This is a genomic window from Methylobacterium sp. J-088, from assembly GCF_022829295.1.
Lineage (GTDB): Bacteria > Pseudomonadota > Alphaproteobacteria > Rhizobiales > Beijerinckiaceae > Methylobacterium.
This window is the reverse complement of record NZ_JAKSYH010000278.1, coordinates 1-114143: the sequence shown is the minus strand read 5'-3', so window position 1 is coordinate 114143 and position 114143 is coordinate 1. Positions and strand designations below refer to the sequence as shown.

Annotated in this window: 103 protein-coding genes and 3 tRNA genes (1 of these 106 running past the window's edge); 51 read left to right on the top strand and 55 right to left on the bottom strand. The window is 67.8% G+C overall.

Features of this window, described 5'->3' with window-relative positions; genetic code table 11:
- Together MKK63_RS30510 and MKK63_RS30505 are read left to right on the top strand one after the other, a co-directional pair.
- Positions 1 to 112: the end of a hypothetical protein gene (locus MKK63_RS30510; RefSeq protein WP_244008198.1), read on the top strand. It extends 149 nt beyond the left edge of the window; the window shows 112 of its 261 coding nt (coding positions 150–261); the start codon falls outside the window, past its left edge; its stop codon occupies positions 110 to 112.
- A gap of 1 nt (position 113) precedes the next feature.
- The gene (locus MKK63_RS30505; RefSeq protein ID WP_244008197.1) at positions 114 to 434 is read left to right on the top strand and encodes a porin; all 321 of its coding nucleotides are present in this window, start codon (positions 114 to 116) and stop codon (positions 432 to 434) included.
- A 20-nt stretch (positions 435 to 454) separates the two neighbouring features.
- On the opposite strand, the gene MKK63_RS30500 is transcribed toward MKK63_RS30505, so the two are convergent.
- From MKK63_RS30500 to MKK63_RS30490, 3 genes are read right to left on the bottom strand one after another with little or no spacing between them, the layout of a single operon-like run.
- Positions 455 to 928 carry a hypothetical protein gene (locus MKK63_RS30500; protein WP_244008196.1) on the bottom strand — a complete coding sequence of 158 codons (474 nt, stop codon included), beginning with the start codon at positions 926 to 928 and terminating at the stop codon, positions 455 to 457.
- Positions 915 to 1259 (bottom strand): rod-binding protein, encoded by a 345-nt coding sequence (locus tag MKK63_RS30495; protein WP_244008195.1) that lies wholly within the window; start codon positions 1257 to 1259, stop codon positions 915 to 917. Before MKK63_RS30495 ends, MKK63_RS30500 begins: the two co-directional genes overlap by 14 nt.
- Before the next feature lie 26 nt (positions 1260 to 1285).
- The gene (locus tag MKK63_RS30490) at positions 1286 to 2422 is read right to left on the bottom strand and encodes a flagellar basal body P-ring protein FlgI (RefSeq protein WP_244008194.1); all 1137 of its coding nucleotides are present in this window, start codon (positions 2420 to 2422) and stop codon (positions 1286 to 1288) included.
- Positions 2423 to 2665: 243 nt separating this feature from the next.
- On the opposite strand from MKK63_RS30490, the gene MKK63_RS30485 reads away from it, so the two are divergent.
- Positions 2666 to 3094 (top strand): flagellar assembly protein FliX, encoded by a 429-nt coding sequence (locus tag MKK63_RS30485; RefSeq protein ID WP_244008193.1) that lies wholly within the window; start codon positions 2666 to 2668, stop codon positions 3092 to 3094.
- Between the two features lie 102 nt (positions 3095 to 3196).
- Here MKK63_RS30485 and MKK63_RS30480 read toward each other — a convergent pair whose 3' ends face one another.
- Complete coding sequence (locus MKK63_RS30480; protein WP_244008192.1) at positions 3197 to 4693, bottom strand: ATP-binding protein; 1497 nt, start codon at positions 4691 to 4693, stop codon at positions 3197 to 3199.
- 156 nt (positions 4694 to 4849) lie between these two features.
- Between MKK63_RS30480 and MKK63_RS30475 the strand changes: the two genes are divergently transcribed.
- The 5 genes from MKK63_RS30475 to dksA all read left to right on the top strand — a co-directional run bounded on the left by MKK63_RS30475 (position 4850) and on the right by dksA (position 10605).
- On the top strand, positions 4850 to 6097 hold the full coding sequence (locus MKK63_RS30475) for an Hsp70 family protein (protein WP_244008191.1): 1248 nt from the start codon (positions 4850 to 4852) through the stop codon (positions 6095 to 6097).
- Positions 6098 to 6733: 636 nt separating this feature from the next.
- Complete coding sequence (locus MKK63_RS30470; protein ID WP_244008190.1) at positions 6734 to 7432, top strand: haloacid dehalogenase type II; 699 nt, start codon at positions 6734 to 6736, stop codon at positions 7430 to 7432.
- 187 nt (positions 7433 to 7619) lie between these two features.
- Positions 7620 to 8993 carry an MBOAT family O-acyltransferase gene (locus tag MKK63_RS30465; RefSeq protein ID WP_244008189.1) on the top strand — a complete coding sequence of 458 codons (1374 nt, stop codon included), beginning with the start codon at positions 7620 to 7622 and terminating at the stop codon, positions 8991 to 8993.
- A 2-nt stretch (positions 8994 to 8995) separates the two neighbouring features.
- Entirely contained in the window at positions 8996 to 10012 is a 1017-nt protein-coding gene (locus MKK63_RS30460) for a hypothetical protein (RefSeq protein WP_244008188.1), read from the top strand.
- Positions 10013 to 10185: 173 nt separating this feature from the next.
- Positions 10186 to 10605 (top strand): RNA polymerase-binding protein DksA, encoded by a 420-nt coding sequence (gene dksA / locus MKK63_RS30455; RefSeq protein WP_244008187.1) that lies wholly within the window; start codon positions 10186 to 10188, stop codon positions 10603 to 10605.
- 318 nt (positions 10606 to 10923) lie between these two features.
- Here the strand turns inward: dksA and MKK63_RS30450 are convergent, their stop codons facing one another.
- Genes MKK63_RS30450 through MKK63_RS30440 form a run of 3 tightly spaced genes read right to left on the bottom strand, consistent with a single transcriptional unit; the run spans position 10924 to position 13926 of the window.
- Complete coding sequence (locus tag MKK63_RS30450; protein WP_244008186.1) at positions 10924 to 12615, bottom strand: pilus assembly protein TadG-related protein; 1692 nt, start codon at positions 12613 to 12615, stop codon at positions 10924 to 10926.
- A 37-nt stretch (positions 12616 to 12652) separates the two neighbouring features.
- Entirely contained in the window at positions 12653 to 13300 is a 648-nt protein-coding gene (locus MKK63_RS30445; protein ID WP_244008185.1) for a TadE/TadG family type IV pilus assembly protein, read from the bottom strand.
- The gene (locus tag MKK63_RS30440; RefSeq protein WP_409564578.1) at positions 13294 to 13926 is read right to left on the bottom strand and encodes a TadE/TadG family type IV pilus assembly protein; all 633 of its coding nucleotides are present in this window, start codon (positions 13924 to 13926) and stop codon (positions 13294 to 13296) included. The genes MKK63_RS30445 and MKK63_RS30440 overlap by 7 nt, the downstream gene beginning before the upstream one ends.
- Positions 13927 to 14133: 207 nt before the next feature.
- Between MKK63_RS30440 and MKK63_RS30435 the strand changes: the two genes are divergently transcribed.
- A complete protein-coding gene (locus tag MKK63_RS30435) occupies positions 14134 to 14547 on the top strand; it encodes a hypothetical protein (protein ID WP_244008257.1) in 414 nt (137 codons plus the stop codon).
- Complete coding sequence (locus MKK63_RS30430; RefSeq protein WP_244008254.1) at positions 14547 to 15017, top strand: hypothetical protein; 471 nt, start codon at positions 14547 to 14549, stop codon at positions 15015 to 15017. The genes MKK63_RS30435 and MKK63_RS30430 overlap by 1 nt, the downstream gene beginning before the upstream one ends.
- A 364-nt stretch (positions 15018 to 15381) precedes the next feature.
- Here MKK63_RS30430 and MKK63_RS30425 read toward each other — a convergent pair whose 3' ends face one another.
- Positions 15382 to 16659 (bottom strand): NAD(P)/FAD-dependent oxidoreductase, encoded by a 1278-nt coding sequence (locus MKK63_RS30425; RefSeq protein WP_244008183.1) that lies wholly within the window; start codon positions 16657 to 16659, stop codon positions 15382 to 15384.
- Positions 16660 to 16812: 153 nt separating this feature from the next.
- On the opposite strand from MKK63_RS30425, the gene gltX reads away from it, so the two are divergent.
- Positions 16813 to 18153 carry a glutamate--tRNA ligase gene (gene gltX / locus MKK63_RS30420; RefSeq protein WP_244008182.1) on the top strand — a complete coding sequence of 447 codons (1341 nt, stop codon included), beginning with the start codon at positions 16813 to 16815 and terminating at the stop codon, positions 18151 to 18153.
- Here the strand turns inward: gltX and MKK63_RS30415 are convergent.
- The 4 genes from MKK63_RS30415 to MKK63_RS32105 form a co-directional block, all read right to left on the bottom strand.
- Positions 18059 to 18445, bottom strand: a complete 387-nt coding sequence (locus MKK63_RS30415; protein ID WP_409564577.1) for a transporter associated domain-containing protein — start codon at positions 18443 to 18445, stop codon at positions 18059 to 18061. The genes gltX and MKK63_RS30415 overlap by 95 nt on opposite strands.
- A 25-nt stretch (positions 18446 to 18470) precedes the next feature.
- Complete coding sequence (locus MKK63_RS30410) at positions 18471 to 19250, bottom strand: class I SAM-dependent methyltransferase (protein ID WP_244008181.1); 780 nt, start codon at positions 19248 to 19250, stop codon at positions 18471 to 18473.
- A gap of 15 nt (positions 19251 to 19265) precedes the next feature.
- Complete coding sequence (locus MKK63_RS30405; RefSeq protein WP_244008179.1) at positions 19266 to 20474, bottom strand: MFS transporter; 1209 nt, start codon at positions 20472 to 20474, stop codon at positions 19266 to 19268.
- A 491-nt stretch (positions 20475 to 20965) separates the two neighbouring features.
- The gene (locus tag MKK63_RS32105) at positions 20966 to 21949 is read right to left on the bottom strand and encodes an OmpA family protein (RefSeq protein WP_313901811.1); all 984 of its coding nucleotides are present in this window, start codon (positions 21947 to 21949) and stop codon (positions 20966 to 20968) included.
- Between the two features lie 51 nt (positions 21950 to 22000).
- On the opposite strand from MKK63_RS32105, the gene MKK63_RS32100 reads away from it, so the two are divergent.
- On the top strand, positions 22001 to 23107 hold the full coding sequence (locus tag MKK63_RS32100) for a hypothetical protein (RefSeq protein WP_313901810.1): 1107 nt from the start codon (positions 22001 to 22003) through the stop codon (positions 23105 to 23107).
- Here the strand turns inward: MKK63_RS32100 and MKK63_RS30395 are convergent.
- Complete coding sequence (locus MKK63_RS30395; RefSeq protein WP_244008174.1) at positions 23104 to 24168, bottom strand: DUF2865 domain-containing protein; 1065 nt, start codon at positions 24166 to 24168, stop codon at positions 23104 to 23106. The genes MKK63_RS32100 and MKK63_RS30395 overlap by 4 nt on opposite strands.
- 158 nt (positions 24169 to 24326) lie before the next feature.
- On the opposite strand from MKK63_RS30395, the gene MKK63_RS30390 reads away from it, so the two are divergent.
- Positions 24327 to 24839 (top strand): CreA family protein, encoded by a 513-nt coding sequence (locus MKK63_RS30390; RefSeq protein ID WP_244008172.1) that lies wholly within the window; start codon positions 24327 to 24329, stop codon positions 24837 to 24839.
- A gap of 29 nt (positions 24840 to 24868) precedes the next feature.
- Here MKK63_RS30390 and MKK63_RS30385 read toward each other — a convergent pair whose 3' ends face one another.
- On the bottom strand, positions 24869 to 25216 hold the full coding sequence (locus MKK63_RS30385; protein ID WP_244008170.1) for a hypothetical protein: 348 nt from the start codon (positions 25214 to 25216) through the stop codon (positions 24869 to 24871).
- 287 nt (positions 25217 to 25503) lie between these two features.
- On the opposite strand from MKK63_RS30385, the gene cysS reads away from it, so the two are divergent.
- Positions 25504 to 26895 carry a cysteine--tRNA ligase gene (gene cysS, locus MKK63_RS30380; RefSeq protein ID WP_244008168.1) on the top strand — a complete coding sequence of 464 codons (1392 nt, stop codon included), beginning with the start codon at positions 25504 to 25506 and terminating at the stop codon, positions 26893 to 26895.
- A gap of 90 nt (positions 26896 to 26985) precedes the next feature.
- Entirely contained in the window at positions 26986 to 27747 is a 762-nt protein-coding gene (locus MKK63_RS30375) for a trypsin-like serine protease (protein WP_244008166.1), read from the top strand.
- Positions 27748 to 27835: 88 nt separating this feature from the next.
- On the opposite strand, the gene ctrA is transcribed toward MKK63_RS30375, so the two are convergent.
- Positions 27836 to 28537, bottom strand: a complete 702-nt coding sequence (gene ctrA, locus MKK63_RS30370; RefSeq protein ID WP_244008164.1) for a response regulator transcription factor CtrA — start codon at positions 28535 to 28537, stop codon at positions 27836 to 27838.
- Between the two features lie 417 nt (positions 28538 to 28954).
- On the opposite strand from ctrA, the gene fliI reads away from it, so the two are divergent.
- From fliI to MKK63_RS30355, 3 genes are all read left to right on the top strand, one after another.
- Positions 28955 to 30307: a flagellar protein export ATPase FliI gene (gene fliI, locus MKK63_RS30365; RefSeq protein WP_244008162.1), complete on the top strand. Its 1353-nt coding sequence runs from the start codon at positions 28955 to 28957 to the stop codon at positions 30305 to 30307.
- Between the two features lie 61 nt (positions 30308 to 30368).
- Entirely contained in the window at positions 30369 to 30776 is a 408-nt protein-coding gene (gene fliJ / locus MKK63_RS30360) for a flagellar export protein FliJ (protein WP_244008160.1), read from the top strand.
- 137 nt (positions 30777 to 30913) lie between these two features.
- Complete coding sequence (locus MKK63_RS30355; protein WP_244008157.1) at positions 30914 to 31981, top strand: lysylphosphatidylglycerol synthase domain-containing protein; 1068 nt, start codon at positions 30914 to 30916, stop codon at positions 31979 to 31981.
- A 119-nt stretch (positions 31982 to 32100) separates the two neighbouring features.
- On the opposite strand, the gene flhA is transcribed toward MKK63_RS30355, so the two are convergent.
- Positions 32101 to 34239: a flagellar biosynthesis protein FlhA gene (flhA, locus tag MKK63_RS30350; RefSeq protein WP_409564576.1), complete on the bottom strand. Its 2139-nt coding sequence runs from the start codon at positions 34237 to 34239 to the stop codon at positions 32101 to 32103.
- A 213-nt stretch (positions 34240 to 34452) separates the two neighbouring features.
- Between flhA and MKK63_RS30345 the strand changes: the two genes are divergently transcribed.
- Complete coding sequence (locus MKK63_RS30345) at positions 34453 to 35031, top strand: hypothetical protein (protein ID WP_244008155.1); 579 nt, start codon at positions 34453 to 34455, stop codon at positions 35029 to 35031.
- Between the two features lie 22 nt (positions 35032 to 35053).
- Here the strand turns inward: MKK63_RS30345 and MKK63_RS30340 are convergent, their stop codons facing one another.
- Both MKK63_RS30340 and MKK63_RS30335 read right to left on the bottom strand, forming a co-directional pair.
- Positions 35054 to 36295: a capsule biosynthesis protein gene (locus MKK63_RS30340; RefSeq protein WP_244008153.1), complete on the bottom strand. Its 1242-nt coding sequence runs from the start codon at positions 36293 to 36295 to the stop codon at positions 35054 to 35056.
- A 136-nt stretch (positions 36296 to 36431) separates the two neighbouring features.
- A complete protein-coding gene (locus MKK63_RS30335; protein ID WP_243925617.1) occupies positions 36432 to 37085 on the bottom strand; it encodes an ABC transporter ATP-binding protein in 654 nt (217 codons plus the stop codon).
- Between the two features lie 298 nt (positions 37086 to 37383).
- Between MKK63_RS30335 and MKK63_RS30330 the strand changes: the two genes are divergently transcribed.
- The 3 genes from MKK63_RS30330 (at position 37384) to MKK63_RS30320 (ending at position 40432) form a co-directional block, all read left to right on the top strand.
- The gene (locus tag MKK63_RS30330) at positions 37384 to 37866 is read left to right on the top strand and encodes a PAS domain-containing protein (RefSeq protein WP_244008151.1); all 483 of its coding nucleotides are present in this window, start codon (positions 37384 to 37386) and stop codon (positions 37864 to 37866) included.
- Positions 37867 to 37925: 59 nt separating this feature from the next.
- Positions 37926 to 39176, top strand: coding sequence for a formyl-CoA transferase (gene frc, locus MKK63_RS30325; RefSeq protein WP_244008149.1), 1251 nt, complete (start codon positions 37926 to 37928; stop codon positions 39174 to 39176).
- Between the two features lie 83 nt (positions 39177 to 39259).
- Positions 39260 to 40432: an HPP family protein gene (locus MKK63_RS30320; protein ID WP_244008146.1), complete on the top strand. Its 1173-nt coding sequence runs from the start codon at positions 39260 to 39262 to the stop codon at positions 40430 to 40432.
- A 3-nt stretch (positions 40433 to 40435) separates the two neighbouring features.
- On the opposite strand, the gene MKK63_RS30315 is transcribed toward MKK63_RS30320, so the two are convergent.
- The 7 genes from MKK63_RS30315 to MKK63_RS30285 form a co-directional block, all read right to left on the bottom strand.
- Positions 40436 to 41131, bottom strand: a complete 696-nt coding sequence (locus MKK63_RS30315) for an alpha/beta hydrolase (RefSeq protein WP_244008144.1) — start codon at positions 41129 to 41131, stop codon at positions 40436 to 40438.
- Between the two features lie 440 nt (positions 41132 to 41571).
- Entirely contained in the window at positions 41572 to 43317 is a 1746-nt protein-coding gene (gene oxc, locus MKK63_RS30310; RefSeq protein WP_244008142.1) for an oxalyl-CoA decarboxylase, read from the bottom strand.
- A gap of 49 nt (positions 43318 to 43366) precedes the next feature.
- Positions 43367 to 44653 (bottom strand): oxalate/formate MFS antiporter, encoded by a 1287-nt coding sequence (gene oxlT, locus MKK63_RS30305; RefSeq protein WP_244008140.1) that lies wholly within the window; start codon positions 44651 to 44653, stop codon positions 43367 to 43369.
- Between the two features lie 139 nt (positions 44654 to 44792).
- Positions 44793 to 46589 (bottom strand): zeta toxin family protein, encoded by a 1797-nt coding sequence (locus MKK63_RS30300; RefSeq protein ID WP_244008138.1) that lies wholly within the window; start codon positions 46587 to 46589, stop codon positions 44793 to 44795.
- A gap of 294 nt (positions 46590 to 46883) precedes the next feature.
- The gene (locus MKK63_RS30295) at positions 46884 to 47903 is read right to left on the bottom strand and encodes a branched-chain amino acid aminotransferase (protein ID WP_409564580.1); all 1020 of its coding nucleotides are present in this window, start codon (positions 47901 to 47903) and stop codon (positions 46884 to 46886) included.
- Positions 47904 to 48063: 160 nt separating this feature from the next.
- On the bottom strand, positions 48064 to 49824 hold the full coding sequence (locus MKK63_RS30290) for an ABC transporter ATP-binding protein (protein ID WP_244008134.1): 1761 nt from the start codon (positions 49822 to 49824) through the stop codon (positions 48064 to 48066).
- 94 nt (positions 49825 to 49918) lie between these two features.
- On the bottom strand, positions 49919 to 50443 hold the full coding sequence (locus MKK63_RS30285) for a Spy/CpxP family protein refolding chaperone (RefSeq protein ID WP_244008131.1): 525 nt from the start codon (positions 50441 to 50443) through the stop codon (positions 49919 to 49921).
- A gap of 168 nt (positions 50444 to 50611) precedes the next feature.
- On the opposite strand from MKK63_RS30285, the gene MKK63_RS30280 reads away from it, so the two are divergent.
- The 4 genes from MKK63_RS30280 to MKK63_RS30265 all read left to right on the top strand — a co-directional run bounded on the left by MKK63_RS30280 (position 50612) and on the right by MKK63_RS30265 (position 55689).
- Positions 50612 to 51541: a metal ABC transporter substrate-binding protein gene (locus tag MKK63_RS30280; protein WP_244008129.1), complete on the top strand. Its 930-nt coding sequence runs from the start codon at positions 50612 to 50614 to the stop codon at positions 51539 to 51541.
- Between the two features lie 149 nt (positions 51542 to 51690).
- On the top strand, positions 51691 to 53439 hold the full coding sequence (locus tag MKK63_RS30275) for a heparinase II/III family protein (RefSeq protein WP_244008127.1): 1749 nt from the start codon (positions 51691 to 51693) through the stop codon (positions 53437 to 53439).
- 108 nt (positions 53440 to 53547) lie between these two features.
- Complete coding sequence (gene purH, locus MKK63_RS30270; RefSeq protein WP_244008125.1) at positions 53548 to 55146, top strand: bifunctional phosphoribosylaminoimidazolecarboxamide formyltransferase/IMP cyclohydrolase; 1599 nt, start codon at positions 53548 to 53550, stop codon at positions 55144 to 55146.
- A 312-nt stretch (positions 55147 to 55458) separates the two neighbouring features.
- Positions 55459 to 55689: a hypothetical protein gene (locus MKK63_RS30265; protein ID WP_244008123.1), complete on the top strand. Its 231-nt coding sequence runs from the start codon at positions 55459 to 55461 to the stop codon at positions 55687 to 55689.
- Positions 55690 to 56281: 592 nt separating this feature from the next.
- Here the strand turns inward: MKK63_RS30265 and MKK63_RS30260 are convergent.
- The 5 genes from MKK63_RS30260 to MKK63_RS30240 form a co-directional block, all read right to left on the bottom strand.
- Entirely contained in the window at positions 56282 to 57964 is a 1683-nt protein-coding gene (locus MKK63_RS30260; protein ID WP_409564575.1) for an MFS transporter, read from the bottom strand.
- Between the two features lie 250 nt (positions 57965 to 58214).
- Entirely contained in the window at positions 58215 to 59897 is a 1683-nt protein-coding gene (locus MKK63_RS30255; protein WP_244008121.1) for a cation acetate symporter, read from the bottom strand.
- Positions 59894 to 60268, bottom strand: a complete 375-nt coding sequence (locus MKK63_RS30250) for a DUF485 domain-containing protein (RefSeq protein ID WP_244008119.1) — start codon at positions 60266 to 60268, stop codon at positions 59894 to 59896. Before MKK63_RS30250 ends, MKK63_RS30255 begins: the two co-directional genes overlap by 4 nt.
- A gap of 123 nt (positions 60269 to 60391) precedes the next feature.
- The gene (acs, locus tag MKK63_RS30245) at positions 60392 to 62338 is read right to left on the bottom strand and encodes an acetate--CoA ligase (protein ID WP_244008117.1); all 1947 of its coding nucleotides are present in this window, start codon (positions 62336 to 62338) and stop codon (positions 60392 to 60394) included.
- Positions 62339 to 62613: 275 nt separating this feature from the next.
- The gene (locus tag MKK63_RS30240) at positions 62614 to 65085 is read right to left on the bottom strand and encodes a PAS domain-containing protein (RefSeq protein ID WP_244008115.1); all 2472 of its coding nucleotides are present in this window, start codon (positions 65083 to 65085) and stop codon (positions 62614 to 62616) included.
- Between the two features lie 235 nt (positions 65086 to 65320).
- Between MKK63_RS30240 and MKK63_RS30235 the strand changes: the two genes are divergently transcribed.
- Together MKK63_RS30235 and MKK63_RS30230 are read left to right on the top strand one after the other, a co-directional pair.
- Positions 65321 to 65809, top strand: a complete 489-nt coding sequence (locus MKK63_RS30235; protein WP_244008113.1) for a phasin — start codon at positions 65321 to 65323, stop codon at positions 65807 to 65809.
- 130 nt (positions 65810 to 65939) lie between these two features.
- Positions 65940 to 66296, top strand: coding sequence for a hypothetical protein (locus MKK63_RS30230; protein ID WP_244008111.1), 357 nt, complete (start codon positions 65940 to 65942; stop codon positions 66294 to 66296).
- A gap of 82 nt (positions 66297 to 66378) precedes the next feature.
- Here MKK63_RS30230 and MKK63_RS30225 read toward each other — a convergent pair whose 3' ends face one another.
- The 5 genes from MKK63_RS30225 to MKK63_RS30205 form a co-directional block, all read right to left on the bottom strand.
- Positions 66379 to 67026, bottom strand: coding sequence for a L,D-transpeptidase (locus MKK63_RS30225; RefSeq protein WP_244008110.1), 648 nt, complete (start codon positions 67024 to 67026; stop codon positions 66379 to 66381).
- A gap of 125 nt (positions 67027 to 67151) precedes the next feature.
- Positions 67152 to 67970, bottom strand: coding sequence for a transglutaminase-like domain-containing protein (locus tag MKK63_RS30220; RefSeq protein WP_244008108.1), 819 nt, complete (start codon positions 67968 to 67970; stop codon positions 67152 to 67154).
- A 65-nt stretch (positions 67971 to 68035) separates the two neighbouring features.
- A complete protein-coding gene (locus tag MKK63_RS30215; RefSeq protein ID WP_244008106.1) occupies positions 68036 to 68980 on the bottom strand; it encodes a transglutaminase family protein in 945 nt (314 codons plus the stop codon).
- 144 nt (positions 68981 to 69124) lie between these two features.
- Complete coding sequence (locus MKK63_RS30210; protein ID WP_244008104.1) at positions 69125 to 69721, bottom strand: NepR family anti-sigma factor; 597 nt, start codon at positions 69719 to 69721, stop codon at positions 69125 to 69127.
- A 118-nt stretch (positions 69722 to 69839) separates the two neighbouring features.
- Positions 69840 to 71006 carry a transglycosylase SLT domain-containing protein gene (locus tag MKK63_RS30205; protein WP_244008103.1) on the bottom strand — a complete coding sequence of 389 codons (1167 nt, stop codon included), beginning with the start codon at positions 71004 to 71006 and terminating at the stop codon, positions 69840 to 69842.
- Positions 71007 to 71363: 357 nt separating this feature from the next.
- On the opposite strand from MKK63_RS30205, the gene alaS reads away from it, so the two are divergent.
- The gene (gene alaS, locus MKK63_RS30200) at positions 71364 to 74042 is read left to right on the top strand and encodes an alanine--tRNA ligase (RefSeq protein WP_244008102.1); all 2679 of its coding nucleotides are present in this window, start codon (positions 71364 to 71366) and stop codon (positions 74040 to 74042) included.
- 67 nt (positions 74043 to 74109) lie between these two features.
- Here the strand turns inward: alaS and MKK63_RS30195 are convergent, their stop codons facing one another.
- The 6 genes from MKK63_RS30195 to mdeB all read right to left on the bottom strand — a co-directional run bounded on the left by MKK63_RS30195 (position 74110) and on the right by mdeB (position 81712).
- Positions 74110 to 74391, bottom strand: coding sequence for a hypothetical protein (locus MKK63_RS30195; RefSeq protein WP_244008101.1), 282 nt, complete (start codon positions 74389 to 74391; stop codon positions 74110 to 74112).
- Between the two features lie 90 nt (positions 74392 to 74481).
- Entirely contained in the window at positions 74482 to 74892 is a 411-nt protein-coding gene (locus tag MKK63_RS30190; RefSeq protein WP_244008099.1) for a DUF2147 domain-containing protein, read from the bottom strand.
- A gap of 220 nt (positions 74893 to 75112) precedes the next feature.
- Positions 75113 to 75769 (bottom strand): hypothetical protein, encoded by a 657-nt coding sequence (locus tag MKK63_RS30185; RefSeq protein WP_244008097.1) that lies wholly within the window; start codon positions 75767 to 75769, stop codon positions 75113 to 75115.
- A 94-nt stretch (positions 75770 to 75863) separates the two neighbouring features.
- Positions 75864 to 77555, bottom strand: coding sequence for a dihydrolipoyl dehydrogenase (gene lpdA, locus MKK63_RS30180; protein ID WP_244008095.1), 1692 nt, complete (start codon positions 77553 to 77555; stop codon positions 75864 to 75866).
- An 11-nt stretch (positions 77556 to 77566) separates the two neighbouring features.
- Complete coding sequence (locus tag MKK63_RS30175; protein ID WP_244008093.1) at positions 77567 to 78961, bottom strand: 2-oxo acid dehydrogenase subunit E2; 1395 nt, start codon at positions 78959 to 78961, stop codon at positions 77567 to 77569.
- 75 nt (positions 78962 to 79036) lie between these two features.
- Entirely contained in the window at positions 79037 to 81712 is a 2676-nt protein-coding gene (gene mdeB, locus MKK63_RS30170; RefSeq protein ID WP_244008091.1) for an alpha-ketoglutarate dehydrogenase, read from the bottom strand.
- Between the two features lie 220 nt (positions 81713 to 81932).
- Here mdeB and MKK63_RS30165 point away from each other — a divergent pair, with 220 nt between their 5' ends.
- Positions 81933 to 82421: an Lrp/AsnC family transcriptional regulator gene (locus MKK63_RS30165; protein WP_244008089.1), complete on the top strand. Its 489-nt coding sequence runs from the start codon at positions 81933 to 81935 to the stop codon at positions 82419 to 82421.
- A 95-nt stretch (positions 82422 to 82516) separates the two neighbouring features.
- Here the strand turns inward: MKK63_RS30165 and MKK63_RS30160 are convergent.
- Together MKK63_RS30160 and MKK63_RS30155 are read right to left on the bottom strand one after the other, a co-directional pair.
- Positions 82517 to 82592: transfer RNA gene (locus MKK63_RS30160), tRNA-Ala, on the bottom strand.
- Between the two features lie 151 nt (positions 82593 to 82743).
- Positions 82744 to 83130 carry a TIGR02300 family protein gene (locus MKK63_RS30155; protein ID WP_244008087.1) on the bottom strand — a complete coding sequence of 129 codons (387 nt, stop codon included), beginning with the start codon at positions 83128 to 83130 and terminating at the stop codon, positions 82744 to 82746.
- A gap of 280 nt (positions 83131 to 83410) precedes the next feature.
- Here MKK63_RS30155 and aroA point away from each other — a divergent pair, with 280 nt between their 5' ends.
- From aroA to MKK63_RS30140, 3 genes are all read left to right on the top strand, one after another.
- Positions 83411 to 84760 carry a 3-phosphoshikimate 1-carboxyvinyltransferase gene (aroA, locus tag MKK63_RS30150; RefSeq protein WP_244008085.1) on the top strand — a complete coding sequence of 450 codons (1350 nt, stop codon included), beginning with the start codon at positions 83411 to 83413 and terminating at the stop codon, positions 84758 to 84760.
- 5 nt (positions 84761 to 84765) lie between these two features.
- Complete coding sequence (gene cmk, locus MKK63_RS30145; protein WP_244008251.1) at positions 84766 to 85404, top strand: (d)CMP kinase; 639 nt, start codon at positions 84766 to 84768, stop codon at positions 85402 to 85404.
- A gap of 96 nt (positions 85405 to 85500) precedes the next feature.
- A tRNA-Lys gene (locus tag MKK63_RS30140) sits at positions 85501 to 85576 on the top strand.
- Between the two features lie 463 nt (positions 85577 to 86039).
- Here the strand turns inward: MKK63_RS30140 and MKK63_RS30135 are convergent.
- Positions 86040 to 86267, bottom strand: a complete 228-nt coding sequence (locus MKK63_RS30135; protein WP_244008083.1) for a hypothetical protein — start codon at positions 86265 to 86267, stop codon at positions 86040 to 86042.
- A gap of 101 nt (positions 86268 to 86368) precedes the next feature.
- Here MKK63_RS30135 and MKK63_RS30130 point away from each other — a divergent pair, with 101 nt between their 5' ends.
- A complete protein-coding gene (locus MKK63_RS30130; protein WP_244008081.1) occupies positions 86369 to 86656 on the top strand; it encodes a hypothetical protein in 288 nt (95 codons plus the stop codon).
- 347 nt (positions 86657 to 87003) lie between these two features.
- Here MKK63_RS30130 and MKK63_RS30125 read toward each other — a convergent pair whose 3' ends face one another.
- The gene (locus MKK63_RS30125; protein WP_244008079.1) at positions 87004 to 87420 is read right to left on the bottom strand and encodes a helix-turn-helix domain-containing protein; all 417 of its coding nucleotides are present in this window, start codon (positions 87418 to 87420) and stop codon (positions 87004 to 87006) included.
- Positions 87421 to 87798: 378 nt separating this feature from the next.
- On the opposite strand from MKK63_RS30125, the gene MKK63_RS30120 reads away from it, so the two are divergent.
- Positions 87799 to 87996: a hypothetical protein gene (locus MKK63_RS30120; RefSeq protein ID WP_244008077.1), complete on the top strand. Its 198-nt coding sequence runs from the start codon at positions 87799 to 87801 to the stop codon at positions 87994 to 87996.
- Between the two features lie 838 nt (positions 87997 to 88834).
- A complete protein-coding gene (locus tag MKK63_RS30115) occupies positions 88835 to 89107 on the top strand; it encodes a hypothetical protein (protein ID WP_244008075.1) in 273 nt (90 codons plus the stop codon).
- Between the two features lie 55 nt (positions 89108 to 89162).
- Here MKK63_RS30115 and MKK63_RS30110 read toward each other — a convergent pair whose 3' ends face one another.
- Both MKK63_RS30110 and MKK63_RS30105 read right to left on the bottom strand, forming a co-directional pair.
- Entirely contained in the window at positions 89163 to 90143 is a 981-nt protein-coding gene (locus tag MKK63_RS30110; RefSeq protein WP_244008073.1) for an alginate O-acetyltransferase AlgX-related protein, read from the bottom strand.
- 148 nt (positions 90144 to 90291) lie between these two features.
- Positions 90292 to 90582: a PilZ domain-containing protein gene (locus MKK63_RS30105; protein WP_244008071.1), complete on the bottom strand. Its 291-nt coding sequence runs from the start codon at positions 90580 to 90582 to the stop codon at positions 90292 to 90294.
- 526 nt (positions 90583 to 91108) lie between these two features.
- Between MKK63_RS30105 and MKK63_RS30100 the strand changes: the two genes are divergently transcribed.
- Positions 91109 to 92146 (top strand): hypothetical protein, encoded by a 1038-nt coding sequence (locus MKK63_RS30100; RefSeq protein ID WP_244008069.1) that lies wholly within the window; start codon positions 91109 to 91111, stop codon positions 92144 to 92146.
- Between the two features lie 16 nt (positions 92147 to 92162).
- Here the strand turns inward: MKK63_RS30100 and MKK63_RS30095 are convergent, their stop codons facing one another.
- Both MKK63_RS30095 and MKK63_RS30090 read right to left on the bottom strand, forming a co-directional pair.
- Positions 92163 to 92504, bottom strand: a complete 342-nt coding sequence (locus MKK63_RS30095) for a hypothetical protein (protein WP_243925663.1) — start codon at positions 92502 to 92504, stop codon at positions 92163 to 92165.
- A gap of 68 nt (positions 92505 to 92572) precedes the next feature.
- Complete coding sequence (locus MKK63_RS30090; protein WP_244008067.1) at positions 92573 to 93436, bottom strand: formyltransferase family protein; 864 nt, start codon at positions 93434 to 93436, stop codon at positions 92573 to 92575.
- 213 nt (positions 93437 to 93649) lie between these two features.
- Between MKK63_RS30090 and MKK63_RS30085 the strand changes: the two genes are divergently transcribed.
- Positions 93650 to 95248 (top strand): cryptochrome/photolyase family protein, encoded by a 1599-nt coding sequence (locus tag MKK63_RS30085; RefSeq protein ID WP_244008065.1) that lies wholly within the window; start codon positions 93650 to 93652, stop codon positions 95246 to 95248.
- Here MKK63_RS30085 and bcsS read toward each other — a convergent pair.
- Positions 95215 to 96069 (bottom strand): cellulose biosynthesis protein BcsS, encoded by an 855-nt coding sequence (gene bcsS, locus MKK63_RS30080; RefSeq protein WP_244008063.1) that lies wholly within the window; start codon positions 96067 to 96069, stop codon positions 95215 to 95217. The genes MKK63_RS30085 and bcsS overlap by 34 nt on opposite strands.
- Positions 96070 to 96230: 161 nt before the next feature.
- Between bcsS and MKK63_RS30075 the strand changes: the two genes are divergently transcribed.
- A complete protein-coding gene (locus MKK63_RS30075; protein ID WP_267422786.1) occupies positions 96231 to 96836 on the top strand; it encodes an exopolysaccharide biosynthesis protein in 606 nt (201 codons plus the stop codon).
- A gap of 100 nt (positions 96837 to 96936) precedes the next feature.
- Here MKK63_RS30075 and ldtR read toward each other — a convergent pair whose 3' ends face one another.
- A complete protein-coding gene (ldtR, locus tag MKK63_RS30070) occupies positions 96937 to 97449 on the bottom strand; it encodes a transcriptional regulator LdtR (protein WP_244008059.1) in 513 nt (170 codons plus the stop codon).
- 161 nt (positions 97450 to 97610) lie between these two features.
- Positions 97611 to 98069: a DUF6163 family protein gene (locus MKK63_RS30065; protein WP_244008057.1), complete on the bottom strand. Its 459-nt coding sequence runs from the start codon at positions 98067 to 98069 to the stop codon at positions 97611 to 97613.
- A 205-nt stretch (positions 98070 to 98274) separates the two neighbouring features.
- Between MKK63_RS30065 and hemB the strand changes: the two genes are divergently transcribed.
- The 9 genes from hemB to MKK63_RS30020 all read left to right on the top strand — a co-directional run bounded on the left by hemB (position 98275) and on the right by MKK63_RS30020 (position 107016).
- Complete coding sequence (gene hemB, locus MKK63_RS30060; RefSeq protein ID WP_244008055.1) at positions 98275 to 99333, top strand: porphobilinogen synthase; 1059 nt, start codon at positions 98275 to 98277, stop codon at positions 99331 to 99333.
- Positions 99330 to 99698: a hypothetical protein gene (locus MKK63_RS30055; protein WP_244008053.1), complete on the top strand. Its 369-nt coding sequence runs from the start codon at positions 99330 to 99332 to the stop codon at positions 99696 to 99698. Before hemB ends, MKK63_RS30055 begins: the two co-directional genes overlap by 4 nt.
- Positions 99699 to 99783: 85 nt before the next feature.
- Positions 99784 to 100272: an RDD family protein gene (locus MKK63_RS30050; RefSeq protein ID WP_244008250.1), complete on the top strand. Its 489-nt coding sequence runs from the start codon at positions 99784 to 99786 to the stop codon at positions 100270 to 100272.
- 124 nt (positions 100273 to 100396) lie between these two features.
- Entirely contained in the window at positions 100397 to 101143 is a 747-nt protein-coding gene (locus MKK63_RS30045) for an arginyltransferase (protein WP_244008051.1), read from the top strand.
- 103 nt (positions 101144 to 101246) lie between these two features.
- Positions 101247 to 102554 carry an adenylosuccinate lyase gene (purB, locus tag MKK63_RS30040; RefSeq protein ID WP_244008049.1) on the top strand — a complete coding sequence of 436 codons (1308 nt, stop codon included), beginning with the start codon at positions 101247 to 101249 and terminating at the stop codon, positions 102552 to 102554.
- Positions 102555 to 102607: 53 nt separating this feature from the next.
- Entirely contained in the window at positions 102608 to 103465 is an 858-nt protein-coding gene (locus tag MKK63_RS30035) for a D-amino-acid transaminase (protein WP_244008047.1), read from the top strand.
- A 98-nt stretch (positions 103466 to 103563) separates the two neighbouring features.
- Positions 103564 to 103896 (top strand): hypothetical protein, encoded by a 333-nt coding sequence (locus MKK63_RS30030; RefSeq protein ID WP_244008045.1) that lies wholly within the window; start codon positions 103564 to 103566, stop codon positions 103894 to 103896.
- 143 nt (positions 103897 to 104039) lie between these two features.
- Positions 104040 to 105332 carry an adenylosuccinate synthase gene (locus MKK63_RS30025; RefSeq protein WP_244008043.1) on the top strand — a complete coding sequence of 431 codons (1293 nt, stop codon included), beginning with the start codon at positions 104040 to 104042 and terminating at the stop codon, positions 105330 to 105332.
- Between the two features lie 280 nt (positions 105333 to 105612).
- Positions 105613 to 107016 (top strand): histidine kinase, encoded by a 1404-nt coding sequence (locus MKK63_RS30020; RefSeq protein WP_244008041.1) that lies wholly within the window; start codon positions 105613 to 105615, stop codon positions 107014 to 107016.
- 389 nt (positions 107017 to 107405) lie between these two features.
- On the opposite strand, the gene rpoH is transcribed toward MKK63_RS30020, so the two are convergent.
- Positions 107406 to 108299 (bottom strand): RNA polymerase sigma factor RpoH, encoded by an 894-nt coding sequence (rpoH, locus tag MKK63_RS30015; RefSeq protein WP_244008039.1) that lies wholly within the window; start codon positions 108297 to 108299, stop codon positions 107406 to 107408.
- Between the two features lie 235 nt (positions 108300 to 108534).
- Positions 108535 to 109539 (bottom strand): RluA family pseudouridine synthase, encoded by a 1005-nt coding sequence (locus tag MKK63_RS30010; protein ID WP_244008037.1) that lies wholly within the window; start codon positions 109537 to 109539, stop codon positions 108535 to 108537.
- A 102-nt stretch (positions 109540 to 109641) separates the two neighbouring features.
- Here MKK63_RS30010 and MKK63_RS30005 point away from each other — a divergent pair.
- Positions 109642 to 109717 (top strand) — tRNA-Glu (locus tag MKK63_RS30005).
- Between the two features lie 1494 nt (positions 109718 to 111211).
- Here MKK63_RS30005 and MKK63_RS30000 read toward each other — a convergent pair.
- On the bottom strand, positions 111212 to 111724 hold the full coding sequence (locus tag MKK63_RS30000; RefSeq protein WP_244008035.1) for a sigma-70 family RNA polymerase sigma factor: 513 nt from the start codon (positions 111722 to 111724) through the stop codon (positions 111212 to 111214).
- A gap of 372 nt (positions 111725 to 112096) precedes the next feature.
- On the opposite strand from MKK63_RS30000, the gene MKK63_RS29995 reads away from it, so the two are divergent.
- The gene (locus MKK63_RS29995; RefSeq protein ID WP_244008033.1) at positions 112097 to 113560 is read left to right on the top strand and encodes a helix-turn-helix transcriptional regulator; all 1464 of its coding nucleotides are present in this window, start codon (positions 112097 to 112099) and stop codon (positions 113558 to 113560) included.
- A 295-nt stretch (positions 113561 to 113855) separates the two neighbouring features.
- Positions 113856 to 114143: CsbD family protein (locus MKK63_RS29990; RefSeq protein WP_244008031.1), on the top strand; the 288-nt coding region annotated here is incomplete at its 3' end.

Here is a 114143-nt window from a genome sequence, read left to right as displayed (position 1 = left end):
GCGTGATCTCGCACGGCTGCGCACCATCGAGCCGGATCTCGATGTCTTCATCGCTCAGGTTGAAAGCTATATCGATTCCCTACACTGCCAGTTGACGCGACAGGCCGCCTGAGATGCCGGAAAAGCTTCTGCCGCCCTCTCTCCTGGCAGCCCTCCTCCTGAGCTTCCCCGCCTTCGCCGCCGAGCTGCAGAAGGCGCCCGTGGCGCCTGGGCCGGTGCCATGCCCGTCGAAGGGGCAAGGTTTCGTGCGTTTGCCGGGCAGCGACAGCTGCGTGCGCATCTCCGGCCGGGTGACCGCCGGGACGGATTTACGCGTCGGGCACGCTCCGGCGATGGCGCCGCTCGTCGCGGGTCGCCTCGCGATCGACAATCGCGCCGACACGGATCTGGGCGAGGTTCGGACCTACGTGCGGATCGGCAACGGCCGCCGCTGACCGCCCCGTTCGCGGGTGTCCTACAGGTTCCGGGACAGGACCAGGGGCCCGCTGCGCACGCCGCGTCCATAAGGGGAGGGCGCCTGAGCCTGGCGGCCGTAGGTCGCGGGCAGCTGCGCGCGGCCGATCTCCTCGGCCAGGGATTTGATCAGACTCTCCGACACCGTCCGGGCGCTGTCGAGCACGGTCTGGTTCGCTTCCACGGCGGCGGTGAACTGCCGGTGCGCTACGCGCAGACGCTCGACGCCCTCGGGATGGAAGCGCTTCAGCGCCACGGCGTTCGCCTTGGCGACTTCGAGCCCCTGCATGTAGGCAGCGGCCAGCGCCGCTTTCGGCTCGGACGCCGCGATCCCCTCCCGCAGCCGCCCGGCGCGGACGTGGTCCGCTTCCTCGGCCAGCACAGCCTCGAGCGACGCCATGATGCCGAGCACGCCTGCGACCAGCGCCTCCGCGGTCACGCGATCTGCGACGCGCAATGGCTCAGCCTTGTGCATGGGTCGCTCCATCGCTCGCTGCTCCCTGCATCTTCATGATCTCACGGAAGATCGAATCGGCAATGCCGACGCCGCCGCTCTTCACGATCTGTCCCGCGTATTCCTTGGTCAGCATCGAACGGTAGACGCCGCCGCCCGTGCCGTTCTCGCCGAGCGGGCCGTCGGTCCCCTGGGACTGGGTCAACCGGTCGAGGCTCGATTCGAGGAACATCGACTCGAACTCGGTCGCGGTCTTCCAGGCCTTGGCCTTGCTGGCGGGGCCGATGCGGCCATCCGCTGCGGTGCCGAGGCTCGCGGCTGCGTTGGCCGTGATGGTGGTGTCTTGCAGCATGATCGTACCCTCCACTGACGATATCGTCACATCAGCTCGATCTCGGCCTGCAGGGCGCCGGCCGCCTTGATGGCCTGCAGGATCGAGATCAGGTCGCGGGGGCCGACGCCCAGTGCGTTCAGCCCATCGACCAGTTCGCGCAGGCTCACGCCTTCCTTGACCAGGGCCAGCTTGTTGCCCTCGCCGGTATCGACCTTCACGCCGGTCCGCGGCACCACGGTGGTGCGGCCGTTGGAGAGTGGGGCCGGCTGGCTCACCTGCGGCTGCTCGGTGATGGTGATGGTCAGGTTGCCCTGCGCGATCGCCACCGTGGAGACGTGGACGTCGCGGCCCATCACGATGATGCCGGAGCGCTCGTCGACGATCACCCGCGCCGTTTGATCGGGCTCGACCTTCAACTGCTCCACCTCGGTGATCAGGCGGATCATGTTGCCGTTGTACCGGGCCGGGATCTGGATCGTCACGGTGGCCGGGTCGGTGGGCTCGGCGGTGTCGGCGCCCATGAAATCGTTGATCGCCGCCGCGATCCGCTTCGAGGTCGTGAAATCGGGATTGCGCAGCGACAGGCGCAGGGCTTTTGCGTCGTTCAGCTTGAAGGCGATCTCGCGCTCGATATTGGCGCCGTTGGAGATGCGTCCGTTGGTCGGCACGCCCCGGGTGATCTTGGCGGCGGCGCCCTCCGCGGCGAAACCCGCGATCGCCACCGAGCCCTGAGCCAGGGCGTAGACCTCGCCGTCGGCGCCGAGCAGCGGCGTCACCAGCAGCGTACCGCCCTGGAGCGACTTGGCATCGCCGAGCGAGGAGACGGTCACGTCGATCCGGGTGCCCTGCGCGGAGAAGGGCGGCAGGCTCGCCGTCACCATGACGGCGGCGAGGTTCTGGGTCCGCATCGTGGCGCCGCGGGTGTTGACGCCGAGCCGCTCCAGCATCGCCTGGAGGGATTGCTTGGTGAACGGAATGTTGTTGAGCGTATCGCCGGTGCCGTTGAGGCCGACCACGATGCCGTAGCCGACGAGCTGATTCTGGCGCACGCCCTCGATGGAGGCGAGGTCCTTCACCCGCGACAGGGCAAGCGCCGGGCCCGACAGGGCGCCGAGCAGAAGCGCACCGGCGACGAGGCCGAGCAGGACTTGCAGGAGACTGATCGCGGGGCGCGGGCGCATGCCGAGGGTTTCACGGGTGAACGGACCTGCCGTCCTCCTGCCAGCGCCGTGCCACGAACGGCCAGCCGCCAAGCGTCTCGGAACGTTGTGTTTTCGCAGCCAGCCGCGATAGCGGTGGGTGCCCGGAGCAGGCACCGGACCTGCCTACCCGGCAGCTTCTGCCGGCTCGTTTACCGGCGCTTAACCCCGTGGGCCGAGTTTCCGGTGTGGCGCAGGGGCGCCGGGAGCACCGCGAACCGGATCATGCGCGTCGAGACTCGCCAGCCGATCCAGAGCGCAGGCGGCGTCGCAGCCCCCCGGCGGCCCGAAGGCAGCACCGGCTTCAGCCTCGACGCGGCTTCGACCCCGACCTCGGGCGCTAACGCTCCGGCAGCCACAATGTCGCTGGCCGGGCTCGACGCGGTCCTGCTGCTTCAAACCGAGAGCGAAACCCCGCAGGAGCGGCGCCGCCGCTCGGCCAAGCGCGGCCAGGATCTGCTCGACGGCCTCGACCGGTTGAAGGCGGCGCTGCTCGGTGGCCGGGTCGCGCCGCAGGACCTGCGCGCGATCGCGGGCCGGCTGGCCGAGCGGTCGGGTCCCTCGGGCGATCCGCGGCTCGATGGCCTCATGGCCGAGATCGAGTTGCGGGCGGCGGTGGAACTCGCCAAACTTGAAACGCGCCGGAGCGTCTGACTAGAGCCGTGCCCGATCGCGTTGCAATCGAGCACGGCTCGAAGCCCTTGTTCTGGCGCGCTCTCTTACGCCGAACCGGAATCCACTACGGCGGAGAGCGCTCTAACCCGCCCGCCGCTTCGGCCCGGTCGGCAGCAATTGCGGTTCGCCCGGCCCGGTCTCCACGCCGAGATCCGGCACCGCGATGATCGGCGCACCACGCAGGTCCTTGCGGGTGACGATCGCGCCGCGTTCCTCTAGATAGGCCAGCATCCGCCGGGCCCGGCCGCCCGAGCTGGTACCGTAGGCTTCCGCCAGCATCGTGTCGGTGGGGCAGGGCGCGCCCTCGATCGCCGCCCGGGCCACCACCAGGAACAGCCCGGCCAAATCGTCCGGCAGGCCGGCCGCGATCTCCTGCGCCCGCGCCCAGCCGGAATCGTCGGCGACCGCGCCCCCGGCCTCGGCCCGGGCCACCGCGAGACGCCGCTTGAACTCGGGCAGGCCCATCGTTTCGCCGCGCAGGCGCCGGATCCGGCAGCGGACCGTGAAGTCCTGATAGAGCGTCGCGGGCGTGCAGGCGGCGGCGTCCGCATCGGCCAGGACCGAGCCCAGCACCTCGGCGAGCGCGGCCTCCCGCGCCTCCGGGTCCATCGGTTCCTCGTCGGGCTCCTCGGCGGGCGCCGGCGGCCGATAGTTCGCCAGCTGGACGAGCACGTCCGGCGTTGGCGCGGGACGCGGCTTCGGGCGCGGCGCGAGCGGCACCATGCTGTCCTGAGGGCTCGCCGTCAGGATGAGCGCACGGGCATCCTCCGTCGCCTCCGGCAGCGGCACGAGGACCGGCGAGGAACTCCGGCTTATTGTGACGGTCGGCCCGACCGCGATCGTGAGCGGGCGGCGCGACAGCGCTGGCCCTAAAGCCACGAAATGCCCCCGCGGCAGATCGCGGAACGTCTCGGCCTGGCGGCGTTCGAGGCCGAGGAGGTCGGCGGCGCGGGCCATGTCGATGTCGAGGAAGGTCCGGCCCATCAGGAAGTTCGAGGCCTCGGCCGCGACGTTCTTGGCAAGCTTGGCCAGCCGCTGCGTGGCGATGATCCCGGCCAGACCGCGCTTGCGCCCACGGCACATCAGGTTGGTCATCGCTCCGAGCGACAGACGCCGTGCCTCGTCCGAGACCTCACCGGCCGCCGCGGGTGCGAAGAGCTGCGCTTCATCCACCGCCACCAGCATCGGGTACCAATGGTCGCGGTCCGCGTCGAACAGGCCGCCGAGGAACGCGGCTGCGGCGCGCATCTGCCCGTCGGCGTCGAGATTCTCCAGCGACAGAACCACCGAGACCCGGTGGGTGCGCACCCGGGCGGCGATCCGCTGCAGCGCGACATCGTCGCCGTCGGCCTCCACCACGACGTGGCCGTAGCTGTCGGCGAGGCTCGCGAAATCGCCCTCGGGATCGATGATCGCCTGCTGCACGAGGCCTGCGCTCTGTTCCAGCAGGCGCCGCAGCAGGTGCGACTTGCCGGAGCCCGAATTGCCCTGGACCAGGAGCCGCGTGGCGAGCAGTTCGGTGAGGTCGAGGAGCGCGCGGCGCTCGCCGGTCAGGCCGAGATCGATGTCGGAACGCATGGCGCCTCATAGCATGCCGGCGGCGGCTGCGGGCGGTCTGCTGGCATCTGTCCACTCTTCCCGCGATACCAGCCCCGCCGTTTCGGGCCTGGACCGCAACGCTCCGGCCCTGTTACGGCGACGCCCCTCCCAGACAGAACCCGGATCCAGGACACGATGGCGGCCTGCGGCCTCGATTTCGGCACGTCGAACACCACCCTCGGGCATGTCGGCCCGGGAGGACCCATCCTGCTACCGCTGGAGGGCGCGCACCGGACGATCCCGAGCGCGATCTTCTTCGAACTCGGCGCGGAGCCGGTGATCGGCAGGGCCGCTACGGCAGCCTACGTGGAGGGCCTGTCCGGGCGGCTGATGCGGGGTCTCAAATCCGTGCTCGGCACGCCGCTGATGGATGAGGCCACCCCGGTCGGCCGCCAGCGCCTGCGCCTGCGCGACATCATCGCGCGCTATCTCACGGAGGTGAAGGCGCGGGCCGAGGCGGCCTGTGGCGCGACCCTCGACAGCGTGGTCCACGGCCGCCCGGTTCATTTCGTGGACGGAGACGCGGAGGCCGACCGCCGCGCCGAGGACACGCTTCGTGAGATCGCCCGCGAGGTTGGGTTCCGAGAAGTGTCGTTCCAGTACGAGCCGATCGCGGCCGCCCTCGACTACGAGCGGCAGGTCGAGGCGGAGGAAATCGCCCTAGTGGCCGATATCGGCGGCGGCACCTCGGATTTCTCCATCGTGCGCCTGTCGCCGGAGCGCAGGGGCCGGGTGGACCGGGCCGGCGATATCCTGGCCAATGACGGTGTGCGGATCGGCGGTACCGATTTCGACCGGCAGCTCAGCCTCGCCACCGTGATGCCGCTGCTCGGCCTCGGCAGCCCGATGCGCCGCGCCGACCTCGCCGTGCCGAACGCCTATTATCACGACCTCGCCACGTGGTCGGCGATCAACCGGCTCTACAACGCGAAGACCCTGCGCGAGATCGACGAGGTGATCCGCGACTGCGCACGGCCCGACCTCGTGACGCGGCTGCATGCGGCGGTGGAGGGCGAGCGCGGTCATGCCCTGGCGGGGGCGGTGGAAGGCGCCAAGATCGCGGCCTCCGAACAGGGCGCCGCGGAACTCGACCTCGGTCTCGTGGAGCGCGGGCTCGCGGCCCGGGTCGATCGCGGGACGCTCGCTGTCCAGACGGGCGACCTCGCCCGTTCGGTCGCCGCACGCATCGGCCGCTGCCTCGCCCAGGCCGAGCTGGCGCCGGAGCGGATTGATGCCCTGTTTCTCACCGGAGGCTCCACGGGCCTGCCGCATCTGCGCGCCGCGCTGACAACTGCGCTGCCGGCGGCCCGGGTGGTGGAGGGTGACATCTTCGGTTCGGTTGGGCTGGGGCTGACCATCGAGGCCGCGCGCCGCGGAGGGTGACTCGCGGGGGCTCGATGGCGCTGCCGGCCTTGCGATCGGGGCGAAGCAACCCGGGGTGAGCGCGTGGCGTGTGTTTGGTGGGTTGCGCTGAGGCCAGGATCGATTCGGCAGGACCATGCGAGGGGCTGCTTCCGACCCAACTTGGAGCGAAGCCCGATCGCGTTGCACACGGTACACGACAGTGACGCCACCGTCGCCGAACAGGGCGCGGGTCCCCTCTCCCGTGCGGGAGAGGTCTGCTTTCGCAGAAAGCCGGGTGAGGGATGAGACCTGTCCGGACGAGGCGCACCCTGTCAGCGCCTTGACGGTGCGCGCGATCCTGAACCGTCTCGACCCTCACCCCAACCCTCTCCCGCACGGGAGAGGGGGCATGTCGCGCTTGCCACCCGTGTTGGCAGACGCGTGTCGGGTACCGTGCGCGCGGCAATCGAGTCCCACGCGAAGCCTTTGTTTGTGCGCGCTCTCTTGCGCCGAACCAGTGTCCACTTCGGCGGAGAGCGCTCCAGTCCCCCGAACTACCGTCCGTGCTTCCCTCAAGCGGTCGCCTGTGAGCACTGGAGCAACTTTGGCTCGGGGTTTGGAACCGGACTTTGCGGACAGGGATAGTTCGCTGAGGGCCGCCCGGTGAGACCGATCATGCTGCAACTGCAACCCGTGCCGACCATCATCACGTTCGACTGCTACGGCACCCTCGTTCAGTGGCATGCCGCCGTCCGGTCCGCCGCCCGCGCGATCCTCGCCGGCCGCGTAACGCAGGCCGAAGCGGAAGACCGATCACCCACGCTGGCTGACCGGCTGCGCAGCGCAGCAGTCGAGCGCCAGCAGCACCCGCCCTACTGCGACTACAAGTCTGTTCTGCGGTCCGCCCTCGCGGTCGCGCTCGCCGAGGCCGGTCATACAGCGACGCCCGAGGATGAGGGAACGCTGCTCTCGACCCTCGGTCGGATCGAGCCGCATCCCGACGTCCCGGCTGCGCTCACGCGCTTGCGCGCGCGCTACCGGCTCGCGATCATCAGCAACACCGACGACGACCTGATCGCCGGCTCCATCGCGGCAATCGGGGTGCCGATCGATTTCGTCATCACGGCCCAGCAGGCCCGCGCCTACAAGCCCGACCACCGGCTTTTTCTTCACGCCTACGAGATCATGGGCGTGACGAAGCAGGAAACCGTGCACGTCGGCATGGGACAGTTCACCGACCTCAAGGTCTGTCACGAACTCGGCATCCGCTCCGTATGGATCGACCGTGCAGGCGAGCCGCCGAACCCGAACTGGCCGCCGGACGCCGCGTTGAACGACCTTGCGGGTTTGCCCGACCTACTGTCGGTCGCCTAGACGGTTTCCAAAGCGCTCTCTGCCGAAGCAGCTACCGGTTCGGCGCAAGAGCCCGCTTGTAGGCCCGCACGCGGTCACGAGCGGATGACACTCGCGATTGACGGGCCGCCCACGATCCCCGACAAGGCGGGCCCTTCCGCTCAGGACAACGGCGGCCCATTCGGGCTCCTCCGCGCCGCCTCGCCCGATGCTGTTCAACTCCTTCGTCTTCCTCCTCGCCTTCCTGCCGGCCGCCCTGATCCTGCACGCGCTGGTAGCGCGGGTCGCGCCGGCGTGGCGGCTGCCGCTCCTCGTCGGCCTGTCCTTCGTGTTCTACGGCTGGTGGGACATCCGCTTCGTTCCGCTGCTCGCCGGCTCGATCCTCGCGAACTGGTGCGTCGCCCGCACCTATCGCCGCTGGCCCGGGCGCTGGCTGATCCCGGCGGCCATCGCGGCCAATCTCGCGCTGCTCGGCGTGTTCAAGTATTTCGATTTCGCGGCCGATCTCGCCAACCTGATCCCGGGCCTGGAGGCGCCGCGGCTCGGGCTCGCCCTACCGCTCGGCATCTCGTTCTTCACCTTCCACCACATCATGTACCTCGCCGACCTGCGGGCCGGCCGCGCCCCATCCTTCGGGCTGGTGAAATACGCCCTCTACATCGCCTTCTTCCCGCAGGTTCTCGCCGGCCCGCTCGTGCGCTGGAGCGAGATCATGCACCAGTTCGACGCCGCGCCCGACGCGCGGCCGGATGCCGCCGAACGCTTCAGCCGGGGCCTGATGCTGCTCACGGTGGGGTTGGCCAAGAAGGTGTTTCTGGGCGATCCGCTCGCGGCCTACGTGAATCCCGTGTTTCAGGCGGCGGCGGCCGGGAAGGTCGTCACGGTCGCGGAGGCGTGGCAGGCGACGCTCGGCTTCACCTTCCAGATCTATTTCGACTTCTCCGGCTACACCGACATGGCGCTCGGCATCGCCCTGCTGTTCGGGCTGGTCTTGCCGCAGAATTTCGACACGCCCTACCGCGCCACCTCGCTGCGCGACTTCTGGCGGCGCTGGCACATGACCCTGTCGCGGTTCCTACGCGACTACCTCTACGTCCCCCTGGGCGGGAACCGGCACGGGCTGCTTCGGCAGGTCGGGGCGCTCGCCGCCACCATGACGCTGGGCGGCCTCTGGCACGGGGCGGGCCTAACCTTCCTGGCCTGGGGCGCCCTGCACGGGGTCGGACTCGGCACCGGCGTGCTGGCGCGCCGCGCCCGGATCACGATCCCGGCCCCAGTCGGCTGGCTTTTGACCAGCCTGTTCGTGATGCTGACCTGGGTGCTGTTCCGCGCGACGAGTTTCGACGCCGCGCTGATCGTGTTCAAGGGCCTGTTCGGGCTGGCGCCCAAGGGTTCCGGCTTCAAGTGGCGCACCATCGCGGTCGCCGCCCTGGTGGCCACGGTCGGGCCGACCGCCTGGGCTGCCGTCCACCCGCTGCCGCCGCGGCGCCTCCTCGCTTTCGGCTTCGCGCTCCTGTTCGTCCTCGTCCTGCTGAAGATCGGCGACGATGCGAACTACGAGTTCATCTACTTCCAGTTCTGAGCATGGCGGCGACCCCACCCAGCGCGGACCGGGACTGGCAGGGCTTCGCCCGGTTCCTGCTGCTGTCGGTGGCCGGCGTGTTCGTGGCCTATCTGGCGCTGGCGGTGCTGGTCGATCCCTACGATACCGGCCGTTCGACCCTGCTGTCCCGCGGCGCCGTCCGGCCGCAGGGCCCGCGCACCGCCTCGGCCGTCCGCGGGCGCGATCCGGCCTATACCGGTGCGGTGATCGGCAATTCGCACATCCAACTGATCGAGCCGGCGACGCTGACCCGGCTCACCGGCATCCCGTTCGTCCAGCTTTCGGTACCGGCCACCGGTCCCATGGAGCAATTCGCGGTGCTCGATTGGTATCTTCAGCACCACGCCCGGCCCACCGCCCTCGTCCTCTCGGCCGATGCCTTCTGGTGTGCCGACGATCCAGCCTTCCCGAGTGAGCACGGGTTTCCCTACTGGCTGCTCGGTGGCTGGCCTGACTACCTGAACGGCCTTATCCGCTTCCCGGCCGCTCAAGAGACGATCAACCGGCTCGGCTGGCTGTTGAATCCGCGGCATAAGACGGCCGCGGCCGATGGCTGGTGGGACTACGAGCGCAACTACCTCAGCCAGGGCTTCGGCATCGACCCAGCCAAGAAGGCAGCCCTCGAAAAGCCCGCCGGCCCCACGCCGGAGCCGCATCACGGGGGGCCGTTCCCGATCGCCGCCCGGCTGCGGGCCGAACTCGCGCGGATCCCCGCGCGGACGCCGGTGGTGATCGTCTTCCCCCCGGTCTACGCACGCTCGGAACCGCCGGCCGGCAGCCCCCGGGCGGCGGCCGAGGCGGCCTGCCGCGCGGAAGTCCGGGCCGCGCTGTCGGAGCATCCGTCGAGCACGGTGGTAGATTGGCGCGATGGGCGCCCCGAGGCCGGCGATCCCGACCTGTTTTTCGACCAGACGCATTACAGGCTGCCGCTCGCCCGTATCCTCACGACGGACATCGCCGACGCGATTGTTCGCTTGCGGACACGGATGACAGAGTAAAAGGTCTGTACCGTGACCGGATTGCCGCACGCGGCGGTACAGTGGCCGCGCCTTCAAATGCCGAGTCCCGGGCGCGTTGTCGCGATAGACCGCCTCGACTATACGGCACCTCACGTTATCGCCGCGCACCGGCCATCCCCTGGTGGGCGGCTCGATTCCAGCGAGGGTGACGCATGGCGAAGGTGACGCTGGAGGACGGCTACGTCCCGTCCGACGACGAGCCCTTCATGAACGACCGGCAGCGCGAATACTTCCGGCGCAAGCTGCTGAGCTGGAAGACCGATATCCTGCGCGAAGCGCAGGACACCCTGGTCGCACTTCAGAGCGAGAACGAGAATCATCCGGATCTCGCCGACCGCGCCTCGTCGGAGACCGACCGGTCGATTGAGCTGCGGGCGCGGGACCGCCAGCGCAAGCTCACCGGCAAGATCGACGCTGCGCTCGCTCGGCTGGAGGATGGCTCCTACGGCTACTGCGAGGAGACCGGCGAGCCGATCTCCCTGCGCCGCCTCGACGCCAGACCGATCGCCACCCTGTCGCTGGAAGCCCAGGAGCGCCACGAACGGCGCGAGCGGGTCTACCGGGACGATTGAGACTTCGTCCGTCCGTACCGCGGGCCGTCGCCGTTCCTTCGGAGGCGCCCGCTTTTTCCGTTTTGAGCGCTCTCCGACGAAGTGGGCACCGGTTCGGCGCAAGAGAGCGCGTCGCGACGAGAGCTCAGCGCCGCGCACGATTGCAACGCGCACAGGCACGACAGGAACGCCAACTTCGCCGAGTGAGGCGCGAGTCCCCTCTCCCGCATGGGAGAGGGGGCAGGTCGCGCTTGCCGACCCAGGCGGCAGACAAGTGGCGTGTACCGATTGCAACGCGATCGCGCACGGTCTCAAGGCTCGATCAGGAGCCGTCTCGGCTCACTGCGTCAGACGCAGCGCGCCGATGCTCGACTGGATTTTCTGGAAGGCCGCGATCAGGTCGTCTGAGGTGTTGGCGATGAAGAACTGGCTTGCCGAGGAGGCGCAGTTCTTCAGGAGCGTCTGGCCCGCCGCATCGATCGGGTCGGTCGAGACGCTGAATCCGATCGTGTAGATCGAGATGTTGACGGCCTTCGCATTCGTACACGCTGTTGCGGTGAGGGCGTCCAGCGCGCTTCGGGCACTGTTGGTATCCGAGATATTCTGATTTGTGGAAGGTAACCGAGAGTTTGGGGTCTGAGTTTTGGTGTTTTGTGTGTTCGCGTTCTGGAAGTAGCCGGCGGCGAAGTACAGAGATCCGGTCGGCGCATTGGGGTTGACCGTCCAGCTATTCGTACCATCGGTCATCAGGATCATGATCTTGTTAATCGCGCTGGCGTTCGACGAACTCGAAGTTGTCGTGTAGGCCGCGGGCGCGCTCGCGGTCGGGTTTGAGGATGCGTAGCTGGTCGAGAAGACACTGACCGGCGAGAGCGTCCGCCAGCCCCACATGAGGCCCTCGAAGATGTTGGTCGAGCCGAGCGGCGCCATGTTGCCGATAAGCGTCTTCAAGGCGGTCTGATCGCTCGTGAGCGGCAGGAGCGGCTGGGTCGTGCAGCCGAAATTCGGGCCGTTGGGAATGCCGACATAGCTGCTGGACGTCGCGTTGCGCGGACTCGCGTATTTGCACGCCCGGCCTAGGGAGGAATCGTAATCCAGATTCTTATTGATCGGACAATTGCCGATGTTGGAGCTGGTGTCGTCGTCAATGTAGCTGTTGTACGAGTAATACGTGCCAGTGGTGTCGCTGTAGTAACGCCCTGTGCTGCTGGCGTCGCCTGGTTCATCGGGTGCAAAGAGCGGGACGAAATAGGAGTCCTTGTTCCCTGAGGACGGTGCGACGTCCTGAGTATTGAGCGGATAGGACAACATCTCCAGGCACCCGCCCCAGCCCCAGCTGCTCATGCTGCTCGCGCTTTGAAGCTTCGTGAAAATGTCGAACCGGCTCGTGAAGTTGGATCCGCTGGGCTGGAGCACGTTGGTCCAGTGATAGCTCGACTGCCCATTCTGGTCGATCCAGCTGGCGTAGCGGTAGAGGGTCGGGTTGACCGCAACCGCTCCGGCGAACGGCACGATCGAGATCCGGGTTGCGCTGCTGAAGGACGAGTTGGTGTAGACGTAATTGACGAAGTTCGTAGCGGCCTGCTGCACCGCCTGCAGCTTCGACTGGCCGCCGCTCGACTCGGCCATCGACCCCGTATTGTCGAGCACCAGCGCGATCTCGAAGGTCTTGGGGATCGGCGTGGCGCATTGCGACGTGGCGCCCGGGTTGATGCGCGTGGTGCCGGTCAGCTTGCCGAAGAAGGTCGTCGACAGCTTGTGCGCCGACAACGTGATCTGACGCGGGTTGCTGGTGATCGCCAGCGGATCGACGACGAGGTTGGTCGCCCCCATGGCACCGATCATCGTCGTCTGGGCCATGGTGTTCAGGTCGGCCGAGGTCGCGGTCGACGGCGTCTGGCAGAGGAGCAGCGCGGTGGCGTCCGTCGCGGCCTGGAGCTTCGTTTCCAGACGCGTCGCGAAACCGTAATCGATCGCCGCGCCACCGAGCATGAGCATCGGCACGCTCATAAAGGCGAACAGGAGCGCCACGTTGCCGCGACGGTCCCGCACGAGGCGGTGGGGGGCGTTACGGAGTCGAGCCATCGCACGCCGCTGCGTTCGTGCCGGGCAACACCACCTCGGTGTAGATGTTGTTCCCATAGGTCTTGCCGCCCCGCGTTGGCCACGGAACGACGCTGGAGAAGGTGATGGTGCCGTTCACGCCTTTGGCGAGCTTCACCAAGGCGCCTCCGATCATCGGTGCATACGGGATGCTGACCTCGGCGAGGACGTAGCGCATGCCAAGGATCTGATAGCCCGGCGGTACGGTGAGGCCGGTCGCCAGACCGGTGCTGCGCGGCGTGGCGTTGCCGCTGGCATAGCTGGAGCAGACGGTCGGGATCTGGGTCGCGCCCGACAGTCCGACGCCCATCGCGCTGACCACGATCCGCGCATTCGCGGTGTTGAACGGGCGCATCACCGTCGTCGCCGAGGCTAAGATGTCGGTCATCAGGGGCGTGCTGATCGGATTCTTCGTATCGCCCTGCGCGGTCAGATCGGCGACCGTGCGCGCGAGCAGGGTCAGCTTGCGCCACTCGTCCATGGCGTGGGCCAATTCCGTCATGCCGGCCCAGATTGCCAGCAGGAGCGGCAGGATGACGGCGAACTCGACGGCGGCCGTGCCGCGGCGATCGTGCAGCAGATGCTTGGTTCTGCGCGGCCGGCGGCTCAGCATGGGCTCGAACCGTTCGTCTGGTACGGCTCGGTGCGGAACACCGCGGTCGAGATCAGCAGGCTCGATCCGGCGCCGCTGCCTGTCGTGAACTGGCGGGTGTTGAGCCCCATCAGATTGAAGAACGTCGGAAACTGTACGGCCGCCGTGACGATCACGATCGACCCCGGCGCGGCGCAGGCGTAGTTCGTGCCGAATTTCGTGTTCCAGGTGCCGGTCGCGCTGTTGACCGGGATCGACGGGCTCGCGCTTGAGAACGTGCTCGAGGTCGTCACGTCGAGCTTGACGCTCTGGCAATTGAAGATGTTGACGATGGTGGCGTTGGCCGGACCGCACATCGTGGTTTTCAGGGCCGCCAGAAGCTTGGTTGCGTCGGTCTGCCCGGCATTCGCCTGCTGGAACTGACCGGTGAAGATCGTGCGGACGGCGTTCTGCAAGGACCGATCGAAGTTCTGCGTGGCCCAGATCTGGAAGGCAACCTGGAAGATTGCGCCGCACAGGGCAAGGAAGGGTAGGCTCACCAGGGCGAACTCCACCGCGGCGGCACCATCGGCCTCGCCACGGAGGCGTGCCAGATGCCAACCTAACGTTCTGCCTCGATTGAGAAACCTTGTTCTTATGTCCGTCATGCGTCATAAATTACGCAGCAATAGTCTCGTGTATCTTCGTAAGATCGAGCTTTTACCAAAGACTTAATACAATTTCTGGAGTCGGCCCGAATCGAAGCTTATCCCACCGGTTACGGCCCGGTCGCGCCGGCTTGGAGCGTCCCCAGGCACGATTGACGCTCCGGGAAGCTGCACCACTTCCGGGTGAAGGCTTGGCCGGAGATCTCCATGAAACGCCCCCTGACCGTGATCGTGGCCGCCACGATCGCGGCCCTTACGCTCGCGGGTTGCGAAGGGCCGAAGCCGGGACCGGCCGGCCCGCCCGGGCCGAAGGGCGATCAGGGGCCGCAGGGGCCGCAGGGCCCTGCCGGCCTGAATGGGGCGACGGGCGAACGTGGACCTACAGGCGAACGGGGCCCGGCCGGGCCCGCGGGGCCGGCAGGTCCGGCCGTAAACAGCCAGATCCGACTGGATGTCGCCTGCCAACGCGACGAGGCGTTGATCGGCGCCTATTGCCGGGGCATGGCGGTGCTGCCGTCCGTGACCGTTACGGACGGCGTCGCCACGGTCGGCTGCCTCGACATGACCGCGAAGGCCGCCAAGGATGCACAGCCTGTCGCGGTCTGCATGAAGACGCCGTGATGAAAGCCCTGGTCTCCGCCTTACTTGCCGCGCTGGTCTCCACTGCCGCCAGCGCCCAATCGGTCGTGCCCAGCGAGCGCGCGGCCATCGACCTCGTGCGCGACCGCCGCACCGCCGGGTTCGCCACCGTCGCTCAGACCCTGGCCTATGCCGAGCGCGTGACCGGCGGGGCCTTCAGCTTCGGCGGATATCGCGTCGATTATCGTCCGGAGGCGCCTTTCGCCCGGGTGCGGATCTGCTACCGGCTGGGGATCGATCCGCCGACCTGCGGCCTCGACTACCGGGTTGCCGTGAATCCCGCACATGTCGAACCGTCCGACCGCTACGACGGCCTCACCCGCGATCTCGAACACGGGCCCCGCGCCTTCCTGCGGGCGTTGGCCCGCGACGTCGACCTCCAGCGCCAGCCCGCGATCCTGCGGAAGATCCAGGCGGCGCTCGACCCCTACAACCCCTACGACTGGCGCTGATTTTTAGAGCCGAGCTCGATCGCGTTGCCCACGATACACGGCATTTGTCCGCCTCCTGGGTCGGCAAGCGCGACCTGCCCCCTCTCCCGTGCGGGAGAGGGTTGGGGTGAGGGTCGAGACGGTTCAGGATCGCGCGCACCGTCAAGGCGCAGACAGGGTGCGCCTTGTCCGGACAGGTCTCATCCCTCACCCGGCTTTCTGCGAAAGCAGACCTCTCCCGCACGGGAGAGGGGACCCGCGCCCTGTTCGGCGACGGTGGCGTCACTGTCGTGTACCGTGCGCGTTGCAATCGCGCACGGCTCTAAGTCTTTGCAGTGACGCGCTCTCTTGCACCGAACCGGTATCCGCTTCGGCGAAGAGCGCTTTAGAACACGCTCGGCCAGCGCAGCAGCCGCTCCGGCGCGAAGGCCGCCACCGGCACCGCCGGACTCCGGCCGGTGGCGAGATCGGCAACGATCTCCCCGGTGATCGGGCCGGTGGACAGGCCGATATGGCCGTGGCCGAAAGCGAAGAACAATCCGTCGTGTCGGGGCGCCCGGCCGATTACCGGCATTCCATCCGGCGTCGAGGGGCGGGAGCCGAGCCACGGCGCGTTGTCGAGGGGCCCGCCCAGCCGCAGGGTCCCGGCGGCTTCCTCGGAGGCCGCGTCGATCTGGGTATGATCCGGTGCGGCGTGGCGCGCATTGAGTTCCACGCCCGACAGCACGCGCACCCGGTGATCGCCCATCGGCGAGAGGATCGAGCCGGCGCCCGTATCGAGCACCGGCCGGGTCAGCGGCGGGCTCTCCGGATGCAGGGCGTAGTGGCGATGGTAGCCGCGCTCGGCCGCGACCGCGAAGCGGTAGCCCAGCGGCCGCGCGATCGCCCCCGAGGCGGCGCCGGCCGCGAGCACCACCTGGTGAGCCCGGACCGCGCCGGCCTCCAGATCGATCCGCCATCCGCCCGAAACGGGCGCCAGCCGCGCGACGCTGCCGCGGAGGCGCCGCCCGCCGAGGCGGGAAAACAGCGCCTCGCAGGCCTCGATCAGGCGGCCGGGCTCGCGCACCGAGCCGGTCTCGGTCAGCAGCATCGCCTTGGCGTAGGGTCGGACCACGGCCGGCTCCAGATCGCGCAGGGCCGCCGTATCGAGGATGTCGAAGGCCACGCCGTGCCCCGCCAGAATCTCGCGCTCCAGGGCGGCCGCCGCGAAAGCGGCTTCCGTTCGGTAAGCCTTCAGCCATCCGGTCCGCTGCAGCCGGTCGCTCGTCCCGGCCCGGGCCGCGAGGCGTTCATGGGCCGGGTAGGCGGCGCTCGTCAGCGGCAGCAGCGCCTCGGCGGCCCGGCGCCAGCGGGCGGCGCGGGCGCTCGCCAGGAAATGCGCCGTGTAGGGGAGGATCCGCGGCAGGTGCGCGTAGTTCAGGCGCAAGCCACGGTCGGCGTTGCGCAGATAGGCCGGGAGCTTGCCCCACAGGGCCGGGCTCGACATCGGGAGGATCGACCCACGGCTGACCACGCCGGCATTGCCGTAGGAGGTCCGGGCGCGGGCCTCGCCGGGATCGCACAGGACCACGTCGAGGCCCCGATCCTTCAGCGCGATGGCGCTGGCAAGACCGACCATCCCGCCGCCGATCACCACGATGTCGGCCGTCTCGTCCGTCGCCATCGAGCCTTGTCCTGCGCAGCGCCAAGCGGAGCCTTCTGACCGGTTTCCACGAGCCTGGGTAGCGTCTTCCCGGTGGGCCGCCATGAGCCGGGCGAGGGGCAGAGGCCATGAAGTCCTGCGCCATCGGCGCCAAGATCGGCTATGGAGCGGACCATGACTCTCGTTCGCTTCGCCCCGTCGCCGACCGGCTACCTCCATATCGGCAATGCCCGGCCGGCCCTGCTGAACGCGCTGTTCGCCCGCCGGACCGGCGGACGCTTCCTGCTGCGCCTCGACGACACCGATGCGGAGCGCTCGACCGAGGCGTTCGCCCAGGCGATTCAGGAAGATCTCGCGTGGCTCGGCATCGAGCCCGACCTGTTCGCCCGGCAGAGCGAACGGAAGGCGCAGCACGACAAAGCCGCCGATCGCCTGCGCGCTGCCGGCCGGCTCTACCCGTGCTACGAGACCCAGGAGGAACTGGAGCGCCGCCGCAAGCGCCAGCTCGGCCGTAACCAGCCGCCGATCTACGACCGGGCGGCGCTCAAGCTCACCGCCGAAGAGCGCGCCTCCCTGGAAGCCGAGGGGCGGCGGCCGCACTGGCGCTTCCTGCTGGAGGCCCGGACCGTGACCTGGGACGACCTTGTCCGCGGTCCGGCCCATGTCGATTGCGCGTCGCTGTCCGATCCGGTGCTGATCCGCGGCGACGGCAGCTACCTCTACACGCTGCCCTCGGTCGTGGACGACGCCGATCTGGGAATCACCCACGTGATCCGCGGCGAGGACCACGTCACCAACACTGGCGTGCAGGTGCAGATCTTCGAGGCACTGGGCGCCGCCGTTCCGATCTTCGGCCACCACAACCTGCTCACGACCGCGGACGGGGAGGGGTTGTCGAAGCGGCTCGGCCACCTGTCGCTGCGCGGCCTGCGCGAGGCCGGCTACGAGCCCGCTGCGGTGCGCTCCCTCGCCGTCCTGACCGGCTCCGCCGAATCCGTCCGGGCGGTTCCCGACCTGGACACCCTGGCCGGCCTGATCGACCTCGCGGAAATCTCTCGGGCGCCGGCGCGGTTCGACACGGCGGAGCTTGACGGTCTCAACGCGCGCCTCGTCCACGTCATGCCGTACGCGGATGTGGCTGATCGGCTGGCGGACCTCGGGGTTAAGGCGGATCGCGCAGAGGCGTTCTGGCTGGCGGTGCGGGCCAATCTCAACCTGGTCGCCGAGGCGGCCGAGTGGTGGAGGGTCGTTGCCGGTCCGGTCGAGCCGGTGCTGATCGAGCCAACCGTGATCGCGGCGGCGCAGGACAGCCTGCCGCCCGAGCCGTTCGGGCCCGAGACCTGGAAAGCTTGGACGACCGAGATCCGCACCCGAACCGGAGCGAAGGGCAAGGGCTTGTTCATGCCGCTGCGGCTTGCGCTCACCGGGCTGGAGCACGGGCCTGATCTCTCGGGTTTGCTGCCGCTGATCGGTCGCGAGCGCGCAATGCGGCGGCTGGCGGGTGAGGCGGCCTGAGCTCCTCCGCCTCGGACTCTACCAGCTTGGTCGCCTGCAGCTTGTCGACGCGCCGTCCGTCGAGATCCACCACCTCGAACCGCCAGCCGGCGATGTCGCAGGTCTCCGGCAGGCGCTGAAGCGTGGCGATGACGAGGCCGGCAGCCGTGGCGTCGTTGCGCGACGGCGGGAGCCGTAAGACGAACTGGTCGGCTAGTTCGTCGGTCGGCATCGCGCCCGCGACGGCGTCGAGGATGTTGGCCGGCGTCACGAGCCCGTCGAAATGGCCGTACTCGTCGTGGACCAGCGCCATCGGCACGGACGCGCTGCGCAGGGCATCAAGCCGCGGTCCGGTGCGGTCGTGCTTCGATCAGCACCGAGTCGAGCAGAAAGCTGCCATCCGGCTCGATCTGGAAATGCGCCGTGACCTCGGCGGCGGCCGAAGCCTGGAGGGCCCGGATCGCCGCGACATGGGTCGGCGGCGTGCGCATGCGGGCGATCCAGCTCGCGAAATCCATGCGCGGACGGCTTGCCATGACGGCACCAGGCGCGAAGCCCGCCGCCTCCAGCATGGTGCGCCATTCCGAGACCCGGTAGTCGCGCACGTGGGACGGATCGCGCAGCAGTTCGACCGCCTGGAGATGCGTGTCGAGCAGCGGATCTTCCGGGGCCACCGCGTCGCAGGCGACGAGCAGGCCATCGGGTTTCACCACCCGCCTCGCCTCCGCAAGGGCGGCCGGAACGTCTCGCCAATGATGGGCGCTGAACCGGGTGAGCACCGCGTCGAAGCTCGCGTCCGCGAAGGGCAGCGTCTCGGCCGCCCCTTGGTGGGTATCGATCCGGTCGAGCCCCCGCCGGGCCGCCTCGGCGGAGACGGCCGCCAGCATCTCGGCCGAGAGATCGTAGGCGGTGACCACGGCCCCGGCCGCCGCCGCCGCGAAGGCGACATGGCCGCCGCCACAGCCGAGATCGAGCGCCCGCGCCCCCGGCAGCGCGCGGATCAGGGCGCCGATGCGATCGAGATCGGCACCGCCCGCATGGACTGCGCTCGTCACGTAGGCTGTGGCTTGCGCGCCGAACTGATCGACGACGTGGCTGGTGTGGCTGCGGGCGCTCATGGTTCGGTCCTCGAATCAAGCTCCCAGGGGTTCGAGGCGGGATAGCCGCAGTGCCACAGCCAGCGCCAGCCCGTAGAGCCCGCCCACGAAGAGCACCACGCCGGTCCAGCCGGAATGGGCGAAGAACCAGCCGCCCGCCGTTCCGAGCACAGACGAGCCGAGATAGTACATGCACAGGTAGACCGAGGAGGCTTGCGCCCGGTCGCGCCGCGCCCGCCGGCCGACCCAGCTGCTCGCGACCGAGTGTGCCGCGAAGAAGCCCACCGTCGTGACCACGACGCCGAAGACGATCAGCACGATGTTGTCGAAGAGGGTCATCAGGATCCCGGCGAGCCCGAGGCTGGTCGCGAGCCACAGCACCCGCCGCCGGCCCAAACGGCTGGCGAGCTCCCCGGCGACCGGGCTGCTTACCATGCCGGCGAGGTAGACCGAGAAGATCAGCCCGATCACCGTCTGGCTCAACGAGAAGGGCGGATTGAGCAGGCGGAACCCGATGTAGTTGTAGATGCAGACGAAGCCGCCCATCAGCAGGAACGCCTCGACGAACAGCCACGGCAGGCCGGCATCGCGGAAATGGTGGCCGAAACTCCCCGGCACCTCGCGCCACGCCATCCGGCGCGCCACGAAGCTGCGGGAGGGGGGCAGCCAGCGCCAGAAGGCGAGGGCCGCAGCCAGCGCCAGCACGCCGATCGTGGCCAGCCCGATCCGCCAACCGACATGATCGGCCATGACGCCGCTGATGAGCCGACCCGCCATGCCGCCCAGTGCGTTGCCGCCGACCAGCAGGCCCATCGACAGGCCGATCGCCTGCGCGTCCATCTCCTCCGCCAGATAGGCCATGGCGACCGCCGGAAGTCCGCTCGCCGTGAGGCCGGTGAGCGCGCGCAGCACCAGGAACCCGTGCCAGCCGGGGATTAGGGCGGCCACGATGGTGAGCAGCGCGGAGGCCAGGAGCGAGGCCAGCATCACGGGCTTGCGGCCCCACATCTCGGACAGCGGGCTCACCACCAAGAGCGCTACGGCCAGCAGGCCGCAGGGCAGCGACAGGGCGAGACTGCTCTCGGCCGGGGACACGCCGAAATCCTCGGCATAGATCGGCAGCAGGGGCTGCACCGCGTAGAGCACCGCGAAGGTCGAGAACCCCGCGGCCGCCAATGCCAGCGCCGTCCGGCGGAAGACCGGCGTGCCCGCCCGGATCAGCCGCCCGTCCGCTTCGCTGTCCATGCCCGTCCCGCGTTGCCGATCTTCGCGTGTTGGTGATGTCCGCTGGTGCTGTCGTCAACTCCCGCGCATCCGGCTGTCGCGGCGATCAGCGCTCGCAACGCCTCGCGCGTGGCGCCGTCGCGCACTTGGAACGAGATCGCCTGCCTGATGATCCCGTGGACGAACGCTCCCAACCGCGCCGCATCCGCTTAGGCGGCAGGTCGTCGGACTCTCTGGCGCGCTCCAGGCGATTGCGGATCAGCGCCAGCGTTGTGCGGCGTTCGCAGATAGGGCTAACGCGGGCTGTCTCTGGCGGGTGGACTGCTGGCCACGTCGCGGATCAAGAGGTTGCCGCCCGACTGGTTCGAAGGTGCGACCTCGATGCTGCCGTTCGGCAACGCGTGCAGGCCCTCGCACGCCGGTGGCTTCTCAGCCTCGCGCCGCCCGGCTGAGGTTGAAGGCGAAGGACCGGGCGGCCGATGGCGGCCGCCCGATCGAGACGTCTTTCCGGCTCAGCGTGGCGGGGGCGGCGCTGCCTGTCCCTGCCCCTCGCCCTGCTGCAGCAGCGGCGTGATCCGCTGGACGACGACGCGGCGGTTTTCCCGCGACGGGCCCTGTGTGTTCACCTTGAGGTACTGCTCGCCGTAGCCCTGCGTGGTCAGGTTCTCGGGTGGCACGCGGAACTGCTCGGTGAGCACGGTCGCCACCGACTGGGCACGCCGGTCCGACAGGGAGAGGTTGTCGATCGCGGAGCCGACCGCGTCGGTGAAGCCTTCGATCAAGAAGACCTCACGCGGGTTCGCCTGGATGGCGCGGTTCATCGCGGCCGCGATCACCGAGAGCTTCGCCGCCTGCTCTGGCGTGACCGTGAACGAGCCGGTGTCGAAGGTGATCGCGTTGATATCGACCGCGCGCATACGGGCCCGGAGGTCCGGGCTGTTGCGGATCTGGTCAAGGGTGTAGCGGCGCTCGACGGGAACAACCGGCGGTGCCGTCAACGCCTCGTAGACCTCGCCCGCGTCGGCCTGCGCGTAATCCACGATGTAGCGGTCCCGCGGGATCCGGATATCCGGGGGCGGCAGCACCACGACGTCCTCGTAGATCGGGCGGATCGGACCCGCATAGCTGTTGTCGATCAGCATGACTTCGCGGCCGTCGCGATAACGTAGGTAGCGGCGCAGCATCCGCCCGTCATCGGCGGTCACGGTCACGACCTGCTGGCCGCCCGGCCGGTCGAGATAGCTGTAGAAATCGGCGCCCTGCTGCACGAAGCGGTAGCCGCGCGGGTCGAGGGCGCGGAAGCGCTCGTTCTCGTCGTGCCGGATCAGGTACGAGTCGCGGTCGCGCACGATGATGCGCCCGGGCTCGCGGTAGTAGGTCCGCCCGTCCTCGTTGTACTCGCGCCGTTCACGCACCACCTGGTCGAAGCTGCGGACGTTGTCGTCTTGGCGGAAGCCGCCCGGCACGTAGCCCGGCTGACCCGGCGCGCTGATCACACCGTTGCCGGCTCGACCACCGGGGCTACCAACCTGGCCGGGGCCGCCGGCTTGACCCGGCTGGAATGGACGCCCGGGGATGCCTGGGGCCAGATTGGGGGGAATGGGGCGGCCCGGTTCCGCGCCGGGGCCGGCATTCGGCTGTGGGCGACCATCGGGCTGAACGTCCTGGCGCTGGAACGGCCGCCCGGGCACGCCCGGGGCCATGTTGGGCGGAGCCGGACGGTTCGGCTCGGCACCGGGACCGGCATTCGGTTGAGGCCGGTCACCGGGCTGCACATCCTGGCGCTGAGGATTCTGACGCTGGAGATCCTGACGCTGAAGATCTTGGCGCTGATCCGGCCGTCCGGGGGCTCCGGGAGCCGGGTTGGGCGGCGCGGGACGGCCCGGCTCGGCGCCCGGTCCTGCACCTGGCTCCGGGCGCTTGTCGCGCTGGTTATCGGGCCGACCCGGAGCACCCGGCGGCGGGTTCGGGCGATCGGCATCGGGCGCACGGCGGTCAAGAGCTGGGCCTTGTTGCCGCGGCGGCGTCCCTGGCCGGTCGTTGTCCGGCCGGGGCTGGCGGCCGGGACCTACATTGCGGTCCGGTGCGGGCCGATCCGGCTGACCGTCCTCACGGTCGGGCTGGCGCTCCTGACGATTCGGCCGAGCGTCCGGCGAACGCTGCTCCTGACGGTCTGGTCGCTGCTCCTGCCGCTGCTCCTGGCGATCCGGGCGCGCATCCGGCCGCTCCTGGGCCGGCGGACGCGGGGCCGGCGGTTCCGGTCGGCGCTCAGGCGGCCGCTCCCGTTGCGGAGGTTCTGCCTGACGCGGGGCTTGGGGCTCGGGACGCTCCCGCGGCGGCGGGGTCGCCCGATCCGGACGCGATTCCGGCCGCTCGCGTCCCGCCGGCGGGCCGGGACGTTCCTGCGGCGGGCGCTCCGGACCTGGGCCACCGCGCGGGGTCTCACCGCCGCCGCGAGGGCCACGCTCCTCCGGACCGCCCTGCGCCAGGATGATCCGGCCCGGCGCCGCGTCGGCCGGCTGGATGGTGGTCAGAGCCGGCAGCACGGTGCCGGTCAGAAGGAGCAGTCGCAGGAGCCGCATCGAGGCCTCGTATCGGATCAGGCCGAGCCGAACACGGAACGCTGCGATTGGTTCCCCGCGGATACGCGCTAAGGTGTGAGACGCTGTGGAACAGCGATCACATTCGGCGCGATGAGGCGCACGGCGACGTGATCCGGCTTCGCGCGATTGGACGGCTGTGCTTCAGGGTCGACCCAGCCTTTGCCGGCGTCGGGCCCTGTGGCAGAGGCTTCCGTGTTGCCCTTTACGGCCCGTCCGGCGGCGTCGGCAGCCAGTTCCGCTGCGGTCCGATCGGCGCGGCCGACCAGCGTCAGCCTGACCTTCGGGCGGGACAGCGCCTCGGCCTGCATGGGCGTCACGAAGATATCGCCCTTGTGCCGGACCAGCATGCTCTCGGCCTTGACCAGCGACTGCGCCCAGGTCTTGCCCTCGGGCTTGCAGGAGCAATTCGGCACGAATTCTTTGCGGAACTTGAAGGCGTTGGCGAGGCTCGTATAGGCGCGGCTGCCCTTTACCGTGGCAGCATGCTTCAGCGCATCGTCGCCGTAGGGCATGGAATAGGCCTGCGCCTCGGCGCCGGGGCAGAGCGCTTGGCACATCTCATCCGCACCGCCGCGCCCTTCGGGCAGGTTGCGCAGCGGGAAGAACCCGCCGTCGCAGCTCCGGACGCAGACCATCTGCGGGCCGCCCCGGGCGTAGGATTCTCCGCTTGCCGCGTAGGTCTCCCGCGTGGGGCAGGTCGACGCCACGAGGCTCTGGAGTTCGCGCCGGCGCGCACCATCGTCGTCGAGCACCGCGCCGCCGTAGGTGGCCTTGAGGGCGCGGATCCGCTGCTCCACGGCCCCGCATTGCGGTGGCCGCGTATCGAAGAACAGGAATTTTTCCGAACAGTTGAGGCCGCGGTAATAGGCCTCGAGCCGCCCGATCTCGTCGTTGAGTGCCCGCGTCGTGCTGCCGCCGTTCTGGATCGACGCCAGTTCGGCTCGATAGCGCCGGCACTGGGGCGAGGGCATCTGCGGCACCGGCCGCGTCTCGGCGGCCGACGGCGTCTCCTGCGCGGCAGCCGGCACGAGGAGGGGGCAGGACAGTCCGAGGGTCAGGGCCGCAATCGAAAGGATGCGGCCGAGCGAACGGACGATCGGACGGTGAGGCATAGGCTGCATCGCGTTGGCCAGGTACGCTGCGCTCCGAAGAGGCCGAGCGGCGCGCATCCGCGCTTCGGGGCCGAAGCACCGCGATCCTACGCCCCCTCGCAGGACGGCAACACCCCCCCTACATCCCATTGGCAAGCTTGAGGGGGAATTGGCCGGTGATGTTGTTTCGGAGTCTCACCTATGTTGGCGTTCTGGCGCTCGGGATGGCGGCAGCGGGCCCCGCGGCATCCCAGGAGCCGGACCGGATTTTCGACAAATCGACGGTCTGGCGCCCGCTGACGCCGAACGACAAATTGGTCGTCTACGGCATCGATGATCCGGTGGTGGCGGGTGTCGCCTGCTGGTACACGCAGCCCGAGAAGGGCGGGATCAAGGGCACGCTGGGTCTGGCCGAGGATGTCTCGGATATCTCGCTGGCCTGCCGCCAGACCGGCCCGGTCACCTTCAAGGGCAAGCTGAGCCAGGGCGAGGTGGTGTTCAGCGAGCGCCGTTCGCTGATCTTCAAATCGATGCAGATTGTGCGCGGCTGCGACGCGCGGCGCAACACGCTGATTTATATGGTCTATTCCGACAAGGTGATCCAGGGCTCGCCGAAGAACTCGAGCTCGGCGGTGCCGCTCGCCCCCTGGGGCACGGAGCCGGCACCGAAATGCGCGGACGCCATGAAGTAGGGTGGGCTCCCGCGGTCGGTCTGTGACTGTCAGTCCTGGCAGGTTATCCGGATCGGCCGCTCCAGCGGAGTCGAGACCGGCTGGCTGATCGCGCCGGTATACTCGTCGGCGGCGGCGATGCCGTAGGAGTTGGCCGCGGCGTAGCCCTGCGCCTCGCACCACGCATTGGCGACGACTTGGCCGCAACTGCTTCCTGGCGTCGTCAGGCAGTCGCCGACGCCGTAGCCGTCGCTCGAGGGGATGAGGAAGGTCTTCTCGACGTGGCTCGGCGCCTTCACGGGCGTCTCGCCGTCGCTGCCGGCCAGCGCGGCATGCGCAAGACCTGCGGTGGCGAAAGCCGTGACGAGGGCGAGAATACCGATTGCCGAGCGACGCATCGAGGGTCCTTGAGCACAGGAACTGCGGCGTGAGGTTTGTGGCCCGGACGGTCCGACGCCGCGGTTAAGGAAGCCTTACCCGCAGGATGCGAGTGCCTTCTCGAATTCCTCACGCTTTTGCGTTAGCCCCATCGCGCGGGCCGCGCAGTCGCGGCGATGCAACAGGATGCCGTGGCGGCACCGTCCGCAGCGCCACGTTTCGGCCGTTCTTGGCCGCGTGGGCCCCGTAGGCCTCTGAAGGCAGGCTCGTTTTCGTCGGCGGTCGCGCCGGAAGGAGAGTTGGATTCATGGCGCCGATGTTGCGGCTCTACAACACGCTGACCGGCGCCAAGGAGAGCTTCGCGCCGATCGATCCGGAGCATGTCCGCATCTACGCGTGCGGCCCGACGGTCTACGATGCCGCCCATATCGGTAACGCCCGGCCGATCATCGTCTTCGACCTGCTGTTCCGGATGCTACGTCACCTCTACGGGACCGCGCACGTGACCTACGCCCGCAATGTCACGGACGTGGACGACAAGATCAACGCCCGAGCGGCCGAACGCGGCATCACCATACGCGAACTCACCGACGGGACGCTGGCACAGTTCCACCGCGACGTGCGCGACCTCGGCGTGCTGATGCCGGGTGACGTGAACGTGGGCGGCGAGCGCCCCCGCTTCATCGAGCCCCGCGCCACCGATCACATTGCCGAGATGGTTGCGATGATCGAGGCGCTGGTCCGCTCCGGCCACGCCTACGTGGCGGCGGGCCATGTCCTGTTCGATGTGCCGTCGATGCCGGAGTACGGCGGGCTTTCGAAGCGCCCCCTCGACGAGATGGAGGCCGGTGCCCGGGTCGAGGTCGCGCCTTACAAGCGCTCGCCCCTGGACTTCGTGTTGTGGAAGCCCTCGAAGCCCGGTGAGCCGTCCTGGCCGTCGCCGGCCGGGATCGCCGAGCCGGGGCGTCCGGGCTGGCACATCGAGTGCTCCGCCATGTCGGCCAAGCACCTGGGGCAGACTTTCGACATCCACGCGGGCGGGATCGACCTGATCTTCCCGCATCACGAGAACGAGGTGGCGCAATCGCGCTGCTGCTTCGATACGCCCGTTATGGCCAATGTCTGGCTGCACAACGGCTTCCTCCAGGTTGAGGGGGAGAAGATGTCGAAGTCGCTCGGCAATTTCGTCACCATCCGCGACGTGCTAAAGGACTGGCCCGGCGAGGTGGTGCGGCTCACGATGCTGAAGACGCACTATCGTCAGCCGATCGACTGGACGTTGCGCGGGCTGGAGGAATCGAGCCGGGTGCTCGGCCGCTGGTACAACGCCGCCGGGGATGCGCCGGTGGCGCGCGACATCCCCGACACGGTCGTCGACGCCCTGTGTGACGACCTCAACACGCCGGCAGCGATCAACGAACTGCATCGGCTCGGTTCGGAGGGGCAGTCCGCTGCGCTGCGCGCTGGCGCGAACCTGTTCGGCCTCCTTGCGCGCACCCGCAGCGACCGGGAGCAGGACGCGGTCGCCGCCTCCGGCGTCGATGTCGCGGCGGTCGACGCATTGATCGCCGAACGACGCGCGGCCCGAGCTGCCAAGGATTGGGCGGCCTCCGACCGGGCGCGCGACGCCCTGGCCGCGATGGGCGTGGCCGTCAAGGACAACAAGGACGGCACGACCACGTGGACGGTGGCGCGCTGACGTTTCGGCCGCGTCCTCGCGCCTGCTTGCCGGGGCGCTTGCGGGCAGCATCTGTCAGGCAGGACAGTAAGCCGGAAAAGGGATCCGCACGTGACCATCATCGGAACCCTTGGGTGGCGCCTCACCCGCGCCGGATCGGTGTTTGCGCTCGGGCTTGGCTTGGCCGGGCCGGCCGCAGCGATCCAAGGCGGCGCGCCGGCCGGGCGGGACGCCCTGGCGCAGGCCACCGTCGCCATCGGCACGATCACCCAGCCCGAGGAGGCGCTAAAACTCACCCGCTGCACCGGCATCCTCATCGCGCCGGACCTCGTTCTCACGGCGGCGCATTGCGTGAACGGTGATCCCCTCGGCGCGCTGGTCGTCTTCTTCCGCGGCACCGAACCGGCGCAGCCGGTCTATGGCGCGCGGGTCGCGGCCCGCTACAGCCCCGATCCGGGGGAGATGCTGCCGAACGCCGCCCCCGACGTGAGCCTCGCCGACCTCTCCCTCGACCTCGCGGTGCTGCGCCTCACCGAGCCGGCGCGCGGCCGTCGGCCCATCGCGCTGGCGGCCGATGCGGGGCGCGTTCCGAAGACCCTGCGGATCGCCGGGGCTGGCCTGTCGGGGAACGGCGTCGGGCGCCTGCGCACGGCGACGCTGACGCCGCTGGCCGCCAGCAGCACCGGGCTGACTATCGCGCAGGCCCAGGGCGCCCGGGTCTGCTTCGGAGATTCCGGTGGGCCGGTCGTGGCGCAGGACCGGCGTGGCCTCTACGTCTGGGGCGTCGCCAGCGCGGTGATCAGCCGGGCCGCGCCGTGCGGCAGCTACGTGGTGATCGCGCCGGCCGCGCAGGTTTTTTCAAAAGGGCGCTGAAGTTTCGGAGTCGCGCACCCGTCAAAAACGCGAAAACCCCGCGCGGCCGGACCGCACGGGGTTTTTCCGGATCGGATTGCCTTGCGGATCAGACCGCCATGCGCTCTTCGCTGTCCATCGGCTCGCGCAGCACGTAACCGCGGCCCCAGACGGTCTCGATGTAGTTCTTGCCCGAGCTGGCGTTGGCGAGCTTCTTGCGCAGCTTGCAGATGAAGACGTCGATGATCTTCAGCTCCGGCTCGTCCATGCCGCCGTAGAGATGGTTGAGGAACATCTCCTTGGTGAGCGTCGTGCCCTTCCGCAGCGAGAGGAGCTCCAGCATCTGGTACTCCTTGCCGGTCAGGTGAACCCGGGCGCCGCCGACCTCGACGGTCTTCTGATCGAGATTCACGATCAGGTCGCCGGTGGTGATGACCGATTGGGCATGGCCCTTCGAGCGGCGCACGATGGCGTGGATCCGCGCCACCAGCTCGTCCTTGTGGAACGGCTTGGTGAGGTAATCGTCCGCCCCGAAGCCGAGACCCTTCACCTTATCCTCGATGCCGGCCATGCCGGAGAGGATCAGGATTGGCGTCTTCACCTTCGCGACCCGAAGGTTGCGTAGCACCTCGTAGCCCGACATGTCGGGCAGGTTCAGATCGAGGAGGATGATATCGTAGTCGTACAGCTTGCCGAGATCGATACCTTCCTCACCGAGATCGGTGGTGTAGGTGTTGAAGTTCTCGGACTTGAGCATCAACTCGATGCTCTGCGCAGTCGCGCTGTCGTCCTCGATCAGAAGTACCCGCATCGTCGGTCCCCAGCCCCGCCGGCCGCATCAGCGCGCAGACACGTCCCGTCGTTCGCCCGCCACCGGCCTGTGGACGGACGCCTCGTCGCTCTTGACGTGGGACGCTATGGATTAATCGTTAACAAAACCTGATTCCCGACCGCAAGCGCTTCGTTCGCCAATCTGCGAGCTTGACCGGAGAAAGAAGGCTCCTCCGGGCCCGTCCGGGACCGTGATTCTGCTTCGCTTGCGACCGGGGCGTCCGCCCCGGCGGTCTAAGTACTTCTCACGAAACGCCATGGTCCGAGCTGTGGTTCACCGGACACAGCGCCCGGATTCGTGGAGCTTGACCGTGAACCTCTGCTGGACCGAGCCGCTGCGTGCTCGTGGGTCGCAGTGTTAAGGAGGCCGGTAAACGAAGCGTTGAGAGCGCGGCTCATGACACAGGATTCGGCAAGATCCGTTTCCTCCCTCGCGGCGGCGCAGGCCGCGCTGGAGCGCGTGGAGGTGCTGGAGACCTTCGGCCGGGTCGTGGCGATCCGCGGCCTGCTGGTGGAGGTCGCCGGCCCCGTGGCGGCGATGCGGCTCGGCGGGCGGATCGACGTCGAAGGCGCGAACGGCCACGGGTTGGTCCCCTGCGAGATCATCGGCTTCCAAGGCGACCGGGCGCTGGCCATGCCGTTCGGGTCCCTGGAGGGTGTCCGCCGCGGCTGCCCGGCCTTCGTGCGCGACGAGGCTGCGGGGGCGATCCGCCCCTCGGGCGCCTGGCTCGGGCGCGTGATCGACGCCCTGGGGCGACCGGTCGACGGGCTCGGGCCCCTGCCGCAGGGACCGGACATCTATAGTCTGCGGGCCGACCCGCCGCCCGCCCATGCCCGGACCCGGGTCGGCGGCCCGCTGGATCTCGGGGTCCGCTGCATCAACACTTTCCTGACCATGTGCGCTGGCCAGCGGATGGGCATCTTCGCAGGGTCCGGCGTCGGCAAGTCGGTGCTGCTCTCGATGCTCGCCCGCTACACGGCGGCCGACGTGGCGGTGATCGGGCTCGTGGGCGAGCGCGGGCGGGAGGTCCAAGAGTTCCTGCAGGACGATCTGGGTGCCGCCGGCCTCGCGCGCTCGGTCGTGGTGGTGGCCACCTCCGACGAGCCGGCCCTCATGCGCCGCAACGCGGCCTACGTGACGCTCTCGGTGGCGGAGCATTTTCGCGATCAGGGTGCCAAGGTGCTGTGCATGATCGATTCGATCACGCGCTTCGCCATGGCCCAGCGGGACATCGGCCTCGCGGCCGGCGAGCCGCCCACCGCCAAGGGCTACACGCCGACGGTCTTTTCCGAACTGCCACGCCTGCTGGAACGCGCTGGCCCGGGCGTCGGGCAGGGCACGATCTCGGCGCTTTTCACGGTGCTGGTCGAGGGCGACGACCACAACGAGCCGGTGGCCGATGCGGTGCGCGGCATCCTCGATGGGCACATCGTAATGGAGCGGGCCATCGCCGAGCGGGGACGCTACCCGGCGATCAATGTGTTGCGCTCGGTCTCGCGGACCATGCCGCGATCCTGCGATCCGGCCTACCTGCCGGTGGTGCGGCGGGCGCGCCGAGTGCTCTCGACCTATGCCGATATGGAGGAGCTGATCCGGCTCGGCGCCTACCGCGCCGGCTCATCCCAGGAGGTCGACGAGGCCGTGGCGCTCATGCCTCATCTTGAGGCTTTTCTTGGGCAGGGTAAGGAAGAAGCAACGTCCATCAGCGATGGTTACGCACGGCTCGGTCAGATCGTCGGCGGGGCCTAGGGGCACGGGCCAGGCGCGATCCTCGGCACGGCCTTGAGCGTTGCGTGGAGTGAGCGTCCTGATGAAATCGCGTGACACGCTGATCCGCCTGCGCCGCTTCCAGGTCGATGAGAAGCGCCGGCGTGTGACCCAGATCGAGATGATGATGGCCGACTTCCAGCGCATGGCGGTGGAACTCGACCGCGAGGTCTCCGTCGAGGAGACCCGCGCCGGCATCACCGATGTGGGCCACTTCGCCTACCCGACCTACGCTCGCGCGGCGGCCACCCGCCGGGACAACATGCGCCAGTCCGCCCAGGCCCTGGAGGGCCAGCTTGCGGAGGCCAAGGCCGAACTCGGGGAGGCCTTCGAGGAGTTGAAGAAGGTCGAGATCCTCAACGATCGCGAGCGTACCGCCGAGCGGGCCGCGGAATTGGTTCGCGATCAGGCCGCGATGGACGGGATCGGCCTGAACCGCGCCCGCGGCTGATGCGATCGGCCCCCGAGCCGGTGCGTGGCACGAAACCGTCATGATCAGCTGACAAGGGGGCCCCTTGGTGGCGTCACGCCGCTTGCAGGGCGCCGCGTGACGGCGCATCAGGGGCTATCCCCGGGGCGTCGGTGTTCATGAAGAAGATTAGCGAGTTCATCTGGCCACTGATCGGCCTCGCCGCCGTCGTCATATCGGGTTATTTTCTCTACCAGGAATTGAAGTCGACCTCGCTGTCGGCGATCTGGGCCGCAATCCTGGCGATCCCGCCGCATCGGATCATGCTCGCGGCGCTCTCGACGCTGGTCGCCTACGCGGCACTCGCTTGGTACGACCGGATCGCACTGCTGCATTTGGGCGTCCGCCACATCTCGCTGTTGTTCGTCTCGCTGTGCTCGTTCACGACCTACGCGCTCTCGCACAATATTGGCGCTTCGGTCTTCTCGGGCGCCCTGGTGCGCTACCGGGCCTACACTGCCAAGGGCCTCACCGCCGCTCAGGTCGCCGTGCTGGTGGCGCTCTGCTCCTTCACCTTCTTCCTGGGCACGATCCTGCTCGGCGGCTTCACGCTCGTCGTCGATCCGCACCTGCTGTCGCGGCTCGACGGCAAGCTGCCGGGCTTCCTCACCGATCCGAAGGCCGCACTGAGCGTCGGCATTGGCATGCTGGCCTTCGTCGGCCTGTACGTGATCGGATCGATCCGGCGGCTGCGCCCGCTGCACATCCGCTCGTTCAAGCTGGAATACCCGCGGCCCGGCATCATGGCCCGCCAGCTGCTCGCGGCGCCGCTGGAGCTGCTGGGTGCGGCAGGCATCATCTACTTCGCGCTTCCCGACGCGATGAATCCGGGCTTCATCCCGGTGCTGGCGATCTTCCTGGCGTCGTTCTCGGTCGCGCTCGCCTCACACGCCCCGGGCGGTCTCGGTGTGTTCGAGATCGTGTTCATCACAGCGATGCACATCACCGACGAGGCGCAGAAGGACGCGATCATCGCGGCGGTGATCATCTTCCGGATCTTCTACTTCTGGATCCCCGCGCTGATCTCAGTGGTCGTGGTAATCGCGTTCGAGCGGTCCAGGCTGGCGGCGGCGATCGGCTCCGCGGCGCACGGACCGAAGGCGACCGTGGTGCCGGATCCGCCGGTCGTGGCCCCGGGGCTCAATCCCCATGAGCTGGAGCGGGAACTGAAGCAGAAGGCGATCTGAGGCGGGTCAGCGGGGAGGGCACGTCGAGCGCCGCCTCTCCCTCCGCCTCTGCGGGGGAGGGTCCCCCCGAAGGGGAAGGGGAAGCGCGTCGGACCGGCAGCGCCTCTATTTCCTCTCGCTCAGATCGAACTCACCGTACGCAGCCGTGCGCGCGGGTGGATCTCGGCTTGGCTCATCACCGGGGTCTCCCGGCGGAACCGCTCGATGATCGAACGCACGAAGGGTCGCGTCTGCGCCGAGGTCACCAGCACGGGCATCTCGCCCTGCCGCGCCGCCGCCTCGAAGCGGTCGCGCACCGCCGTGACGAATTCGCTGAGCTTCGAGGGCTGCATCGCAAGGTAGCGCTCCTCCCGCTCGCCGACGATCGATTCCAGGAAGGCCTGCTCCCAGGCCGGCGACAGGGTGATGATCGGCAACGCGCCGTTCTGATCCTGGTACTGGGCGCAGATCTGGCGCCCGAGCCGGGCACGGACATGCTCGACCACGTCGCGGGGGTTCTTCACGCCGCCCGCAACCTCGGCGACCGCTTCGACGATCGCCCCGAGATCGCGGATCGAGACGCGCTCGGCCAGGAGGAACTGCAGCACCCGCTGAATGCCGGTTGTGGAGATCTGCGACGGCACGATCTCCTTGAGCAGGTCGGTGTGATCCTTCGACAGCTCGCGCAGCAGCTTCGAGACCTCGACATGGTTCAGGAGCTCGGAGACGTGGGCCTTGATCAACTCGGTGAGGTGCGTCGAGACCACGGTGGCGGCGTCCACCACCGTGTAGCCCTTGAGCTGCGCCTGATCCCGCAGCGCTGCGTCGATCCAGGTCGCCGGGAGGCCGAAGGTCGGCTCCAGCATGTGCTGGCCCGGTAGCTGGACCTGCCCGCCCATCGGATCCATCGCCATGAACTGGCCGGGGAAGATCCGGCCGGTGCCGGCCTCGATCTCCTTCACCCGCACCACGTAGGTGTTGGCGTCGAGCTGGACGTTGTCGAGGATGCGCACCGAGGGCATCACGAAGCCCAGTTCGGCGGCGAGCTGGCGACGCAGGGCCTTGATCTGGTCGGTGAGCCGGTCCTGGCCCTCGCCGTTGACGAGGGCGAGCAGCGCGTAACCCATCTCGAGCTTCAGGTCGTCGAGCTTGAGCAGATCGGTGACGGTCTCCTCCTTCGCGGCCGCGACGGCCTTCGCGTCGATCGGCGCGCCCTCCGCATCCAGCGGTGGTGCCTCCTTGGCGGTCTTGTTGATCCGCCACGCCGCGTAGCCGGCGCCCCCGCCCAGCAGCAGGAACGGCAGCATCGGCATGCCGGGCAGGAGCGCAATCAGCAGCATCACCGCCGCCGACATGCCGAGCGCCTTCGGATAATGGGCGAGCTGCTTGCCCAAAGCCTTGTCGGCTGCGCCCTTCACGCCCGCCTTGGAGACCAGCAGGCCGGCGGCCGTGGAAACGATCAGGGCCGGCACTTGGCTCGCGAGGCCGTCGCCGATGGTGAGCAGCGTGTAGCTCTTGGCGGCGTCGCCGAAGCTCAGGCCCTGCTGCGCCACGCCGATGATGATGCCGCCAACCACGTTGATGAAGGTGATCAGCAGCGCCGCCACGGCGTCGCCGCGCACGAATTTCGAGGCGCCGTCCATCGCGCCGAAGAAGGAGGATTCCTCTTCGAGCGCCGAGCGGCGGGCCTTGGCGGCCTTCTCGTCGATCAGCCCGGCCGAGAGGTCGGCGTCGATCGCCATCTGCTTGCCGGGCATCGCGTCGAGGGTGAAGCGCGCCGCGACTTCGGCGATGCGGCCCGAACCCTTCGTGATCACCACGAAGTTCACGATGATCAGGATCGCGAACACGATGATCCCGATCACGAAATTGCCGCCCATGACGAAGTGCCCGAAGGCCTCGATCACGTGGCCGGCCGCCGCCGTGCCCTCGTGGCCGTGGCCGAGGATCAGGCGGGTCGAGGCCAGGTTCAGGGCCAGCCGCAGCATCGTGGCGATGAGCAGCAGCGTCGGGAAGACGGTGAATTCCAGCGGGTTGTCGATCGACAGCCCGGTCATCATGATCAGCACCGAAATGATGATCGAGACCGCCAGCAGCAGGTCGAGCAGCATCGCGGGCAGTGGGAAGATCAGGACCGCGAGGATCCCCAGCACGCCGGTGGCGAACAGGAGGTCCGAGCGCTTCGACAGGGCCTGCATGTCGCCGCGGGTCGGCAGCGCGAACTGTCCCAGGATCGCCGCCGGGCCCATCCGTCTCGGCGCGCTCGCCGTGTCCGCCATCGATCCCACCCGTCGCTGCCTGTCCGGACGCGTTCCCCGCAGCGAACCCGGCAAGATCTGCCGGGTGGATGGTTAGCGGCCCGTTAAGACGAGAGCGGCCGGAGTCGGGAACCGGGCGCGCCTCTGCCGCTTGACCGGTCGGTGAACGCAACCGCCCGGCACCGGCCCCGCCGTATCCCGCCCGCGGCGTCGCCACCGAACCGGGAGATACCGATGGCTGCACGCGCGCTGACCGCCCTGTTCGACGAGTACGAGGCTGCCGCCCGAGCGGTGGATCAACTTGAGGCCGCCGGCTTCGCCCATGGCGACATCAGCATCATCTCGAACCGAACCGACCCCGAGGGCGCCGCGCTGCCGCCGATCGACCAGGCGCACGAACCGGACGAGGCGGTCGATTCGGCCGGCACTGGCGCGACGGTCGGAACGGTGCTGGGTGGCGGTGCAGGCCTGCTCGCCGGCCTCGGGCTCCTCGCCATTCCCGGCCTTGGGCCGGTGGTGGCGGCGGGCTGGCTCGTGGCAACCGTGACGGCCGCGGGCGTCGGTGCCGCCGCCGGCGGGCTGATCGGGGGGCTGACCGGAGCCGGGTTGAGCGAAGGCGAGGCCGAGACCTACGCCGAGGGCGTGCGACGCGGCGGTACGCTGGTGACGGTCCGGGCCGACGAGACACGGGCCGACCGCGCGTTGAGCATTCTCGCCCAGGCGGGCTCGATCGATCTCGACGAGCGCGCCGAGGGCTGGCGCGCGCAGGGCTGGACCGGCGGCACGGTCGGTACGACCAGCGCAGATCGTTGAATCGAGCCGACGCGGCGCAGCTTCAGGCCATCATCTTCCGCGCGAACATGGCGGCGGCGAACAGCACCGCCGCGCCTGCCGTGACGAGGCTGATCATCAGGAGACGCCGCGGCTCGGTCGAGGATTCGGCCCGCACCGGCTCCACGATCGGGCTGAAGAACTCGATCTGGCGGGCCGCGATCATCCGGGAACGCTCGTAGGCCGTCAGCACCTGCTGATAGTACTTCTCGGCGTTCTTGCGATCGTTCTCCAGGGCCTCGAATCGCGTCAGCGCATCCGAAAGAAGGCGCTTCTGCTCCGGATCCTGGCTGGCGGATTGCCGCTCGATCCGCGCGATGTTCTCGTCGAGATCCTTGATCTGCTGCTTGATGTCGATGATGCGGCGGGATTCGGGGCCGAGATCCCGCTGGCCGATGGCGAGCTGGACCGCAAGGTTGATCCGCGCAGAGCGCAACTCAGCGATCATCTTCAAATTGATTTCGTTCGACTTCTGGGCGTCAAGCACGCCTTCGCGGTTGCGCAGGTCGCGCATCGCGAGGCGGATCTTGGTCATCCGCTCCTCGGCGAGCTTCAACTCCCGGGTGCTCTCGGCCACCGCATCCTCGCGCGCCTTCACGCTGAGGTCGTTCACCATCCGCTCGGCCTCCTTCATCACGGCCTTGGCGATGGCGAGGGAATGATCCGGGTCGAACGCTTCGACGGTGACCGCCATGATCCCGGAATTGGGCTCGATGTCGATGTCGACGCGCCGCTTCCAGTAGCGGAGGAATTTCTCGATCGGCTTGCTCGGGTCGAAACGCGAGACGTAATCGATGCTGTCGCTGCCGAACCATTCGCGCAGTGGCAACTGTGTCTCGAGCGATTCCAGCATCGGCCGGCTGACGATGTATTCCTTGGTGATCAGCGTATCCTGAGCGACCATCTGGCTCGGAACGCCGGCGCTGGTTCCCACCGAATCCGGTGCCGCCTTGTCGGCCGTCCCGATGGCCGGCCGGATCGCGAATCGTGCCTCGGTGACGTACCGGTCTGAGGCGATCAACCCGTAGTAGATGGCTCCGGCCAGCGTCGGCAGCACGAAGCAGACCACGAAAAGGATCGGGATCCAGGGGTCGTTCTTGACGTGGCTTTGATAGGAGCGGATGCCCTTCTTGCGATCGGCGAAGCGCGACATCCGCGCGATCTGCCGCAGCGACTCGGTGATCGCCTGCTGGCGTTCCGCGGTCGTGACCGGCTGCCCCTCGGCTTTCCGGATCTCCATATTCATGGCTTGATTCCTGGCCTCCTCGGCCCTGACGGTCGATCCGTCCGGAAGCACCCGGCCGCACAGCGGCGCACGCGTCCGGATCGTCTCTCACGCAGTCACGGCAAAAGCATGTCCGCCACCGGTGGACGGCGTCGCGTCACGCGTTGAGGCGCCGGTAGACCTCGATGGCGTCGTTCACGTCCTCGTAGATGATCGCCCGGCCGTTAAGCAGCACGAGGCCCTGCGAGCACCATTGCCGGATCGTCTCCATGGAGTGCGAGACCATGATGATGTCGGCGTTCTTGCGGCGCTGGGAGAAGACCTCGTCGCAGCGCTTCGAGAAGCGCGCGTCGCCCACGGAGGTGATCTCGTCGATCAGGTAGCAGTCGAACGGGATCGCCATGCTCATGCCGAAGGCGAGGCGCGCGCCCATGCCGGACGAGTAGGTGTAGATCGGTACGTCGAGGTAGCTGCCAAGCTCCGAGAAGTCCTCGACGAAATCCAGCACCTTTCGCGGGTCCTCGCCGTAGATTCGGGCCACGAAAATCACGTTGTCACGGCCGGTCATCTTTGGGTGGAAGCCGCCCGCGAAACCCAGCGGCCAGGAAACCCGCAGCCCGCGATAGATCTTGCCCCGGGTGGCATCTTCCGTTCCGGCGATCAGCCGCATCGTGGTCGATTTTCCGGCACCGTTGATGCCGAGGATCCCGTAAGAAATGCCTGGCTTCAGGGTGAACGAGGCCTGTTCGAGGATGGTCCGCTTGTGACCGTCCGTGCGGTAGACCTTGCTGACTTTCTCGAAGCGGATCACCGGATGAACTCCAGGGCGGGGTGCCGAACCGCCGGTCCGAGCTGTCGGCTGCGGCGCTCCTGCGCGTCGAAAGCGGCAAATCTGAGAACACGATAGGCCGGACCGGCCCCGCATCCGGCCTCGACGAGCGCATGCGCCGGAATACAGAACGGGTTGGAATGAAAGTGCAGCTCTCCGCGTGCCGTTGACGCCATTCCACATATGGTATACCAAATACCAACGGTGCGGGGCGGTAAATTGCCGTCGCCACACCGGTAAGCCGGAACTTTAGCTCCAAGTCCGGAGAGAAAGGCCGCCCATGACGCATCCCCCGCTGCCACCGATCCCGCACGGGGCGGCCAGCACGACGACAGGGTCAGGATCCGCGCTTGCGAGTCTCGTTGCGGCCATCGGCGACGCGGTCGTCGTCGCCGATCCGGAGGGTCTGATCACCGTCTGGAACCCGGCCGCCGAGCGGATCTTCGGCTACTCCGCCACGGAGGCGCTCGGCCAGACGCTCGACCTGATCACGCCCGAACGGCACCGCCGTCGCCACTGGGACGGCTACGCCAAGACGATGCGGACCGGGACCACACGCTACGGCGCAGAGACCCTGAGGGTGCCGGCCATCCGCAAGGACGGAAGCCAGCTCTCCATCGCCTTCACGGTGGGAATGGTGCGGGACGCAGCCGACCGGGTGACCGGGATCGTGGCGGTGATCCGCGACGAGACCGAGCGCTGGTCGGAAGAAAAGCGGCTGCGCCAGCGCGTGGCCGAGCTCGAAGCCACCGTGCCGGCCTGACCGGGCCCGCCGCGCATCGCCTTCACCGAAACGCCCAACATTCCAAGGGAGGACGCCCCATGAGCAAGCCGCTGGAAGGCATCAAGATCATCGATTTCACGCACGTTCAGGCCGGACCGGCTTGCACGCAGCTCCTCGCCTGGTTCGGCGCCGACGTGATCAAGGTCGAGCGCCCCGGGTCCGGCGACGTGACCCGCACGCAGCTGCGCCACGTCGAGGATGCCGACGCGCTCTACTTCACGATGCTGAACTCCAACAAGCGCTCGCTCACCCTCGACACCAAGACCCAGGCCGGCAAGGAAGTCCTCGAGAAGCTGATCCAGGATTCCGACGTCATGGTCGAGAATTTCGGCCCTGGCGCGCTCGACCGGATGGGCTTCTCCTGGGCGCGCATCCAGGCGCTGAACCCGGGCATGATCCTCGCCTCGGTGAAGGGATTTTCCGACGGCCACCATTACGAGGACCTGAAGGTCTACGAGAACGTGGCCCAGTGCGCGGGCGGTGCCGCCTCGACCACGGGCTTCTGGGACGGGCCGCCCACCGTCAGCGCCGCCGCGCTCGGTGACTCGAACACCGGTATGCATCTGGCCATCGGCATCCTCACGGCCCTCCATCAGAAGAACAAGACCGGCACCGGCCAGAAGGTCGCCGTGTCGATGCAGGACTCGGTGATCAACCTCTGCCGGGTGAAGCTGCGCGACCAGCAGCGCCTCGACGCGCTGGGCTACCTCGAAGAGTACCCCCAATACCCCCACGGCGAGTTCTCCGACGTGGTGCCGCGTGGCGGCAACGCGGGCGGCGGCGGTCAGCCGGGTTGGGTTCTGAAGTGCAAGGGCTGGGAGACCGACCCGAACGCCTACATCTACTTCACGATCCAGGGCCACGCCTGGGCGCCGATCTGCAAGGTGCTCGGCAAGGAGGAGTGGATCTCCGATCCCGCCTACAACACCCCGCGGGCCCGCCAGGACAAGATCTTCGACATCTTCAAGACGATCGAGGACTGGCTCGCCGACAAGACCAAGTTCGAGGCGGTGGACATCCTGCGCACCTACGACATTCCCTGCGCGCCGGTGCTCTCGATGAAGGAGATCGCCGAGGACAAGTCCCTGCGCGAGAGCGGCACCGTGGTCGAGGTGGCGCATCCGAAGCTCGGCACGTACCTGACGGTCGGAAGCCCGATCAAGTTCTCCGACATGACGGTCGAGGTGAAGGCTTCGCCCCTGCTCGGCGAGCACACCGACGAGGTGCTGGCAGACCTGGGCTACACGCAGGAGCAGATCCGGGCCATGCACGAGGCCCGCGCAGTCTGATAGGGACCGGCCGCCCTCTGCGATCCTGAGACAGGACGGCGTCGCCGCGGCGCCGTCCTATCCATGTGTGAGCCTCCGACCCGATGCGTGCGTTCCTCAGTCGTTTCCTGCCGGAGCTGACCCCGGTCAGCACGCGCGAGCGCCTGCGCTCCGCCGCGGGCGCCCTGGTGGGCATCCTGGCGACCGGCCTCGTCTGCCGGGCATCCGCCCCGGCCGAGGCGCTGCCGATCCTGATTGCCCCGATGGGCGCCTCGGCGGTGCTCCTCTTCGCCGTGCCGGCGAGTCCCCTGGCGCAGCCCTGGTCGATCCTCGGCGGCAATCTGGTCGCCGCTCTGGTTGGCGTCACGGCGGCGGCCTGGATCGCCGATCCGTTCGTGGCTGCGGCCTGCGCCATCGGGGTGGCGATCGCCCTGATGATGCTTCTGCGCTGCCTGCATCCGCCCAGCGGCGCCGTGGCACTGACGGCGGTGCTGGGCGGCCCGGCGATCCGGGCACTGGGCTACGGCTTCGTGCTCTGGCCGGTGGCGGTCAATTCGCTGATCCTGCTCGCCGCCGCCCTGCTGTTCAACAACCTGACCGGACGGACCTATCCGCACCTGCGCCCGGCCGGACCGCGGACGGCCGATCCGCCGTCCGAAGCCCGGGTCGGGTTCCGCGCCTCGGACCTCGACGCTGCGCTGGAGGATTTCGACCAGCTGCTCGATGTCGATCGCGGCGACCTGGAGCAGATCCTGCGGCGGGTGCAGATGCGGGTCTATGGCCGCCGCTCGGGACCGATCGCCTGCGCGGCGATCATGTCGCGCGACGTGATCGCGGTGGCGCCGGATGCGTCGCTGGACGAAGCCATGCGGCTGTTGCGTCGCCACCGGATCAAGGCGCTGCCGGTCACCGACGAAGGTGCGCGCGTCCTCGGCATCGTCACGCAGACCGATCTCCTCGACAAGGCCGCCTGGGACCGGGCCGGGCCGCGGCTCGGCCTCGGCCGCCGCCTGCGCCTGACCGCCGAGCGGGGCAGGGCGCCCCATGGCTGCGCCGCCGACATCATGAGTGCCGTCGAGCCGGTCGCTCCCGATACACCCATCGCCGCTCTGGTGCCGCGGATGTCGGAGGCGGGGCTCCATCACCTGCCGGTGATCGACGCAGACGGCCGCCTCGTCGGGATCGTCTCCCAGACGGACCTGATCCCGGCGCTCCTGTCCCAGGCCGATGCGCCCGAGGAACCGATCCGCACGCCGGCCCAGGCTGCCCTGGCCTGAGCCTCAACGGGCGTCGGACGTATCTGCCAGGAAGAACGCGACGGCCTGCGCCACCACGGCCGGCTGATGTGCGTGCGGCCCGTCATACTCGACAGATGTGACTGGGTAGCCGGCCTCGCGCAGCGCCGGGACGTGGACCCGGGCGCTGCGGTCGATGGGGATCTGCGCGTCCTGCGTGCCGTGCGACAGGAAAATTCGTGGCGCGCCGACTTGCAGGTGCGCCGACAGGAAGCCCGCCGACGACACGATCAGGTGGCTCGCCACGTCGCCGTTCGCGAGCCCCAGGGAGAGGGTGTAACTGCCGCCGTCGGAATGGCCAGCGAAGCAAAGGTGCTGGGGGTCGAGGAGGAATCGGTCCGCCACGAAGCCGAGCGCCGCCGCGACCCGCTCGCGGTCCGGCCCGTGACCGGCGATGACGATGTCCCAGGTCGGGAACAGCGATTGCGGGGCGAGGAGCAGGAATCTTTCGGCGTGGGCGTGCCGCTCCAGCATCGGCAGGATGCGCTCGGCGCTGCCGCCGCCGCCGTGAAACAGCACCACCAGAGGGCAGGGCCGGCGCGGATCGAGACCCTCGGGGACCACCAGCACCGCGTCGCGCTCGGAGAACAGGCCGAGGTCATGCCGGCCCGGGGGGAGGGGCTGCTGGGTGGGCAGGCGGTGGCGGAAGTCCAGGCGGCCGGCGAGGTCGGGATCGATCATGGCGGGATGTCGCTGGGTTAGGGCCGAGGTCGCTCGAAGCTGTCAGGCCAGGAGCGACGGCATCCGCCTTTCTCCCTCCCCCGCAGGGGCTACCGGATTCACACTTTTCTGCCGGACGCCGAGAGCTTGAGAAACAAGCGCGTTTCCCCTCCCCCTTGCGGGGAGGGGGCAGGAGTGGGGGTGGTTCAGAAGGAACCGCGGCGTTCAATCCTGCACCACCCCCGCCTCCAACTCTTCCTCGCAAGCTCGAGCGATCCTGGGCAAGCCCAGGGTCGCCAGGGGAGGAGAGCGCGTCTCGGCCAGCGATGTGTGGATATCGTAGCCCACAGAGGGGGAGGGAAGGCGGGGATCCGGCGGCCCGCATTAAAAACGGCCGGATTGCTGAGCGATCCGGCCGGCGAGCTGACGTGAGAAGCGCGGGCTGAGGGCGCTCGCTGCCCTTACTTCTTCTTCTTGATGCCGCTCTGCGGGTTGAGGCTGCCGATATTGCCGCTCTCGCTCCCGGCGGCCGGGTCGATCACGGCGTTGACCAGGGCCGGCCGGCCCGAATTCATCGCCTCGTTGACTGCTCGGGTCAGCTCGTCCGGCGTGGTGACGTGGTAGCCGACGCCGCCAAAAGCCTCCATCATCCGGTCGTAGCGGGAATCCGGCACGAACACCGTCGTGGCCGGATCGCGGCCGGTCGGATCCGTGTCGGTGCCGCGATAGATGCCGTTGTTGTTGAACACCACGATGCAGATCGGCAGGCCGTACCGGCAGATCGTCTCCACCTCCATGCCGGAGAAGCCGAAGGCGCTGTCGCCCTCCACGCAGAGGACCGGCTTGCCGGTCTCAACGGCGGCCGCGACGGCGAAGCCCATGCCGATGCCCATGATGCCCCAGGTGCCGACATCCAGGCGCTTGCGCGGCTGGTACATGTCGATGATGCCCCGGGCGAGGTCGAGGGTGTTGGCGCCCTCGTTGACCAGGATCGCGTCCGGCCGCTCCTTCACGATGGTGCGCAGGGCGCCGAGGGCAGCGTGGAAGGTCATGGGCGAGGCGTTGCTCATGAGCTTGGGCGCCATCTTGGCGATGTTGGCCTCGCGCTTGGCCTTGAGCGTCTCGGTCCAATCTGACGGGGGCTGCTGCCAGCCCTTGCCCATGCCGTCCAGAAGCGCCTGAACGCAGGAGGCGATATCGCCGACCACCGGAGCGACGATCTCGACGTTCGAATCCATCTCGCGGGGCTCGATGTCGATCTGGATGAACTTGGTCGAGCCGGGCTCACCCCAGCTCTTGCCCTTGCCGTGCGAGAGCAGCCAGTTCAGCCGGGCGCCGATCAGCAGCACCACGTCCGAGTCCTTCAGCGCCGTGGAGCGCGCCGCGCCGGCCGAGAGTGGGTGGGTATCGGGCAGGAGGCCCTTGGCCATGCTCATCGGCACGTACGGGATGCCGCTGGTCTCCACGAGGGCGCGGATCGCCTCGTCGGCCTGGGCATAGGCGGCGCCCTTGCCGAGCACGATCAGCGGTCGCTTGGCGGATTTCAGGACGTCCAGCGCCCGGGCGATCGCCTCGGGGGCCGGGCGCTGGGCGGGCGCCGGGTCGATCACCTTGACCAGCGACTTCTGGCCAGCCTCGGCGTCCATCACCTGGGCGAACAGCTTGGCGGGCAGGTCGAGGTAGACGCCGCCCGGCCGGCCCGAGCAGGCGGCACGGATGGCGCGGGCGACGCCGATGCCGATATCGGCCGCGTGCAGCACCCGGAACGCCGCCTTGCACAGGGGCTTGGCGATGGCGAGCTGGTCCATCTCCTCGTAGTCGCCCTGCTGCAGGTCGACGATCTCGCGCTCGGAGGAGCCAGAGATCAGGATCATCGGGAAGCAGTTGGTGGTGGCGTTGGCCAGCGCCGTCAGGCCGTTCAGGAAGCCCGGGGCCGAGACGGTGAGGCAGATGCCGGGCTTCTGGGTGAGGAAGCCCGCGATCGCCGCGGCGTTGCCGGCATGCTGCTCGTGGCGGAACGAGATCACCCGCATCCCCTCGGCCTGCGCCATGCGGCCGAGATCGGTGATCGGGATGCCCGGCACGCCGTAGATCGTCTCGATGCCGTTGAGCTTGAGCGCGTCGATGACGAGGTGGAAGCCATCGGTCAGATCGGGCTCCGCCTCGATCTCGGGGGTGGTGTGGACGATCTTGGCCAGTGCGGTCATCGCAGGGTCTCCGGAAGGTCGATGTCGAGGGTGGCGGGGCGGACGGCCTTCAGGCCGCCCGGATCGGTCGGGCGGCGAGCGCCGCGGCGGGCTCGGGCTCGGCGAGGTAGCGGGCCCGCATCGGGCGGAGCAGGAACATGGCCAAGGCTGCCGCCGTGACGTTCAGGACGATGATCAACGTGAACACCGCGGACCAGCCGTAGGCCGTCGAGAGCAGGCTCGCGAAGGGCACGAGGAAGGCTGCGGTCCCCTTGGCGGTGTAGAGCAGGCCGGCGTTGCTGGCGGCATACTTGGACCCGAACGTGTCGCCACACGTCGCCGGGAACAGCGAGTAGATCTCGCCGAACACCCCGAAATACACCGCGGTCGCGAATACGAAGACCATCGGGTTGTGGCCGTAGGTCAGGAGCACGATCACCGCTGCCGCTGCGGTCGAGAAGGCGATAAACATCGTGTTTTCGCGGCCGATATGGTCGGAGACGTAGCCGAAGAACGGCCGCCCGAACCCGTCGAAGATCCGGTCGAGGGAGATCGCGAGCGTCAGCGCCGCCATTTGCAGGCCGAACAGGCTCACCGGGACGCCGGCGACCTGGAAGTCGTGGGCGATCGGGGCGATCTGCGCCGCCGCCATCAGGCCGCCGGAGGCGACCATCACGAACATCGCGTACATGACCCAGAAGACCGGAGTGCGGACGGCCTCGCGGGGGCTGCGATCGATCTTGGTCTGGGGCAGGCGCGTGCTCTTGCGCTGGACCTGCGCGATCGTCGACGGCTTGCGCAGCAGGAAGGCGAGCACGAAGACCACGGCGCCCTGACCGATCCCGAAATACAGGAACGCGTCCTGATAACCGCTGGTGGCGATCATCCGGGCGATCGGCACCACCGTGATGGCCGCGCCGGCGCCGAATCCGGCTGCCGTGGCACCAGCCGCGAGGCCGCGCCGATGCGGGAACCACTTCAGTGCGTTGCCCACGCAGGTACCATAGACCGAGCCCGCGCCGATGCCGGCAATGACGGCCCCGAGATAGAGAAGGAACAGGCTGTCGGCGTAGGCGTCGATGGTCCAGGCCAGGGCGATCATCACGCCGCCGAACGCCACGACGATCTTCGGGCCGTAGCGGTCCACGAACCACGCCTCGACCGGCACCAGCCAGGTCTCGGTGGCGACGAACAAGGTGAAGGCGAGCTGGATCGCCGCCCGGCCCCAATGATAACGTTGGTCGATCGGATCGACGAACAACGTCCAGCCGTATTGGAGGTTGGCGATCATGGCCATGCAGATCACGCCGAAAGCGAGCTGCCACCATTTCGCCGACGGCGAATCCTGGTGTTCCATCCCTAAGCCTCTCTTGGGCGGCGCGGCCTCTCGCGGCAGCGTCTCGTGCACCACGGATCATGCACATCCGTTCCAGGTATGCAATATACCAGGGTGAGACGTACGGAATGAACTGTCAGGCCGGCGATATTGTGCCGGTTTATTGGCATGGGGAATCGCTCCCCCACGCACCGAGGGTCGGCTGATCCGCCGGCCGCAAAGTCTGTTCGAGGATCGGGATCTCTGCGAGGTCGTCCGGCAGGCCGATCAGCGCGCGGGTGGCCACCCAGTCCGGCTCGTCGGCGAGAGCCGCGAACGCGGTGGGGTCGAGCCCGGTGATCCGTCCGCGATCGAGCCGCAGGATCGCCCGTCCGGTCTCGGGTTGAACGAAGCGGATCGCCGTCATCCGGCGCAGGCATTCCCGCAGGAAGGCGGTGTTGGCGGATGCCGAAAGGTCCGCGCCCTTGAAGACCGCGTCGGGCCCACGTGCGAAAATGTCGACCTTGCGGAAGCGGTCGATGTCGATCAGCCCCTTCACGTCGAGGATGTTGAGGATCCCGTCGGCCCAGAACGCGATGGTCCGCGGGCGATCGCCGAGCGGCACGCTGTTGTCGAGGAACTCGCAGACCACCTGCTTGTCGCGCGACAGCGCCCAGTTGAAGAACAGGCGCGGCATGCCCGTATAGGCCTCGACATTGTGGGCCAGGAGATCCTCCACGGCCTTGTAGCGGCCGAACATCTCGCCGCGCTGCCAAGCCCGCTCCACGGTGTCGGCCGGCGGCGTGACCATGAATTGCATGTAGACCCGGTCACCGAATCGGGTGAGCAGTTGGCCGCCGCCATCGGAGCCGGCCTCGGCCTGAAAGCTGTCGAATCGGAACCGGTCGATCAGCAGGTTCGAGATCCGCCGCTCCGCCGCCTTGCGGGTGACGTAGCGGTCGAGCTTCATGTCGATGATCTCGACCTCGTAGCCCGTCAGGGTTCCGGCGTAGCGGGCGGCGGGCCCGAGGCTGTCGTAGTCGAGCAGATACTTGCGCCAGACATCGGGCGTGATCACCGCGAAGTCCGACCACGCCATGCCGAGGCGTCTGGCAAGACCGAGCTGATAGGGGCGGATCGTACTCTTGCCGGAGGCCGAGGCGCCCTTGACGTTCATCACCACCGGATGGTCCTGGGCGGCGAGCCGGCGGTAGCCGCGGGCCTCCACCACGGCGGCGATCCAGGGCTCGATCCGCTCGCCGATCCGGCGGCTGCCGTAGCCGTTGGAGACCAGCGTCCCGGCGAGGCTGCGCAGCAGCGCCGCGTCGCGGATCAGGGTGTTCTGTCGGGCGATGAGGCCGGACACGACCGTGCGGAGCGCCTCGCAGGCCGCGATCTCGAGGCCGTCGCCGGATTCCGACGCCCGCCGCTGCCAGGATTCGATGTGGAGCAGCGCCCGGGTCGCGCGGTCCACGCGCGGCGCCTCGACCGCGGGTGGGCGCCGGCCGAGGAGCCGGTCGAGCCAGCGCGGCTCCGGCGGGGGCGGGGCCGGCGGGTCGTCCAAAATCGCGGCGATCTCGCGGGCCAGGACCGCATCGGCCTCGGCGCGGATCCGCGTCAGGGCGTCCTCGACCTCTCCGAGGCGGGGCTCGACGCCCTCACGCAGGATCGTGGCGACGATCGCCCGGAAATTCACGCCGAGATCGGCGTAAACCGCGCCCACCGGCACGGACAGGTCCGACATGACCCGAATCAGGACCTCGTGGACGACGAGGCGGCTGGCCCGGAATCGCGTGAGTTGCCGGGCCGGCAGGCCGCACAGGTCGCTGAGATCGAGGGCGTGGCGCAGCGGCGTCTCGACGTGCTCCGGGCGGTAGACGGTGACCAGGGGCAGGAAGGCGGACGGCAGGTCTGAGCGGACACCGGGGTTCCATGGTCCGATGGGAGGCTCTGTGTGCTGGGCGACCCCGTCTGTCATGTGCGCGCCTTCCTCCCCCCTCTGCAGGGGAGGGTGGGCCGGCCGTGAGGCCGGGTCGGGCCGGGACGAAGTCCCGCAAGAGGGGAACCCGGGTTTGAGACAGGGCGCGGCCAGCCTGATGGGCGGAGCCGGGTTCTGCACCGACGCTCCCCTCTCGCGGGACGTCGTCCCGGCCCGACCCCCTTCGGGGGCCTCCCTCCCCCGCAGTGGGGCGAGGGAGGGCGCGTGGCAGGTCCGGTGAGCAGGCTGGGCAAGCTCGATCCACGCTCTGCCAATGCAAGCGGCTGAGAAGTCTCAAAAAACCTTCTGGAACCAGCCATGGGCATCATTCGTGTTGCCCCGCTGGATATCGACGAGCAGGTTCCGCAGCCGTTGGGCCACCGGCCCGGCCTTGCCGTTCCCGATGGTGAAGCTCTCCTCGCGGCCCTTCACGGTGCCGATCGGCGTGATCACCGCGGCGGTGCCGCAGGCGAAGGCCTCGGTCAGGCGACCCTCCCGGACGTCGGCGCGCCACGCGTCGATCGCGTAGGGCTCCTCCTTCACGGTCAGGCCGGCCTCCTGCGCGAGGGCGAGCACCGAATCGCGCGTGATGCCGTGCAGGATGCTGTCCGAAAGCGGGGGCGTGACGAGCGTCCCGTCGCCGAACACGAAGAACACGTTCATGCCGCCCAGTTCCTCGATGTAGCGGCGCTCCACCGCGTCGAGGAACACCACCTGCTCGCAGCCCTGCGCGGTGGCCTCCGACTGCGCCGCGAGGCTCGCCGCGTAATTGCCGCCGCACTTGGCCGCGCCAGTGCCGCCGGGGGCAGCGCGCGTATAGTGCTCCGACACCCAGACCGTGACGGTGCTGTTCGGGTCCTTGAAGTACGAGCCCACCGCCGACGCGATGGTGATGAACAGGTACTCGGAGGCCGGCTTGACCCCCAGGAACGCCTCGGTGGCGATCATGAAGGGGCGGAGATAGAGGCTGCCATCCGCCGTGTCGGGGATCCAGGCGCGATCGATCTCGACGAGCTTGTGCATCGCCTCGACGAAGGTATCCTCCGGAAAGGGCGGAATCGCCAGGCGCTCGGCCGAGTGGCGGAAGCGGCGCGCATTGGCGTCCGGCCGGAACAGGGCGGCGCCGCCATCGGCGGTCCGATAGGCCTTCAGCCCCTCGAAGATCTCCTGGGCGTAGTGCAGCACGGCGGCGGCCGGATCGAGCGGGATCGGCTCACGGGCCTTGATCGTTGCGTCGTGCCAGCCGCGACCGGCCGAATAGCGCGCCACCACCATGTGGTCGGTGAACACCTTGCCGAAGCCGGGATTCGCCATCAGCGCGGCCCGCTCCTCGGCGGTCCGGCGGGCGGGGTGGCTCTGGATCTCGAACGTCAGGTCGCTCACGGTGGGGTCCTCATCGGCTGAGGCTCTTATGGCGTGCTCTCGCGCGCGAATCTACGGAGCCGGCGCATGACGGTGTCGCCGTTCATGCGGATCACTCCGCTGCCGCGGGCTCGGAGAGTTGCAGCCGGTGCAGGCGTGCGTAGGCGCCGCCAGACGCGAGGAGCGTGTCGTGCCGCCCGGCCTCGATAACGCGGCCGGCTTCCATCACGACGATCTGATCGGCCTCGCGCACGGTCGAGAGGCGATGGGCGATCACCAGGGTGGTGCGGCCGTGCATCAACCGGGTCAAAGCCTCCTGGACTAGGCGCTCCGATTCGGAATCGAGGGCCGAGGTCGCCTCGTCGAGGAGCAGGATCGGCGCGTCCTTCAGGAAGGCGCGCGCCAGGGCCACCCGCTGCCGTTCGCCGCCCGAGAGCCGGCCGCCGCCCGGCCCGACGCGGAACGCGTAGCCCTCCGGCAGGGCGGTGACGAAGCCGTGGGCCGCGGCGGCGCGCGCTGCCGCCTCGATCTCGCCCCGGGAGGCACCGGGCCGGCCGAAGCCAATGTTGGCGGCAATCGTGTCATCGAACAGCACGACCTCCTGCGAGACCACCGCCACCGCCGCGCGCAGCGAAGCCAGCGTCACGGCGCGGACGTCTTGTCCGTCGACGGTCACTCGTCCGGCGGTAACGTCGTAGAGACGCGGGACGAGATTGAGCAGCGAGGACTTTCCGGAGCCGGAGCGCCCGACCAGGGCCGTAACCGAGCCCGCAGGCACCGCAAGGTCGATTCCCTCCAGCGCCGGCGCATCCGGGCGATATCGGAAATGGACGCCTTCGAAGCGGATCGCACCGGCCGTAACGATCAGTGGCCGGGCCTCGGGCGCCTCGCGGATCGTGGGCGCCTCATCCATCACATCGAAGTAGCGCCGCAGCGCGGCGGCCGCCTCCTGAAGGATGGCGTTGAGGTTTCCCAGCGCCCGGGCGGGCTGCGCCGCGAGCAGCAGGGCCGCCACGTAGCCGGTGAAGTCGCCGACCGTCTTCTCCCCCGCGAGCACGCGCTGCCCCACCAGCACCAGCACGCCCGCCACCGCGATGCCGCCGCCGATTTCGAGCAGCGGATCGAGCCGCCCGCGGGCGTTGGCGGCCTTCATCTTGAGGCGGCGCACCTCGTCGAGGGCCTCGGCGGCGCGGCCCTTCAGGTAGGGCTCCATCGCGTAGGTCTTGGCTACGCGGGCGCCCTGCAGGCTCTCGGAGATCAGGCTGGCGGTGGCGCCCATCTGCTCCTGCGTCGAGGTCGAGACCCGCCGGAGCTTCCTGCCGATCCGTCCGATCGGTCCAGCCACGAACGGCACCGTGAGGCCGGCTACGAGCGTCAGCACCGGATCCATCCAGAGCAACGCCGCCACGAGGCCAATCAGCATGGCGATGTCGCGCAGCAGCACCGTCGAAATGCGGGTCAGCGCCTCCTTGATGAAGGCGAAATCGGTGGTGAAGCGCTGGGTCAGCGCCGCCGGGCTCTCGCGGCCGAGCTGGGCGAGATCGGACTCGATCAGGTGCCCATACAAAGCCGCCTGCATGTCGGCCTCGACCCGGGTGACGACCCGGTTGGTCAGCACCGTCTGTCCGTAGAGCGCAAAACCACGCGTGGCCGTGACAACGATCACAACCAGCGGTCCGTAGGTGACCGCCACGGAATCCTTGCGGTCGAAAGCGTCGAAGGCCGCCTTGATCAGCGCCGGGTAGAGTCCGGTCGACGCGCCGACCAGCGCGATCAGTACGAGCACCACCGCGAGGGTGGCCCGGTGCGGGTACAGCCACGTGCGCCAGAGTCGGGCGAGGAGGGGTGCCGTGTCGCCGGGAAGGCGCGCCATGAAACCTACCGGGTCGGATCAGCGCCGCCCTCCGGCAGGAGGTGCGGCAGAGGCGGGTTTGCCGCCGCCGCCGCCGCGGATCAAGGTTTATGGCTCAGCGGTCGCCGCCGCGCGGCCCGTGTTCGTCGTCGGGGCCGTGATGCCGGCCGCCCCGCATCCCATGGCCGCCCATCGGCCGGGCGAGGATCATCGCGCGCCGCTTCTGGTCCTGGTCCAGGCTGGCGTAGAGCGGCTGCGAAGCGTCGGCGAGCTTGCGCAGGGCTTCGCCACGGGCGGTTGCGGTGTCCGCCATGGCCCGCAAGGCTGCGGGGGCATCGTCGGCGAATTTCGGCCGGTCGCGCATCGCCTCGCGGCGCTGCTGGCGCAGCTTGGCCATATCACGGATCGCGGATTCCACCGGTGGCCACAGCTTCTCCTGATCGGCGTTGAGCTTCAGGCCGGCATGGAGCGCGGCGATCCGGGCATCCGTGAACGCCGCCCGGTCCTCGGGACTCAGCGCGCTCCACCGGCCATGCCCGCGGAACCCGTCGGGCCCATGATCGCGAGCCACTGCCGCGCCGGCCAGCCCAAGGCCGAGGGCACCGGTGACGAGGAGTGTGGCTCTCAAACGTCGGAACATGGAAACCTCCGTCTCACGCTCGGGGCACCGGCGGGTCCGCCACCAGGGTGCCCGATGATGCCTATCGAACGCAGGACGTGTATCCCGCTTGTGTATGTAACATTGTTACACTACTGGCCTGCGCGGACGTGAGTGGGAGCTGTGACCGTGTGCGGGATGGCGGAAACGATGCGGATTGCGATCCGCGCATGGACCGGCTTTGCGATCCTGGCCCTCGGCCTGGCGTTGCCAGCCCGGGCGGAGACGAGCCCGATCCGGGCGGTGGCGAGCTTCTCGATCCTGGGCGATCTGGTCCGGGCCGTCGGCGGCACGCGTGTGGTCGTCGCGACGCTGGTCGGGCCCAACTCCGATGCCCACGGCTTCAGCCCGACTCCGGCCGATGCGCGCAAGCTCGCCGAGGCCGACATCGTGTTCGTCAACGGCCTCGGCTTGGAGGGCTGGTTCGACCGGCTGATCCGGGCCTCCGGCACCCGCGCGCCGGTGGTGGTCGCCTCCGCGGGGGTGAAGCCGATCTCCGCCCAGGACGAGCATGCCCATGGAGCGGGCGGGCACGATCACGGCGACCATGCGGTCGATCCGCATGCGTGGCAGAGCATCGCGAACGTGCGGATCTACGTCGCCAACATCCGGGACGGCCTCGCCAAGGTCGATCCGGCCCATGCCGACGCCTACCGGGACGCGGCCGCGGCCTACATCGCCAAGCTCGACACCCTGGAGCGGGCCGTGCGCGCCACGATCGACGGCATCCCGCCGGAGCGGCGCCGGATCATCACGACTCACGACGCCTTCGGGTACTTCGCGGCGGCTTACGGTCTGCGGTTCGTGGCGCCCCAGGGCGTCTCGACCGACAGTGAGGCCAGCCCGCGCGACGTGGCGGCGATCATCCGGCAGATCCGCCAGGATCGAATCCCCGCCGTGTTCCTAGAGAACATCAGCGATCCCCGCCAGATGGAACAGATCGCCCGGGAGAGCGGCGCCCGGATCGGCGGCCAGGTCTATTCCGATGCGCTCTCTGGACCCGATGGCCCGGCAGCGACCTACCTGGACATGATGCGCGCGAACCTACGCGCCTTCGCGGCGGCGCTGGGGCCGGGCTGAGATCTCGCCCGCGGGGCGACGGGCATGACATAGCGTAAACCGGCGGTTAAGAGGCCCCCTCTAGCCTTACGTAACGGGTGCCAGCCGATCCTCGTCCGCGAGGGCTCAGGGCCGTGGGGCCTTGTCGGATCGCGCAGCTCGGAGATCGCGTGGCTTGGGGGCCTGACCGCTGGCGCTTCTATCGGCTCGTCGCGCGCGAGGCCGCGCGCGCGATCCGTGCGGCCGCCGCCAGCCTGACGGCATCCCCCGACATCCTCGCCCGGATGCGGGTGACCGGGCTCGTGATCGCCCCCCAGGATCTGCGCACCTCCGACGCGACCTTCGCGGACGACATCTACGCGGGGCTGTTCGTCTTCGCCGGGCGGTCGCTCGCGGCGAGCGGCGGCTCGCCGTTCGACTACGCGCCGCCTTCGCCGGAATGGGCCGACGAGCTCTACGGCTTCGGCTGGCTGCGCCACCTGCGCGCTGCCGACACGGCGCTGGCCCGGGCGAATGCCCGCGCCTTCGTGGCCGACTTCATCGCCGGGCGGGGCGATCCGGCACTCGCCCGCCAGACCCCGGTGGCGGCGCGGCGGCTGATCTCGTTCCTGTGCCAGTCGCCCCTCGTGCTGGAGGGCGCAGACCACGCGTTCTACCAGAGCTTCCTCAAGGCGATCGCCCGCAACGCGCAGCAGCTGGAGCGCGATCTGCGGCGGGGCGTGCCGCCGCAATGGCGCCTGAACGCCGCCGTCGCGCTCTGCTACGCGGGCCTTTGCTGCGACGGCATCCAGCCGATCCTCCGGCGGGCGACCCGGGTCCTCTCGCGCGAGCTCGACCGCCAGATCCTCACCGACGGCGGCCATCGCTCGCGCGATCCGCGCTTCGCCATGGAGCTGCTCCTCGACCTGTTGCCGCTGCGCCAGAGCTATCTCAGCCGGAGCGTCGAGCCGCCGGTGGCGCTCCTGGGCGCGATCGACCGGATGCTGCCGCTCCTGCGGCTCCTGCGCCACCCGGACGCCTCGCTCAGCCATTTCAATGGCATGGGCGCCACCGACGCGGACCACCTCGCCACCCTGCTGATCTATGACGGCGCCCTCGCCCAGCCGCTGATGCATGCCCCGAATTCCGGCTACGAGCGGCTGGAGGGCGCCCGGATCGTGATCGTCGCCGATGTCGGCGCAAGCCCGCCGCTGCCGTACTCGGTCAATGCCGGGGCGGGCTGCCTCGCCTTCGAGATGTCGAGCGGGCCGCAGCGGATCGTGGTCAATTGCGGCCTGCCGGCGAGCGGGCCGGATCTGCGCCTCCTTGCCCGGTCGACGCCCGCACATTCCACGGCCTCCGTGGCCCAGGCCTCCTCGTGCCGGTTCCTGACGCGCAGCGGCTGGTGGGGCGAGCGCCAAGTTGCCGATTGGCTGATCCGGAGGCGCGGGGCCGTGGTCCTGAGCGGCCCGACCGCCGTCGCTGCGGAGCGGGCGGAGGATGCCGAGCGCGTCGTGCTGGCGGCCCGGCACGACGGCTTCGCCCCGGATTTCGGGATTGTCCACGAACGGCGCTGGGAGCTTGTCGCCACCGCGGCGCGCGTCGAGGGTCGGGACGCCTTCCTGCGCCAGGGCAAGGCCGGGAGCCGCGCGCGCCGCCGCGCCCAGGATGTGGCGATCCGCTTCCACCTGCATCCCGGCATCGCCGTGCGCGGGGTGCCGGAGGGGCTCGAACTCACCTCGGCGCTCGGCGAGATCTGGCAGTTCCGTGCGGACAATGCCGAGATCGCCCTGGAGGAGAGCGTGTACTTCTCCGGCCTGACCGGCCCGCGCCGGACCGACCAGATCGCGCTCCACCTGACCGTGTCGGAGGATGTCGAGGTGCGCTGGAGTTTCACGCGCCTCGCCTCGGCGCCGCTGCGGGGCGTCTCGCCGGCCTGACGAGCGCGCGCTCCGCCGCAGTGGACGCCGGTTCGGCGCGAGCGGCTGGCCCGGATCGCCGTTTCCGTGCTACCGCCCGAAAAAGTCTCACGCTTTCGGCACGAAACCATGGCGCACGATCAGGTGCGGGTCTCCCGCGCGCTCCTCTCGGTCTCCGACAAGACCGGACTCGTCGACTTTGCCCGGGCGCTCCAGGCGCGCGGCATCGCCCTGGTGTCGACCGGGGGGACCCATCGGGCGTTGCAGGAGGCCGGCCTCGCGGTGACCGAGGTCGCCGACCTGACCGGCTTCCCCGAGATGATGGATGGGCGGGTCAAGACGCTGCATCCGGCGGTGCATGGTGGTCTGCTGGCGATTCGCGACAACCCGGAGCATCAGGCGGCGCTGGCCGCCCACGGGATCGGGGCGATCGACCTGCTCGTCGTGAATCTCTATCCGTTCGAGGCGACGATCGCGGCCGACAAGCCGGATGCCGACTGCATCGAGAACATCGATGTCGGCGGCCCCGCGATGATCCGCGCGGCGGCCAAGAACCACGCCGACGTGGCGGTCGTCACCGACGTGGCCGACTACGCGGCCGTACTCGCCGCGTTGGAGGCCCATGACGGCGCGCTGGACGCGGCGCTGCGCCGGCGGCTGGCGCAGAAGGCCTTCGCCCGCACGGCGGCCTACGACGCGTCCATTGCCAACTGGATGGCCGGCCGCTTCGGTGCCGATGCGGCGGCGCCGTTCCGCGCCTTCGGGGGCAGCCTCGGGCAGAGCCTGCGCTACGGCGAGAACCCGCACCAGATTGCGGCCTTCTATCGGGCCCCGGGCAAGCCCCGCTCGGGCGTCGCGACCGCGCGCCAGCTCCAGGGCAAGGAGCTGTCCTACAACAACTTCAACGACACGGACGCCGCCTACGAGTGCGTCGCGGAGTTCGATCCCGCCCGCGCCGCCGCAGTGGCGATCATCAAGCACGCCAACCCTTGCGGCGTCGCCGAGGGGGCGAGCCTGCTCGAGGCCTACGAGCGCGCCCTGAGCTGTGATCCGACCTCGGCCTTCGGCGGCATCGTGGCCCTCAACCGGACGCTCGACGCGGAGGCGGCGGCGAAGATCGTGGAGATCTTCACCGAGGTGATCATCGCGCCGGACGCGACGCCCGAGGCCGCCGCGATCGTGGCCGGCAAGAAGAACCTCCGGCTCCTCCTGGCCGGCGGCTTGCCCGATCCGACGGCTTCCGGCGAGGTCGTGCGGTCGCTGGCCGGCGGGCTGCTGGTCCAGGGCCGTGACGCGGCCGTGGTCGACGACATGCCGCTCCAGGTCGTCACCAGGCGCGCGCCGAGCGAGGCGGAACGCGCCGATCTCCGCTTCGCCTACCGGGTCGCCAAGCACGTGAAGTCCAACGCCATCGTGTACGTGAAGGGCGGTGCGACGGTCGGGATCGGAGCCGGGCAGATGTCGCGGGTCGATTCCTCGCGGATCGCCGCCTGGAAGGCTGCGGAGGGCGCCAAGCGCCTCGGCCTGTCCGAGAGCCTTGCCGTGGGCTCCGTGGTGGCGTCGGACGCGTTCTTCCCGTTCGCGGATGGACTGATGGCTGCGGCGGAGGCCGGGGCTACGGCGGTGATCCAGCCCGGCGGCTCCATGCGCGATTCGGACGTGATCGCCGCGGCCGATGCGGCCGGCCTCGCCATGGTGTTCACCGGGCACCGCCACTTCCGGCACTGACAGGCTGCACCGCCGCATTAACGATGGCGCGAGATTGGTTGGCCCGAATCGATTGTCGTGCAGCCGCGCGACGATCGCATGTCATCTGGTTTCGAGCATTGGTCTGTTGCCAGAAGTATAAAATTTGAAAAATTCGCTTACCCAATAAAGGTTTCCGAGTATAATCGGACATCGTCGTACGGTTGAATGCAGATAAGTCGTTGGATCAACCACGGGGTTGATGTCGGAACTTCAGCACGTCATCATCGATCGAACTGATGCAGGAGGATTGCGCACAGCATCTCCTCGAACGGATCCGGTCTGGGTGGCGCGATGCTGGTTGCTGTGATGTTGTTCGGAGTGGGTTGGCTGGTCGGCCGAACCTATACGGTGGTCGTCCTCGCCATGACGTCGACCGTCATCATGATCACGGCATCGGCCATCTTCATCACGACCTACGGTCTTGATGTGCTCCATACGCTGATCACACTCGGTTACCTCGGCGCGCATCAATCCGGCTACCTGCTTGGCGCGTTCATGAACGGCTACCAGCACGACAGCTGACCGCGTATCCGCCGGTCACCACCACCAGACCGGATGCCCAGCATAGATGTTGATCAGCAACCATAGGGCGATTGTTGCAGAGGGCCACAAAAGCACCAGTAGAACAGGAGGTTTGCTGCCGGGTTTGCGGCGGAGCGGTGTCGAGGCAAGGTTCACCATCTGAACTCTGAAGACGTTTCGATCGGGCGTGCCATTACGGTCGGAGACCATACATGGTTCCCCGAAATTGCGGATTAAAATTCCGAGACGTAGTCAACGGGACGCAATACCGTGAGAGGTGCTCTGGTCCATACGCAAGATTTTTAAATGATTCTGCCAAATTCACGGCCGGAGCTAAGCATTTTGCCGGAATGTATGCTTTATCTAGAGCATATTGAAGTTCGAAAATTGGATCAATTCAATCGATGCCGGTAAATTAGTCGGTCTTCGAGGCGCGCCACGCAGGCCCGGCGGTTTTCGCGAGGCCGCTCGACATCAGGAGCGATAATCCGATTTGGCCGGGCACCGATTCGAAACAGAAGCGCCCGGGCGGCGTGTGCGGCCCGGGCGTCGCTGGCGAAGGTGGTGTCCGGGCGAGGCCCGATACGGGTAATCAGTCGTCCGCGAAGATGTCGCGATCCTTGGTCTCCGGTACGAACAGGACCCCGATGATCACCGTCGCGACGGCAATGACGATCGGGTACCAGAGGCCGAAGTAGATATCGCCGGTCTGGGCCACCATCGCGAAGGCGGTGGCCGGCAGCAGGCCCCCGAACCAGCCGTTGCCGATATGGTAGGGCAGCGACATCGAGGTGTAGCGGATCCGGGTCGGGAACAGCTCCACCAGCATGGCGGCGATCGGGCCGTAGACCATCGTGACGAACAGCACGAGGATGAACAGCAGGCCGATCACCTGCGCGACCTGCGGACGGAAGATGTCGAACGGGCTCGCCATCTTCACGATCTCCGGGTCGCCGGCCTTCGGGTAGCCAGCCGCCTGGAGCGCGACAATCGTGGCCTTGTTGGCCTCGACGTTGCCGCCCTGCGGGTAGGGGATCTCGGTGTCGTTGACCCGGATCGTGGCGGGTTGGCCGGCCGCACCGGCGGCGGTCGTGTAGCGCACCGAGGATTTCGACAGGAAGTCGCGGGCGAGGTCGCAGGGCGCGCTGAACACCCGGGTTCCGACCGGATTGAACAACGTCCCGCAGGCGGCCGGATCGGACGTCACCGTGACCTTCACCGATTCGATGGCGGCTTCGAGCTTCGGATTGGCCGCGGAGGTGATGCCCTTGAAGACCGGAAAGAAGCTCGCCGCCGCGATGGCACAGCCCGCCAGGATGATGACCTTGCGGCCGATCTTGTCGGACAACCAGCCGAACACCACGAAGAAGCCGGTGCCGAGCAGCAGCGACCACGCGATCAGGAGGTTCGCCGTATAGCCATCGACCTTAAGGATCGATTGCAGGAAGAACAGGGCGTAGAACTGGCCCGTGTACCAGACCACGCCCTGGCCGGCGACGAGCCCGAACAGGGCGATGACGGCGAACTTCGCGTTCCGCCACTGGCCGAAGGCCTCCGTCAGCGGCGCCTTCGAGGTCTTGCCCTCGTCCTTCATCTTCTTGAAGGCCGGGGATTCCGAGAGCTGGAGCCGGATCCACACGGAGATGCCGAGCAGCAGCACCGAGACCAGGAACGGGATGCGCCAGCCCCACTCGGCGAAGGCGGCCTCGCCCGTGAAGCTGCGGGTCGCCAGGATCACCAGAAGCGACAGGAACAGGCCGAGCGTCGCGGTGGTCTGGATCCAGCTCGTGTAGAAGCCGCGCCTGCCGTTCGGCGCATGCTCGGCCACGTAGGTCGCCGCGCCGCCATACTCGCCGCCGAGCGCCAGTCCCTGCGCGAGCCGAAGCACGATCAGGATGATCGGCGCCGCGATGCCGATCGTGGCGGCGTTGGGCAGCACGCCGACGATGAAGGTCGACAGGCCCATGATCAGGATCATGATCAGGAAGGTGTACTTGCGCCCGACCAAGTCGCCGATGCGGCCGAACACCAGCGCGCCGAACGGACGGACGATGAAGCCCGCCGCGAAGGCCAGCAGGGCGAAGATGTCCCGGGTCGCCGGCGGATAGGCCGAGAAGAACTGGGCGCCGATGATCGCGGCGAGCGAGCCGTACAGGTAGAAATCGTACCACTCGAACACGGTGCCGAGCGAAGACGCGAAGATCACGCGCTTCTCGGCCGAACTCATCGGTCGTGCCACCTCACCAGCCCGCGGGACCGCGGTTGCTACAGCCATGGCCTAACCTCCCCAACACCATCGGCCCGCCGGCGTTTCACCGGGGGCACGGGATGCGCTGCCCGGCCTCGCCTTGCGCGGGCTGCAGATCACCTATGCGTTATAGGAAGTGGGGCTGCGGTCAATTGGTAAAGCGATCGTGATCGCCGCCATCAACACGCCCCTGCCGATCGCCGCGCTGCGGCTTCAGAAACGGGGAAGGGCGCGGCCATGGCCGCGCCCTCCGATACTCGTCTCTGGCGGCGTCGAGTCAGTGTGCGTGCGCGCCGGATGCCCCGATGCCCGTCTCGGAGCGCACGTACTGCGCCTCGAACGCTGCCCGCTCGCGCTGGGCCCGGCGGGACCTATCCATGAGGGACACGACCCAGATCGTTGCGAAGGCCAACGGCATCGAGAACAAAGCCGGGTTGTCGTAGGGGAAGATCGGCGCCGGGTTGCCCAGCGTCGTCACCCACACGGCCTTCGACAGCACCACCATGATCACGGCAGCGAGCAGCCCGACCAGGCCGCCAGTCAGCGCGCCCCAGGTGGTCGTGCCCCGCCACAGGATCGACATGGACAGCACCGGGAAGTTGCAGCTCGCCGCCACCGCGAAGGCGAGCCCGACCATGAAGGCGACGTTCTGGTTCTCGAACACGTAGCCGAGGAAGATCGCCACGACGCCGATCACCACCGCCGAGATCTTCGACAGGTTGACCTCGCGCTTGTCGGTGGTGCGCCCGCGGGCGATCACCTGGGCGTAGAGATCGTGGCTGATCGCCGAGGCGCCGGCCAGCGTCAGGCCGGCGACGACCGCGAGGATCGTCGCGAAGGCCACCGCCGAGATGAAGCCCAGGAAGTACGGGCCGCCGATCGCGTTGGCGAGGTTGACGGCGACCATGTTGGTCCCGCCGATCATGTCCTTCAGCTTGTCGAAGGTGCCGGCCGCGCCGAGCTTGTAGTAGCTCGGATCCGACATCAGCAGGGCGATGCCGCCGAAGCCGATGATGAAGGTCAGGATGTAGAAGTAGCCGATCAGGCCGGTGGCGTAGAACACCGACTTGCGAGCGGCCTGCGCGTCCGAGACCGTGAAGAACCGCATCAGGATATGCGGCAGGCCGGCGGTGCCGAACATCAGGCCGACGCCGAGCGAGATCGCCTCGATCGGGTTCGACACCAGACCGCCCGGCGCCATGATGGCGTCGCCCTTCGGATGGACCTGCACGGAGGCGGCGAACAGCGTCTCCGGGTTGAAGCCGTACCGGTACAGCACCGCGCCGGCCATGAAGGTCGCGCCGCCGAGCAGCAGGCAGGCCTTGATCACCTGCACCCAGGTGGTCGCCTTCATGCCGCCGAACGCGACGTAGACGATCATCAGCACGCCGACGATGATCACCGCGTAGAGGTAGGGCAGGCCGAACAGGAGCTGGATCAGCTTGCCCGCGCCGACCATCTGGGCGATCAGGTAAAAGGCCACCACCACGAGGGTGCCCACCGCCGAGATGATGCGGATCGAGGTCTGGTCGAGCCGGAAGCTCGCTACATCGGCGAAGGTGAACTTGCCGAGGTTGCGCAGGCGCTCCGCGATCAGGAACAGCACGATCGGCCAGCCGACCAGGAAGCCCGTCGAGTAGATCAGCCCGTCGAAGCCCGAGGTGTAGACCAGGCCCGAGATGCCGAGGAACGAGGCCGCCGACATGTAGTCGCCCGCGATCGCGAGCGCGTTCGTGCCGGCCGAGATGCCGCCGCCCGCCGCGTAGAAGTCGGCGGCCGACTTGGTGCCTTTGGCGGCCTTGTAGGTGATGCCCAGCGTCAGCAGTACGAAGAACAGGAACATGCCGATGGCCGGCCAGTTCGTGGCCGATTGCTGCACGGCGCCGAGATCGGGGCCGGCGGCGTAAGCTGCGGTCGCCGCGATGGTGGCGAGCGTCAGGCCGAGGAGGATGCGGTTCATCGGCCAACGCTCCGCTTGAGGGCGTCGCTCAGCGCGTCGAACCGGGTGTTGGCCCGGGCCACGTACACGCCGGTGAGCGCGAAGGCGAACAGGATCACGAACACGCCCATGAACAGGCCGAGCGAGGCCGTGCCGCCGACCTTCACGGCGAGCAGCGCCTTGTCGAAGGCGATCAGGCCGATGAAGCCGAAATACACCACCAGCATCAGGATGGTGAGAATCCAGCCGAACCGGGTGCGCTCATGGACGAGCTGCTGGAATTCCGGGGTGCGGGCGATCCGCGCGACCTGCGGATCGGTCTCTGCCGCAAGGGTGCCGGATCCCGGGGGCGCTGCGCGTCCCCGAGCGCCGAGTGTCGTTCCGCTGCTCATACTGTTTCCTCCCGCGAGGGCTCTCCGGCCCTCGGGTTCATCGCGTTGCTTCGTGGTTCTTGTTGGGGGCGGGCGCCGGACCGGCATCCGCCTCATCGTGTGCTCAGCGAAGGGCTGACCCGATCAGGGGCGGTTCTGCCGGTTCTCGATCAGGTCTTCGACGACGGCCGGCTCGGCGAGCGTCGAGGTGTCGCCCAGCGAGCCGAAATCGTCCTCGGCGATCTTGCGCAGGATCCGGCGCATGATCTTGCCCGAGCGGGTCTTCGGCAGGCCCGGCGCGAACTGGATGAGATCCGGCGAGGCGATCGGCCCGATATCCTTGCGGACCCAGGTCACGAGTTCCTTGCGCAACGTATCGTCACCCTCCTCGCCGTCGTTGAGGGTCACGTAGGCGTAGATGCCCTGGCCCTTGACGTTGTGCGGGTAACCGACGACCGCCGCCTCGGCGACTTTCGGATGGGCAACCAAAGACGATTCGACTTCGGCCGTGCCCATCCGGTGACCCGAGACGTTGATGACGTCATCGACCCGGCCGGTGATCCAGTAATAGCCGTCGGTATCACGCCGCGCGCCGTCGCCGGTGAAGTACTTGCCGGTATAGGTCGAGAAGTAGGTCTGCTCGAACCGCTCGTGGTCGCCGTAGACGGTGCGCATCTGGCCCGGCCAGGAATCCGCGATGCAGAGATTCCCCTCGCAGGGGCCGTCCAGGACCTTGCCCTCGGCATCGACCATTTCGGGCTTCACGCCGAAGAACGGCCGTGTCGCCGAGCCGGGCTTGAGGGCCGTGGCGCCGGGGAGCGGGGTGATCAGGATGCCGCCGGTCTCGGTCTGCCACCACGTGTCGACGATCGAGCAGCGCTTGTCGCCGACCACGTTGTAGTACCACTCCCACGCTTCCGGGTTGATCGGCTCGCCGACCGAGCCCAGCACCCGCAGCGAGGCCCGGGAGGTCTTCTTCACCGGACCTTCGCCGCCGCCCATCAGCGAGCGGATCGCGGTCGGTGCGGTATAGAAGATGTTGACCTTGTGCTTGTCGATCACTTCCCAGAAGCGGGAATTCGACGGGTAGGTCGGGATGCCCTCGAACATCAGCGTCGTCGCGCCGTTCGCGAGCGGGCCGTATACGATGTAGCTGTGGCCGGTGACCCAGCCGACATCGGCCGTGCACCAGTACACGTCGCCCTGGCGGTAATCGAAGACGTATTCGTGCGTCATCGACGCGTAGACGAGATAGCCGCCTGTCGTGTGAACCACACCCTTCGGCTGGCCGGTCGAGCCCGAGGTGTAGAGAATGAATAGCGGATGCTCGGCCTCGACCGGCTCGGCGGGGCATGCGTCGGTCACCTGCTCGGCCGCCTCGTCGTAATAGACATCGCGGCCGGCCTCCATGGCGATGGGGCTGCCGGTGCGGCGCACGACGATGACGTGGTCGACCAGATCGGTGCCGATGCGCTTGATCGCCTCATCGACATTGGCCTTCAGCGGCACCTTGCGGCCGCCGCGCAGGCCCTCGTCGGCTGTGATCACAACCTTCGAGGCGCAGCCCTGAATGCGCGAGGCCAGCGAGTCCGGCGAGAAGCCGCCGAACACGATGGCATGGATCGCGCCGAGCCGTGCGCAGGCAAGCATCGCGTAGGCGGCTTCCGGGATCATCGGCATGTAGAGCGTGACGCGATCACCCTTGCCGACGCCGCGGTTGCGCAGCACGTTGGCCATCCGGCAGACCTGCGCGTGTAGTTCGCGGTAGGTGATATGCTTGGACTCGTCCGGGTTGTCGCCCTCCCAGATGATCGCCGTCTGGTCGCCGCGGGACTCGAGGTGACGGTCGATGCAATTGTAGGCGACGTTGGTGGTGCCATCCTCGAACCACTTGATCGAGACCTTGCCCGGCTCGAAACTGGTGTTCTTGACCTTCGAGAACGGCGTCATCCAGTCGATGCGCTTGCCGTGCTCCGCCCAGAAGGCGTCCGGATCGGAAATCGACGCCTTGTACATGTCTTGATACTTTGCATCGTCGACGTGAGCACCCTCTCGCCACGCTGCCTGTACCTCGATGACCTTGCCGTCCATGGCTTTCCATCCCTGCTTGGCGCCCGATCGTATCGCGGTCTATGCCGCGCAGCCAGGACTTCCAAAGTAACGTACCGTATACTCTACGCTGGCGATATCATCGTCGATCCACGCGGCAAAGCCTCGAATCCACTAAATAAGTTGGGCGCAATGTAACGTGGTGCGTGGAAGGCCGCCGTCGGGCTGTCAGGCCGCGCGCGCGAAGTGGTTCGAAATCGCGGATCGGCCCACGCCAAGGCCGCGAGGCCTCGCGCGGTCGCGTCTGGGACGCGCTCTCAGCCCGCCGCCGCCCGACGCGCCGGCATGATGATTTCCACCAGCGTGCCGTCCTCCGCCGGCGTCGACAGCTGCAGGCGGCCGCCATTCGCTTCCACCAGGGCGCGGGGCAGGGCCAGACCCTCCTCGACATCCCGGCCCCGGTCGGCAGCGGACCGCGCGACCGCCCCCGTATCGCGAACCCGGAGCGCGACGCCCGCCCGCTCGGCCGCACCTGTCGACACGATGATCTGGCCGCCGACTGCCGACCGCCGGATCGCATTCTCGATGACAAGGGCAGCGGCGCGACTCACGGACGGCTCATCGGCCTCCAGCTCCGCCAGATCCAACGAAAAGCTCGTACGTACGACGATGCGGCCGCGGGCCGCCTCGGCCTGGAGCTGCGCCACGCACCCCGCCACGACATCGTTGAGATCGAGGGTGCGCGGCTCGAGGTGCAGGGCGCCGGCCTCCACGGCCGCGAGGTCGAGCAGCTTGCCGACGCGTTCGAGCATCGCGTCGCCGGATGCCTTGATCTCGGCGAGGCAGGCCCGGTAGCGCGCGTCGCCCAGGGCGCCGAAGGGCTCCTTCAGCATCGCGTCGGCGAGCGCGATCATACCGGTCAGCGGTTCGCGGAACGCGCGATCCGCGCGCATCAGCGCGGGTCCGGTGCCGTTCGAGGGGTCCCGATCCGAGGCGCCCGTCGGCGTCTGGGCGCGGAGACGGTTCGCCCGCTCGACGATGGCGAACCGGTGGCTGTTTCCCTCGGCAGCCTTGACGTCGAGGCTCACGGGTGTGCCCGCGAGGGTCACAAGGCGGGGGCCCCGGACAACGCCACGCAGGACATCGGCGACGGTCAGCACGCAGTCCCGATCGAACTGAGCGACGAAGCTGCCACCCACGATCTCCCGTGGCGCGCAATCGAACAGGCGGGCGGCGGCGCGGTTCACCGACATGATTCGCCCTGCCTGATCGAGGGTCACCACGCCGGTATCGAGCGCGTCCAGCGCGGACTCAGCGGCGGTCGCCCGCTCGGCTTGAGCGGTGCGGTCGAGGCGCTCGGCGGCCAGGGCCGTGGCGGCATCGGACTCGTCGACCGGACGCAGGATCAGGCATGCGGCAGTCGCCCCCGCCCAGGTGCAGGAGCCGCTCAACATCTCGACCGGCCGGACGTGCCCGTCGGCGCCTGTGACGGTGGTCCGTCGCGCCGCCGGATCCGCGTCCGCCCTGTGTGGTGCGCCGGGAAGCACTGCGCCAAGCCCGCGCGCCGACAGGGCCGCGCCGTCAGCGTCGCCGGTCAACTCCAGAAGCTTGCGATTCGCCGCCAGGATCACACCGTCGCGATGCACCATCACAGGAACCAGAAGCCCGGCCAGAAGCTCGGGGAACGCGGCGGCGCGGCCTGCGCCGTCCCGCGATTCCGGGGGGGCCGCTTGCGGACCGGGAAAGGGCATGATGGCGCCGCCGTCCGGCCTCGGCGGGGCTTCGTCCGACGTCGCCTCATCGCCGGCGTAGCGCGCTCCGAGGGCCCGGGCGATCTCACGGAACGCGGCATGCTCGTCGGTCGAAAGCGCGGTCGCCATGGGTTCCGGCTCGCCAACGGGCGGCGGTTCGGGTTCGCGCGTCACCGCTGCGGGCTCGGGTGGAGCGGACGAGGTTGCGGTCGGTGGGAGTGGCGCGTCCGCGACCGGCGACGCTTCCGGCAGGTCGATCGGCGACGCTTCCGGTAGGTCGACCGGCGGTGCCGTGGGTCCGGACCGGAGCAGCCCAAAGCCGGCAAAGCCCGAACCGCTGGCTTCACCGCGGCCGAGCGGTGCACCCGAGAGTTCGACCCGGCACGGACCGGCGCCGGCATCCAGCACCGCTGGCTCCCCTCGGAAGGTCCGCCGCTCACGCAGAGCCGCCAAAACCCCGTCGGCGCCCGACATGCGTCCAGCCGCCGCGAGATCCTGCCACCGTTGCCCGATGAGTCCGGCCAGAAGATCCGGGCCCGCGAATTGGATCACCGCACCCGAAGCGTCGAGCCGCCACAGAAATCGATCATCGCGGACGACGACCGGGGCCGGCTTCGGTGCCGGCGCGCTCTTGTGTTGGCGCTGGTGCGTCCGCGGTGCGAGGGGAGCCGTGGGGATCACCAGGATCGCGTCCGTGCCATCGTCGCGGTGCCCACGGGACAGCCAACAGAGCACCGGGGGCGCGATGCGGCGGGGATCGAGGCGTAGTCGTGCGAGCCGGGGGGCATCGTCGTTCGGAGCCGTCGACAGGATCTGCCGGAATAAGTCCGCGCGACCGGGGCCGGAAAGCGCGGCGGACAGGGCGTGCGCGGCCGGGGAGGCGTGAAGCATCCGCCCGTCGGCCGCATCGACGACGAGATGGATCGGGTCCGGCATGGCCAGGGCCGCCGACAAACTCGGCAGTCGCCGCCAGGCCGCGAAAGCCGTGGCGAGACCGAGCCCACGCTCCGGATTGGCCGGTGTCAGTGTCGTCTCCAAAGCCCGCGACCTCGAACCCCTACGCGATCCGACGCTCCTCCCGGTGAGAAACGACGACGACCGACACACTTTTGTAAACGCTGTGTCGCCGCGGCGCTTAATCTTCGCAACGACCGTCATACGTTTACGTTATGTCAACCTTAACGCCGATGGCGTGGCTGGCATATGGCAGCGAATCGGTTATTGTGCAGCGCACAACAAGCCATCCACAGGCTGACACGAGAGGAGACGACACATGGCCAATCCCCCGAACTACGAAGTTCCCGCCGAGATGCGCGACATGGCCGAGAAGAGCGTCGAGCAGGCCCGCAAGGCCTTCGACAGCTTCATCGGTGCAGCCCGTCGCACGGCCGATACAGTGCAGGGCTCCGCGGAAGTTGCGCGCACCAACGCCCGTGACGTTTCCACCCGCGGCTTCGAATATGCCGAGCAGAACGTTAACGCGGCCTTTGATCTCGCTCAGAAGCTCGTCCGCTCCCGCGACATGCAGGAGGCGATGCAGCATCAGGCCGAGTTCGTGCGCAGCCAGTTCGCCGCCATCCAGGCCCAGGCCAAGGAGTTCAGCGGCTTGGCGCAGAGCGCGATGCAGCAGGGTGCCGAGCGCGCCAAGTCGGCGATGCAGCAGGGTGCTGACGAGACCCGCAAGGCCATGGAGCAGGGTCAGGACGCTGCCAAGCAGACAGCTCAGAACGTGCAGGACGCCGCCGAGCGCGCCAATCACTAACATCGCCCCGGTGCAATGATGTTGCGGCCCGCTGCCAGTTTCCGGTGGCGGGCCGTCTCGTTTTCGCCGGTATTGCCGTCGAGATCCGCCCGGCGGACAGGTCGGTCCGCATCGAGCGAAGGATTCAAGGATGCGCCCCGTTGTTTCCGGTCGCACGCGCCTGCGTGATTCTTTCCGTCTGACAATCGCCGCGCTGGCCTTTGCCGCCGCGCTGCCTGGGAATGCGGCCCGCGCGCAATATGTCGAAGAGCCGGCCTACGGCGCGCCGCCGTCCGGCTACGGGGGTGAGTACCGCCCGGTGCCGCGCCGACGGGAACGGGCCCCTGTGGGCTTCAACTGCGATGCCATCCAACAGGGCATCACCGGGCCGAAGCCGTTCTCTTGCCCGCTTCCCGGTCCGCGGCCCCTGGGCGTGCGGTGCTTTTGCAATCTTCCGATCGCGTCATTCAGCCCGGCGCAGACGGCCGTGGGCCGGGTCGTGCCGTAGAAAAAGTTTGGCCGCGTCACCCGGCTCAGGCGACGCGGCCAAATCGTTCAGGGTGGTCCCGGCGTCAGCCAGGCCGGACCGTTCAGTTCAGCACGATGACCTTGGCGCCAACCTTGACCCGCTCGTACAGGTCCGTGACGTCGTCGTTGGTCATCCGGATGCAGCCCGAGGACACCGCCTGGCCGATGGTGTCCGGCTCGTTCGAGCCGTGAATGCGGAACTCGGTGCGGCCGATATACATAGCGCGGGCGCCAAGCGGGTTCTCGATGCCGCCGGCCATGTAGCGCGGCAGGTCGGGGCGGCGGGCGATCATGGCCGCCGGGGGCGTCCAGGACGGCCACTCGCGCTTGGCCGTGATGGTGTTGGTGCCGCTCCAGCTGAAGCCAGGACGACCGACGCCGACGCCGTAGCGCAGGGCTTGACCGTTGCCCATAACGTAATAGAGGCGGCGCTCGGCGGTGGACACCACGATCGTGCCGGGGGCGTAGGGCGCATCGAACGCCACGACCTCGCGCGGGATCGGCTGGACCTGCGCCTGCGGCGCGGCCTGCACGCCCTGGCCGTAACCCGGGGCGTAAGTCCCCTGGTAACCGTACTGGCCCTGATCCTGATAATACGAGTTTGAATCCTCGGTCCCGAAGGGATCGTAGGACGAAGCCGCGAGGGCCGGCGTTGCGGCAAGAACAGTCGCGCCCAGCAGCGCGGCGAGTGCGGTGACCGTGGTCTTCATGAGTGGCCTACCTGTGCAATAACCTTTGCCATTACAAGCGTGAGCATAGGCAGACAGTTCCACACAACCGCCACGATTTCAGTGGGCGGCGGAATACGCAGGCCCGCTCGCCCGTGCCAGTCCGCTCAGACGACCTCATCCGTGTGCACGTCGAAGCGGGCGAGATGGGCGTATCCGAAGTTGGTCGAGATCGCGCAGTCGGTCGCGTCGCGGCCGCGGGCCATGACGATGCGGCCGATGCGGGGGCGATTGTGGCGGGCGTCGAACGTGTACCAGCGCGGGCCCGCCGGACCGTCGAGATAGGCCTCGAACCAGGCGGAGAAGTCCATCGGCGCGGGGTCGATGGGCACGCCGATATCGCCGAGATAGCCGGTGGCGTAGCGGGCCGGGATGTTCATGCACCGGCACAGCGCGATGGCCAGATGGGCGAAGTCGCGGCAGACGCCCTCGCGCTGCATAAAGCCGTCATGGGCGGTACGGGTGGCGTCGGCACGCTGGTAGTCGAAGCGCAGGCGCTCGTGCGTGTAGTCGACGATCGCCTGGACGCGGGCCCAACCCTCAGGCGTGGAGCCGAACAGCGACCATGCCGTCTGGGACAGCTTGTCGGTGTCGCAGTAGCGCGAGCCAAGCAGGAACATCAGTACGGCGTCCGGCAAATCCTGCACCGGGATCTGCCGCGCCTCGCGCTCGATAACATCCGGCTCGCCGCTGTCGGCGACTGTAAAATCCGCCGAGACCGTCAACTGGCCGGGCGGCGCGACGATGCGGTGGCAGATATTGTCGTAGGTGTCCCGGAACTCATGCACCGGAAGTGGCGGATCGAAAGTGATCACGTGCGGCGTCAGTACGTCGGGCATCCGCGACGGGTGGACGCTCAGCATCAAGATCATCGGGGTCGGCTGGGTCATTGTGAAAGCGATATCGAAACCCGTCTTGATCTTCATCGCGGCCACCTTGCTGTATCGCTCTCCGCGCGGGGTCGCCACGCATGTTCGTTTGGGATCCTGGATCAACGCGCCGGGCTGGGGGCGGACCCTTGATGCAGTATCGGGGCGGTCGAGACCGGATTTGCTCCCGTTCCGGGCAGTTCGACGACGTCGACCTCGACGCGCATGCCGAGATCGTCGCTGGCCAGACCGAAGAAAGAGCCGTACAGTGGCACAGCCTGCGCGGGATCGCGGGTCACCGCCACGCGAATCAGGTCGCGGTTTCCGACGATCCCGTTGGTGGGATCGAACTCGACCCAGCCGGCGCCCGGAAGATAGACCTGCAGCCACGCATGGGTTGAGCCGCCCCCGACATGGCGCGCCCGGTCGTTGCGGGGATTGTAGAGGTATCCGGACACGAACCGAGCTGCCATCCCGAGCGCACGCACCGCTTCCATCATCAGCACGGCGAAGTCCCGGCACGAGCCGCGCCGACCACGCAGGGTCGTGAGCGGGTCCTGCACGCCCTTTTCGCTGCGGGCGAGATAGGTGAAGTTTGCCCGGACGCCGCGGGTCATGGCTGCCAGTAACTCCTGCGTGGGAATGCGCCCGTCTGCCGGCAGGAAGCTGCGTGCCCAAGCATCGACCTCGTGACGCGGATCGGGCCATTGCCTTTCGATAGAGCGGGCAAGGTCTGGCATGTCCTCGGCCCCGTATCCGAACGGAAAATGAGTCGCGTGCGGGGCCAGCGGGAAAACTGGCGCGTGCTCCGGCGTGTGTTCCAGGGTGATGCCGCAGGCGAACGTGAGAGTCTCCGCCCGTGTGTCGAAGGTCGCCACCGCCACGCAGTTGCCGAACACGTCGAACAGCCAGCGCAGCGTGGCCGGTTCCGGTGCGATATCGAGGGTCGCCTCGATCAACCGCTGGTCATAGCTGTCACGTGGCCGGAACATGATCCGGTGCTCGCCGAACGAGACCGGGCGCCGGTACCGATAAGTCGTTCGGTGTTGTACGGATAGGATCGGCAAAGCGGCTCTCTTCCGGCGCGCGCCGTTGCAGACTCCATTAACGCGCGATCGAGTTATGCAAGGCCCGGGCCCCGCAGGTTCGCGGGATGGGCTCGTTCGACGGAGAGCTGCACCGAAGCCGGCGAACGACCACAGGCTGAAGCGTCAGATAACAGGGGGTGCAGGCTCGGCAGCCGCGCGCTCCGCCTCGACCAGCACGTCGAGCGGACGCCACGGCTTGGCGATGAAAACGGCTTCCTGCGGCAGGTCGGGACGGGGCAAATCGTGGCCGGAGGTCACCACCAGCCGCGCCCGGGGCCAGAGGGTCGCCACCGCCCGGGCGAGTTGCAAACCGTCCATCTGGCCGGCTAGCCGAATATCGGCGAAGACCAGGGCAACGTCTCCGCCACGCGCCTGCAGGACCAAGAGTGCGGCTTCGGCGCTATCGCAGCCAATCACGTCGAGCTCGGTCTCCTCGAGCAGCGTCTCGGCCAGGGCGCGGATCTGGGGATCGTCCTCGACCACAAGCGCGAGCCGCGCATGCACCGCAGCCGTCGCGGCGGCGCCAGCCTCGGGTCGCGCTGGCTCTTCGGCCTCGGTCTGACGGACGCGGCGAACCAGGGCGGCAAGGTGCTCGGGCACGCCCTCAGACACGAGGTCGTCGTAGAACGAGGCGAGTGTCCTGCCGATCTGATCGAGCGGAATACCCGGTGTGAGCGTATCGGTGAGCGGCAGGGGTGCGCTCGTTTGATGCTTCCTCAAGGACTCCCCCCGAAGTCTTCACGCGCGCAGGACGAAAGCGCGGCGCGCAAGGAGGAAAGTCGGCAATCCGCCGGTGGTTGCGCGCCGACGCGGAATCCGGCGCCGGCTCGCCGACCCGTTACTGCGTAGCGGTCTCCGCATCCGCATACGCCATGACACCCGAGACGGCGCGCACGTTCTGGTAGCGCGACCCGCGGCTGCTCATCATCGTCTCGAACTTCTCGTGGACCTGGGCCACCGAGAGGCTCATCGGCTTGCGGTGCCGGCCCCGGCCGATGAATCGGCCGGCCGCGAAGAAGATCGAGCGGTTGGCCCGGGCCGGGCCGGGGAGCAGCGCGGCCGCTGCGGCGGCGGGTTTGTTGACCACGTTGGCCAGGAACTCCTCGGCGTCGTCCGGACCGAGGAAGTGGGCGAGATAGACCTCACCCAGGGTCAGTTCGCGCCCGATGCGGAGCGCGATGCGGGCGGCGTCCCGCTTGAGCATCTCGCCGGCCATTAGCGCCGAGAGGTAGGGGTCGCGGCGAAGTTCGAGCACCCGGGCCCGCTCGGCCGGATCGGTGATGACGGGCCGGTCGTTGCTGTCGGCCGTGATCAGCGCGGCCTCCTTCGCCATCCCGTATTTGGTGCCGAAGTCGCGGACCACGCCAAGCCACGTGCGCTCGATAAATTGGTAGAGGCCGGTCGCCGAGGAGGTCTTGGCCTGGACCGCGGTGACGAAGCTCGATTCCTTGTCGGCCACCGCCATCAGCAGGACCGGGTCGGTCTGGACCGCTTGGGCGGCGCGCACGATCGTCTGCACGAGGTGGCGCCGGATCTTCATCGGGCCGAATTCGAGGATGTCGTTCGGATCGCCCGTCGCGCTCTCGGACAGCAGGAAGTCGTAGGAGACACGGTCGACCGTATTCGAGCCGATCTCGGTGTCGAGGTCATGCACGGCGGCGAAGCTCGACGAGGCTCGCAGCGGCGTGCGATCCAGCTCGTCTTCCAGCGCGACCGTGTGGATGCGCGGTCGGGGCATTGGGATCTCGGTGGCGGCTTCCGCGACGGACACGGCCGGCGACAGCCCCACCTTGCCGAGGTCGACACCCGAGCCAATCAGGGCCGCGCTGAGACCGCCGGCGATCAGCGTTACGGTCATCAGCGACCGGACCAGGGCCGGAGCGCTGCCGTGTGCGCGGCCGAGCATCGGCTGCGCGGTTATCACGTCGGCACGGCGAGCGCCGAAATGCCCGGCGCCAGACTTGCCCATGATGGCCTTCGACGTTCCGACCGTGCGGCCCTGCATCGTTGATCCGATTCCCCGCGCTGTTGACGGCGCCACGGGTTCATCATCGCTTGACAGATGTGGCGACAACACGGCCGCGCTTGTGGCTGTCCTGAGGCTAATCGCGGTGTTTTCGCGGCCGATGCCTTCAAGGCACGGGTTCAGACCACAATTCCGAGCGTCGTTGCGGGAAAGGCGCGATTTTCGTCCAAAGATGCGACGCCGGAAGCGGCGAATCGCCAGGGAGCACGGGACGGCAAGCACTTAGGCCGGGCACCGATTGCAACCCGGTCCAGAACGGCTCTAAGAGGGCGCCATGCGGATGCCGCTCGAAGGTGAGCGGTGCCCGGTCCCGTGTTCCTGCCAGAGTCAGCCTTGATGAGCGGCGTCAACGAGATCCGGTCGACCTTCCTCGACTACTTCGCCAAGGCGGGGCACGAGGTCGTGCCCTCTTCGAGCCTCGTGCCGAAGAACGATCCGACGCTGATGTTCACCAATGCCGGCATGGTGCAGTTCAAGAACGTCTTCACCGGGATGGAGAAGCGCGCCTACGACCGGGCCACGACGGCACAGAAATGCGTGCGGGCTGGCGGCAAGCACAACGACCTCGACAATGTCGGCTACACGGCTCGCCATCATACGTTCTTCGAGATGCTCGGCAACTTCTCGTTCGGCGACTACTTCAAGGACCGCGCGATCGAGCTGGCCTGGACGCTGATCACCAAGGAGTTCGGGCTGAAGCCCGACCGGCTCCTCGTGACCGTCTACGCCGACGACGACGAGGCCGCAGGCCTGTGGAAGAAGATTGCAGGTCTCTCGGACGACAAGATCATCCGCATCGGGACCTCCGACAATTTCTGGCAGATGGGCGATACCGGACCCTGCGGGCCGTGCTCGGAGATCTTTATCGATCAGGGCCCGGCACTACAGGGCGGGCCGCCCGGCTCTCCGAACGAGGATGGCGACCGGTTCCTGGAGTTCTGGAACCTCGTGTTCATGCAGTACGAGCAGCTGGAGCCGGGCTCGCGCAACCCACTGCCGCGGCCGTCGATCGACACCGGCATGGGCCTCGAGCGCATGGCGGCGATCCTCCAGGGCGTGCACTCGAACTACGATACCGACCTGTTCCGGGCGCTGATCGATGCCGTGGCTCACGCGGTCTCGCGGGCGCCCGAGCCCGCGACGATGGCCTCCTACCGGGTGATCGCCGACCACCTGCGGGCCGCCTCGTTCCTCGTTGCCGACGGGGTGCTGCCGGGCAACGAGGGCCGGGGCTACGTGCTGCGCCGGATCATGCGCCGGGCCATGCGCCACGCCGAGATCCTGGGCGCCCGTGAGCCGACCATGTTCCGGCTTGTGCCGACCCTGGTGCGCGAGATGGGCCAAGCCTACCCGGAGCTGATGCGGGCCGAGAGCCTGATCGCCGAGACGCTGAAGCTGGAGGAGACGCGTTTCCGCCGGACCCTCGAGCGGGGCCTGTCGATCCTCGACGCCGAGAGCCGCGAGCTCAAGGAGGGCGACAAGCTCTCCGGCGAGACCGCCTTCACGCTCTACGACACCTACGGATTCCCCCTCGACCTGACCCAGGATGCGTTGAAGGCCCGGGGCATCGGCGTCGATACCGAGGCGTTCACGGCGGCAATGCAGCGCCAGAAGCAGGCGGCGCGTGAGGCCTGGAAGGGTTCGGGCGATGCGGCGACCGAGACTGTCTGGTTCGGGCTGCGCGACCGCCTCGGCGCGACGGAGTTCCTGGGCTACGAGACCGAGAGCGCCGAAGGCATCGTCACCGCGCTGCTGCGCGACGGCGGTGAGGTGCAAGGCCTCGAAGCGGGCCAGACCGGCCTCGTCCTCGTCAACCAGACGCCCTTCTATGGCGAATCGGGCGGTCAGGTGGGTGATACGGGCGTGATCCTGGCGCAGGGCGTGCGGGCGCGGGTCACCGACACCCAGAAGATGCTCGGAGACCTGTTCGTCCACCACGTCACCGTGGAGGAGGGGCGCTTGAGCCTCGACCAGCCGGTGGAGCTCAAGGTCGATCACGCCCGCCGCCGGGCGATCCGGGCCAACCACTCCGCGACCCACCTCCTGCACGAGGCGCTCCGGCAGGTGCTGGGAGACCATGTCGCCCAGAAGGGCTCGCTGGTGAGCCACGAGCGCCTGCGCTTCGACATCAGTCATCCGAAGCCGATCGAGGCCGACGAACTCGTCCGGGTCGAGGATATCGCCAACGCGGTGCTGCTGCAGAACGCGCCGGTGGTCACGAAACTCATGGCGGTGGACGACGCCATCGCGTCGGGCGCGCGGGCGTTGTTCGGCGAGAAATACGGCGATGAGGTGCGGGTCGTCTCGATGGGCCTTCCGGTCGATGCGCAAGCCGGGCAGGGGCGGCCGAAGAACTTCTCCGTCGAGCTCTGCGGCGGCACCCATGCGGGGCGCACCGGCGATATCGGCGCGATCACCATTGTGGCGGAGAGCGCGGTGGGCGCGGGCGTGCGCCGGATCGAGGCGCTGACCGCCGACGCGGCCCGGCATCATCGCGCCGCGGAGGCCCGCACGCTGGCAGCGCTCGCGGGCATCCTCAAGGCCCCGGCCTCCGAGGCACCCGATCGGCTGACGGCTCTGATGGACGAGCGGCGGCGCCTGGAGCGTGAGTTGGCCGAGACCCGGCGCAAGCTCGCCATGGGCGGCGAGGGCGGCCCGGGGTCGAGCGCGCAACAGACCGAGGTCGGTGGCGTGGCGTTCCGCCGGTCGGTGGTCGAAGGCCTCGACATGCGCGACCTCAAGCCGATCGTCGACGAGGAGAAGAAGCGTTTGGGGTCCGGCATCGTAGCGGTGGTCGGTGTCGGCCCCGATGGCAAGGCCGGCCTGGTGGTCGGGGTGACCGACGACCTGACGGAGCGCTACGACGCGGTTGGGCTGGTCCGGGCCGGCGCCGGGGCGCTCGGCGGCAAGGGCGGCGGCGGACGGCGTGACATGGCGCAGGCTGGCGGCCCCAACGGGGCCGGCGCGGAAGCCGCCCTCGACGCTGTGGAGCAGGCCCTCACCGCGGCGGCCTGAACAAACAAGGCCGCACCGTTTCCGGTGCGGCCTACACGATCCAGCGTATTGCGCTCTCGGCGAGGGCTTACTTGCCGCCGCCGCCAGCACCGCCCTGCGGTGCGACCCGCGACGGCTGGTTCGCGTTGCCGGCGGCGGCCGAGTCGGTCGCGATCGTATCGGCCGGGCGGCCTGTCGGGGAATAGGTGATCGACGGGTCGTTGCCGGTCGTGCCGGACTGCGTGCTGACCACACCAGGAGCGCCAGGCGGTACACCGACCCGAGCGCCATTCGGCGTCTCCAGGACTTGGGCGGTGGCCGGCGCGATGGCAGCCAGCGTCAGCACGGTGACGAGCAGTGTCCGGGTCATAAGAAATCCTACCGTTGTCAGACCCAGGCAACTTCGTTAGCGCACAATCGATCCTGCGCTGTTGCGACGCGGTAGAGGGCGGACAGCGATTCAGTTGACTCGCGTCCAGCTCTGGCGCTTGCAGAAAACGCTCATGACGCAGCCCGAAACCTCAAGCGTGTTCGGGCCAGTCAGGCGCAGGGACCCCGAATAGGTCTTGCCGTCATTCGGGTTGTAGAGCGAGCCTGAATAGCCCGAACCATCCTGCTGGCGGGCGTCGAGGATCTGCACGCCCACGACGCTGCGGGTCCGCAGCGCCGGATCCGGATTCTTGGCGTCCAGCGCCTTGCCGGGGGCGCTGACGATCGTTCCACAATAGCCGCTGCCGCAGGGCGCGACGCGGATGCGCGAGCTGCCGGTCTCCGTCAGCCACAGTCCCGCCGGATCGGCTGCCCGTGCCGTACACGAGAGAAAGCCGACCGCGGCCGTCACCAAAGCCGTAAGGCCAAGCCTCGAACGCATGCCCGTTCCTCCCGCTGTTTTCGTTCGGCCCGACTCGGAGCCTGCTTGATCGTTGCTCAAGGTTTGTATCATCGGGCTCGCAGCCTCGCCCGCTCCAGACGCGTCCGGATCACGCCAAAGCGGGCGGTCCGGCGCAGATGGTGTTACCGCGCAATTCGTTCGCCGTGGCGGAGCGCCCTGAACCATCGCAGGCTGATGCGCCCCGATGGATACCCGAGCCTCACCGCGTCGCTGTCGGTAAGGCAGATCCCAGGTAGGTCTCTACGACTTCGCAGAAGGGCTGTCCGGCTCCGGTCGAGAGCACCGCATCGACTTCGAACAACGGATCCTCCGGTGCTGTGCCCGGCGGGCGGGCGCGGACCTCGACGGTCCGGCGGACCGGAGCGAGCGGACGTACGACCCGGCCGAACGGCGTGCGGGTCCCGTCCAGCACGGCGTTCATCTCAGGCGTCAGCCGCGCCGGCACGTACCAATTGTCCGCCTCGGACATCACGTGCTCGCCGCAAACGAGGCGCACCCGACGATAGCGCACCGGCTCATCCGGGCCGATCGCCAACCGGGCGCGCTGCGCAGCGGTCAGCGGTTTGTCCGGGCCCGGAAGGCGTAAAGCCACGAGATGCGGATCGGCGGCGAGCCGATGCTCGGCGCACCAGCCTTCGAGGGCGAGCGTTGCGCTGTCGGAGCCGAGGATGCGGTCGCGCAAAGCCGCGACGAGGACTTCGGCGTTGGCTGGCTTGTTGATGGCGATCGGGGCCTCAGCGATGGCTCGGCCCGGCAGGGTCATCGCCAGCGTGGCCACAAGGGCAACCGAGACGACGATCGGATGCCTCGGGGATCGTCCGCCCAGCAACGGCATCTCCACACGCAAATTCCTCATCGACGCTTCGCTCTCGGCGTGCCGTTAACGCCGCTGCCAGTCCGGAGTCCATCCCAGGGCCATCGCCAGTCCCTATGTGCCCGTGCGGGAACCGCTACCGCCGGGCCACCGGTGGCAGGTCGGTGCAGAGGCCGAGGGCGGCCTCCGCGGCGAGACCGACCGTCTCACCGAGGGTCGGGTGCGGATGGATCGTCCGGCCAATGTCGACGGCGTCCGCCCCCATCTCGATGGCCAGCGCGATCTCGCCGATAAGGTCGCCCGCGCTCGGCCCCACGACGGCGCCGCCCACGACACGCTTGGTTCCCGCCTCGAACAGTAGTTTGGTCAGGCCATAATCCGCGCCGTTGGCGATGGCCCGACCCGAGGCGGCCCACGGAAAGCGCGCCACCTCCACGGCCCGGCCAGCCGCCCGTGCTGCCGTTTCGGTGACGCCGACCCAGGCGATTTCCGGATCGGTATACGCCACGGACGGGATCACGGCGGCATCGAACCCGGACCGGTGCCCGGAGGCGACTTCGGCAGCCACGTGGCCCTGGTGAACGGCCTTGTGGGCGAGCATCGGCTGCCCCACGAGGTCGCCGATGGCGAGGATGTTAGGCACGTTCGTGCGCATCTGCGCGTCGACCGGCACGAACCCGTTTTCCACGGTGACGCCGGCAGCCTCCAGGCCGAGCTCCGCACCGTTCGGCCGGCGCCCGGCCGCCTGGAGCACGAGATCGTAGGTCGTGGCCTGCACCTCGCCGGCCAGCGTGACGGCGATACCCTCCGGGCCGGCGGTGGCGGAAATCACCGCGGCTCCAGTCAGCAGGCGGTCGAAGCGGTGCGCGTTGCGCTTGGTCCAGATTACCACGAGGTCGCGGTCGACGCCCTCCAGCAGGTTTGGCAACCGTTCGACCACGTCGACCCGGGCGCCGAGCGCGCTGTAGACGGTGGCCATCTCCAGGCCGATGATGCCGCCGCCGATCACCAGCAGCCGGCGGGGCACGAACGGCAGCTCCAGGGCACCGGTGGAGTTCACGATGCGCGGATCCTCCGGCAACATCGGCAACGCGACCGGTGAGGAGCCGGCCGCCACGATGGCGGTGGCGAAGGCGACGCTGCGTTCGCCGCCCTCGTGTGTGGCGACAGTGGCCGTCTTGGGTCCGGTCAAGCGCGCGGTCCCACGGATCACGGTGACCTTGCGCTGGCGCGCCATCTGGGTAAGCCCGTCGGTGAGACGGCGCACGGTCCCGACCTTGAAGCTACGCAGCTTGTCCAGATCGATCGCGGGAGCGCCGAAGCTGATGCCATGGGCGGCGAGGCGCTGGGCCTCCTCGGTGACGGACGCCACGTGCAGCAGGGCCTTGGACGGTATGCAGCCGACATTCAGGCATACGCCGCCCAGCGTCGCATCGCGTTCCACGAGGATGACCCGTTGCCCGAGATCGGCGGCCCGGAAGGCGGCCGAGTAGCCGCCGGGTCCGCCGCCGATCACCAGAACGTCGCACTGCGCATCCGGGTCTTGGGCGGGAGCCGGCAGGGGGGAGGGTGCCTCGGCATCCCGGTCGGCGAGGGCAATGCGCGCGACCAGCGTCCCGGCCGAGACCTTATCGCCGAGGCCGACCAGCATCTCCGTCAGTCGTCCCGCCACCGGGGACGGAATGTCCAGGGTCGCCTTGTCGGATTCGACCACCAGCAGCGTCTGATCGCGGGTGACCGCCTCTCCCGGCGCCACCGGGATCTCGATGACAGGCACGTCTGCATAGTCCCCCAGATCGGGGACGCGGATCTCGTGGAACGCAGGCATGGCGAGGACCGTCACAGGAGGGCGCGCCGCAGGTCTGACAGGACCGAGGCCACGTGTCCGAGGAAGCGGGCGGCGGCCACGCCGTCCACCACGCGGTGGTCCCAGGACAGACTCAGCGGCAGGATCAGGCGCGGCTGGAAGGCTTTGCCGTCCCAAACCGCCTCCATGCGCGAGCGCGCCGCGCCGAGGATCGCCACCTCGGGGGCGTTGATGATCGGCGTGAAGCCGTCGCCGCCGATACCGCCGAGCGACGACACCGAGAAGCTGCCGCCCTGCATGTCCGCGCCCGAAAGTTTTCCGGCCCGAGCCTTGTCGGTCAACGCAGACATTTCGGTGGCAATCTCGATGATCCCCTTCCGGTCGCAGTCGCGCACCACCGGCACCATCAGGCCCTTCGGTGTGTCGACTGCGAAGCCGACATGGACATAGTCTTTGAGCACGAGGTCGCCGCCTTCGAGCGACGTGTTGAAGCGTGGGTAGGCCCGGAGCGCGGAGGCTGCAGCCTTGATCAGGAAGGTCACCATGGTGACCTTTGCGGGCGGCGTGCGCGACTCCCCGTTGAGGCCGATGCGGAACGACTCGATTTCCGTCACGTCGGCCCGGTCAAAGTTCGTGACATGCGGGATCGTCAGCCAGTTGCGGCTCAGGTTGGCACCTGAGAGCGTCTGGATCCGCGACAGGGGCTCGCGCCGAACCGGGCCGTACTTGGCGAAATCCACCGCCGGCCAGGGCGGCAGTCCGGCGCCGATCCCGGAGACCGGCGCGCTCGGCTGCCAGGCCGGCGCAGCGAGGGCGGCCTTGACGAAGGTATGGATATCTTCGCGGAGGATCCGTCCCTTGGGGCCGGTGGCGGGCACGTTGTCCAGGGCCACGCCGAGTTCGCGGGCAAGCTGGCGCACGGACGGGCTGGCATGCATGTCGCCGGACGATGCCGGGAGCGGCACTGCCGGTTGCAGGTCCTTCCCTCCCCCCTCTGCGGGGGAGGGGGGCCCGCGAAGCGGATCGGGAGAGGGGAGCGACGGCGCAGACGATGGCTTGGCCGTCGTGAGGGCTTCAGCTCCTTCCTGAACCATCGCTCCCCTCTCCCGCCCTTCGCTGACGCGAGGGCCACCCTCCCCCGCAAAGGGGGTAGGGAGGGCGCGCGCTAGATCCGAAGCGCCCCCCCCACCAGCCTCCATCATCAGGATCGGCGTCCCCTCCGAGACCTTCGAGCCGACCGCGACCAGAAGCTCGCGCACCACGCCGGCGACCGGGGATGGGACCTCCATGGTCGCCTTGTCGGATTCGATGCTGAGGATCAGGTCGTCCACCGAGAGGCGGTCGCCGGGCTTCACCAGAAGCTCGATGACCGGCACGTCCCGATAGTCGCCGATATCCGGAAGGGCGATCTGCAGCGCGGCGCTCATGCGGGTGAATTTCCGTAGGACGGGCGTTCGGGGGAATCGTGCGACGTATGGAGGCCCCACGGCGGGGGCCCGGCCTCAGATGGTCCAAGGCGCGGGAGCGTCCGCGGCGATGCCGTATCGGCGGATCGCCTCGGCGACCGCGGCGCGTGGCACCTCTCTGGCCTCGGCCAAAGCGTGCAGGGCGGCGATCGCCACGTGCTGCCGATCGACCTCGAAGAAGCGGCGGAGTGCGCTGCGGGTGTCGCTGCGGCCGAACCCGTCGGTGCCGAGCGCCACGAAGCGCGCGCCGACATAGGAGGCGATCAACTGCGGGTAGGCCCGGACGTAGTCGCTCGCCGCAACGATCGGCGCCGATCCCGGTAGCAACGCCGCCACGTGACTGACCGGCGCCTCAGCCTCGGGATTGAGCATCGCCTGCCGTTCGGCCTCCCGGGCATCGCGCGCCAGCTCGCTGAAGCTGGTGGCGCTGAACACCTCGGCAGTGATGCCCCAATCCTGCGCCAGGAGTTCGGCCGCCGCGATCACCTCCGGCAGGATCGCTCCTGAGCCGAGGAGGCGCACCGTACCGGCACCGCCCTCCGGCCCTGATAGACGGTACATGCCCTTGAGAATGCCGACCTCCGCGCCCTCCGGCATCGAAGGCTGGGCGTAGTTCTCGTTCATGGCGGTGAGGTAGTAGAAGGCGTCCTCGCCCTCTTCCATCATCGCCCGGGCGCCGCGGTCGACGATCACCGCCATCTCGTAGGCAAAGGCCGGATCGTAGGCGCGACAGTTCGGAATCGCCGCCGCCTGCATGTGGCTCGATCCGTCCTGATGCTGCAGGCCCTCGCCGCCGAGTGTGGTCCGGCCCGCCGTGGCGCCGATCAGGAAGCCCCGGGCCCGCTGGTCGGCTGCCGCCCAGATCAGGTCGCCGACCCGCTGGAACCCGAACATCGAGTAGTAGATGTAGAACGGCAGCATCGACAGGCCGTGGACGCTGTAGGCCGTGGCCGCCGCGGTCCAGGACGAGATCGCCCCGGCTTCAGTGATGCCTTCCTCCAGCAGCTGCCCGTCCTTGGCCTCGCGGTAGTAGAGCATCGAGCCGGCATCCTCGGGCTCATAAAGCTGGCCCTCAGGAGCGTAGATTCCGACCTGCCGGAACAGGTTGGCCATGCCGAAGGTCCGCGCCTCGTCGGCGACGATCGGGACGACGCGGGGGCCGAGGTCCTTGTGCTTCAGGAGGTTGCCGAACAAGCGCACCACCGCGGTGGTGGTCGACATCTCCTTGCCGCCGGCTTCGAGCGCGAAGCCCGCATAGGTCGAGAGCGGCGGCACCGTCACGGTCGGGGCGGTGCGGCGGCGGGCCGGCAGCACGCCACCCAGCATCTCCCGGCGCTCGCGCAGGTAGCGCATCTCGGCGCCGTCCTCGGCTGGCTTGTAGAAGGACAGGCCCTCCACCTGCGCGTCGGAGAGCGGCAGCGCGAAGCGGTCGCGGAAGGCGCGCAGCGCGTCGACGTCGAGCTTCTTGGCCTGGTGGGCGGTCATGCGCGATTCGCCGGCGCCGCCCATGCCGTAACCCTTCTTGGTCTTGGCCAGGATCACGGTCGGCCGACCCTTCGTGGCCTTGGCGGCCGCGAAGGCGGCGTAGAGCTTGCGGAAATCGTGGCCGCCGCGCTTTAGCCGGTCCACGTCAGCGTCCGACATGTGGGCGACGAGCTCGCGCACCTCCGGATCCTCGCCGAAGAAGTGGGCGAGGTTGTAGGCGCCGTCCTTGGCGCCCAGCGTCTGGTACTTGCCGTCAACCGTCTCGGCGAAACGGCGCAGCAGGGCATGGTTGGTGTCACGGGCGAAGATCCCGTCCCATTCCGAGCCCCACAGCACTTTAATGACGTTCCAGCCGGCGCCCCGGAACAGGCTCTCCAGTTCTTGGATGATCTGGCCGTTGCCGCGCACCGGCCCGTCCAGCCGCTGCAGGTTGCAGTTGATCACGAAGGTGAGGTTGTCGAGCTTCTCCCGGGCGGCGAGCGCGAGGCCGCCGATCGATTCCGGCTCGTCCATCTCGCCGTCGCCGAACACGCCCCAGACCTGCCGGGCGGAGGTGTCGGCCAGGCCGCGGTGGCCGAGATAGCGCATGAACCGCGCCTGGTAGACCGCGTGGATCGGGCCGATGCCCATCGAACCGGTGGGGACCTGCCAGAAATCCGGCATCAGCCAGGGATGCGGATAGGAGCAGAGGCCGTCGCCGGCGATCTCCTGGCGGTAATGCTTCAGCTGCTCCTCGGAGAGCCGCCCTTCCAGGAAAGCCCGGGCGTAGACGCCCGGCGCCGAGTGCGGCTGGAAGTAGACGAGGTCGCCGTCCGGGCCGCCCTTGAAGAAGTGGTTGAACCCGACCTCGAACAGCTCCGCCGCCGAGGCGTAGCTCGCCACGTGGCCACCCAACTCGCCGTACGCCATGTTGGCGCGCACCACCATGGCGAGCGCGTTCCAGCGCATGATCGAGGTCAGCCGCTCCTCAATATCGAGGTCGCCCGGGTAGCGCGGCTGCTTCTCCAGGGGAATGGTGTTTCGATAGGGCGAATAGGGCAGAGCCTCATCGAGGATGCCGATCTCCTTCGAGCGGCGCTCCAGCCGGTCGAGGATGAACCGCGCCCTCGCCGCGCCCTCCGTGCGAACCAGTGAGTCCAGCGCCGCCAGCCAGTCCTGCGTTTCCGCCGGGTCGTGATCGACCTCTGCGGACCGCGCGACGGTGGCTTTCGGCGGTATGGCGTTCATCGGCGCGGCCTCCCTTTATACGCCGGATCATACTGGCGCTCGGACGGCTGGACATGCTGAAGATCAGGCTACACCCTCGCGTTTCCGGTCCATTTGCCCCAAACAGGCGCCAAGATAGGACATTTCAACCGCATCAATTCGTCGACAGAGAAGACCGAACGCTTCGCATATCCGCCCTTAAGCGGCATGATTTGCCGGCGCTGAACACGAGAGCGAACGAATGCCCCATCGCCCTGTTGCCCTGGATCCCGCCTCCCTGCGCATCCTCGAACGCCTGCAGCAGGATAGCGAGATCAGTATCGCAGACCTCGCCGAGAAGGTCGGGCTTTCGACCTCGCCGTGCTGGCGGCGTGTCAATGACCTGAAGGAGGGCGGCGTGATCCGCGGTTGTGTCGCGGTGGTCGATCCGCTGAGCCTGGGACTCGCGGTCAACGTCTTCGTGCATGTCTCGCTGGAAAAGCAGACGCAGGCGGCACTTCAAGCCTTCGACGAGGCAGTGCGCAACCGTCCAGAGGTGATGGAGTGCTACCTGATGAGCGGCGAGGCCGACTACATGCTGCGGGTGGTGGTCGAGGATCTGGGCCAGTACCAGAGGCTCGTGCTCGACCATCTCACCCGGATTCCAGGGGTGGCCAACATCCGCTCGAGCTTCGCGCTGGGGCAAGTGAAATACACGACGGCGTTGCCGCTCGGGCATTTAACCCGGTAGAAGGTCTTCCCTCGCGAAGAATGGGGTCGTAGCAATAATGTTTTGGAGGACCAAGGCACAAAGAGCCGATCGGGCCACAACGTGCGAGAGGAGGATGGTGGAGCCTAACGGGATCGAACCGATGACCTCTTCCATGCCATGGAAGCGCTCTCCCAGCTGAGCTAAGGCCCCACTCTCATCCACCGCGGTTTGGGTTCCGCGGGGGTCTCGCCGTCCGGCTAACGTCCGGCGAGGCCGGTTCTATAGGCGGCTCGCGCCGCAGACTCAACCCCTTTTTTTCGCCTTCGTCGGGGGTTTTTTCGAGGGGGAGGCGGGGACCGCCTCAACTCTCTTCGTCGTTCTCGATATCGCCGTCGATGAGGTCGGAAACGTCGTCGTCGCCGGCATCCTCCTCCTCGAGGAAGGTATCGTCCTCGGCCGCATCCCCGTCCTCGGTCGTCTCGTCGTCGGGCGTAGGATCCGCCTCGTCCTCGGCAGCCTCGACCTCATCGAGGGAAACCAACTCCGGCCCCTTCTCGTCCGTCTCGTCCTCTTCGTCATTGGTGTTCGAGGCCCGCGCCAGCGCCGGAGGCGCAGCACGGCTCGATGTGGCGACCGCCTGGTAAACCGCTCCGCATTTCGGGCAGGTGGCGGGATCACGGGCGAGGTCGTAGAACTTCGCGCCGCAGCTCATGCACTGGCGCTTTAAGCCAAGTTCCGGTCGGGCCACGGGGGGACACCTCGTCGTCTACTAATGTCTCGGGGAAGCGGCCCCGTTAGTCGCGGGCGCCGCCTCTGTCAATCGAACCCGGCACACCGCGTCCCGGGCGTCGCGCCCCTGGGGCGGTGCAAGGATCCAGGGCATGGATCCGATGCTGGAGATCGCGTGGATGACGTACGCTGGTGCGCGTGTTAACCGCACCGCGATTTCACGGTCCGATTGCAGCGGCGCGGCGATGCTGCGCGACGCGCCGGATCCCGGCCCACCTTCGAGCACGAACGGACATTCCGTGTCGCACGATTCGCCTCCCGAGCCTCTGACTTCATCACCCGGTACGCCCCTGCGGGGACGGCTGCGCCCGCCCGGCGACAAGTCGATTTCTCACCGGGCGATGATCCTCGGCCTTCTCAGCGAGGGTGAGACCCGGGTCGAGGGCCTGCTCGAAGGCGACGACGTGCTGCGTACCGCGGCGGCCGCCAAGGCCCTGGGCGCCAGTGTCGAGCGCCTCGACGCCGGGCGCTGGCGGGTGCGGGGCGTGGGCATAGGAGGCCTCGGCGATCCGGCGGACGTTCTGGATTTCGGCAATGCCGGCACGGGCTCCCGGCTGATGATGGGCGTGGTCGGCGGCCAGCCTGTCACGGCGACCTTCGACGGTGACGCCTCCCTGCGATCCCGGCCGATGCGCCGCATCCTCGATCCGCTCACCCGCATGGGCACGCAGGTCCTGACCGAGGCAGAGGGCGGGCGCGTGCCTCTGACCCTGCGCGGGCCGAAGGAGGCGATCCCGATCACCTACGAGACGCCGGCCGCTTCGGCGCAAATCAAGTCGGCGGTGCTGCTCGCTGGCCTCAACGCGCCCGGGACCACGACGGTGATCGAGGCGGCGGCGACCCGCGACCATACCGAGCGCATGCTGCGCCTGTTCGGCGCCGCGGTTGAAGTCGTGTCGCACGGACCCGAGGGCCACGGCCGCAGCATCGCGCTGACCGGCCAGCCAACCCTGCGCGGGACCGACGTGGTGGTGCCGGCTGATCCGTCCTCGGCGGCGTTCCCGCTGGTGGCGGCGCTGATCGTGCCGGGATCCGACGTGGTGATCGAGGGCGTGATGATGAACCCGCTGCGGACCGGGCTGATTACGACCCTGCTCGAGATGGGCGCCGAGATCGAGCGCATCGCCGAGCGGGACGAGGGCGGCGAGACCGTGGCGGATCTGCGCGTGCGCGCGAGCCGCCTGAAGGGCGTGGACGTCCCGGCCGAACGCGCGCCCGCGATGATCGACGAGTATCCGGTGCTGGCGGTTGCGGCGAGCTTCGCCGAAGGCCGGACGCGGATGAACGGCCTGCACGAGTTGCGGGTCAAGGAATCCGATCGCCTCGCCGCCGTGGCGGCCGGCCTTGCGACCAACGGTGTCCGCCACACGGTCGAGGGTGACGATCTGGTGGTCGAGGGCGACGGGGCGGCGGCCCGTGGGGGCGGCACGGTGGCGACTTATCTCGATCATCGCATCGCCATGGCGTTCCTGGTGATGGGTCTAGCCACGCGGGACCCGGTGACGGTGGATGACGGGGCGATGATCGCCACGAGCTTCCCGACCTTCCTCCCGACCATGCGGGCCCTCGGCGGCCGGATCGGAGCATGATGCCGATGCCGCTCGTCATCGCGATCGACGGTCCGGCTGCGTCGGGCAAGGGCACGCTGGCCAAGCGCCTAGCCGACCATTACGGCCTGCCGCATCTCGATACTGGTCTGCTCTATCGCGCCGTCGCGCTGGCGCTGCTCGATGCCGGCCTCTCACTCGACGACCGCGCGGCCGCGGCCCGTGCCGCCGAGGCCCTCGATCCGGAAAAGCTCGACGATCCGCGTCTGCGCGACCGGGCCATGGGTGAGGCGGCCTCGCGGATCTCCGCGGTGCCGGAGGTTCGGACCGGTCTGCTCCAATGGCAGCGACGCTTCGCCGCCGATCCGCAGGGCGCGGTGCTGGACGGGCGTGACATCGGGACGGTGGTCTGCCCCGAGGCCGGGGTGAAGCTGTTCATCACGGCGTCCTCGGAGGAGCGGGCGCGCCGCCGCCATAGGGAACTGGCCGGTCGCGGCGAGACCGTAGCCTTCGCGGCCATCCTGGCCGACATTGAAGCCCGCGACGCGCGCGACTCCTCGCGGGCTGCGGCGCCGCTGCGCATCGCCGACGATGCGGTTGGGCTCGACACGACCGAGCTCGATGCCGATGCCGCCTTCGACGAGGCCCGCGCGATCGTGGAGCGCGCGCGGAGCGGGGGCGCCTGAGCGTTCTTCTCTATCCCCGTGTTGACCCCCCGGTTCGGCTCACCTATTGCGGACGCGCCGTCCCCGGCGACCCGCCTCGAGGCGCTCCCGGGACGCGAGCGCGTAGCTCAGCTGGTAGAGCAACGGACTTTTAATCTGTAGGTCTTGGGTTCGAACCCCAACGCGCTCACCAATTTACCAGTGAAGACAACGAGTTAAGCTACTTCGCAAATCCGGTGCTTTCCGGCGATGCGCCCGGGTTGCATCGAAGTAGCACGAGGCTGGCACATCGGTTCCCGTCAGCTTCAGCCTGGGACAGCGCACACCCAACGTCGGTGACGGCCGCCTAGCCCGCCCTGTTCATGGTGCCCCTGGGGCCGCGTTGCGTAGCGGCCCACCGCTGGTGAGATCGGACGCTCCCCCACCCCGTAAGCAGATCGGGGCGGGGCCGAGCGGGCCGCCTTAGTTGGCCCAATGCTTGCGATAAACCGCGCTCCTCCCAAGGATTCACTCAGCTCCGCCGGCTCCGCCGCGCGGGGCTTTTTCGATAACTGGAGGACTGCATCCTGTGGTGGGATCCAGCCCAGGTATCCCCTCACGGTCCGGATCTCGAGAAGCCGGCCCGGCCTGCCACGGCGGGCTTCTTCGCGCCGCGCCTACTCTGCTTTTTTCTGGTCCACGCCGATCTCGCAGATAATCTCGGCAACCGCGGGACCGTAGGCTGTTCCGAATGAAGCAGCCTCCGCTTCGGCTGCCCGTACCAATCTTGCAACCTCTGTGCTTGCCACGATGCCGGTGCTGGTCAGCAACGTCCCGAAAGGCTTAATCAACGGCGCGCTTGCAGTAGCGCTCTCCTGTGCCCCTTTCTTGGTGTGAACCGACATCGGCTCCCCGTAGCATCGTCATTCGGGCAGCAAACGAGGGCCGATTACGCCGTAACAATCTCCAACAGTGAACGAATTTTCAGCTGCGCTGCTAAGCAGCCATGTCGGCGCCGGAAAAACCCAACGCGATCGAAAGCGACGTGCTGTGTCGCGGAATCGCACGCGCCATCGCGATGGACGAGCGGGTGATCGAAGTTCTGGCAGTTGCCGCAAGCGTTCTGCGCGATGCGGAGGATCCCAGTGCGGCCGATATTGAAGGTAAAATCCGGACACACCGTGTCGGCATCATCAGGCAGCGAGCGATACTAGGAGCCGCGGGAATAAAGATTTGGGCATTCAGCCCCATATCTACAATGTTCGAAGCAGCCGTTTACATGGTGGCAACGTGACTTATACATGCCCGACGGCCGATTGGGCTGTTCAGAAGCTGCGCGATGCTGTCGCGAAGGGTTACGCCGAGATCGCAGTTCTCGATCCGCATGGCCAACCGCTCTCAGAAGCCGACCTGCTTGGGTGCATCCAGGATGCTGGCACTGCGCTCGGCGAGAGACTGCTTCCAGCCAATCTGTAGAGCATGGGCCGGCCAACCCGCGCGAGCAATCAACGCACGCCCTAATCGGCCCACCACCGCGATGGGCCTTCTCGGTATCGGCGCAACGAAAGCCGCCTCAAGGTGCAACAGCTGCTGCGAGTCAGTTCCATCGCGAGTGAGCCGGACCTTCGCCGCCAGGTACCCTCAACCTCGATCAGCCGGTCGCTGAAGGCTGGCCGTCGCCTTTACGATCGCCAGCACGCCAGCCCGCGCAGTGCTGTCCGTGATGCTTGCGAAAGCCATCACAAGCTCCATCGCCTGCGGATCTTCCAGAAAGGTCACCGGACTGGCTTCAGTCTCATTCGATCCCGGCTGACGTGCGAAGAAGGTTTCGACCGGGACTTTCAGGAGGTCGGCGATCGCCTGAAGACGGCCTGCACCGATGCGATTGCGCCCCTTCTCGTACTTCTGCACTTGCTGGAAACTAACGCCAAGGGCGTTTCCCAGGGCGGTCTGGCTCAAGCCCTGTGCAGCCCGCAGCACGGCGATACGGCTGCCGATGGTGCGATCGGCGTCGGTCGCCAACTTGGGTGCCGTGTGAGTGATCGGACGTGCAGACATGCAAACGTGGCTTTCGAGTAGAACGGTGGGGACAGCCGGCGTTCCGGCCGCTCACCAAACAAAATAACGCGCGATTGAGTTGCGCACAAATATGCAATCCAGGCGTGCGTCAACCGGTTGGTTCACTCGAAGCCCGTGGAAGTTCGGGACATGCGCAGTTTGCATCGTCAATTCCAACTTGAGCTCTCCCGTATTATCCAAGGACCCTTGGCAACATCCTGCGGCGCCGGAACGCGGCCGGCTTGGCTTGTGATCTGCGGGGATGTTGGGGACAAGCCCGATGTTAGCCGACACAGGTTGTTGCATCACCCAAGTCATTAATCTGGCGCGGCTTTTCGCAGTCCATGCTGTGGGCATGTTCAGACGCGCGAGCCACCCATGCACTTCGAAATCCGTTCGACAGGTCGCCACATGTGGACCTGGATCCTACTCGACGCAACGGAGCTGACGGTCCTGGAGTCGGATCGGGCTTTCCCGTCGGAGACACAGGCTTCGGCGGCGGCTCTGGCCTTCGCCAAGCTCGTCACACGCGCTGGTCGTACGCTGACATCCAGCCCAGCCGGCGGGCTGATCTGAGTGAGCAAGCGCACGCCTCGGCTCGGCGCTGCCTTGGGCCACCCCGCAGGCTTTCGGCGAAGTCGTCCCGGGCCTTGCATCACTGACCCTACGGCGACGCTTGAACGGCACGATCGATCGTTTTGAAAAGCTTCGGCGTCCCCTTGAACGATTGATCCGCCCATCAAACGATCGTTGAAGGGGTGCGTTCGGCTCAAGCATCCATCCCGGCATCCGCGCAAGCGGCAGGCTGCATCGCGTAGGCCGTCAGGAACTCCGCGCGCAGGGCCCACAACGCCGAACGGATTGCGCCCCGCACTTACGCGGATGCGCCGTCCGTGTCGGCTCTGATACGCAAATCCTGAAGCGCCCGCAGAAGCACGGTACGCTGTGGGGCGCCCGGCAGGCCGTGATCCGTCGTCAGGAGTGTCAGCAGAGCCCGTCCGAGCGGATCGGCAAACAGGGTGGATATCCCTGCAGTCTCACCTCCCGTGTTGTTTCTGCGTGTACCAGCATATCCAGTCCGACCGAGGCATTTACTATGCGAAGTTGCATAGAGCGTAGCCGGTACAAATGACTCATCATTCCTGGCAGGTTTCCGCTGATGCCGCGAACTGATTTCGCTCGAAGCCTCGTGGGCGGGCGCCAAGCCCCGTCATGAGCCGTACGATTCTCTGTTCATGAGTGCGTAGGCCGGGAGAAAGGTATCCGGCCCGTTCCTAGGCGCAAGCAGCTTTTCCGATGCTGGAATGCGCCCGATGAGGCGCAGGGGCGAGGTGCCGTTATCCGGATCAGGCGCCTTGGAACACATCAATCCGGTTTGTGTTGGCCCCTCAACGCAATTGCGAAGGATTCATCGATGCGGAAGCTGGTTCTCCTCTCTGCCGTCACGCTGTGCCTCGGGGCCGTCGGCCCGAGCGTCGCACAGGCCCAGGGTTACGGTTATCGCGACGGATACGGTCGCGGGTACGAGCGTGGCTACGGGCGTCATCGGGATTACGGCTATCGCCGTCACCGCGGCCTCTCGACCGGGGCCGCCATCGGCCTCGGCGTTGCGGGCGCGGCGGCCGGCGCCGCGGCGGCGGGCGCGTTCGATCGAGGCGGTCCGGGCTATTACGGCCGCGGGTACTGAACCGAGGCACTTCGAGAACAGGGGCCCCACCGCACGCGTGCGGTGGGGTTCCTTTTTATGTGGGCTGGTGCGGTTTCTTGGATCGCAGGCCCCGCCGGAGCCATTCGCGCAGCGTCGGCCGAACGGCCCGTTTGGCCCGTTTCTGCGCGAACGCATCGATGCGAATGCGGTCGGTCGGGACTTGCCGCAGGAAACGTTCGGCGATTTCGAAGATCAGAATGTCGGGTTTGACGCCCTCGATATAGGTCCAGTCCAGATTGGCCGACCAGATCGCGTGGACTTCGGCGAAGGACTCGGCGAGCATCGCGGTCAGGCGGGCGCCCGGACTGTAGATGTAGGAATCGCCGAACAGCACGACCCGACGCGGGTCCGGCGCCGCATCGTTCCGCATCACGACGCGCGAACCAACGAACAGGCCACGCTGCCGGATCGCCCGACCGCTTTCACGCACCCGAACCAGGGCGTTCGCGTCCACACGTTCCGCGCGGCGCGAAAAATCGTAGGCGACGTAGTCTTCCTCGATCGGGGGCCGGAGCTTCTCGCCGAGATCGAACGTGAATCGCGCACGCTCATGCACGCCGGCAAAGACATGCTCGGCCACTGGTGCATCGAGGGCCTCACACAACGCACGGTAGGCTGTGAGATAGCCGCGATAGGTCCAATGTGTGTCTGTCTGCAGATATACCGGCTCAGCGCCCCGCGCCGCGCGCAATGGTGTCAGCAGATCGAGCATCCGGGCGCCGCCATCCGGTTCCAGGAGCTTGGCGAGGCGAACGGCGGGCGGGTTGTCGAGGCCCGGAAACGCGCGGCCGAGCGTATCGGGATAGACCGCGAGCTTGTCGGGGACGACCGCATGAACGTGGCGGATGCCGAGGGCATCCAGGCGCCGAGTGCGCCGGTCGATCAGACGTTCCCACCGTGTGAGGATCCGGCGCGACAGGGGGCTGTCGCCGTAGAAGACCTCGACTTCGCGGGCACGGCCGACCCAGTATAACCAGCCATCCTGCCCGACGGCCACACCGTTGCCGCTCGTCATGAAAAGATCCGCGCGCTCTCCGCGTCGCCTGCCAACCGAGCCGGCGCCCTCGCGGTTGGCCTCGATGGATCCGCTTCGAATTGCAAGCCCGCTGCGCTGCCGCGCGGCCGGACTTCGGGTGAGCCGCTGCGCTTGGAATTCTAACGTCTTACTCGTTGTCCAGGCAGAATTGTACGCCAGTCGTCCGCTCCTTTCGCCAGACGACCTTGACGGCATAGCGCACCTTGGCGTCGGCCAGAACCAAATCGAAGGCGTTCTCGACCATCGTCGCGTGTTGGCCGAGGAATTCCAGCATGGCGCCGCGGTCGGAGATGTTCCTGACCTGGCAGGGAAACCGCACCCCGTCCGAATTCAGCGCAAAAGCGAGGAGCGCCGTCGGCTTTCGGGGCGTGGCACGCCGCTCCGCATGGCCGCTGTAGGGCGGGGCATTGCGAGACATGGCCGATTTTCCTGCCCATGTCGGCCAACATGGCACGAGTTCAGTAAAAATGCGGCTGATTTACTAATATGTAATTGACGACGATCCGCATCGCGACATCGCCTTCATCCATCAGCCCGCAGGAGTGTCGGTGCGCACGACTTATCCTTCGTCGCGCGTCGGTTCATTGCCCCACCGGCTGATAGTTCGTCCGACAGGCTCTACGGACGGTTCGATCCTCTTTCGTCGCGGGGGAGGGGCGGACCTTTTCCCGCTTTGATGAACCGGCCTACGAACAGGCCGAGCGGAATGGACATCAGAAACCAGCCTCTAAGGAATCGCAGGGCCTTCATCGTGTACTGCTCCCCGATCTGAACAGGCGACGTCTTCGAAGTTTGGTGCCGTGAAGGGCTTACGCTGCGCGTGGGCATTGGTTCACGCGCCATCGCAGAGTCGCTGTCGCCGCCGCGAAGCCCATGCCTATCTGGTCGGGATGAATCTCATCCTGGCCCTGCCGGGATTATCCGGTGGCGATCTTGGGACGATTATGCATCTGCGCACCAGCCTGACGTTTGTCCCGTGTCTGTTTGGTCTGCTTGAGGGGGCGTCGCTCCCCGCGGTCGCCGAGGCGCCAGGGCAGCCACCGATCGTTGCCACCGAGGCTGCTTCGGCGTGGCTGCCCAGTTTCTCGCGCAACGTCCAGGGAACCGGTCTTCCCGGCATCGACGGCGGACATGTTTTCCTCTGGAATCAGCCGCAGGGCTTCGACCCGGTCTCGACGTTGCGGGTCGACCGGCACGTGCCGAACGGTTCGGGGGAGGCGACCCACACCTATAAGGCGCTTTGGGCGCTGGGTTCCACCGGCCCGCACAATGCCGGCTACGAGTGGACGATCACCGGCGAGCTACACAACCGGGCATTGGCCAACACCGGGGCTCAGAACGTCGCGGTGAACGGGACCATCTTCAAGGAGCCGAACGGGATCGGTCCGGTCGGCCCATCCTGGGCCGGAAACTTCAACTGTGTGGACACGACCACCGAGGCCGATCCCGTAGCGTCCTGTATCGGCGCCGAGATCGACGTCTCAGCCCAGTCGCCGACCACCGACCGTAATCGCCAGCGGGTCGGCCTTCAGATCTCCACAGGGGGCATACCAGGCGCCCACACCGGATACGGTATCCTCATGGGCAACCTCACCGGATCGATTACCGACCGGGCCATCTCGTTCCAGGGGGAGGGTACCTACGGAATCGGGATCGACGCTGCTGCGGCTCGCTTCACCGGCGTGCCGCTCCTGCTCGGTTCAGGCCAGATGATCGCACTCGATGGCACACGGGATGGCGCCTTCTCGCGTCGGCTCGGCTTCGACGGGCGCGACTTCGTCTACGCGGGCGGAGACGGTCCGGTGTTCCGGGTAAGCGATGCCGGCCGCGTCGAGGCGGCCTCACTTCGCGAGGTGAGACCGCAGCCGCCCGCAAGCAGCCGCGATCGTTGCGAACCCGGAGAGCATGCCTGGGACAGCGCCTACGAGTATCGTTGCGTCGCCCGGAATCGATGGAAACGGGCGGCGCTGGCCGATTGGTAGTCGATCGGCTTCGACGTCAGCGGTCCAGGATCCGGACCACGGCACGCGAGGCCGGATCGACCACCACGATCTTATCGCCCGGCGCCACGAAATAACCGAAACGGCGCAGCCGCGGATCGGGGGCGTCCGTGAACGGGGCGAGCCGAACATCCTCGGGCACGATGCTGCCGGGCCGCAGCGGAATCGATCCCACGATCGGTCCAGGCCCGACGGGCCGGCGAACGATGTAGTCGCGTACCACGACGTCGTCGTCGGGGCCGAAATCGTCGGGCCCCACAATGATCGCCTGCGCGAAGGCGGAGCCTGTGAAGAGCGCGGCGAACCCGAGGGCGGCGGCGAGGCTTGCGCGTGTCGACATGTCGGGCTCCATAACCAGGGCCGCCGGAAACACGGCCGAACCTGGATCGGTTCCCGTGCTGGGCGCGCTCAACGGCCGATCTGGGCCGCCTCATTGAGCGGCAGCGGCGACCAACGGGTGATTTGAACGTACCCGTCGAGGGCCGCGACGACGATGTGGCGGCGGTGGCGATGCACCACCGCACCGGCGGCGTGGGTATGCCGCTCCTGCCAGCCGCCCGCCTCTGCCACGTAGACACGCGTATCGCCGAGGCGGGCGATGGTCTCGACCGTGCCGAAGGCCCGCACCCGGCGGAGGATCGCCCCTACGTCCTTCCGAAAATCGAGGGTCCGGTCGCCATCGGTGGCGCGCGGCCAGTAGGAGCCGTCACCCTGAGGCTCGGCCCAGCGCCAGCGGCCGGGCAAGTCGCGCCCGAGGGGGCCGGCGACGAGGCGGCGCGCCGCCATCTGGCACTTGGCCAAAAGGGTCTCGTGCGATTCCTGCGGGCTGAGGGGAAACATCTCCTGCGCCAGGATATCGCCGGTGTCGAAGCCGTCGGCCAGCACGTGGGCGGTCACGCCCCAGGTCTCGTAGCGATCGAGCACGGCGCGGAACAACGGGTACGGGCCACGCCCGATCGGGAGCGGCGAGGGGTGGATGTTGAAACCGTAAGCCGCGTGGCCGCGCCAGCCGCGCACCAGCCACGGATAACCTGCCACCACGAGCGCCCAGTCCTTGCCGTGGTCGGCCTGGATCGCCTCGATGTCCCGCTCGCGGATCCGCGAGAGCTGGATCGGGATGCGCAGCGACCGGGCGCGGGCGACGATTACGTCGTTGTGGTCGTAGACCCCGTCGCAGGGGCGGGTGAACAGCTTCACCGGCGTCCAGCCGGCATCCAGAAGCCCCTCGAAGACGCCCCCCAGGAAGTCGATGCCGGCGAACGCGAACTTCATGTGTCCCGCCTGCGACCTTGTGCACGTGGAGGGCGCAGGCTTGCAGCCTGCCCGGCGTTGCCCCCGGCCTTACCTTGATCCCGGCGGCTTGTGTAGCGAGGGGGATCGACATGGGGCGGGTGATCATCGACGGCGGAACGGGGTGGTGGATCACCGCTAAAGTCATCGGCCTGGATGGCAGCCGCTCGGCCGTTCGGATCGAGGGCTGAGTTAGTGCCGGGCAAGCCCAAAGCCGAATCCTGCGGAACGCTTCGCCTGGTCCTCGGAGACCAGCTCACCCGTCGCGTCTCCAGCCTGACCGACCTCGATCCCGAACGCGACGTCGTGCTGCTGGTCGAGGTGCGGGACGAAGCGACCTATGTCCGCCACCACAAACAGAAGATCGCGTTCCTGTTCGCCGCCATGCGCCACTTCGCGGCCGAGCTGACGGCCGAGGGCATCCGGGTCGACTACGTGCGCCTGACCGATCCCGGCTGCACCGGCAGCTTCACCGGCGAGCTCGAGCGCGCGGTGGCACGGCACAAGCCGGAGCGCGTGACCGTCACCGAGCCCGGTGAATGGCGGGTCTGGCAGATGATGCAGGACTGGCGCGAGACCCTCGGGCCGCCGGTGGAGATCCGGGCCGACAACCGCTTCCTCTGCCCGCGGGAGGATTTCGCGGGTTGGGCCGAGGGCCGGCACCATCTGCGGATGGAAACCTTCTATCGCGGCATGCGCCGCCGAACCGGCCTGCTGATGGAGGGCGGTGAGCCGGTCGGTGGACGTTGGAATTTCGACGCCGAAAATCGCAAGCGCCTGCCGAAGGGCCACCGGCTGCCCGACCGGATCGGCTTCCAGCCGGATGCCGTGACCCGCGAGGTCATCACCCTGGTTGAGCGGGAATTCGGCGACCATTTCGGCGATCTCGCTAGCTTCTCCTGGCCCGTGACGCGCTCCGACGCGCTCGACGCGCTCCGACACTTCATCGCCACGTGTCTGCCGACCTTCGGCGACTACCAGGACGCCATGAAGACCGGTGCGCCGTTCCTGTATCATGCGCTGATCTCGCCGGCCCTGAACGCCGGACTCCTGACCGCGGAGGAAATCTGCTGGGCTGCCGAGCGCGCGTTCCGCGAGGGCGCGGCACCGCTCCACTGCACCGAGGGATTCATCCGGCAGATCCTCGGCTGGCGCGAATATGTCCGCGGCCTCTATTGGGCGCGGATGCCCGAGTATCGCGACACGAACGCGCTCGCGGCCAGCCGGGCCCTGCCGTGGTTCTACTGGTCGGGCGAGACCAAGCTCAACTGCATCGCCCAGGTGGTCGCGGATACGCGCGCCCATGCTTATGCGCACCATATCCAGCGCCTGATGGTGACGGGCAACTTCGCCCTGATCGCCGGTCTTGACCCGGCGCAGGTGGAGGAATGGTACCTGATCGTCTTCGCGGATGCCTACGAGTGGGTGGAATTGCCCAACGTTCACGGCATGGTGCTCTGGGCGGATGGTGGCGTGATGGGCACGAAGCCCTACGCCGCTTCGGGCGCCTACATCGATCGCATGTCGGATTATTGCGGATCGTGCGCGTATGACGTGAAGGTCAAATCGGGCGCGACCGCCTGCCCGTTCAACTACCTCTATTGGAATTTCCTGATCGAGAACGAAGACAAACTCGCCAACAATCCTCGCATGACGATGCCCTACAGGACCCTGCGCGGCTTTGGGGACACGCGGCGCGCCGAGATCCGGCAAGACGCGACAACCTTTCTTCGGTCCCTCCTGAGCGAGCCCGAGCGGGACTATAAGGGCGACCAGACCGAAAGCGCGGTGTAGGGGGCAACGGACCGTCGGCCGGTCTCGCTCTGGATCCCAGCCGAGATCCTGAAACTGATGCGGCCGACGGTAAAATCCGTCGCGTGTAGCCCCACGTTCAGTTTTAGGAACCCGGACGCATCCGTGTACAGGCTCGCTTCCGGCCCGAAATAGGTATCCCAAAGGCGGTAACCCAAGGCTGCACGGGCCCAGACGCTGTCGAGCGCGGTACCCGCGACCACACTTCCCTGCAGCAGCGTGTCCTCGGACGGGCGAGCCCAGATCTCACCGTGTAAACGAAGACCAAAGCGAGATGGCAAAAGGGTCGGACCGTTTGGGTCCGTCAGCATCTGCGTCGTCATCTCGGGGCCCGCGAAGGCCGCCACCACGCCCCAATCGAAGAACCACTGATACCCGAAGTTGATGGCGCCGAGGACCGTGTAGCGCTGAACCGATCCCTCCGGACCACGTTCGCCCTGTCGGCCGCCGCCAAGGCTCGCCAACACCACGGCGCCGTCGCGATCGAGGGACGGCAGGCCGACTTTCGCGCCCGCGGTCATGAACGTGGCGGCGCCCGCATCGAGACTGCCGAACACGAGCGTGTCGATCTCGCCGGCGCGTGCCGCATCGGGCAGACTGATCCGGCAGAAGATCCCGACAGCAACGCAGATGCCACCAAGGCGGATCTTGATTTTAGGGTGCCCGAATCGCACGGGTTTACCTCCTTTCGGAGCATGATCCGTGAGATACGTGAGCGAGTCGAGTCGATAGATGCGTGGGTTGCCTGCGTAAGCGAATTTTAGTCTTCGACTGACCTTGTAATATTGCGAGACATTCGTCAAAAAGCATCGCGACGAAATAGTTATTGCCCGCCCGCGGCGTGCGCCCCGACATGGCGGCGCCCTATCGAAGGCGCGGGCGGTGCTGTCGCACGGCTGCCGTGCTTGGCGTACCACGCGATCTCCGCTAGAGCCCCCGCGGGACAGCGAAGGTTGGCGGATCCTTGACCTCCGGTGCACGAACGTCGGACGTCCTCACGGTGTTGGCGAGCCAAGAGGGCGAGCGCCTCACGGTGGGGGACATTGTCGCGGTCCTGCGGGACCGCGCCTTCGCGCTGCTCGTCGTGCTGCTCGGCTTGCCGAACTGCCTGCCGATGCCGCCGCCGATCCCGCTGATCTGTGGACTACTTCTGCTGCTGGTGGCGACTCAGATCGCTGTCGGCATGTCGGCACCGTGGCTGCCGCGGATGCTGCTCGGCCGGTCCATCGCGTTGACCGATGTGCGGCGCGCCGTGACGCGGGCGGTGCCGGTTCTGCGGCGTCTGGAGCGCTGGTCGCGCCCGCGCCTGAGCGTGTTCGACACCGCGCTGGGTATGCGTGGCATGGGCGTCGCCCTACTGGCCCTGGCGCTGGCCCTGATTGTGGCAGCGCCCATCGTCGGGCAGATCCCGCTGGGCCTCGCCGTCTGCCTCGTGGGCCTCGGTCTTGTCGAGCGCGACGGTGTCGTGGTGCTGGGCGGCCTCGTCATCGGTCTGTTCGGCGTCGCGATCAACGCCGGTTTCGCCTATGCGGTCATCGCCGGGATCCTGAGCCTTCTCAACGTCTGGTAGGACGGATCGGTGGCGGTAGCGGATCTGATCGACCAAGAAGCGCCCGCTTGTCGGGTGTTCCCGGTTTGCTGTCAGCGGCCGACGGGAGCGCGATCGTGCTTCAGAGGCGATAGCGGATCTGGTCGGTCCAGAAGCGCTCCAGACGGCCGAGCGCCTGGTTGAGCCGACCGAAATCGTCATCCGAGATGCCGCCGATCGGCGCGATCGTGCGGGCGTGCTTATCGTAGAGACCCTGAATGATCTCGTGCACCTGACGGCCCTTGTCGGTCAGGCTGATCCGGACCGAGCGGCGGTCAGTCTTCGAGCGGGCGTGGTGCAGGTAGCCAGCCTCGACGAGCTTCTTGACGTTGTAGGAGACGTTGGAGCCAAGATAGTAGCCCTTGGTCCGCAGCTCGCTTGCGGTGAGCTCCTTGTCGCCGATGTTGTACAGGAGCAAGGCCTGGACGCTGTTGACGTCTTCGCGGCCGCGCCGCTCGAACTCGTCCTTGATCACGTCGAGGAGCCGGCGGTGCAGGCGCTCGACGAGGTGAAGCGCCTCGAGATAGGAGCCCCGAGCCGGCAATGCCTCTTCGATGGATTCGATCTTGGTGGCCCTGGCGCCCTGCGTCTTCATGTCTGCCTCGCCGTCTGATGCCGCGGTATCCGTTCAATGCGGTGCCGCTGATGTTGGCTAAGCTACCGCTTGGGAATGAAAGGCGATTTAAGCGACAGGATGAATTGCCGATTTACGCTTTGCGGTAAAGACAAACTGAAGCGAAGATCAGAACGGTTCGTTCACCGTGCTTCCTGCGCGGCGAGGCAGGACAGCACGAAGTACAACAGCACGACACAGCCACCGAATACGAGTAGCGGGATCGGCACGGGCAGAAGTTGCGGGGTCAGCACGGCGAGCGTCAGCGCTGAGGTCACGGCAAGCAGCCAGATGACGCCGCCCCAGGCGCTGGTCAGCCACAGACCGATCGCCGCCGCGGCATCGACCACTGCGAAGTAGACGATCGCCGCCTGCCGGCCGAACGGCTCGGACTCGAACGGCCGCACCCCGGGGATCACGTCGAGGATGGTCGCCCAGGACGCGAGACTCTTCATAAGCCAGATCAGCGCCGTGATCCGCATGAACCAGATGAGGGCCATATCCCACGCGCCGGGGGCCGGGCCTTGGGCGCGCTCGATCCGGTCGGTCGGGATCTCGCCCGGCCGCGGTGTTTTGCGTCGGATCGGGAAGGAGCCCGGCACTACGACGCGCTCTGGGCGGGGAGGGGCCGGTGCATCATCGGGGCCGGGTCCTGGCTGAGAGTGGGTGCGCGGGTTGAAGCGGTTTGGCGAGTCTGCGTCAACGGTTGGGTTTCGCCGGCTCGCTCCCGTGTGTTAGTCCGGCGCCTCCGGCGCGCCTGCGTCGAGCGATCCGCGGCGCCGGCCGCGCGAACGGTAGCGAAGCTGCATGTCAGACATCTTGCCCGAGCCGCGTCCCATCGCCCTGGAGGCTGCCCGGGAGGGCGCCCGGGTCGAGGGCCTGAAGATCACCCAGCGGCCGCGCCGTAACCGCAAGGCGGATTGGTCGCGTCGCCTCGTCCGCGAGCACACGCTCACCGTCGACGACCTGATCTGGCCGATGTTCGTGATCGACGGCGCCGGACGGCGCGAGCCGATCGCCTCGATGCCGGGCGTCGAGCGCCTCTCGGTGGACGAGATCGTGCGCGATGCCGAGCGCGCGGCCCGGCTCGGGATTCCAGCGGTGGCCTTTTTTCCCTTCACCGAGGTGTCGCTGCGCGACCCGACGGGCTCCGAGGCGCTCAACGCCAACAACCTGGTCTGCCAGGCGGTGCGGGCCGTGAAGCGGGCGGTCCCGGAAATCGGCATCATGACCGACGTGGCGCTCGATCCCTATACCAGCCACGGCCATGACGGCCTGATGCGGGACGGGGCGATCCTGAACGACGAGACCGTGGCGGTACTCGTGGAGCAGAGCCTGATCCAGGCCGAGGCCGGGACCGATATTATCGCCCCCTCAGACATGATGGATGGCCGCGTCGGGGCGATCCGGGCCGGGCTCGACAAGGCCGGATTTCTCGACGTGCAGATCATGGCGTACGCGGCCAAATACGCGAGCGCCTTCTACGGCCCGTTCCGCGACGCGATCGGCACCAAGGCCGCGCTCGTCGGCGACAAGCGCACCTACCAGATGGATCCGGGCAATTCCGCCGAGGCGCTGCGCGAAGTGCGTCTCGACCTCGACGAAGGGGCTGATTCGGTGATGGTGAAGCCGGGCCTTCCCTATCTCGATATCATCCGCCGCGTCCGAGACGAATTCCAGGTCCCGACCTTCGCCTATCAAGTGTCGGGCGAGTACGCGATGATCGAGGCGGCCGCCCGGAACGGATGGCTCGACGGCGACCGTGCGATGGTCGAGGCGCTGCTCGCGTTCAAGCGGGCCGGAGCGGACGGCATCCTCACCTATCACGCCCCCCGGGTCGCCGAGCGCCTGCGCAACCATCCGTGAGGCCCGCGCATCGCGGGCTGCTGGCGGCGGCGATCGCAGCCGGCTTCCTCGGCGGGCTCGCCACTTGCGACGACAACCGGCGCCGCGAGCGAGTCGCCACCTGTCGCCGGGCGCTCCCGGCGGTCGCGCCGGAGGCCGGGATCCGACTGCTGCGCGCCGCTCCCGGAGCGACGCCCGATACGGTCCGCGTCGATTACCTCGATGGCAATCGCCAGCATTGGCTGACCTGCCGCTTCGATGGGGGCTCAACCCTGTTGGCGCTGGCGACCGAGAACAGCACCCTGTCGGGACCGGCGCTCTACATGCTGAAGCGCTTCTATCTCGACACGCCCGACGCGACGGCCGCTGATCCGGCCGGGCACTGAAGGGGGAGGCTGCGCACGCCTCTTGCGTCTTTCTGATATCGCCACCACTTCACGACGCGCAGCCTCGCTTGCAGGACGCGACATGATGCAGAACACGCAACCCGGTTACGCGGCGCGCTTCGTTGCGCCCGGCTACGCCACATCCTTGCCCGTACCCTTCGTACGAGCGAGCCTCGGCGCCCGCGCGGTCGCCTATCTCCTCGATATCCTGTTCATCTTCGGCTTTACCGTACTGCTCACGCTGCTGATCACGGTGGTCGGCGTTGTGACCTTCGGTCTTGGCTGGACCCTGTTCGCGATCCTGCCGGCAAGCGGCATCATCTACAGCGCGATCACGGTCGGCGGCCCACGGCAGAGCACGATCGGGCAGCGGCTGATGGGCCTGCGGGTCGTGGCGCCGGAAAGCGGCGGGCGGGTCGACATCATTACCGCGGCCGTCCACGCGCTGCTGTTCTACGTCGCAATTTCGACGTTCCTGCTCTGGTGCGTCGACATCGCCTTCGGACTGGTGCGGTCCGATCGTCGGCTTGCACACGACCTTCTACTCGGTGTTGCCGTTGTCCACGCCCCCTGAGGTCTCCGTGTCGCGGTGAAAATCGCGCACGGCAACAGTTCGGGGCATTGAGCCCGGCCGTTCCGCCGTTACACTGGTTTGCCGGCGCCGACAGTTTGCTTCCGGCGCAGGGTCAATCAGAAGCGTGACCAGCCATCCGCGCGACACACCGCAATTCTATCTCACCGCGCCCTCGCCGTGCCCGTACCTGCCGGGCCAGGAGGAGCGGAAGGTGTTCACGCACCTCGTCGGCCGGCGTGCCCGCGACCTCAACGAGATCCTGACGCAGGGCGGTTTCCGCCGCTCGCAGACGATCGCGTATCGGCCGGCCTGCGAAACTTGCCGGGCCTGCGTCTCCGTTCGTGTGGTGGTGAACGAGTTCGAGCCGAGCGCGAGCCAGCGCCGCATCCTCAGCCGCAACGCGGACTGGATCGGAACACCGGAGCCCAACCGGCCGGCCTCCGAGCAATACGCCCTGTTCCGCCGCTACCTCGACGCGCGCCACGGCGACGGCGGTATGGTCGACATGACGGTGCTCGACTACGCCATGATGGTGGAGGATAGCCACGTCGACACGCATCTGGTGTCCTACCGGCGTCGCGGGCCGGACACGGCGATCACCGGGCACGGCTCCGGCCCCCCCCTCGCTTTCTGTCTGACCGACGTCCTCGCCGACGGGCTGTCGATGGTCTACTCGTTCTACGACCCCGAGGAGGCGTCCCGCTCGCCGGGGACGTTCATGATCCTCGATCACATCCACCGGGCCCAACGCCTCGGCCTGCCGTACCTGTACCTCGGCTACTGGGTCGAGGGCTCGCGCAAGATGGACTACAAGTCGCGCTTCCTGCCGCAGGAGCGCCTGATGGGCCAGGGCTGGGTGCGGGCCGACTGAGGCTCCACCGCCGAAGCGCCCCGGAAATGACGGATCTGCATTGAGCGGCCGGGGCAGCGCGTGCTACCGGCCTCGCACGTATTCCGGACCGCGCCGAGGCCCCATGATCCCCCGCTACAGCCGCCCCGCGATGACCGCGATCTGGTCGCCTGAGAGCCGCTTCCGGATCTGGTTCGAGATCGAGGCCCACGCCACCACGGCGCTGGCCGAGATCGGCGTCGTGCCGAAGGAGGCTGCCGAGACCGTCTGGGCCAAGGGTCGTTACGCGGTGTTCGACGTCGCCCGCATCGACGCGATCGAGGCGGTGACCAAGCACGACGTGATCGCGTTCCTCACCCATCTCGCGGAAATCGTCGGGCCGGAGGCGCGCTTCGTTCACCAGGGCATGACCTCCTCGGACGTGCTCGACACCTGCCTCAACGTGCAGCTGGTGCGGGCCGCCGACATCCTGATCGCCGATGTTGATGCTCTGCTCGACGCCCTCAAGGCCCGGGCCTTCGAGCACAAGCTGACCCCGACGATCGGCCGCTCGCACGGCATTCATGCCGAGCCCGTGACCTTCGGGCTGAAGCTCGCCCAGGCCCATGCCGAATTTCAGCGCAACCGCCGCCGTCTGGTTGCGGCCCGGGAGGAGGTCGCTACCTGCGCGATTTCCGGCGCGGTCGGTACCTTCGCCAACATCGACCCGCGGGTCGAGGTCTACGTCGCCGAGAAGATGGGGCTGACGGCCGAGCCGGTCTCCACCCAGGTCATCCCGCGGGATCGCCACGCGCAGTTCTTCGCGACGCTCGGCGTCGTCGCCTCCTCACTGGAGCGGCTGGCCATCGAGATCCGTCATCTCCAGCGCACCGAGGTGCTGGAGGCGGAAGAGTTTTTCTCCGAAGGGCAGAAGGGGTCCTCGGCGATGCCGCACAAGCGCAACCCGGTCCTCACCGAGAACATCACAGGCCTCGCCCGGATGGTCCGCGGTTACGTCACCCCGGCCCTGGAAAACGTCGCCCTCTGGCACGAGCGTGACATCTCGCATTCCTCGGTCGAGCGGATGATCGGCCCCGACGCCACCGTGACCCTCGACTTCGCCCTGGCGCGGATGACCGGGGTGATCGAGAAGCTGCTCATCTACCCGGCCAACATGCAGAAGAACCTCGACCGGCTGGGCGGTCTCGTCCATTCGCAGCGGGTTCTGCTGGCGCTCACACAGGCGGGTGTCTCGCGGGAGGACTCCTACCGTCTGGTCCAGCGCAACGCGATGCCGGTGTGGCGTGGGGAGGGCGACTTCCTCGAACTCTTGAAAGCCGATTCGGAGGTGACGGCGGCCCTGTCGCCCGAGCAGATCGAGGAGTGCTTCGATCTCGGCTATCACTTCAAGCACGTGGACACGATTTTTGCGCGGGTGTTCGGCGTGGCCTGAGGGCGCCGCACGATTCCTGCTTCAGGCCAGCGACGAACACAGGAAGGCTGCCCGTGACCGCTCCCCGTACCGTCTACCTCAACGGCGAATTCCTCCCCTTCGAGCAGGCCCGCGTGCCAATCATGGACCGCGGCTTCCTGTTCGCCGACGGAATCTACGAGGTCTCGGCGATCCTCGACGGCAAGCTTGTCGACAACGCCGCCCATCTCGCGCGCCTCGACCGGTCGCTCGGCGAGATCGGTATCCGCAACCCGCACGATGCCGCGGGTTGGGAGCGGTTGCAGACGGAGCTCGTCGCCCGCAACGGCGTCACCGAGGGCCTCGTCTACATGCAGGTGACCCGAGGTGTCGCCGAGCGCGATTTCGCCTTCCCCAAGGGCGATGTCACTCCGACCGTTATGATGTTCACGCAGGCCAAGACCGTGCTGGCCAACCCGCTCGCCGAGACGGGCGCGCGGGTGATCACGGTCGAGGATCTCCGCTGGAAGCGCCGGGACATCAAGTCGGTGGCGTTGTTGGCCCAGGTGCTGGCCAAGCAGCAGGCCGCCGAGGCCGGCGTCGCCGAGGCCTGGATGGTCGAAGACGGGGCGGTGACCGAGGGCTCGTCGTCCACAGCTTTCATCGTCAGCCGCGAGCGCGTCCTGGTGACCCGGCCGTTGTCGACCGCGCTGCTGCCCGGTATCACCCGGGCCTCGGTGCTGCGCCTCGCACAGGAAGCCGATCTGCGGATCGAGGAGCGGCTGATCCCGGTCGTGGAGGCTTACGAGGCTCAGGAAGCGTTCTACACCAGCGCCTCGGCCTTCGTGATGCCGGTGGTTCAGATCGACGACCGGACGATCGGTGAGGGGCGGCCCGGTCCGGTTACCCGGCGCATGCGCGAGCTTTATATCGCGGCTGCGCGGCAGGGTTGAGAGCCCCCGCCGGTCGATCGGGAAGCGGCGCGCCCCAGGAACGGATGCCGCCCCCGACTGTTCCTCCCCGAAATCGGAGACGAGAGGGGAGACGGATCGTGCCGAAGATGTTCCTGTTTGCTGCACTGGCGGCGACACTGCTGACGGTTCCGGCCTACGCGCAGAACCCTGACGCCCCGCTGAAGGGCCGCGACACGGATCCCGCTTTGCCGCCGCCGACCGAGATGCCGGCCGAGCGCGTGCGCCCGAGCCCGGACTCGCCGCCGCAGGATCAGTCGCTCAGTGACAAGCTCCAGCAGAATGACGGGGTCATCAAGCCGCCAGCCAATGGAACCACGGGAACGGTGGTGAAACCCGATCAGTCCGGCTCCATGCCGGTGATCAAGCCCGATGAACTGCCGGGGCGTGCGCCGGGCACGGAGGCAAAGTAGTCCGCTGCGATCTGGTCGCGGGTGCGTTATGCGGGCGAATTGCTTGATTTCGCTGCTCGGATCGCGGAAACGGCTGACGACGTGCGCCGCCTGCACCCGTGGGTGGCGCCGTCCCGGTTTCCGTCGCGGGTAAGCAGGCAGACATGGCCAACGTCGTCGTTGTGGGCGCCCAGTGGGGCGACGAGGGCAAGGGGAAGATCGTCGACTGGCTCTCCGAGCAGGCCGACATCGTGGTTCGCTTCCAGGGCGGGCACAATGCTGGCCATACGCTGGTCATCGATGGCGTCACCTACAAGTTGGCGCTTTTGCCCTCCGGCGTGGTCCGCGGCGGCAAGCTGTCGGTGATCGGCAATGGCGTGGTGGTCGATCCCTGGCACCTCGTGGACGAGATCGATCGGATCAGGGCGCAGGGCGTCGAGGTCTCACCCGCCTCCCTGCGAATTGCCGATAACGCCACGCTGATCCTGCCCCTGCACCGCGAGCTCGACCATTTCCGCGAGACCGCCAATGCTGGCCTCAAGATCGGCACGACCAAGCGCGGCATCGGCCCGGCCTACGAGGATAAGGTCGGACGCCGGGCCATCCGTGTGGTCGATCTCGCCGATCCGGAGGCGCTGCCCGCCAAGATCGAGCGGGTGCTGACCCACCACAACGCCCTGCGGCGCGGCCTCGGGATCGACGAGGTGAACGCCGAGGCGCTCCTCGCCGAGCTGAAGGCGATCGCGCCGAAGATTCTGCCCTACGCCGACACCGTCTGGGCGCTGCTCGACGAGGAGCGCCGGGCCGGCAAGCGCATCCTGTTCGAGGGCGCGCAGGGGGCTTTGCTCGACGTCGATCACGGCACCTACCCGTTCGTCACCTCGTCCAACATCGTGGCCGCCCAGGCCGCGACGGGCTCGGGCCTCGGTCCGGGGGCGATCGGCTACGTGCTCGGAATCGCCAAGGCCTACACCACGCGGGTGGGGGAGGGGCCTTTCCCGACCGAGCTGTTCGACGAGATCGGCGAGACGATCGGCAGCCGCGGTCGCGAATTCGGCGTCAACACCGGGCGTAAGCGGCGCTGCGGCTGGTTCGACGCCGTGCTGGTGCGCCAGACGGTGCGGACCTCGGGCATCCACGGGATTGCGCTGACCAAACTCGACATCCTCGACGGGTTCGAAGAGATCCGGGTCTGCACGGGCTACCGGCTGGACGGGCAGACCATCGACCATCTGCCGGCGAGCCAAGCCGCTCAGGCACGTGTCGAGCCCATCTATGAGGTGATCCCAGGCTGGTCCGAGACCACGGCGGGCGCCCGCTCCTGGGCCGACCTGCCGGCGCAGGCGATCAAGTATGTCCGCCGGATCGAGGAGTTGATCGGCGCGCCCGTGGCGCTGCTCTCAACATCACCGGAGCGCGATGACACGATCCTCATGCACAACCCGTTCGAAGACTGACGGATCGCACGCTATCGCGTTGACGACGCATCATTTTGAACGACCCGCCCATATCCAGGCCGCGCAGGCGTGATCTAGAACGGGTGCGGGGCTCGACACCCGTTTGCGCGGCGGGCGGCCATCGACGAACCGACCAGCGTTGGGCCGCGGCCCCGCGCGAAGCGGACACGACATCATCGGCCGAGGGCCGCGGCCGATCCTAGCGGGATGGTCGGATCCCTCGGCTCCCGGCCATCGACCGGTGCACCGGCCGGCGGCCGTAGGGGCGGATCAGGGGCACATGGCCGATTACTACCCGCTTCTGGCACGCGCGCTCGATGCGCTGCCGGATCGAACGCCCGCCCTTCGCAAGGCGGTCTACGACCGCGCGCGCCATGCCCTGATCAGCCAGCTCCGATCCCTCGATCCGCCGCTGTCCGAGGCCGATATCGATCTCGAACGCCGGGCTCTGGATTCCGCCATCGAGCGGCTGGAAGTGGATCACGGCGGGCTTCCGGCCCCGGCCAACGATGCCGCATTGGCGGCCGGCCCGGAGCCAGTTCCGGCTCCGGTCGCGCCTGAACCGGCGCCATCCGAACCTGCGCCTCCGCGGCCGCAAATCTCCGAGCCAACGCTGCCTGCGGCCAAGCCGCCATTCGAACGCGCTGTCGCACCGCCGACATCCGTTCTGGAGCCCACGGATGAGCCGCGCGAGGCTCCGATCACGATCGCCCCGCCGCGGACCGGTTCTTCCCCGAGCGTCGCGGCCGAACCGAGCGAGTTTGCCGACGGTCCGTCACCGGTGGACGAGCCCGATCTCGGCGCCGTAGTCGCCGATGCCGGCAATGGCCGCCAGCGTCCACGCATCGAAGTTGTGCCTCCGCGGGCCGAACGCTCGCGGTTGCTACGCAATTTTTTCGTCGGCGGCATGCTGGCCGTGGTGATCTCCATGATCGCCGTGGCCGCCTTCCTGCTCCGCGACCGACCCCAGATCCTCCCGTCGAGCGGGACCGAGACCGCGGACACGCAGCAGCCGGACGGGGAGGCCAAATACGGCGACCGCGTCGGCGGCGATGCCGCACCTGCCCCGCGGCCCTCACCCCGCCCGAACAGCGCTCCGCCTCAGCGTGCCATGGCACCGTCCTCGGACTCCGCGGTATCGGTCGCCCAGAGGGCCGAGCTGATCGAAGAGGTGCAGGGCACCGAGAACGCTCAGCCGACACTGCTGTCGGGCCGCGTCACGTGGCGGCTCGATACGGTCAACGGGGATCAGGGGCAGCCGCTTCAGAACGCCGTGGTGGCGACCGTGACGATTCCCGATGCGGGGCTCACACTGGTCATGACCATCCAGCGCAATCTCGATGCGACCCTGCCGGCATCCCATACGGTTAATCTGGCCTTCAGCCAGACCGGCGGCGGTGACGTTCGGACGATCCAGGATATCGGCCTGCTTCAGGCAAAGGACGACCAGAACGCCCGTGGCTCGCCGGTCTCGGGTCTTCCCGTCCGCGTCCGCGACAATCTGTTCCTCATCGGCCTATCGTCGCTGCCCAACGACGTCGAGCGCAACACGGATCTTCTGCTCCACAAGAACTGGTTCGATCTGGCTTTGCGCTACACCTCCGGACGGCGTGCGGTCTTGACCTTCGAGAAGGGCTCCACGGGTTCACAGGTGATGCAGAACGCCTTCGCGTCCTGGCAGTGAAAACCTGCGGGTGGGCGTGCGGCCGTTGAAAGCCTCCGCTTGTGGAGACTTCGCCGAAGCGACGGCCAGTCTTGCCACGAAAACCTGCGACTGGCTCATGGCCTGAGCGGTGTATGCTATGGCGGACAAAGTACGCGACTTGCCGCTAGCATTACCGAAAGGGCAGAGGGTCTCCTCTCCCGAGCGGGAGAGGGACAGGGCAAAGCATAAGAACTCACTGGAAGGAGCGAGACCTGTCGGCGCTTCGAGGATGAGCCCGATCCTGTGGGTTCTCGTCCCCCACCCCAACCCTCTCCGGCACGGGAGAGGGGGCTTGTCGAGCTTGCCAACCCTGTTGACCGACTATCGCGCACCGTGGGCGTGTCGAAGCATCTTCGTACCTAGAAACGTCAGTGCGCCTCGATACCCGTACGCGGCAACTCGCGGTTCGCGATGTTGCGCTTGACCGCTTCCTGCACCTTCTCGAAGGCGCGCACCTCGATCTGCCGAACGCGCTCGCGTGAGACGCCGAACTCGCCCGAGAGATCCTCCAGCGTGATTGGATCCTCGGCAAGCCGCCGGGCTTCAAAGATGCGACGTTCGCGCGGGTTAAGAACGCTGAGGGCGTCCCGCAGGGCCGAGAGGCGGTTCTGCCCCTCCTGCTCGTGGGCCAGCACGGTCTCCTGGCTGGGTGAATTGTCGACCAGCCAATCCTGCCACTCGCCCTCCCCCTCCTCGCGCAGGGGGGCGTTGAGCGACGTGTCGCCGGACAGGCGCCGGTTCATGTCGATCACGTCCTGCTCGGGCACGCCGAGGCGGGTGGCGATCTGCTTCACCTGATCGGGCTTGAGATCGCCCTCGTCGAGGGCCGAGATCTTGCCCTTGGCCTTGCGCAGGTTGAAGAACAGCTTCTTCTGGTTCGCCGTGGTGCCCATCTTCACGAGCGACCACGAGCGTAGGATGTATTCCTGGATCGCAGCCTTGATCCACCACATGGCGTAGGTTGCGAGCCGGAAACCCTTGTCGGGATCGAAGCGCTTCACCGCCTGCATCAGACCGACATTGCCTTCGGACACGACCTCACCGATCGGCAGGCCGTAGCCGCGGTAACCCATGGCGATCTTGGCGACGAGGCGCAGATGCGACGTCACGAGGCGATGCGCGGCTTCACGGTCGCCGGCGTCCCGCCAAGCCTTGGCCAGCGTGAACTCCTCCGTCGGCTCCAGCATCGGGAACTTGCGGATCTCGTCGAGGTAGCGCGACAGGCCACCTTCGTTGGCGAGCACGGGCAGCGCACCGGCCATGGCTTTCTCCTGGACCTAAGTCCCCCTGACGGGCGGACGCGACGGGCAACAGTGCCGTCCACTTGGGCCGCTCTTGAGCCGACCCTGCCGGCCACCCATCTCGTACGGGTCGCCGGGGCCGGTCGCGATCGAGGACACCTACGTCGTCATCAACGCGCAATCGGCCAAATCAGTTTGTACCATGGCACGATGTGACGCGGTACGGGGTGTAGTTTCGCACGCGTGCCGTGCCGGATTACAGGCTGGTCCGGTCCGGGCCATCCGCGCGCAACTGCGTCACCAACGCGGTCAGCTCCGGCGGCAGCGGACTCTCGAACCGCAGCGTCACGCCGGTGCGCGGATGGCTGAACCCGAGCAGCGCGGCATGGAGCGCCTGTCGCCCGAGCGCCGTCAGCGCGGCACGCGCGTCCGGTGAGAGGCGTGACGCCTTGGTGCGGAACCCGCCGCCATAGACAGGATCGCCGAGCAGCGGATGGCCGCGGTGGGCCATGTGCACGCGGATCTGGTGGGTCCGCCCGGTCTCCAGCCGGCACTGGACCAGGGAGGCGTCCGGATAGGTCTCGGTGACCGAGTAATGCGTGATGGCGTGGCGGCCGGAGGTATCCGAGACCACCGCGATCTTCTCACGATGGAAGCGGGAGCGTGCCAGATTCGCGCTGATCGTACCTGTGCGCGGCTGCGGCAGGCCCCACACGATCGCAGCGTAGGCACGCTCGAGGGGGCCAGTGCGGCCGTGATCGGCGAACTGAGCGGTCAGACCCTGATGCGCGGCATCGTTCTTGGCGACAACGATCAGGCCGCTCGTATCCTTATCGAGGCGATGGACGATCCCGGGCCTGCGCACGCCGCCGATCCCGGAGAGGCTGGCTCCGCAATGGGCGATCAGCGCGTTCACCAGGGTCCCGCTCTCGTGCCCGGGCGCAGGATGCACCACGAGACCGGCCGGCTTGTCGATGACGATCAGGTCGTCGTCCTCGAACACGATCGGCAGGTCCGTTTCCTCCGCCGCCGGTTCCGCCGGTATCGGCGGGGGCAGGGTCAGGACGATGCGGGTCCCCGCCGCGACCTTTGCCGCTGGATCGCGCATCAACGCCCCATCCCTGCTGACGTGACCCTCGCGGATGAGATCCTGCAACCGTGCGCGAGATAGATCCGCAAAAAGCGCCACCAGGGCGCGATCAAGCCGGATGCCGCCCTCGGCTACGGTGCCGACGCGTTCCTCGATGCTGTTGTCCACCACGTCTCCGATCCGCAACCTATCCGCCCCGCCGATGCGAATTTCCCAGGAAGGCACTTGCTCCACGGGCGGGTGGTGGCTATAGCACCCCCGCGCCGCCGGAAAGCTCCCATCGTCTAGCGGTCTAGGACGTCGCCCTCTCACGGCGAAAACAGGGGTTCGATTCCCCTTGGGAGCGCCACCGGCGCATGTCTCCGGAATTTTGATAGAAGCTTTACAGGAAGCGGGGCATCGTCCCGCTTTTCTGGCGGGACCGCCCTGGTCATTGGCGAAGCGCTTCCGACGCTACTGGCGAGCCCAGCATGCTGAGCGCACCACCGCCGGAATGTCTGACCGGATCCGCAGGCGCGGATCGATATGATGTCGGTCGTGACCCGCGACCTGTTCCACGCCAGTCAACGCGGACCCACCAGTAGGCCGCCTCGCGAATGCTCGCGGCCGATTCCGGCGGGATCTTGATGTTTCTCGGGACAGGCGCCCTCGGCGCCTTCGTGGTCGGCTGCGCCATGGGCCGGGAACCGCATCAGGCCGCAGCAGCTGCGTCTCCGTCGAGAGCCAGATCGCCACCGCCTCGCTCGTTCGGACGCAGGAGGTATCTGTGTCTGCTGAAACCGAGCTTTCGACGCCGCGAAGTTTAACCCTCAATCGAGCACAGGTGCGGATCGCCGCAAGGTTGTATTTACAGTCAATAGCTATCTTAGGTTGCATAACGTCCGCGCGAAGTCAGCCGAGATGACGATGGCCTCTCCTTTCACGCCGGAACATAGGCGCCATTCACCAATCGCGAGCAGTCGAGGGACCCATGACGTTCCCGGCGTTCGTATTTGTACGTCATCGTTAACGCTTCAAGTGTTGAGTGTTTTTCTGAAAATTCTACTCTTGATATCGAGCCTTCCAGTGCTCGTCATTGCACTGGTCGCTGAGAGGTTCTTGTGCAACAAGCCAACCTTGCAGCGCACCATGGCCGGTGCTTTTGTGGCTCTCAGCGTTGTCAACGCAGCCGGGTTGGTTCTGACGATCCTGTATCATCTGCTTGCCTGAGATAAGCATCGAGGACACCGCTCTACGCCTATTCAGATCCTCATAAACGCCGACGCTTTTGTGATCGCCTTCATTACCCTCGGGCTCTGAGAAAGCAGCTGGACGCGTCCGGCGGGTATCCTACGACGATGGCCTTCCCGCGCAGACGCTGCACACCGACTTGATCTCACGGGGTAAAGCCGCCCGGGCCCAGCGTGGAACCAGCGACGCTACTGGAACGGGCACTCACGCGTTCGAAAAGGCTTGGGGTCACACTCGTGTCCCGAGGGGTCGACACGCTGATGCGTAGGCGACCGTCAATCCTGCAGATCCGGGCCGGCAGGGTCGCCCGGTGGCACGTCCGGCCCGGGGCCGGGCCGCTCGCCGTCGAGCGGGTTATCGATGGGTTCTGAGGGCTCGTCCGCGCCGAGGGGACGCTCGCGCGGCGGCGGTGCCGGATCTGGTCGCCCATCGCCTGACGGTGGCTCCCCCCGTCGAGCTGCATGCAGCCTGTGGGGTCCGAGACTCCACGCAGAAGCCGGGCCGAGTGAGGGCGAACTCGCTCGCTCAGCTCTCGGATCACTCCACGTGCCGCGGGCAGACAGCGCTGAAACGATGGGTGCCCCCTGGAGGGGCATCGACGAAGAAACGGACGTCATGCGCCGAGTTCCCGAGTCAGGCGTTCGCGGGCTCTGCTGACGCGGCTTTTCACGGTGCCGGACGGACAGCCGATCACGCTCGCGGCAGCTTCGTAGGGCAGACCGTCGACGGCGACCAGCATCAGCGCTTCCCGGTGGGCGGGTTCGAGCCGGCCGATCGCCGCCTGAAGATCGCGCAGGCGGAGCGTGTGATCCTGCCGGGGCGGTTCAGAAAGGTTGGCCGCGTGCGCGCCGTCGGGGTCCGGCACTTCCCGACTGCGCTTGCGACGTCCGTTGATGAAGCCGTTGCGCAGGATCGTGAACAGCCACGCCACCAGGCTCGTCCCGGGCTCGAATCGTCCGCGGTGCTCCCAGGCCTTCAGAAGGGTCAACTGCACGAGATCGTCGGCCTCGTTGCCGTCGAAGGTCAGGGACAGCGCGTAGCGGCGCAGCCGTGGAACGAGGCCGATCAGGTCATCCTTGAAGGCGTTCGGGACCTGGCGGCGCGTGTCGGCCGTATCCAACGCCACAGAGAGCCGTCCGAGCACCGCACCGAGAGGCGAAGCTGGATCAACTGCAGCAACTTCTGGATAGTATTCGCGTAACCGTACCCCGAGATCTCCAGGGACAAAAGCATGATGGTGCCCGGCAGCGTCGGCCGCGTCGCGCAGTTCATCGGCGGGTTGCACGTCGGGATCACCGGTTGCGATGAATGGTAATCGACGCTGCTCGGCTTATCGCGCTTTCGCAACGGCCAGAACTTATCTCTGGTCGATCTCGATGGCGTCAATGATGCAGGTATACCAGTGAAAAGTTCGCCTTCACTGGAACCCGCTTGCGCGCAACCCGTTTGAGCCGTTGCGCTGGATAGGCGCCGCGGATCAGAGGGAGCCGGATCGGCCGTGACGGTGGGCGTGGACAGGCATGAGCTCCGACAGATCATCGCCGGCTTGAGCGAGGGCGTGATCCTGGTCGAGCCCGATCAGACCATCGCGTATGCCAACGAGGCTGCCCTGGCGATGCACGGCGTTCAGAGCCTCGACGAGCTCGGCCAGACGGTGGACGCCTACCGCGATCGGTTTTCGCTGCGCTACCGCAACAACAATACGCCCAACCACTACCCGATCGAGCGCGTCGTGGCCGGCGAGACCTTCCACGATGTCGTCGTCGAGGTGAAGCGGGCCGACAAGCCGGAGCTGGACTTCGTCCACTGCCTGCGCAGCTTGGTCGCCACCGACCGCGAGGGCAAACCGAGTTGCCTCGCCCTGATCCTGAAGGACGTTTCCGATCAGTTCGAGGCCGAGGAGCGCTTCGAGGCGACCTTCAACGCCAACCCGGCGCCCGCCATCATCACGCGGCTGTCCGACCTGCGCCACGTCAAGGTCAACACCGGCTTTCTTGAGATGACCGGCTTCACACGCGATGCCGTGATCGGCCGCAGCGTCTACGAAGTCGATGTCCTGGCCAATGCCCGCAACCGCGAATTGGCGATTTCCCGGCTGCACGAGGGCGGGACGATCCCGCAGATGGAGGCGTGCCTCGACCTGCCCGATGGCGGCTCGCGGTTCGTGATCGTGGCGGGCCAGCAGATCGAACTCGGCGACGAGCCCTGCATGCTGTTCACCTTCGCCGACCTCGAACTGCGCCGGAAGGCCGAGACCGCCCTGCGCCAGAGCGAGGCGCGCTTCGCCACGGCGTTCCGAATGACGCCGGTGCCGACCGTACTGGCGCGCTCTCAGGATGGCTGCGTCACGGGCATCAACGACGCCTTCGGGCGCGTGTTCGGTTTCGGCGAGGATCGAATCGTCGGGCGCAGCCTCGATGAAGCGGGCCTTTGGATAAAGGACGCTCAGCGCCTGCGCTTCGATGCGGCGATGGCCGAAAGCGGCTTCGTGTTCGGCGTCGAAGTGTGTCTGCGCCACGAGAGCGGGACCAACCTCGATTGTCTGGTCTCGGCCGAGCGGGTCACCATCGACGATGGGGATTTCATCCTGATGGTGCTGCAGGACATCACCGATCGCAAGCACACCGAGCGCGAGTTGTTCGACGCAATCGAAGCCGTGATGGCCGATACGTCGTGGTTCAGCCGCGGATTGATCGACAAGCTGGCCAACCTTCGTCACCCGGGTCGCGAGAACGCGGACGGATCGATGCCGAGTCTGACGGTGCGCGAGCGGCAGATCCTCAACCTGATCTGCTCCGGCCTGAGCGACTACTTGATTGCACGCAAGCTCAGCCTCTCGCGCAACACCGTGCGGAATCACGGGGCAGCGCTCTACCGCAAGCTCGGTATTCACAAGCGCAGCGAAGCGATCATATGGGGTCGCGATAACGGGTTTCCGCTCACGAATAATGAGCAAACTTAACTACCGTACCGGTATAGATGAACTATTGATCGGTTAAGCGTAGGACACATCTTCGGGACAACCCAGGCGCATCGAAAACGGAATGCCGAAGGCTCGAGCGGAAGAATTCGGGTCCGAAAGGCTCTCCAACGGCTCGATGCGACGGGCCATCAGCAAGTTGACCGGGGATCTTTGGACTGACGCCGAGGGGTAGTCCCAACGGCGGAGCCCGAAGTCGACGGAAAGCCGGCAGCGCTGCGGGTCATGACAGCCCACCGCTCTGCTGCGGAAACACACCAGGAGACAGGAGAACGACATGGTCGACACGGACCGGATCACGGGCGCCGCGAAGGAACTCGGCGGTAAGGTGCAGGGCGCGGTGGGCGACCTGCACGGCTCGCAGCGGCACTCGGCCGAGGGCCGAGCCCGCGAGGCGAGCGGCAAGCCCGAGAACCTTTACGGCCAGGCTAAGGACACCGTGCGCGCCGCGGCCGGGCAGGTCGCCCACACCGCCCGTGACCTCGGCGGACGCCTCCGCGAGACCGTGGGCGGCCTCGTCGGCGCCGACGACATCGAGGACCGGGCCCGCCACGCCCAGGGTGCG

Excerpts from the sequence above, each read along its gene's own strand:
- MKK63_RS30390 (WP_244008172.1), top strand. The coding sequence starts at position 24,327 with ATGTTGTTTCGGAGTCTCACCTATGTTGGCGTTCTGGCGCTCGGGATG.
- MKK63_RS30435 (WP_244008257.1), top strand. The coding sequence starts at position 14,134 with ATGAAACGCCCCCTGACCGTGATCGTGGCCGCCACGATCGCGGCCCTT.
- MKK63_RS30505 (WP_244008197.1), top strand. The coding sequence starts at position 114 with ATGCCGGAAAAGCTTCTGCCGCCCTCTCTCCTGGCAGCCCTCCTCCTG.
- MKK63_RS30220 (WP_244008108.1), bottom strand. The coding sequence starts at position 67,970 with ATGAAGATCAAGACGGGTTTCGATATCGCTTTCACAATGACCCAGCCG.
- MKK63_RS30165 (WP_244008089.1), top strand. The coding sequence starts at position 81,933 with ATGCCCCATCGCCCTGTTGCCCTGGATCCCGCCTCCCTGCGCATCCTC.
- MKK63_RS30440 (WP_409564578.1), bottom strand. The coding sequence starts at position 13,926 with ATGACGGACATAAGAACAAGGTTTCTCAATCGAGGCAGAACGTTAGGT.
- MKK63_RS30330 (WP_244008151.1), top strand. The coding sequence starts at position 37,384 with ATGACGCATCCCCCGCTGCCACCGATCCCGCACGGGGCGGCCAGCACG.
- cmk (WP_244008251.1), top strand. The coding sequence starts at position 84,766 with ATGCCGCTCGTCATCGCGATCGACGGTCCGGCTGCGTCGGGCAAGGGC.
- MKK63_RS30495 (WP_244008195.1), bottom strand. The coding sequence starts at position 1,259 with ATGCTGCAAGACACCACCATCACGGCCAACGCAGCCGCGAGCCTCGGC.
- MKK63_RS30280 (WP_244008129.1), top strand. The coding sequence starts at position 50,612 with ATGCGGATTGCGATCCGCGCATGGACCGGCTTTGCGATCCTGGCCCTC.
- MKK63_RS30230 (WP_244008111.1), top strand. The coding sequence starts at position 65,940 with ATGCGCCCCGTTGTTTCCGGTCGCACGCGCCTGCGTGATTCTTTCCGT.
- MKK63_RS30235 (WP_244008113.1), top strand. The coding sequence starts at position 65,321 with ATGGCCAATCCCCCGAACTACGAAGTTCCCGCCGAGATGCGCGACATG.
- MKK63_RS30225 (WP_244008110.1), bottom strand. The coding sequence starts at position 67,026 with ATGAAGACCACGGTCACCGCACTCGCCGCGCTGCTGGGCGCGACTGTT.
- MKK63_RS30320 (WP_244008146.1), top strand. The coding sequence starts at position 39,260 with ATGCGTGCGTTCCTCAGTCGTTTCCTGCCGGAGCTGACCCCGGTCAGC.
- MKK63_RS30025 (WP_244008043.1), top strand. The coding sequence starts at position 104,040 with ATGGCCAACGTCGTCGTTGTGGGCGCCCAGTGGGGCGACGAGGGCAAG.
- purB (WP_244008049.1), top strand. The coding sequence starts at position 101,247 with ATGATCCCCCGCTACAGCCGCCCCGCGATGACCGCGATCTGGTCGCCT.
- MKK63_RS30260 (WP_409564575.1), bottom strand. The coding sequence starts at position 57,964 with ATGGCTGTAGCAACCGCGGTCCCGCGGGCTGGTGAGGTGGCACGACCG.
- flhA (WP_409564576.1), bottom strand. The coding sequence starts at position 34,239 with ATGGCGGACACGGCGAGCGCGCCGAGACGGATGGGCCCGGCGGCGATC.
- mdeB (WP_244008091.1), bottom strand. The coding sequence starts at position 81,712 with ATGAACGCCATACCGCCGAAAGCCACCGTCGCGCGGTCCGCAGAGGTC.
- MKK63_RS30175 (WP_244008093.1), bottom strand. The coding sequence starts at position 78,961 with ATGAGCGCCGCGCTGCAGATCGCCCTTCCGGATATCGGCGACTATCGG.
- ctrA (WP_244008164.1), bottom strand. The coding sequence starts at position 28,537 with ATGCGGGTACTTCTGATCGAGGACGACAGCGCGACTGCGCAGAGCATC.
- MKK63_RS30475 (WP_244008191.1), top strand. The coding sequence starts at position 4,850 with ATGGCGGCCTGCGGCCTCGATTTCGGCACGTCGAACACCACCCTCGGG.
- MKK63_RS30250 (WP_244008119.1), bottom strand. The coding sequence starts at position 60,268 with ATGAGCAGCGGAACGACACTCGGCGCTCGGGGACGCGCAGCGCCCCCG.
- MKK63_RS30500 (WP_244008196.1), bottom strand. The coding sequence starts at position 928 with ATGCACAAGGCTGAGCCATTGCGCGTCGCAGATCGCGTGACCGCGGAG.
- cysS (WP_244008168.1), top strand. The coding sequence starts at position 25,504 with ATGGCGCCGATGTTGCGGCTCTACAACACGCTGACCGGCGCCAAGGAG.
- MKK63_RS30460 (WP_244008188.1), top strand. The coding sequence starts at position 8,996 with ATGGCGGCGACCCCACCCAGCGCGGACCGGGACTGGCAGGGCTTCGCC.
- MKK63_RS30465 (WP_244008189.1), top strand. The coding sequence starts at position 7,620 with ATGCTGTTCAACTCCTTCGTCTTCCTCCTCGCCTTCCTGCCGGCCGCC.
- MKK63_RS30205 (WP_244008103.1), bottom strand. The coding sequence starts at position 71,006 with ATGCAGGGCCGCACGGTCGGAACGTCGAAGGCCATCATGGGCAAGTCT.
- MKK63_RS30090 (WP_244008067.1), bottom strand. The coding sequence starts at position 93,436 with ATGAAGTTCGCGTTCGCCGGCATCGACTTCCTGGGGGGCGTCTTCGAG.
- MKK63_RS30340 (WP_244008153.1), bottom strand. The coding sequence starts at position 36,295 with ATGAATATGGAGATCCGGAAAGCCGAGGGGCAGCCGGTCACGACCGCG.
- MKK63_RS30285 (WP_244008131.1), bottom strand. The coding sequence starts at position 50,443 with ATGTTCCGACGTTTGAGAGCCACACTCCTCGTCACCGGTGCCCTCGGC.
- MKK63_RS30130 (WP_244008081.1), top strand. The coding sequence starts at position 86,369 with ATGTCGGCGCCGGAAAAACCCAACGCGATCGAAAGCGACGTGCTGTGT.
- fliJ (WP_244008160.1), top strand. The coding sequence starts at position 30,369 with ATGAAATCGCGTGACACGCTGATCCGCCTGCGCCGCTTCCAGGTCGAT.
- MKK63_RS30300 (WP_244008138.1), bottom strand. The coding sequence starts at position 46,589 with ATGACAGACGGGGTCGCCCAGCACACAGAGCCTCCCATCGGACCATGG.
- MKK63_RS30100 (WP_244008069.1), top strand. The coding sequence starts at position 91,109 with ATGCATCTGCGCACCAGCCTGACGTTTGTCCCGTGTCTGTTTGGTCTG.
- MKK63_RS30445 (WP_244008185.1), bottom strand. The coding sequence starts at position 13,300 with ATGCTGAGCCGCCGGCCGCGCAGAACCAAGCATCTGCTGCACGATCGC.
- MKK63_RS30385 (WP_244008170.1), bottom strand. The coding sequence starts at position 25,216 with ATGCGTCGCTCGGCAATCGGTATTCTCGCCCTCGTCACGGCTTTCGCC.
- MKK63_RS30485 (WP_244008193.1), top strand. The coding sequence starts at position 2,666 with ATGCGCGTCGAGACTCGCCAGCCGATCCAGAGCGCAGGCGGCGTCGCA.
- acs (WP_244008117.1), bottom strand. The coding sequence starts at position 62,338 with ATGGACGGCAAGGTCATCGAGGTACAGGCAGCGTGGCGAGAGGGTGCT.
- MKK63_RS30190 (WP_244008099.1), bottom strand. The coding sequence starts at position 74,892 with ATGCGTTCGAGGCTTGGCCTTACGGCTTTGGTGACGGCCGCGGTCGGC.
- MKK63_RS30470 (WP_244008190.1), top strand. The coding sequence starts at position 6,734 with ATGCTGCAACTGCAACCCGTGCCGACCATCATCACGTTCGACTGCTAC.
- oxc (WP_244008142.1), bottom strand. The coding sequence starts at position 43,317 with ATGACCGCACTGGCCAAGATCGTCCACACCACCCCCGAGATCGAGGCG.
- MKK63_RS30410 (WP_244008181.1), bottom strand. The coding sequence starts at position 19,250 with ATGAGCGCCCGCAGCCACACCAGCCACGTCGTCGATCAGTTCGGCGCG.
- MKK63_RS30120 (WP_244008077.1), top strand. The coding sequence starts at position 87,799 with ATGCACTTCGAAATCCGTTCGACAGGTCGCCACATGTGGACCTGGATC.
- MKK63_RS30195 (WP_244008101.1), bottom strand. The coding sequence starts at position 74,391 with ATGACCCGGACACTGCTCGTCACCGTGCTGACGCTGGCTGCCATCGCG.
- MKK63_RS30095 (WP_243925663.1), bottom strand. The coding sequence starts at position 92,504 with ATGTCGACACGCGCAAGCCTCGCCGCCGCCCTCGGGTTCGCCGCGCTC.
- MKK63_RS30050 (WP_244008250.1), top strand. The coding sequence starts at position 99,784 with ATGCAGAACACGCAACCCGGTTACGCGGCGCGCTTCGTTGCGCCCGGC.
- hemB (WP_244008055.1), top strand. The coding sequence starts at position 98,275 with ATGTCAGACATCTTGCCCGAGCCGCGTCCCATCGCCCTGGAGGCTGCC.
- rpoH (WP_244008039.1), bottom strand. The coding sequence starts at position 108,299 with ATGGCCGGTGCGCTGCCCGTGCTCGCCAACGAAGGTGGCCTGTCGCGC.
- gltX (WP_244008182.1), top strand. The coding sequence starts at position 16,813 with ATGACTCTCGTTCGCTTCGCCCCGTCGCCGACCGGCTACCTCCATATC.
- MKK63_RS30415 (WP_409564577.1), bottom strand. The coding sequence starts at position 18,445 with ATGGCGCTGGTCCACGACGAGTACGGCCATTTCGACGGGCTCGTGACG.
- MKK63_RS30395 (WP_244008174.1), bottom strand. The coding sequence starts at position 24,168 with ATGCCTCACCGTCCGATCGTCCGTTCGCTCGGCCGCATCCTTTCGATT.
- dksA (WP_244008187.1), top strand. The coding sequence starts at position 10,186 with ATGGCGAAGGTGACGCTGGAGGACGGCTACGTCCCGTCCGACGACGAG.
- fliI (WP_244008162.1), top strand. The coding sequence starts at position 28,955 with ATGACACAGGATTCGGCAAGATCCGTTTCCTCCCTCGCGGCGGCGCAG.
- MKK63_RS30115 (WP_244008075.1), top strand. The coding sequence starts at position 88,835 with ATGCGGAAGCTGGTTCTCCTCTCTGCCGTCACGCTGTGCCTCGGGGCC.
- MKK63_RS30315 (WP_244008144.1), bottom strand. The coding sequence starts at position 41,131 with ATGATCGATCCCGACCTCGCCGGCCGCCTGGACTTCCGCCACCGCCTG.
- MKK63_RS30480 (WP_244008192.1), bottom strand. The coding sequence starts at position 4,693 with ATGCGTTCCGACATCGATCTCGGCCTGACCGGCGAGCGCCGCGCGCTC.
- frc (WP_244008149.1), top strand. The coding sequence starts at position 37,926 with ATGAGCAAGCCGCTGGAAGGCATCAAGATCATCGATTTCACGCACGTT.
- MKK63_RS30020 (WP_244008041.1), top strand. The coding sequence starts at position 105,613 with ATGGCCGATTACTACCCGCTTCTGGCACGCGCGCTCGATGCGCTGCCG.
- MKK63_RS30185 (WP_244008097.1), bottom strand. The coding sequence starts at position 75,769 with ATGAGGAATTTGCGTGTGGAGATGCCGTTGCTGGGCGGACGATCCCCG.
- MKK63_RS30430 (WP_244008254.1), top strand. The coding sequence starts at position 14,547 with ATGAAAGCCCTGGTCTCCGCCTTACTTGCCGCGCTGGTCTCCACTGCC.
- lpdA (WP_244008095.1), bottom strand. The coding sequence starts at position 77,555 with ATGCCTGCGTTCCACGAGATCCGCGTCCCCGATCTGGGGGACTATGCA.
- MKK63_RS30125 (WP_244008079.1), bottom strand. The coding sequence starts at position 87,420 with ATGTCTGCACGTCCGATCACTCACACGGCACCCAAGTTGGCGACCGAC.
- oxlT (WP_244008140.1), bottom strand. The coding sequence starts at position 44,653 with ATGGAACACCAGGATTCGCCGTCGGCGAAATGGTGGCAGCTCGCTTTC.
- MKK63_RS30405 (WP_244008179.1), bottom strand. The coding sequence starts at position 20,474 with ATGGACAGCGAAGCGGACGGGCGGCTGATCCGGGCGGGCACGCCGGTC.
- purH (WP_244008125.1), top strand. The coding sequence starts at position 53,548 with ATGGCGCACGATCAGGTGCGGGTCTCCCGCGCGCTCCTCTCGGTCTCC.
- alaS (WP_244008102.1), top strand. The coding sequence starts at position 71,364 with ATGAGCGGCGTCAACGAGATCCGGTCGACCTTCCTCGACTACTTCGCC.
- ldtR (WP_244008059.1), bottom strand. The coding sequence starts at position 97,449 with ATGAAGACGCAGGGCGCCAGGGCCACCAAGATCGAATCCATCGAAGAG.
- MKK63_RS30290 (WP_244008134.1), bottom strand. The coding sequence starts at position 49,824 with ATGGCGCGCCTTCCCGGCGACACGGCACCCCTCCTCGCCCGACTCTGG.
- MKK63_RS30135 (WP_244008083.1), bottom strand. The coding sequence starts at position 86,267 with ATGTCGGTTCACACCAAGAAAGGGGCACAGGAGAGCGCTACTGCAAGC.
- MKK63_RS30265 (WP_244008123.1), top strand. The coding sequence starts at position 55,459 with ATGCTGGTTGCTGTGATGTTGTTCGGAGTGGGTTGGCTGGTCGGCCGA.
- MKK63_RS30425 (WP_244008183.1), bottom strand. The coding sequence starts at position 16,659 with ATGGCGACGGACGAGACGGCCGACATCGTGGTGATCGGCGGCGGGATG.
- MKK63_RS30255 (WP_244008121.1), bottom strand. The coding sequence starts at position 59,897 with ATGAACCGCATCCTCCTCGGCCTGACGCTCGCCACCATCGCGGCGACC.
- MKK63_RS30490 (WP_244008194.1), bottom strand. The coding sequence starts at position 2,422 with ATGCGCCCGCGCCCCGCGATCAGTCTCCTGCAAGTCCTGCTCGGCCTC.
- MKK63_RS30295 (WP_409564580.1), bottom strand. The coding sequence starts at position 47,903 with ATGGCGAATCCCGGCTTCGGCAAGGTGTTCACCGACCACATGGTGGTG.
- MKK63_RS30355 (WP_244008157.1), top strand. The coding sequence starts at position 30,914 with ATGAAGAAGATTAGCGAGTTCATCTGGCCACTGATCGGCCTCGCCGCC.
- MKK63_RS30105 (WP_244008071.1), bottom strand. The coding sequence starts at position 90,582 with ATGTCTCGCAATGCCCCGCCCTACAGCGGCCATGCGGAGCGGCGTGCC.
- MKK63_RS30110 (WP_244008073.1), bottom strand. The coding sequence starts at position 90,143 with ATGACGAGCGGCAACGGTGTGGCCGTCGGGCAGGATGGCTGGTTATAC.
- MKK63_RS30345 (WP_244008155.1), top strand. The coding sequence starts at position 34,453 with ATGGCTGCACGCGCGCTGACCGCCCTGTTCGACGAGTACGAGGCTGCC.